The organism is Blautia sp. SC05B48, assembly GCF_005848555.1.
GTDB lineage: Bacteria > Bacillota > Clostridia > Lachnospirales > Lachnospiraceae > Blautia_A.
The window spans coordinates 1,612,402-1,727,744 of record NZ_CP040518.1 but is presented as its reverse complement, the minus strand read 5'-3'; the positions used below and the strand labels follow the sequence as shown (position 1 = coordinate 1,727,744).

Genomic DNA, 115,343 nt, shown 5'->3' with positions numbered 1-115,343 from the left:
AATACCCGCCGGATGGCTCCCATCAGGAACAGTTTCAAGGCTTCATAGGTGTATTCGTCCGTATCGGCTCCCAGAAAGTGATGCAGGGCGTAACGGATGCGCTCTGTGCCGTCCCATTGCAGGCTGTTCAGGTAATCCCTGACTGGATGGTAGCGGTTTTCATTGGCAACAATCTTGATGGCGCTCTGCACCTTTTTCTCGCTGGTAAGCCCGTAATTTTCTTCCAGATACAAAAGCAGGTAGTTCATGTCCATGTCGGTCAGCGTGGTACTGGTGCGCTCCCAGCCCAGCGGCTTCACAATGTCAATCTGCTCCGTCAAAAGGTTCAGGCGCAGCGCCCCGCGAAACAGAGGGTCACGCTGGAACACCGTCAGGCAGTTTCGGATGCTGTTCTTCACGCCGCCTTTCTGCGTCCCCTCTAATGTTTCCCGGATTTCTGCCGGTGTCTGCGCCGGTTCCATTGTGTCCATCGTCCTTTTGACCGCTTCCTGCGTTTCCGGCGGCAAGCTCTGAAATTCGCTGTTCAAGCCGCAACACCTCCTTTCCCTGTGCGGCGATCAATGCCGCTTTTTCTTCTATTTCTCCGTATAACAAAATATCCAAAAGGTATTCTGTGTAGCTTATCCTCTGCAACGCTTCCACAAAAAGAGGATGCCAGATGGCATCCTGCGGCTGTGGGGCGTGTGCTGTTTTCCAATGCTCCAGCAGGCGCAGATAATCGCATAGCACCCGGAAACAATACCGTTCCGTTTCCTGAAATCTCTGCTCCGCTGATTTTTGTCGGGGCTGTGACCTGTTGTGACGCTTCCTATCTGGCGGCGCATTGCCGGATTTCTCATAGGAAACGCCGAAGTCCTCCGCAAGCCTGACCGCAGCTTCCCGTTTCCCCAATCCATGTAGCAAAGCGGCAAAGTCGATCACATCCCCGGAAGCCCCGCAGCCGAAGCAGTAAAAGCGGCTGTCCACTTTCATGCTGGGCGTGCGGTCATTGTGGAATGGACAGCAGACCATGCCGTTTCTCCCCACCCGGATTCCATAGAATGAAGCAGCCTGCCGGGTGGTAACAGACTGTTTCACCGCTTCAAATACATTCAAATGCTCCCTCCATAAAAATACTGGTAGCGGTAAAGCTGCCGGTTATATCATAGCTCCATCTCATGTTTCTTTCTCTGTACTGCCTGTGGCTGCTCCCTCCGGCGCAGTGCGGTATCTACGGCGTTCTGCACCTGCCGTAGCCGTATGACTTCCTCCCGGAGTGGCTTGTGCTGCGGAGACAGTTCGGCATACTCTGTTTTTAACTGTGCGTATTCCTGTTTCCATGCTTTCAGGGCAATGGGTTTTCCGTCCAGTTTTTCTTTCAAAATACGGCGGGCGGCATAAAACAGCCGTAACTCCGCATCGTGGGATGTTTCAAATTTCTCCCTCTGTTTCTTAAACTTGATATTGTTCAATTCCGTATGAACAGGTTTTAGCCGCTGGTAATTCTCGCCCTCCCGTATCAATTCCTGCAATTCCTTTATCCGGGCAGATTTCTTTTTCATGGAGTCGCTTAACGCTTCAAATTCTTCGTTGACAGAGGAAAGACGCTCCTGCAAATCCTCTAATGTGAGCAGCTTGTTTTCCGTCAGATAATTGACGGCTTCGGCAAACTGCTTTAAGTTTCCGGTTCTGGCTTTATTGCTCCATGCCCCTGCGTTGCGCTGGTTGTAATAAGCGATCAACAGGTCGGCAAGGCTCGGTGTCTGCGGTTTGGAAAGTTCTTCTTTTACCTCTGCCATCCAGACAAACAGGGCTTTGATCTTCTTCCTCACATCCTGCATGAGCCGGTTGGTGGCTTTAATCCAGCGGTTCAGTTCCCCTTTCTCGGTGCGGATGCCCTTTGCTTCCATCTGCCGGACATTAGCTCCCTCGTGGACAGTAGGTATCAGGTCAAGCCCCTGCCGCACATAGGAACGGTGGTCGATACGCACATCCAGCCCTTTTTCCTCAAATTTTGTATTAACGGCAGCCGCCCACTGCTCCCGCCAGTGTTCCAGCGTTTCCGGCTCATGCCAGTCTGTTGTATGGACAGCGTTAAACATATAATCGCCGTTTTTATCCCGGATTCGGTTTCCATCTTCATCAAGAAGATATTCCCGACGCTGTTTTTGTCCCCATGTGCCATCCGGGTTCAAAGGGCGCATGGTTGTCATCACATGAAAATGCGGGTTAGGGATGCCGCCGTCCTCTTTCTCCGGGCTGTGAAAAGCAAGGTCGGCAATCATGCCTTTTGTCACAAACTGCTCCTGTACGAACTTCCTCGCCAGCTCCATGTTTTCTTCCAGCGTCAATTCATTCTGCATGGCAATATCAAAGGAATAGGCAAGCTGTGCTTTTGGATGTTTCTCGCAGTTCTCCACAGCATTCCAGAGGGTCGCCCGGTCAAGATATATTTCCGGCGCATGGGGCGGCAGCATGATTTCCGAAGCGATCACGCCGCCCTTTTTGGTGTAGTCGCTGACTTCTCCATAGTAGCTGCTGTAAAGACGCTCCCCGGCTCGATAGGCTGCGCTGGCAATGGCGCTCTGACCGGCGCTGCGCTTGATCTGTGCGATTGAAAAATGATAAAGTGCTATCCTTAGTCACCGCCTTTCTCCTGCCCGGAAATACGGGCGTGGTTCTCTGTGGCAGACCGGATGAAATGCTCCGCCTGCGGCAGATTCAAAATGCTTTCCATGAGGGAATAAAATTCCGCTTCGGATAGCTCCTTTGTCTGTGGTGCAATGCTCTCAATAGCTGCCCCACGGGTAATCAGCCGGTGCGTCCTCTGTTTCCGGGAACCGCTTTCCAGATACGCCTGCCGGTTTTTCAAACGCTGCATTTTCCGTTTTTCCTGTTCCAGCAGGACAGTGGTTTTTTCATATTCCTGCTTCAACTGTTCCAAAGATTTTTCCATGTTCTCACATCCTTTGCTGATAAGATAAAGAAAGACCATCCGCAGACAGTCCGTGTGTCAGTGCTTCTATAAAACCCGATGAAAAGGGAAAACCGCAGAGCGGATTTCTCTTTGCGGCGGGTACACAGGGGATAGCCGCTTTAGCGGCGCAAGGGGGTGTAGCCACCTTGTCGGAGCGAAGCGAACGCAGACCTCGGATTGCTGATTTTATCAGCGGCAGAGGTAAGCTCCGCAGGACGCACGATACATGGTCTTTAGACTATGTATAGAAGTGCGCCCTTAGTTCCTAAGGGATTTTGCCGTTTCCGGCAGTCTTGTCCTTTTTCTTGGAACGCTTGGAAAGATACTTCGGGCAGTCAACCACAACCGCCCGGAAGCTCTGTTTACATTCGTGCTGGCATTTCCGGCACAGTTCGTTGTAAGTGATACGGCTGCGGTCATTTAAGAAGAAAGACCATTCCAACCGCCGCTTGTTACTCATTCTTGCCATAACCGGCTCCTTTCTCCGTTTCTATCTGATGTACGCAGATAGGCTGTTTTGATGTAGCGTCTCGGTATCATTTTTAAGTTTTTTTCCCTCTGTATGCCCCTTTGGAAAGTGCGGCAGTATTGCAAGTCAGGGAATGATACCTCACGCTTATTTGTCGCTTCCCGGTACGGTTTCGGAGCCTTTTGCCATCCATTCAAAGAAAGCAATTTTGCTGACCTTGATAAGTCTGCCCCTGCGGAACGCTGGAAAGCCGGGTGTGTGTACCAGCTCATAGGCGCTCGCTCTTGAAATTCCCATAATCCGCTGAATGTCCGCCACATCCAGAACCAGCGGTAAATCCTCGTAGCTGTTCAATCTCTTTTTATCGTTCATTCTGTTCCTCCCATAAATCAAATAGGTTAAAATGCTTCCTGTTGCCGTTCTCCCCAAAAGCCGTTTTCCTGCCCCATTCCTGCGGTGTTTCCCTGCATTGGTGCGCCGAATGCGTCACTTCTCCTGCCGGTCATATCCCTTTTGGACGGTCATTCACTTGTCAAGGTACTGTGCGGTACGAAATTACCAACCGCAATCATCATAGCGTACTATCCTTGACAAAACAATGATTCTGCGATACCATGAGTGTAACGGATATAACTGAATTATATAATTACCATAAACAAAGGCAGGGGATAGGGATGGAGAATCAGTTTATACGGCATGAGCCATGTTTTGAGAGGATTTTGTTTGTCCTGACGCTGGACAGGAAGAAAATGAAAGAGCGGATTTTGATTGGGGAAGAACAGCAGATCCGCTTCCGTCTGAACGGGAGCCAAAACGCAGAGGTGCTTTGTGATATGACACGCCCACTGGGAACTTTTTTGATAAACTTTGAGCGTGACACGGACAGAGACTGGAACTTATACGGGCTTTCTCCGCTGCGGCAAGCTCTCCACTCCAACCGATGGAAACAGCCGGAGCTGGAGCAGGCGGCAAGCGAATTTCTTTGGGAGAAATATCTTAGCAACGACCCTCTGAAAATGTATGTGGCGTTCCGTATCTGGAACAGCTATCTGCTTGCCAGAGAACCCCGTGACCGTAACGCTGCCTGTGACCGCTTCATGGATAAAATGAGCAGACTGACCGGGGTATTCCAAAACGAAACCATGAGCTTTGACAGGGAGACAGGAAAACCGAAACAATTTCAAGCTGGCAGCCTTTATTTCAAAGGCGCACCGTCAGAAGATACCCGGCTTGACCTCTGGTTCCCGGACAACCGGCGCACAGAAGAATGTGTGTCTGCCTATGCGTCCCTCTACCCGTTGATTACCTATTATCTGAACAGGCTGAATGACTGGGGGCTTTGCTTCCGGCGGTGCAAGGTCTGTGGAAAATATTTTCTGGCAAAGAGCCAGCGGTATGAGCTGTGCAGCGACAAGTGCCGAAAAGCACAGGCGCTTCAAAACAAGCGGGAATTTGACGAGAGGTCAAGAGAAAATAACTATGACCTGCTTTATAAAAATGAATGCCAGAACTGGCGCAACAAAATAAACCGGGTAAAAAATACCGCAGGCTTTCCGGCTGACCGTCTGGAAAAAATACAGGCTTCCTTTTCCGACTTTAAGAAAGAAGCCTTACAGAGAAAAAAGGCTGTAAAAACAGGAACGGCCAGCCCGAAAGAATTTACGGACTGGCTGTATCAGCAGAGTAATGTAATTGTTGAGCTGACCGAGATATGAAAAACTTTCTATCGTCAATTTCGCATTATTGCAATAACAGATTGCTTCTTCCATGAATGGTAATATTATCATCAAACTTTTGGAAGAACTATAAATGTCCGAGGTGCCTTTGATTTCGACAGAAAAACAGGCTGAATTGTTACAAAGCTCGGACATTTCAAAAGAATTTTTTGAAAAATACTAAAGAAGCGGAGCAGCTAAAATCTGCTCCGCTTCGATATGATTGATCTAAGGATGTTTTGCTATTTGATTAAACTCACTCTGTCAACCGCAATCGCTCCACAACTGGAAGGTTAACGTCAGTTTTGTAGACCCATATAGGCACAATAAGGCAGATTAGCAACACCAGTCCAGACACCAGCACCAGTGGGATAAATGGATAGGAGAAAACAGCATAATAGGCCACTTTACTAAAAATCATATATAGCAAGATGAAGATTGCTGTTCCAATGGTGACAGCAAGGGAAAGGGAAACGCCCCAATAATAGAAACCTTCCATAAATAGCATTCGTTTGATTTGTCGCTTTGTCATTCCAATGCTTTCAAGAACAGCTAATTCATAGCGCCGAGTATTTACATTGACAACCATTGTATTGACAAAGTTCATGACACCAACAAGCAGCAGGATCACGGACAACCCTGTTCCTAAAACCTTTGCTGTAATGAGATATTCCTGCATTTCTTCTCGCCGTTCATATCGGGATATAATATCAATGTTAGCTTGTGATGCGGTGATTTGCTTTAATTCTTGCAGTATACTTTCGTCATGTTGACCATCCGTATCAAAGGCCACGCGGAACACTCTATATTGCGGAAAGAGTTCTTTCAAAGCTGTTTGACTAATATACAAATCAGGAGCCGTCCCTCTCTCATTGCCTCCTCCTGCTCGAAACCCTTCATTCAAATAACCGTTCGCTACAATAAAGGAATGCTGTCCGTTCTGCGTCTGGATTGTTATTTCCTGCCCTGGCTGAATAAGGCCTTCTACTGTTTTGGACAGCAGCACAACCTTTCCTTGTTCAAAGGCAGACGTGTCAATAGGCAAGTTTAAGGTTTTATTGATTTCTTCCAAATATGCACTGTCAATTCCAAAAACCCCGCTAAAAAAGTTTTGCTGATAATTTTCTAATTTTGCCGGATCAGAAAAATCAATGCCGTTTACTCCGTCTAATGACGCAAGAAACTCGTGAAATACAGCATCGTCATATACAACATCTGCTGCTACTTGAGGATAAGGTGCATAGGTCAACCTCAAATTCTCAATGCCGTCAAGCTGACCAATCTCTGAAACCATTTCGCTGGAAATTAAATCTTCTCTTTCGTGGATACTATATGTGAGTGCAAAATCGCTTACTCCCCATTGGCTCACATAATTCTCCGGGCTTAAACCATGTAATAGCCCTGTGACGACAAGGAACAAGGAAAGGCCGAAAAAAAGCGATGCAAAAACAAGGGTTGTACTCTTAGCATTACGAAAGACATTGTTCCATGCCATTCTGGACAACTTCATTTTGCTACAATTTCTGGCGCTGCTCTTTGTGCTGGCTGCTGTATATTGGAGTGCTGCTATTGGTGAAACACTTCCGGCAATTTTGGCGGGCTTCATGCTTGCAATCATAACGGTAATGAACGTAAATATGGCCGCTCCTATGAAAATAAACGGCGAAAAAGATACTTTTGTTCCCACATCAGAATTTGTTGAATACATCATATTCAGGAAGTAAGGAACAATGCCAAAGGAAACAGCCGCACCAAGTAACAGACCAATCGGAATACCAATACAAGAGATTCTGATTGCCTGCTTATAGATAATTCTCTTTATCTGCCTTTGGGTCGTTCCAATCGTTTTAAGACGGCCATAGAATTGCACATCTTTTACGACAGAGACATAAAGAATATTATAAATCAGCAGATAGCCGCTAAAGGATATAAAAACTGCTAAAATTATTACAGCTAAAATAATAGTTCCACCATTTGCCTGTTCTAATGGTGCAATTTCAAATGTTTGCCCTTCTGTAAAGTCAATCTCACGCCGCAATCTTTCACAGTTTTTGTCAGCATTATCATTGCCTTGAAAACGGATCATTGCCGTAACACTATTATCCAGTGATACATTTAAGCTATCCTTAAAAGCGGATGAAACATAAACATAACCACGATTATTTGTGCGCATTGGAATGTAGTCCGTATAGTAGCCCGACAGCAAAAAGGTGTCTGAGACATAATTATAGCTATCGCCAATTTGGTACGACAACACAATCTCCATCCCTATTTGCGGATCAGAAATGCCCATCTGTTCAAGCACCCATGTAGGTAGCATAATTTCGTTTTTACTTGATGGGTAATTTCCTACAACACCTGATATAGTAGGAAGACGGTGGTGTTCCCACTCGGTATCATCTATCCAAACTATACCTAATCTCGCATTTTGCAGTTGCTCTGTATCAACACTGCCTAAACGCTGCTGTATACCTACGTCAAGGACAAGGTTTGATTTTGAAATGTCAACCAACTGATTTTCTGTTACGTTTGTGATTCCGACATCAGCGGTAGTTCCCATTAACCGAATTTGTTGCATTTGGTAGGTTTCAAAGTAACTAAAACCAATACTGAATGTCGCAGTTATCATAAATGCAGTTAGCACAAGAGCAATGATTGCAAATAAATTACGCTGCCGTTCATGGTGCAAACTGCGCTTTGCCAGTTTCTTTTCAATGTTACTGGTATCATTTTCAAAAGGCCATGTCATAGTCTGCCACCCCCTACTTATTCCACAATTTTGCCGTCCTCAATGCGGACAATCCGATCTGCAAGACGGGCAATATCGTTGTTGTGGGTAATCATCACAACGGTTTGCCGGAACTCCGCACTGGTGCGCTTGATAAGCCCCAGCACCTCAGTGCTGGTCTTGCTGTCAAGATTGCCGGTCGGTTCGTCCGCCAGCACGATAGCCGGTTTGGTAATCAAGGCGCGGGCGATAGCCACACGCTGCTGCTGTCCGCCGGATAGATTGTTCGGCATATTTTTCAGTTTATCTTCCAGCCCCAGTAGGTGAACAATTTCGTCCAAAAACTTCTGATCCACCGTGTCCCCGTCCAACTCCACCGGCAGGACAATGTTCTCATACACATTCAGGATGGGAACAAGGTTATAGTTCTGGAAGATAAAGCCGATGTTGCGGCGGCGAAAGATGGTAAGCTGCTCGTCGTTCTTCTTTGCCAGTTCTTCGCCTCGGACAATCACGGTTCCGCTGGTGGGAGTGTCCAACCCGCCCATCATGTGAAGCAGGGTGGACTTGCCGCTACCAGAGGTTCCCACAACAGCCACAAACTCGCCGTCCTCCACGGAGAAATTTACGCCGTCAAGGGCGCGGGTAATGTTCGGTTCTGTACCGTAATACTTTTTCAGGTCAATCGTCTGTAAAACGCTCATATTCAAAACTCCTTTCAAGGCTTCCTACCTGTTGATAAGTGTATTGTAAAACCCAAATGTCCGCGAAATGTTACAGCGGCTAAAAAAATTCATTGAAAATTGAGGTGAAATGTTACAACGCTCGGACATTTCATTTTATCTCTGCGCTTCGGGCCAACTTGACCCGAAGCAGAAAGTTTCTCTCAACGCAAGGGAAGCATAATGGAAAATTCCGAACCCTTGCCCGGCTCCGAAACCACTTTGATATAGCCACCCTGCCGCGTTACGATCTCGCGGGCCAGATACAGGCCAATGCCCACACCCTGCTGTTCGTGTACTTCTTCCTCACGATAGAAGCGCTGGAAGATAGTGGCCTGATTGCTTTCGGAAATGCCCTTGCCAGTGTCGGTCACTTTGATTTCCACATACATTTCCCACAGCACCACAGACACAGCGATTTTCCCGCCTGCCGGGGTGTACTTCACCGCATTGTCCAGCAGGTTAAAGAGGGCTTCCGATGTCCACTTGCTGTCATGGGAAACGGTCAAATCCTCCGGGCAGTCCACGGACACGGCGATTTCCTTTTTCTCCGCTGCATACACGATCCCACTCATGGCCTGTGCCACGGTATCAAAGAGGCGGCCCGGTTTCTTGTCCAACTGGATCACGCCTGTTTCCAGACGGGAGGTTTTCACAAGGGCCTGAAAGAGAAAGTCCAGCTTATCCGTCTGGCTGCGGATTCCCCGGATAAAGTCGGTGCGCTCTGCCTCGGCCATAGGCTTTTCCAGCAGGGTGTCCGTCGCCATTTTCAGATTGCTTACCGGCGTTTTCACCTGATGGGAAATATCCGATACAAGGGTCTGTAACTCCTGCCGTTCCTCGTCCACCCGGCGGCGGTTCTCCTGCATGATCTGGTAGAGCCTTGCCAGACGGTGCCCAATTCTGGCAAGCTGGGTTTCGCTGTCCTCTGGGCGCTGGGGCGCTTCATTCCCGGCGATCATGTGGTCTAAGGTCTGGCACAGGTCAGCGGTAAACTGCGACAGCCGCTTTCCAAACGCCTGCGTCAGTACGAAAATCCCCACAAGGGCACACAGCAGCAGCGCCCCGCCTGTCAGCAGCACCGCCGTCTGTTTTGTCACAAAAAACAGGACTATGGTGATCCCGGACATGGAGAGGACAAGCCCTATTGCCACCCGGCCAAACAGCCGCTTTACCGAGAGGTTTTGAACCTTCATTTTGCCTCGCCTCCCGTCCATTGATAGCCCATGCCGTAAACAGTCTTGATGTAGGGTGCGCCGCCGTCGGATTCGATCTTGCTGCGAATCCGGCTGATGGAGGTTGTCAGGGTGTGTTCGTCTACAAACCTCTCGTCTATATCCCACAGCTTTTCCAAAAGCTGCCCACGGGTCAGCACTTGCCGGGGATTTTTACGAAACAGGTTCAGCATTTTGTACTCCATCGGGGATAGGGTCAGGGGCTTGCCGTTTAGGGAAGCCGTCTGCTCCGAGAAGTCCAGAAACAGCCGTCCGTCATCGTAAATGTCCTTAGCCGGTTTGTGGTGTTCCAGCATGGCGAACATGGCTTTGATCTTCCGCTGCAAGGCCCCGATTACAAAGGGCTTTGTGATGTAGTCCACCGCGCCCACCTCATAGCCCCGTATCTGGTCGCTCTCCTGATCGTTGGCGGTCAGGAATATTACGATGGTGTCCGGGTGCTGGGGCTTTATCAGCTTGCACAGTTCAAAACCGTTCCCGTCCGGCAGGTTGATGTCCAGCAGCACTAAATCAAATTCCCGCTGGCGGATGGCTTCGGCTGCGGTTCTGGCATTTAGGGCAGAAGTCACGCCGTAGCCGTCTGCGGTCAGGTTATAGTCTAACATCTTATTCAAAAAACTGTCGTCCTCGACAATTAAAATCTGCTCCATATTCTCACTTCCTTTGCTTTTTGCAGATAGTATAACAGGCAAATGTCCGAGAATTGTTACAAGGACAAATATATTTATCATTTTACAGCTTTTTTATGTGTACTGCAATTTTATAAAAGAAAGGACAGCAGTATCATCAAATTGCTGTCCTTGCGGTTTATTATAGCTGGTAGTGTATAAGCGTGGGTTCATCATATTTGGTGTGGTATCTTTAACTATGGGAAACTCCGGTTTCCCATCTGGATACGGTCCTTCCAGAGACATTTAATATTTCTGCCAACTGCTCCTGTGTAATGCCTTTTTCTTTGCGAAGTTTTTTTTAAAAATTCCCGATTTTTACTTGGTCCACCTCAACTCCTCCTTTCATCATCAAATATAGAATCTGTTATCTGCAAATAACACGACACAAAGCGAGAAATGTCGTATTTTCACTAATAGACACAGTTGTCTATGCGTTTTTTATTTTTTCAATTATACAAACTGGAATTAGTCAGCCTTTGTTGTTCTCTGTTCTGTCATCAGGAGTTTTCAATGTAATGGCATAAACTGTCCCCACTTTTAATGGGTCTGTCTCCATAACATTTCCGTCGTGATATACAACAATTTCGTCACCAACAGAAAGGTTGGTATAACTGTCCTTGTTTTCTACACTCAAAGATATTGACCACCTTGACCCATTCGGATACCCATCTGCTGTATCAGAGTACATTATGACATAATCGTTATGCACCTCTTCTACAATACCCGTTACACTTGGTTTGTTCTCAATAATATAATTCATACTCTTGGTGTTGCAACCGCCCAGACCAAACACACAAACCAATGCTAGAACCAATGCTATCAACTTTTTCATAAAATCACACTCCTTTAGACTTCACAGTTGAAGAAATCTTACAATTTTTTTGTGCGGAAACCTTCTTCCTGCGGTATGTATCCGCATATCCTCTTCCTTTATTCTCGCCTAGATATATTCCAGATCTCCACAGTACGGTGTTCCTGCCAGATACCATTCCCTTGCCAATATGCGAAGAAAATAAAATTCTTCACATACCTGCCTGTTTTAATTTATTCGCTATTCTTTATAGCTGTATTCAAATCTTTCACATAACAGAAAAACCCCGGAAACCTTGCGGTTCCGGGGTATCTTACGTTTGGACACAATGTACCTTGCGGTACTCTATTTATAAAATTAAGATGTTATGCTAAAATTACTCGATGATTGTAGCAACACGTCCTGATCCTACAGTACGTCCACCCTCGCGGATAGCGAATGTAAGACCCTGGCTCATAGCGATCGGATGAATCAGCTCGATTGTCATCTCGATGTTATCTCCAGGCATGCACATCTCTGTTCCCTCTGGAAGGTTGCAAACACCTGTTACGTCTGTTGTTCTGAAGTAGAACTGCGGACGATAGTTGTTGAAGAATGGTGTATGACGGCCACCCTCGTCTTTAGTCAGAACGTAAACCTGAGCTGTGAATTTTGTATGGCATGTAAGTGTTCCTGGTTTAGCAAGAACCTGTCCACGCTCGATCTCGTTTCTCTGAACACCACGAAGAAGTGCTCCGATGTTATCACCAGCCTGAGCCTCATCAAGAAGTTTACGGAACATCTCGATACCAGTTACAACAACTTTACGAGTCTCTTCTTTGATACCAACGATCTCAACCTCATCAGATACGTGAAGAACACCAGCCTCAACTCTACCAGTTGCAACTGTACCACGTCCTGTGATAGAGAATACATCCTCTACAGGCATAACGAACGGCTTATCTGTGTCACGCTGTGGGTCTGGAATGTAGCTGTCAACAGCATCCATAAGCTCCATGATCTTGTCGCCCCACTCGCTGCTCGGATCCTCAAGTGCTTTAAGAGCAGAACCCTGGATAACCGGGATGTCATCTCCTGGGAAGTCATACTCGGAAAGAAGCTCACGGATCTCCATCTCTACGAGCTCAAGAAGCTCCTCATCGTCTACCATATCACATTTGTTCATGAATACAACGATGTAAGGAACACCTACCTGACGGGAAAGAAGGATATGCTCTTTAGTCTGAGCCATAACACCGTCTGTAGCAGCAACAACAAGGATAGCACCATCCATCTGAGCTGCACCTGTGATCATGTTCTTAACGTAGTCAGCATGTCCTGGGCAGTCAACGTGTGCATAGTGTCTATGCTCTGTCTCATACTCAACGTGTGCTGTAGAAATTGTGATACCACGCTCTCTTTCCTCTGGAGCTTTATCGATATTAGCGAAATCTGTAGCTGTGTTTCCTGCTACTCTCTCAGACAGAACTTTTGTGATAGCTGCTGTTAAAGTTGTTTTACCATGGTCAACGTGTCCGATGGTACCAATGTTACAATGCGGTTTTGTTCTCTCAAACTTAGCCTTTGCCATTTTAAAATGTCCTCCTTAAAAAACTTGACTCTGTATTCAGAGCATTTTTTCAGATTTAAACTTGCTAACCTTGATTATATTGCAAACCAAGGTTATTTGCAAGCATTTTATTATTTTATAGTAGATCAGTCCTTCTTAGAAAGGATCTTCTCCTGTACAGACTTCGGAACCTGCTCATATTTCTCGAAGAACATAGAGTAGTTACCACGTCCCTGTGTTCTGGAACGAAGGTCTGTAGCATATCCGAACATCTCGGAAAGCGGAACATATCCACGGATCATCTTACCGCCGCCGATATCTTCCATACCCTCGATACGTCCACGACGGGAGTTGATATCACCGATAACGTCACCCATGTAATCCTCTGGTGTAGTAACTTCGACCTTCATGATTGGCTCAAGAAGTACCGGAGCTGCTTTCTGCATAGCATCCTTAAATGCAAGAGAACCTGCAATGTGGAATGCCATCTCAGAAGAATCGACTTCATGGTAAGAACCGTCGTATACATTAGCATGTACACCAACTACCGGGAATCCTCCGAGGATACCAGCTTTCATAGCTTCCTCGATACCTTCGCCAACTGCCGGGATGTATTCCTTCGGAATAGCACCACCAACAACTGTGGACTCGAACTTGTACAGCTCTTCTCCGTTGGCATCCATAGGCTCGAATTTAACTTTACAGTGACCATACTGTCCACGACCACCAGACTGTTTTGCATACTTGCTGTCTACATCAACAGGTTTGGTGATTGTCTCTTTGTAAGCAACCTGAGGTGCACCTACGTTAGCCTCAACCTTGAACTCACGAAGAAGACGGTCAACGATGATATCCAGGTGAAGCTCACCCATACCAGCGATAATGGTCTGTCCTGTTTCCTGATCTGTATGAGCACGGAATGTCGGGTCCTCCTCAGCAAGCTTAGCAAGTGCCTCACCAAGTTTGCCCTGTCCAGCTTTTGTCTTAGGCTCGATAGCGAGCTCGATAACTGGCTCCGGGAACTCCATGGACTCAAGGATTACCGGATGCTGCTCGTCACAGATTGTATCACCTGTTGTAGTGAATTTGAATCCGATCGCTGCAGCGATATCTCCGGAGTAAACTTTGTCCAGCTCCATACGTTTGTTAGCGTGCATCTGAAGGATACGTCCAACACGCTCTTTTTTATCTTTTGTGGCATTCAGTACATAAGAACCGGAGTTCATTGTTCCTGAATAAACACGGAAATAAGCAAGTTTTCCTACGAATGGGTCAGTCATGATCTTGAATGCAAGAGCGGAGAACGGCTCATCATCAGATGAATGTCTCTCAACTTCGTTGCCGTCAAGGTCAACGCCCTTGATAGCCGGGATATCTGTAGGAGCCGGCATGTACTCAAGGATTGCATCCAGAAGTTTCTGAACACCTTTGTTTCTGTAAGCGGAACCGCAGCAAACCGGTACTGCTGTACACTCACATGTAGCTTTTCTGAGGACAGCTTTCAGTCTGTCTACAGAAGGCTCATCTCCCTCAAGATACTCCATCATGAGGTCATCATCCAGCTCGCAGATCTTCTCGACCAGCTCTGTATGATAAAGTTCTGCATCTTCCTGCATATCCTCCGGGATATCAACGATAGAGATATCGTCGCCCTTGTCATCATTGTAGATGTATGCTTTCATCTCGAAAAGGTCGATGATTCCTTTGAAGTCATCCTCTTTTCCGATTGGAAGCTGAAGGCAGATAGCATTTTTACCAAGACGAGTCTTGATCTGCTCTACTGCACCGTAGAAGTTTGCACCAAGGATATCCATCTTGTTGATGAATGCCATACGAGGTACATTGTAGGTATCAGCCTGACGCCATACGTTCTCTGACTGCGGCTCAACACCACCCTTAGCACAGAAAACGCCGACAGCACCATCAAGTACACGAAGGGAACGCTCAACCTCAACAGTGAAGTCTACGTGTCCTGGTGTATCAATGATGTTGATACGATGCTCAAGAGCACCTGGCTTTGGTTTGCAGTTCTCCTCAAGAGTCCAGTGACATGTTGTAGCAGCGGATGTGATTGTGATACCACGCTCCTGCTCCTGCTCCATCCAGTCCATTGTTGCTGTACCTTCATGAGTATCACCGATCTTGTAGTTAACACCTGTATAATAAAGAATACGCTCTGTAAGAGTTGTTTTACCAGCATCGATATGCGCCATGATACCGATATTTCTGGTTCTCTCTAACGGATATTCTCTTCCTTCTTTTCCAGCCAATGAATTTTCCTCCTCGAATTAGAAGCGATAGTGAGCAAATGCTTTATTTGCCTCAGCCATCTTATGCATGTCTTCTTTTCTCTTAACGGATGCACCTGTGTTGTTCATTGCGTCCAGAAGCTCATTAGCCAGTCTTTCTTCCATTGTCTTCTCGCCTCTCTTACGTGAGAACATTGTAAGCCAACGAAGAGCAAGTGCCTGACGTCTGTCTGCTCTTACCTCGATCGGAACCTGATAAGTAGCACCACCGATACGTCTTGCTTTTACCTCGAGAACTGGCATGATGTTGTTCATAGCCTCTTCAAATACTTCAATTGCTGGTTTACCAGCTTTTTCCTCTACTCTGGCGAATGCACCGTATACAATTTTCTGAGCAACACCTTTCTTACCGTCTAACATGATGTTATTGATAAGTTTGGTAACCACTTTGTTATTGTACATCGGGTCAGCCAGAACGTCTCTTTTCTGAGTATGTCCTTTACGTGGCACGTTACTTCCCTCCTTAATCATATTGATTATATCATCGGTACTCACGCAGTAAAACTATTGCATGTTCGCACTGGTAAGGTCCTATATTTAACCCGCAACCGACAGGGTATATGGAATACCGTACAAATCCTTATAGTCTTCCGCTGTAATACATTAGATGAATAATATCTTTGTAATCCTCCTGATTATCTGCAATCAGGAAGCGGTGTAGATTTCTGATCTACAAAAATTATTTTTTAACTTTAGGTCTCTTAGCTCCGTATTTGGAACGAGCCTGTTTTCTGTTAGCGACACCTGCGGTATCAAGAGTACCTCTGATGATGTGGTATCTTGTACCAGGTAAGTCCTTAACTCTTCCTCCACGGATAAGAACAACGCTATGCTCCTGAAGGTTGTGACCCTCTCCTGGAATATAACTTGTTACCTCGATACCGTTGGAAAGACGAACTCTGGCGATCTTTCTAAGAGCTGAGTTAGGCTTTTTAGGAGTAGCTGTTTTAACAGCAGTACAAACACCACGTTTCTGTGGAGCAGCCTGATCAACTGCTTTCTTTCTTAAAGAGTTGTATGTTTTCTGCAGAGCCGGTGCTGTAGATTTCTTAACAGCTGTCTGACGGCCCTTTCTTACTAACTGGTTGAATGTTGGCATTCCATTTCACCTCCCGATTTATTTCTCCATGGGCTTTCCCATGGGGCCTTGCGGTTGCTATTTACAAATTACGGCATGCGAAAATATAACGTTTCATTCGCACGCTTGCTCATTATAGACCGTAAATACAGAGCTTGTCAAGGTGTTTTATAAAGAATTTTTGCTGATTTTACAGGGGTTTTACACGGTTTTCTCCATAGATGTCACAACCCTGCGAAAATGACGGTTTTACCTCCAGGGTCTGGCCTTTTCTGTCCACCCGTGTTCCTTCCAGTAAGCCACATCCACTTCATTCCATCCACTTTTTACAAGCTTACGCATCACCTCGAAATATGTTTTGGTCTTCAACACCGGTTTTACATGGCCATAGTTCTTACGGATTTTTTCTGCCAGCTTATCGGTCGCTTTCTCAATCTCCGCCATCTTTTCCGGAGAAATTGATTTATAATTTATGGCATGAACGGCAGTACCGTACCTGTATATCTTTCCCATTCCCCAGAAAAACATACTGTCTGCCATATCTTTGTTGGTCCATTTCGTTCCGGCACCTGCTGCGGTAGAAATACAGACTCCCTGTTTGGAAAACATATCCGGGTTTGGCCTGTGCAGCATCCATCGGTAGCCATAGTGATCCAGCCATGCTTTCATGGAACCGGTACAGTGATAAACATATACCGGACTTGTAAGAATGATCACATCTGCGCTGTCAATGGCATCTGTCAGCGGTTTCAGTTCTTTATAATATGGGCAAAGCTTCTCATCCTTCACAATACACTGGTTACATCCAATGCAGAAATGCCCGAAATCTTTTGGCAGAAAAAACTCTGTCACTTCTCCACCCAGCTTGTCTGCCAGCATTTTTCCTATATGATAAGTAGAACCTTTATGGTTCTGCCCATGCACCATTGTGATCTTCATAAATCCCATCCCCCATTTTTACAGCTCCGTCATCTCTATCCTGCCTGATCACGATCTCTTTACAACGATCCTCTGTAACTTTCAGTTTCTCTCCACGGATATATTCCCGGAAACTGTCCTTAAAAGAGACGCCGCTCCGAAAATCTCCGCATTCTCTTCCGTATATCCTTCTTCTTTTTCCATCCAGCGGTCCACGATCTTCTGGGCTTCCTTCAGCCTTCCTCCTGCGATCCAGGTATAGATCAGCGCCGTTGCAGCTGTAGGATCATCTTCATCCTGCAGGTACCATTCCCGGCAGAAATCACCGGCCTCTTCTTTTTTGTCCAGGGACAGCATCGATGACGCCAGACGAAATCTCAGATCCGCCGGAGCTTCCTCTTTCCACGCAAAAAGATCCAGAAGCTTTCTGCAGACTTTTTCCATCTGAGCCTGGTCCTCTTCCTGTTCCAGTGTTTCCAGATAATCATTGATCCATATTTTCAGATCAAAAGAAAACCCTTCCATGCCGCTGAGGCAAAAAAGCTCCGGTGCAAAATTGTGCTTTTCCCTGCGTCCGCTCTCAACGATTTTCATCAAAGTATCAAACGCCTGATTCCACGCCGTCACATCTCCATCATCCCGCACCATACTTTCGTAAGACTGTATCATCTGCGCTTCCAGTTTTTTCCACAGTTTTTCCATGGCTTTTCCTTTCTGTACTGCAGCATCTCCTGCAGGTTCAAAGCCGCCGGCTCCCGCAAGCCGGAAACGGCCTTTTTATCCGGTTATGGCCTCCGCTCCTTCCTGGAAGTATAGCACGTCTTTTTCCGCCTTTCCACTACAATCTGGGAAATTCCCAGGATCATAACCATTAATATAGAAAGAACTGCTCCCTGTTTTAATCCCGGGGTGCTATATCTCATAACGATCTCATGACTGCCTTTGGAAAGCTTTATGCCTGTAAGTCCCTGAATACTTACTGCCTGTACTTTTTTTCCATCCACAAATATCTGCATATCCGGATCATAAAAGCTTCGTATCAGCAATATCCCATCCTGTTTCACAGATATACTGCCTTTCCCGTCGGAAAGATCTGTCTGCTGGGACGAAAGCTTCCGGTAGATCTCATCCAGATCCGATTCCTGATAGGTTCCCAGAACTGCCTCTTCCATGCCACAGTCTGCCGTTACCCGCACTGTGGTATCCGACTGACAGGTTCCAAGATCCAGAAAATTATTGTTCCAGTAATCCGATGTCTGGCTCTGCCCGTTAATGGTCACATTCTCCGGCTCCGTCCCCGGAATATAGAGATATCCATGCTCTCCTTTTTTCAACCGCACTGTAAAAACCGCTCTTCCGGCCAGCAGGGAATCTGAATTTATCGTCTGCATTTTGTACAGTCTTTTTCCCACGATCCCGCTGAGAAGCCGGTTTTGCACTTCCAGCGGATCCGTTCCTTCCATGGCATAATCCGCTACAGAATTGTTTATCATATATGCCCCTTTCAATGCCCGGGGATTCTCATACAGATCAAAGGATGCACTTTCGCCGATCTTTTCATATGCCGTATGCAGCGTTCTTGTATTTCTACAAAGAAGATACCGGATTCCCAGCAGCATGTCCATCACCTCGGTAGCTCCCGCATACTGATAACGATTTTCCAGATTTTCAAATCCCATGTTTCGGACAAAATCCCACATTTCTTCTGTATTCGTGGAAGAATACATGGAGATTCCGTTCAGCTGGTACAGCATTTCCTCATTTCGAACAAGGGGATTTACAATGGCCGACCGGTAGTTTACCTGATCCGCCCCTGTCTTTTTCATAAGACTGGTCACTTCCCTGTCACTTTCCGCATAAACATCACGGTTGGCAGTTCCGTTGTCTGTGATACTGAAAACACCATGGATTCCGGTTTCCGCAAGTATCATTACGGCCAGGACCAGAGATACGATCTTCCTGATTTCCACACGTCCCAACGGATGTGACGGAAGTTTTCCACAAAGAAAACTGCCCGTCCACACCGGAAGAAAAAATGCCGCGATCACTCCGTCTGTAAGAAGGGTTCCCAGCCCTTTTCCGCTTTTCAGCCCTACAACAGTACAAAATATCTCTGCCAGGATAAATCCTGCCAAAATCCTCTTCCCGCTTTCCTTCTCCAGTTTTCCCCAGGCATCACAGCTTATTTTCAAAAGCAGAAAGATGAGAATAAACGCAAAACGATTGGGAATCCCCACCGGTTTGTGCATTCCGTGAAACAACAGATTCAGCGCTGTGATATGAAAGCCTGCAAAATACAGAAGAGCCATTGCCCCTAACATGATCTTTTCTGTCCTGCGGATCTCTTTGTTCAGGAAATAGATTCCTGCAAAAAGAAGCACCGCACATCCGCAGTAAAGGTTTACATCTCCCTGCTCCCCGGATTTTACAAAAGACATGGAATCTTCCATCAATGCGCCAAGCTGTTTCCAGATATCTCCGTAGACACCCTGAAGGCCGGTTCCCGCTTCTGCCGCAGCCGGTGTCCGGGATACTGCAACGATTCCCGGGATCAGCGTGATTCCTGCAAGGCCGGCTCCGCCAATGGAGGCTCCGGCAAATTTCAGCAGAGAATGTGGGATCTTCTCCGGGCGTTTCTCCTTTTCCAGAATAATCATTTGTACCACATAATACAGCGCCGCAAAGGTGCACAGCATAAATCCCATGTAATAGCTTGTCAGGATACCATACCCCAGCACCAGACAATACCCTCTCCATTTTCCGGTATGCACCAGCTGTTCAATAAGATATGCAAGCACCGGAAGAAGCATGATACAGTCCAGCCACATCACATTGCTGTAATATCCCATCAGAAAATTGGACAGTGCATACATACACCCCACAGAAACTGCCATGCAGTCTTTACCCGGATATTTTTTCCCGGAATACCATGCCATGGATACGCTGCAAAGCCCTGCCTTGATCAGGATCACCGCAGTGACAGCCTCGTTTACATACATGAATTTCATAAACAGCAGTACCAGGAAGCTGAACGGACTGCAGAGATAATAGCAAAACAATCCATAAAAATTATATCCCATGGCATGTGCGGACCAGGTCCAGCCCGCTCCCTTTCCAAGCTGCTCTGAAAGTTCCCTGTAAAAGGCTGTATACTGATGGACTCCATCTACCACCAGCGCCGAATTTTCTCCAAAAGGATAAACACCCTTCAGTGCAAAACCCAGCGTAAAGATCAGCACCGGAAACAGAAATGCCAGGAGATAGATTCCCCCTCTGTTTCCCCTTTTTTTATTTTTTTCCGCTTTCTGTATTCTTATTGGTCTCATTTCATTTCCTCGTCTGTCTGCAGTAGCTTCAGGCATTTCTTTTTCGTTGTTTTTTCTGATCCTCTGTATTCTGTAAATCGAACATCTGCGTCTTACTTTATCACATGCTCATAAACCTGAGCATTTTTACAAAACATATCATAACATGTTTCCTACTGTATCATGTTTTTGTGAAATTACTGCGAATTTTTTCAGAGTAAAAGAAAAAAGCTGCCACATCCTTGGAGACACAGAAACTCCGCCGATGTAACAGCTTCTTTCTGAAGGAATCTGTGTACGCTGATCCACAGATTTCTTCATGGGTGTAATTATTAACTTTATGTGATGAGTTTTTTAGTTCCCGGCCTGTATGATACGGATATTCACATATCCTGAGGTGGCTGTTTACAGGTTAAGAACTATTATGGATATATGATAGCATGGCCATATACATTTGTAAAATTGATATTTCATGTTTATAATATAGAATATTTTAATATTTATCAAACGGATAAAAGCCTCTACCACACGGTAAAATCCTGTTTTTATAAAACGGTATAGCCTCTGGATTTCAGGCAGGATCTCACTTCCATGATATCCTCGGTATGGAATACCATGATCGGCTTGCCGGAATCACGGTTAAAGGAGAGGTACAGATAATCCACGCTCACATTACTGTCCTTCAGTGTAAGAAGCAGATCATTCAGATTTCCAGTCTTATCCTCAACCTCCACTCCGATCACCTCGATCACGTGGCAGAGATATCCGGCAGCGATCAGAGCCTCCATTGCCTTATCCGGCTCCGAAACTACCATTCGTACGATTCCGTACTCTGCGCTGTCATTGGTTACAGAGCCCAGAATGTTGATATCCTCATCCTTCAGGATACCGGTAATGTTCTGCATAACACCCTTTTTATTTTCTGCATAGATGGATAACTGTTTCAGCATGATAAAATCCTCTCTTTCCTATGTGCTGTATTTTGCTATTTCTATCGTATGATAAATCTTCGCACATCTTATCAGGTATGTCAACCAAAGCAAGCCGGATAATAACACAGACATTCATATTTTATGATCAGCATTTAATCCGGACCGCCTGTTCATCGGATATGAGCATGGAGATATTTTTCCCGGGTAGCGATACCTCCCCGGATATGTCGCTCCTGCTTGTTTACATCCAGTACCTTGCGAACTTCTATGGCCAGAGCCGGATTGATCACTTTCAGACGTTCTGCGCAATCCTTATGTTTGGTTGTCACTAATTAGAACGGTTTCATCTAAGCCTAAATCACCGAAGATTCGTAAGTAAATATCTACGTTACCATCCTTGTCTACTTCAATTTTCTGGATAATCCGTTTAAGCTGTGCATTGGTCATCTGGTGAACATCGGAAATATCTTCAATCTCTTTAAACGTGCGATTCAAGATTGTTTCCAGTTGTTCACCTTTTGTCAGGTGATAAGCAACCATTTTCAACTCATTCTCCAGACGCTCGATTTCCTGTTTTGTGCCGCCGATTTTTTCATTCAGTTCCTCACGTGTAATGAGGTCATCGGTGTACATATCCATGTATTTCTGACGCATTTTTTTAAGCTTGTGAAGCTGTGCGTTCAATTCCTTTTCGTAATTCAGGTTCTCATCCTTGGCTTTGTAAACCCTCTGGAATTCGCCTGTTACGTGACGAATTACATTTTTCTTTGCTTTCAGCAGCTCGGAAAAGTATTCGGACAGAACTTCAATCAACTCTTCCTCGTCCACTGTCTGAGCATTCGGGCAGCTATCCGCCCCACGTCCATTATGACCGGAACATACCCAGCGAATATAAGTATTCTTATAAGTACGAACAGTTCGTCGAAATGACCAGCCACATTCCTTACATTTAATCAGAGTAGAAAACAAATACTTATTGCTCTGCCGTTCCTTTGTTAATTTAAAAGTCTTGCTTCTGCACTCCAAAATCTCCTGTGCCTTTTCATACATTTCCGGCTCAATAATCCGCAGTTCCGGACGTTCTGTTACCATCCACTCCGTCTCGTCTTTTTCCGTTCTCTGTCCAGTCAGGAAGTCAGCTACTTCCTGCTTGCCGTTGATAATTTTTCCGGTATAAAGTTCATTCGTTAAAATCCGGCACGTCGCATTCTGGCTCCACTGACAATTACGCTTTGTTCGGATACCTTTCGCATTCAGCATGTTTGCAATCTTGGCGGCACCATATCCTTCTTCGATATACCATTTATAAATCTGCCTGATAACAGCTGCTTCTTCCTCGTTGATTGCCAAATTAAAGTAATCTCCAATGGTTTTATCATATCCGTACACAATATTCGGAACTCGTCCTTTTTCAGCATTCATTTTCTTGCCGAATTTCACACGCTTTGAAGTATTGGCACTTTCTTCCTGCGCCAATGCACCGAAGATTGTCAGAACAAATTCACTGTTTCCCATGCTGGTCATGTTGGCCGTCAAAAACTGTGTCTCGATTCCTAATGCTTTCAGTTTGCGGACATTCTGCAGAAGGTCTACAGTATTTCTGGCAAAGCGAGAGATGTCCTTTACTACTACCATATCAAATAGTCCATGTTCAGCATCAGCCATCATGCGTAAAAATTCTTTTCGATTTTTTATTTTCGTGCCTGAAATACCCTCATCTGCATATAATCTAACTAAGTTGTCACCAGTACGCTGGGTGTACTCAGAGAAAAATTGCTTTTGAGCTTCCAGACTGTTGAGCTGGTCGGCTTTATCAGTGGAGACACGGCAGTAAGCTGCTATATTCATATTCAGTGCCTTTCTGTTATATTTAAGTCGTTCTGTTACAACTTTATTATAGCAAAACAAGTAAAAAAAGCAAGAGATAACTTTCACATTTTCCCTTGCCTTTAACCTTATACTTATAATGGACTCCAATTATAATCAATGTTTCCTATTTGAACAACCTTTACATTCGTACATTCAAATTTCTTTTCATTAAAAATAGCATAATTTGTTCCACCATCAACCAACGTACTTTTAAATTTTATTCCATCATATCCTAAGTGCTTGATATAATCACAAATATACTGCGTTGGCACATAATCCAATGCACGGTCAAATCGTCGCATCGGTTTTGCAACCTCATCTCCAATTTTTCGAATGATTTCAATGTTAATTGCAAACCATGTCATATCAAAATCAGGGATAGAAAAAGGACCTATTTTATCAAACAAACTCAAATCCACTATTCGCAAATCTTTTGTTTGAATAAACTCTCCGACAGATACATGATCATAATCCCTTGCTCTTACTTCATGAAAGGTGGTTTCCTCATCACCTGCCAGATACAAGCATTGAATACCTTCTGAATTTGTTCGTCCAGCCGTTGTTAATGCTACTGGTGGCACTCCCATTTTTCTCGTAGAATATCCAGAAGTATAACTATCCTCATCGCATATTCTTGAACGAAATAATTTTAAAGTACCTTTCGGAATATCAATGACCATGTTTTTTAACAAATTCTCTAATTGATCAAAATTAACTTGCTGAGAATGAAATCTATTTACATGCTTGATATTATAACAAAAATCATCCCAATTATAAGTTTTTAGGATACATTGTTGTTCCATTGTATCCGCCGAAAAGAATTCTCGTATTGTAACCTTCTTGTCAAATAACTCTGGTTCATCTTGATACCGTTCACTACAAATAGCTGTAATGATCTGCTGTATATCGTCCCCTGTAACAGAAAACACTTTCCATTTACTCAAAAAATTCTTTAAATAATCTGCCCTTACATCTGACTCGGCAACTTTAAGATGTTTAGCTACCGTAAAAGCATCCATAATTTCTTCCAGATACTCTTCTAAATAATGATCTTCTTCCGTATCATAAATAATACAATCCGTTTTATGTTGGATTTCGCAATCACCATGTCGATTTTCACTTGCAATCATTGAACTGAGCTGCTCATCCAAAAAGCATTCTAATCCAATCTGCATTATTATTTTCCTCCCAAGAAATTGCTGACCAACTCAATATGATGCATAATAGAATATTTCTTAACTGTTCCTAAACCTGGATATTTTCCAGAACTATAACAATCATAAAACCCTTGTAAACCTAATGTATTCTGTACATTATTTTCGTCACACCAGTAAACTAATTTTTCCAGTGCTTCACCAAATTTTCCACCCGGGTCTTCGATTCCCTCATTTGAATCAGAAACAAAATGATGTATCCGCAATTCCTTTTTTTTATCAAAATAAACAACATGAATCGCTACTGCAACCGGAGCAAATCCTGATTCATTAAATTCTTCTCCAACAACAGAATAATCTGCAAATCCAACATAATTTTCATTCTGATAATATAAATGACTATCTGAAAAGAATTCATCCTGATTGTCTATATAATCAATATTTCTGGATTGCTTATTAAAGTTATCTTCAAATAAAACTTTTGAATCTGGAATTACTCGTCTAAAAGCTCTATCATCCGGAATTAACGTAAATCGTGGTAATGTATCTTCGTATGCATCCAAAAAGTCATCCAAGCAATCCCTATTCAAATTTATAATAAGATATTTATTCTTAGATGCTTCACTTTTTATTTCAGATAAAATACCACGATCCATGATATAAGACTTAATCACTTTATCATTTTGGGTTAGTAAATCATACAATTCATTAGCAACCTTGGAATCTTCTTCACGCATTTCCTTCAACTTTTTTGCGAAATCCCCCACTGTTGGATTAAATACTACCGCAATTTCTCTATCATTTTTAACAAATGTTTCTAATGTTTTTAATAATGTTGAAGATGGTTTCACCGGTTCTATTATCGGAATAACTTTTTCGCTAATACGTTTTCCTTCCAGCAATTCTCGCAAAGCAATTAACTCAAATTGTCTTCCACGTAAATACGGAAAATACATTTTACACACCTCCATAGGATTCATTCAAAAATTTCGTTATCTTTTTATAATCATCAGATTTCAAATTCATAAAATATGCCAAAAATTTTAGTTCATAAGGAATCTTACTAAATTCGTCTTTTATAATTTGACTTCTCTTTTTTAAAAGCTTCAAAACTGATAAATATGCTTCTTCTAATGGTATCTCTAAAAACATTTTTTTACACTCTGAATAGTATTTAAATTCTGAAACATCCGGCAAATGTTTATATTTATTAAAAAGGATTTCTTCGTATTCTTGTTTTCTCAATATCTTAAAAAGAATTTCAGCATCTAACTCTACGCTATATGCCTGTGGCTTTTGTATTGTTGTTATAGTTCCACGTTTTTGCAAAATGTAAATACCAACAGGTTTTCCAATCATTTCTATCTTTTTCTTCAATACCTGAAGATTTTCTTTGCAAGTAACAACCGCTACATGATCAAATGCCTTATAATAATCATTTATTTGATTTTCCAATCTATCAAAATTATCCAATTCCGTTTTTATTTCATACACAACTGCTTTACCATTAATCAAAACAAAATCTGCTTTAGACTTTGCAATAGGAATTTCCGTTAATGCGGTTGTCGTATTCACACTATGTATGCCTAATAATAATTTATTCAACAATGTATTTTTATAATAATATTCGTTTCTATAACCTTCTCTTAATACATTATAAATTTGACTTATCAATTCTGAATTTTGCTTTCCTGTACCATTATCGACGTATCTTCTAACAACTTGACTGTATGTTTTATCATATCCATTATCAAAACAGTTGCGAAAAGTACTACGAGAAAAAATTTTATTCAAAATATTTAATTTGTTCTTTTCCATACTTTTCACCTCTCTATTCTTTTTAGTGCATGTTCAATAAAAATCCTTGATTTTACTGACTTTGCTGAACAGTTAATAAGTTACATATATCTCCAAAATAGAGTTTTCTGGATATGAAGTGACTTCATGGAGTCCATTTCTGATGATTTTAGGTACAAGAAATAAAACGTCTTTGTTTCTTCTTATGAAGGCCTTCCTGTTTCCCAAATCCACCTACAGTAACTAACCTCTCATGTCTACCAGGATCACCATCCTCTGACGGGTCCTAAATTCCTTCGTTCTGCTTATCCATAGTTGGGTGCTGCTCATGCTCCTTTAGCAGGGTCGTTGCCCTATAGAAAATGTCAATGCAGCTACTGGCTCTACTTTGTCTTATATATTTTGCATTCCTGTTTCACAGCACCATTGATGGCGGACGCTTTCCTGTTTACAGTACTTTTTGCTCAGGCAGCTATTATGTCGCTTTTTCGGTGGATATCTGACATCATTTTAAATCTGTCATACTCCACACCTTTTGTTAATACCGCATAAAACACTCGGACCAACTTACAGCTGACGGCAACCATTGCCTGCCTTCGTTTCAGCGGATTCTTTACACGGGTTACATAGTAATCATAGATTCCACGGAACTCCTTGTTTCTTGCAAGCAGCGGTACCATTACCTGGTACAGGATCTTTCTGAGTTTCCTTCTCCCGCGTTTACTGATCCTCGTCCTTCCTTTATGCTTTCCTGAACTGTTTTCTACCAGTTCCAATCCTGCATACTTCTGGATCTGTTTCGGTGAATCAAAGCGTCTGATATCACCTACCTCAGCTATGAATCCTGCTATTGTGATGCTTCCTACTCCTTTAATGGCGAGTAACTTCTCCACATGTGGTACTTTTAGGATCATTTCCTCAAGTACTTTATTGACGGCTTCTAACTGCGAAGTCCATAAGCGATGCTCTTCAAGCAGCATATATAATTCACTTTTTGTTCCAATCCCTCCGTCAAGTCCAACACTGTTGTGCGCAGCTTCAACCAGGGTCTTTGCCCTATCTTCAGTAACTCCTCTGCCTCGCATCTTTTTATCATGCCAGATCTTTCGGATCCCATTTACTCCAAGCGCGATCACATCTTTTGGCAATGGTGCTTTTTCAAGCACTGCCAGGCCGCTTATTGCATCAAATCGTGTGTATAATCCCAGATATTCCGGGAAATGTATTGCAAGCCATCTCTGGATCCTGTTTGCAGATATGTTGTGCTGCTTCATGATCCTGTCACGGCTGTATACCAGGTCTCTTATTTCGGCATAAATGCCTTCTGGCATGTAAGGGATTGAATATCTCCCATCCACAACTAGTTTTGCGATTGTTTTTGGATCTTTTGAATCTGTTTTCTTTGGACTGTTATCATCAAGTTCCTTGATCTTCTTAACCGAGAATGGATTGACCATTACTAATCTTTTCTGATGATCATTTACATACTTCGCAAACGCAAACCAGTAATGACCTGTTGGCTCGCAGCCGATCAGAACTGCAGTCTTTTTATTCTCAGTCTTAAGTGTCTCTGCCCAAAGGTTGAAAGAATTGAACCCTTCCAGATCGTTATGAAAAGAAAAAATACGTTTTGTAAGTTCGCGTCCTCTGTTATCAAAAGCTCTTGCATAATGTATCTGGCTTCCGATATCAACTCCGACAACCATTGTTGAATCTGTTACTTGCTCAATCTTTTCATTCTGTGTATAATTCATTTGGAACCTCCAGTGCTTGATTGTTTTGTTTACATCCGCCAAGATGCAACTCAATCATACCTTGAGGTTCTTTTTTATTCAATTGGCGCTTTTGATGAATTACAGGAATGCTCCGTATACTTTATCAGGTTAATTATATCAAATTTATTTGTCTATATCTACCCTTGTTTTTCTTTATGACACTTTTATTCCTCTCTCCACACACAGCTCAAAAGACACCCTACATTCCTATGTAGAGTGCCCTTCTGTACCATTCATCTGCTCGGGAAGCTCATTCGCTGCTTCTTGTATTGCCTGTTCCACCTTACTTGCATTTGCTTCAATCAATATCTTTAACAGATAGTCGGCGGTTACTTCCGCAGTGTTTGGATTATGGAATCGATAATTAAGTTTTCTCTTTTTCATAGCGGAATTTCCACCTCCTCCCGTATGTCTTTGTCCATAACTATGAAAATGTTTTTTGAAATAGTCCTGCCAAATGCCATTCCTGTTCAACTTAAATAGATGCCGGTCAAAGGGGCATCCCTGTTGTAAACCACCGCTGTAAACAAACTCCAAAAAATCTAATTCTTTTTGTTTTTTCAGTTTTCTTTCCTCAATACCAAATTACTCTTATATATCTGTTTACTGTTTACAAATTCTACAAGTCAAAGCAATATCCATAGAAAAAAGTGTAAACAACACGCCAACTACCGTAAACCTGACTGGCATTTTACTGGAAAGGTAACTCCACCTGCCGGGCTTCCTTCTCAGTAATCGGATGCCAGTCATTTTCATTTTTTAAGTCTTTTGCGTCTCGTTTACAGTTTTCGTTTACACATACCCGCGAACGCTGTGTACCGTAATCCTTGAATCTTGTCATCGTCCCCTGTTTCCAACCCACAATGCTTGTATTCATGATTTCACAGATGCGGTCTGTCTCCGCCTTCTTCGGCTTTACATAAGGATTGTCCAGTGCCTCTTTAAAAAGCATCAATGAACAGACTTTTCTGTCTTCATGTTCATCCAGCCATGCCTGTATCATTCCGGCTTCCGTATCATCCGCCATGAACTCCTGCCGCAGTTTATCAAGCTGTGTTTCTGTTTCCTTTGAAAACGCCAGTTTAAAATTTCCATTACGGTACAACATCATTGCTTCCGCCCACACCTGATCAATATACTGTCTGGATTCCTTCTCATTTTCGAGGATATGAACCTCCATCTCTGCCCGGTTCGTCTGAACCGGAACGAATCTTCGATTTCCGGTACGGTCAAACGGCAGGAATCGCTTAATATTGGATGTTCCTCCAAATACACATTGCCTCGGACGATCAAGAGCATATACTGCATAAGAATCCCGATAAGTCTCTTTCTGCCTGCTCAGAAAGCTCTTTGTTTCCTCAATACTCTTAGAGCGTGCCGTTGCGACCATTTCAGACATTTCAATCATCCAATGACCACGAAGCTGACAATAAACTTTTTCCGAATCCAGTTTGCCGATGTCATCAGTGAACCAGTCATCCTTTACTGCCATGAAACGAAAAAATGTAGATTTTCCCACGCCCTGACCCCCGACCAGACAGAGCATATATTCAAACTTAATTCCGGGGCGGAACGCACGGGCAATAGCTCCCAGCAAAAACATTTTCATACTTTCATAGGTCAACTCATCCACAGGTGCACCAAGAAAATGATGCAGCACATAGCGGATACGTTCCTGCCCATCCCATTGCAGACTGTTCAAATAATCCCGGACAGGGTGATATTTGTTCCGATCTGCCTGATGGACAATACTTTTCTGCACAATCTTATCCATCGTCAGACCGTAAGTCTCTTCCAAATAAAGCATAATATAGTTCAAATCCATATCTGTGAATGCCGGGCTTATCCGTTCCCACCACACGGGTTTTACAATGTCTGTCTGCTCAGTCAAAATATTGTGCCGGAATACATCTTTTAACAGAGGATCATGTTCTAAAATTAGCTTACAGTTATGCCGATTGTTTTTCACAGCACCCTTCTGTGTCATTTCCAGTTGTTCTCTGATTTCCTCTACTGTCAACTCCGTTTCCATTATATCCATTACTTCGCACAATTCCTGTCGTGTCTGTGGTGATAAAGTCTGAAATTCTCTGTTCAATCGCTGTCACCTCCTTCCCATGAGCCACCACTACGGCAACTCGTTCTTCTAATGTGCCTGATAATAATGTATCCAACAGGTACTCTGTTTCTGATATTTTTTCCAATGCCTCCATAAACAGCGGATGCCAGACATCTTCCACCTGTTTCGGAGCACACTCTTCTTTCCACTGTTTCAACAAATGCAGGTAATCTGCCAGTGCACGGAAATATCTATTTTCTGCCTGCAGATACCTCTGTTCCTGTGTTAGCTGTCGTTTGATTTGTTTTCTCTGTGGCGGGCTGTGCCCCATGTTCTCATAATGTATAGAAAAATCTCTTGCCAATTTCTCTGCCGCCTCTTTTGGTTTTAAATTGTACAAGTGTGCCGTAAAATCAATCACATCCCCATCTGCCTGACATCCGAAACAATGAAAACGCCTGTCCACTTTCATGCTTGGATTCTTGTCACGGTGAAATGGACAGACCGCCATTCCATTCTTGTTTACCCGTATTCCATAGCTTTCTGCAGCCTGCCGGGTAGTCACAGACTGTTTAACTGCTTCAAATATATTCATCCTTTTCCTCTTTTCTTTACATCACAACTCCATATCGTTCCTTCCCAATTTAGTTCTTCCTTCGTGTTCCCATCGCTCTCGGTTCTCCTGTTCCGCAGTAATTTTTGCTTTTGCCAGCCTATCCAGAATGGAACTTCTGGCTTTTTTCTTAATCTGTTCGGTATTCACCTTTTTGACTTCCGGTTTTATCAGCGTGGTCTGGATTGTTTTAACTGCTGTCTGCATAGCTTTTGTAATTTTGGTAATTACTCCGTCCAATCGACTTACAGCATAAGTTCTTTCTTTTTGGGAAGCCTTGCGCTCAGGGGAAAGCACCCACGCCTTTGACTGTTCTACCAGACGAATGTCTTCTTTATGGGTTTCCACTCTGACCTCATCCGTCACAACCTCCACAGCTTTGTCGTAAGCAATATCTGAAACTTCATCGATCAAAGCTTCTACTTCTTCAATTTTCAAAGTAAGTGTATCCAGTATTTCTGTCTGGTTTTTCATCTGTTCCTTTTGCTTAAACAGGATATAATCCTGCTTTTCAAGATAATCTCGCCCTCCATAAGACGGTTCTTCTTCCAGATGCAACCCGTATTTTCGAGTTATATCAAAAAGCATTGTCCGGCAAATAGCATCAAAAGTCTGCTTTCGATTATTATTGCGGCCTTTAGGTTTATCCGGTTTTGGAAGTGCAATCCCTAATTCTTCCAGTGCTTTTTCCTGCTGGGGACAGATTTCCCCGTACTTATTCTCACAATCAAAAACATGACGTTCATGAATGTGCGGCGTTCCTTCGTCCAAATGCAGTGCCCAGTCCAGAATATGGACATGAGAACCGAACCGATTTGTGAACTGCTTTGTAAAGTCCTGTACGACCGCAAGTAATATTTCATAGGAAACAGATTCTTCTACTGTTCCTATTTGAAAAATAGTTTCCTCTGGACAGGTTTTATTGTTCTTTAGTAAATCTTCCACAGATCGGTTACGCTCTGTATGACGGGTTCTTGCATTTCTTTCATTCTGCGCTTCTATATATTTTCCATAATGTTCCTGATAAAAAGTACATTCAATTTTCTCAAAACTGATATCCTGAGAATCTTCTTCCCTGTTCTGCATTGTGGTATAGCCACGGTAACAGTCCCAGTAAATATTTTCTCTGACTCTTCCAGCATCAATATGTTCACTGTTTTCCAAGTCGAAACGGCGATCATTATGCCTGGGATTATAAGTGCCATTTTTCCCGGAGCGTCCATTGTGTCTTGTTGCTTTCAATAATTTTCTTGCCCTCCTTTTTCACGTTTTTCCAAATTAAATAAGGCAGCGAAGCTGCAAACCTGCGTGAATTTGCGTCAGGTAATACCCAGTACGAGTAGACGCACGCATCAACTCACTGGGCAATGGCTGCCGCCCTTAACCTGCACAAAAGACTTCGCTCTCCGCTCTGCTCCAGATTTAGTTACTATTCTCCGGCACCCTTCCATTCCCCTTTGCCATCCATTCGAAAAAAGCAATTTTACTAACCTTAATTAATCTGCCGCTTCGAAATGCCGGAAAACCGGGTGTATGAACCAGTTCATAAGCCGTTACTCTGGAAATCCCCATAATCCGCTGAATATCAGCCACATCCAGTACAAGAGGCAGTTCATCATAATTGTTTAATCTCTTATTTTCACTCATGTTGTTCCTCCATTTTTGATCTCATTTTTTTAGCTTCTCATTGCCGTTTTCTCTTTCCTGTTTCCTGAGTCATACTGCTGTCAAGGCATACAACACGTCATCCATTCGGATGCGCTCACTTCTTTTATCGAAGGTCATGGCGGTTTATCTCAGGTTAGACGGTCATAAAGTTGTCAAAGTACACTGCATAGTACGAAATTACCATTCAATCGTATCTTATCAATCTCATCTTGACTTTTCAATACTTTCGCGATACCATAAATGTAACTAATATTATATTTTTTAAAATTACCATACAAAACAGGAGCAAATAGAAATGGCTTATCAATTTATAAGGCAAGAACCTTGCTACGACCACATCCTCTTCGTTCTGGCATTGGATAGAGACAAAATGAAGGAGCGAATTTTAATCGGAACGGAACAGCAAATCCGTTTTCGACTGGACGGAAATAAAGATAACGATGTCATATATGATATAACACGTCCTCTAGGACGTTTTCTGATAGATTTTGAATATGATAAAGAAAAGAACTGGAATATATATGGACTTGCTCCCCTACGTGATGCATTGCACACTAACCGTTGGAAACAGCCTGCACTGGAACAGACTGCTGGTGATTTTCTGGCAAAAAAATATCTCACCGGTGATCCGGTGAGAATGTATGCTACATTCCGTATTTGGAATGAATATCTTGTTACAAGGGAATATCGTGACCGTAATACTGCCTGTGATCGTTTTATAGAAAAAATCCAAATTTTGACTCAGGCATTCCAAACAGAAAATGTCATGAATTTTAATTCTGATACCGGAAAACCAGAACGTTTTCATACTGGCAGTCTTTATTTCCGCAACACTCCTGCTGAAATCACTCGACTTGAACTTTGGTTTCCGGATAATAGGCGCAGAACAGAATGCGTAGCTGCCTATAGCTCTTTTTATCCGCTTATCACTTATTACTTGAATCGACTGAATGACTGGGGCCTTTGTTTCCGTCAGTGCAAAGTCTGTGGAAAATATTTTCTGGCAAAAAGCCAGCGTTATGAACTGTGCAGTGATAAGTGCCGTAAAGCACAGGCACTTCAAAACAAAAGGGAGTTTGATGAACGAGCCAGAGAAAATAACTATGATCTGCTTTATAAAAATGAATGCCAGAATTGGCGTAATAAAATCAATAAGTCCCAAAAAACTGCTAATTTTCCGATTGAACGCCTGGAAGAAATGAAAAATGCGTTTGACCTTTTTAAGAAAGAAGCTCTGCAGCGTAAGAAAGCTGTAAAGGCAGGAGCAACCAGTCCGACAGAATTCACAGACTGGTTGTATCAGCAGAGCAATATTATCTTAAAACTCAGCAAAATCTGAATCCATCCCTGTAAAGGAAAGGCAGCGAATTTACTCGCTGCCTGCCTTCTCATTGAACTTGTATCCTACACCCCAGACGGTTTGAATATATACCGGGTTACCCGGATCATCTTCTATTTTCTCACGAATATGACTGATATGGCTCATTACTATATTGTAATCGCCAAAATAGGATTCTTTCCAGACTATATCATAAATCTGTTCTTTACTAAATACTCTTCCTGGATTTTGTGCTAATAACTGCAGGATTTCAAACTCGGTGTAAGTTAATTCTATTTTTCTATTATCACGAACGACTTCTCTCCGTTTCAAATCAATCGCTATACCCTTATGCCATATTTTCGATTGAAATTGTATTTCCTGAAAAAGAAATTTCTCTCTGCCGGAATCTAACACAGAAATAACAGAATTTACCAAATCTTCCTCAGCTCCCTCGAATGATACCAGCAATATTTTTCCCACCTAATCGTCCTCGTTTCATTTAATACTAACTTAATGTTTCGCCTCTGAAGTATATCCATCAAATGTTTCCGCTTCCGGATTAAATTCAGTAAATAATTCCTGCATTCTATTTTTGCTTACTTTTTGAAAGCTGCTGATCTTTCCACTTTTGTCTCTCGTTACTTCAATGTACATAGTTCCGTTGCTGTTAGAAAAGATTCCCCTTCCCTCATCATATAAATCTGCTATAATCTTACCATTATAAACCCAGTTTCCTTGAGCATCACAAGATACTCCATAATCAGCATACTCCTGTGGAACAGCAATATTAAGACCTTTTCCCTCTTCACTGCTATATTCGCCCATGTCATCAGCCGCTATGTTCTCACTTCCTCCTTCTTCAAAAACAGATCCTTTCATTTCATCTGCAGTTACAGCTTCTCCGCCGGAACTTTCAACCAATACTGCCGGTTCTGACCAAAAATCATCTGATAACGGTTCTGCCTTTACGTCTGTGATGGTGCCATAGTTTTCCCTTTGCACTTCAACTCGAAGCGTACCTCCACGTTTGGAACTTATTGTATAAGTACCCGGCTTAAACTCATCCCGGAAATATCCAATGGTCTTTCCATCATACATCAGAAATCCTGTTTCTTTCTGGTAAGTTATTCCCGCTTTTGCATATTCAGAAAGCTGTTCTTCGCTGAATACATTTTCATTACTGTCTTTATTTTCGGTGACCGTTTCTGCTTCCTGCTTCGCATATTCTATATTTTCCGGAGAATATGCCATTGTAATTCCCACTGCATCATCAGATGATTTCGACAACTTCATCCCATCTTTTATTTTTTGAAGATTATCCTCATAAAGTGCAATCGTCTCATCTACCTTTTCCTGTGTCCATACAAACCATCCGTCGCCGCCTGTATAAGCTTTTTCACCAATCATAGACTGCAGAACTTCTTTTTCCTCGTCCAGCCATTTCGCATACTCTTCTGCTGTCCACCATTCCACATCCGAACTTGAAAGTGATTCATCTTCCCGGATATTCACTTCGTTTAAAGCAACTGTTGTTTCACCGTTTTCTTGCGCTGTCTCTGTCTTTTTCTCCAAGGATGATGCGGAAGTTGCAAATCCACCTGTCACGCAAATTACCAATACTGCACTTATAATTACTGCAAACTTAGATGTCTTCTTTATCTTCATAATTGCTCTTATCCTCTCTTCAATCGCATTTTTACTGAAACTGTTACATAATGGTGTCAGTCCGCTCTTTTTTTCTTCCATAGATATTAAAGCAGTTGCATATACCGACTTTATATCCATTCCAAATCTACGGACTACGGTTTCGTCACAGGATAATTCCAAATCTCTGTTAAAAAGAATATACATTACCCACACAAGAGGATTAAACCAATGAATGCATACTGCAGCAATCATTATCAGCTTTGTAAGCATATCAAGCCGTCTGATATGCACATATTCATGTTCCAACACATAACGAAGCTGATAAATATTTTTCCATTCTGTATTTTTCGGCATTAAAATAACTGGGCGAATCACACCATAAGAAAGTGGTGCAGCTATGGTTTCTGTCTGCCGGATGGATAGACTCCTTTTTAGTGGATGTTTTTCCTTCCATGCTTCCAAAATATCATTTTCAACAGGCAGCGAAAATCGAAATTCCCGATAACATTTTATATAGGAAACCGCAAAAAATCCAAAACAAAGTAACAGACCTGCCAGCCATATTACACTCAAAATCGAAATGGATTCTGTTCTCTGTACCATAGCCTCTGATAATCCATTTGCTATCTCAGGCATATTCCCATGAATGGGTAAAAATGTTGTCGTTTGCGCCGTTCTCACTGGGTTTATATCAGAATAAATACTCTGCAACAGAGAATAAATACTTGTGACTGATTTTATGGAAAATGGAACTAATAACCGTATTAATGCAATCCACCATAAAATCAAAAATGTTTTCTTCGGTAATCTGTTGATAAGCACAGCCCTTAATACCACAATAAGTAAAATAATAACCGTTCCCAGAAAACTCATTTGCAGCAGGCTCATATACATCACCTCATTCCAATTCACTGACGATCTGCTTCAGGTTCTTAATCTGCTCCATAGAAAGTTTTTTTCTGCCAAGAAGTGCCGCAAACAACTTGTCAACAGATCCATCATATATCTTATCAATAAGTTCATCTGTTTCCAGATCCTGTACCTGTTCTTTTGCTATAAGCGCATGGCACATAAATCCCGGTTCCGTTCGTTCAATCGCGCCTTTATTGATACACCGCTTAATCAATGTATACGTTGTGTTTTTATTCCAGCCGACTTCTCTGTTTAAAGTATCTGCAACATATTTCGCTGGCACGTCACCATCCTTCCACAGAACATCCATTACCTTTAATTCCGAATCAAAAAGTTTGATATTTTCCTCTGTCACTTGTTTCGCCTCCTATAAGACTACAGTAGTCTGTTCTTGTTTTCAGACTACCACAGTCTTATAACATTGTCAATCATTTTCTGTCGCTAGGAAAAGAAAAACAGCCAGCCTTTCGGCTGACTGCTCCATACTAAATATAAACCATTTCGTTCAGTACAATTTCTTCTGCTCTGTTTCTAATATTATTACACCGTTGTACCCAAAGCATAGCATCTTTCCGCTTCAATTCCTCCGTCACTCCCTCAGCCGCTTTCATCTGATCAACAATACACGTAAACCGTTCCTCCGCTTGTTCGTCCAAATCCTCCAGATAGCTCCAAAGTTTTCCGGTCAGCAGTAAACTGGAATATCTACCGTAGCACTGCTTTTTCAGATACTCCCTGTGCATTCGTCCCCACTTACCGATAGATCGCTTTTCCTCCGGCAGCTTCAAGTCTGGGATATAATAATCCCCGACAAGTACATAATCAATGCCATTCTCCGTAATTCTTGTTTTCAAATCCTTCATGGTTCGTTCCTCCTTGGTTTTTCTTATTCTATTACCCAAACGAACCGTTCTATATTGTTACTTCCATATGTACCGTACTCTTACTGATCCCGAATTTCTTCGCCGCCTGCCGCACCGTAGCCTTTGTTTCAACAATATATCCTGCAATCTCAACTGCACGTTCTTCAATATAATCCTTCACTGCCAAGCCCCCGAAGACGCTTTTTTACAGTGTATGCGAAGGCTTTTTCCGGTATGAGCCTTATTCTGTGCAAAGCTCCTTATAATAATTTAATTCTTTTTCGCCTGCTTATAAAGCATAAGACAGACGATCACAAACACAACCGTAACCGCTAAGGTAAGCGGAAGGATCATAGAAGATCCCGCTCCGAGCAGAAGGCCAAATCCCTGTCTCAGCGTCAGGATTCCAAAGATGGAAAAAATAACAAATGCAACTGTATTGAGGATTCCCTCAGGTGCCTTGCTTTTCAGAAGATATCCGATCAGAAGTCCGATCACATCCGCCGCAAAAAGTCCCAGTGAACAGGCAAGCCATACCACAACCGCTGAACTCAGCCCCTCATTGGCACCAAATGTAATTGCGGTAAGCTGTGTCTTATCCCCCAGCTCCGCAACAAAAAATGTGCAGAATACAGACAGCGGTGCAAATTTGATCTTACGATCCTTAACATTCTCTTCCTCATCATCGTCACCCTTCAGCGTTGTCGCCGCAAAAAACAGGAACGCCGCACCTGCGATCAGACGGATCAGCCAGGTAGGGACCACGGTACTGATAATACCTCCTGCCAGCACTGCCAGTCCGTTGAGCACCAGGATCGCAACACCGGTTCCAAGCAGAATATCCTTCAGCTTGAACCTGGAAGTCATTGCCACCAGCATCAGCTGTGTTTTGTCACCCATTTCCGCAATAAACTGGGTAAAAAGCACTTTCATAAATAACAGCATTTTTCTTCTCCTTTGCATATTCATCCGCTCCGGAGCCATAAAAAAAGACCCACGTATACTCTATCTCTGTAACAGAAATAAAATATACATGAGTCTCATTCTTTAAGATTTGCCAGGTGCACGCACCAGTATGTTGACAAACCACGTCTACACGCGAATTACTCCCTCACGGAATTGATTTTCGTCATTGTAGCAAAGTTGAGAAATTTTGTCAATAGCATCAGAAATCCCTGCCTGCACCACCACCGCCGAAGCTTCCTCCGTCTCCGGAGCTTCCGCTGTCGTAGCTGTCATAATCATCGTCTCTGTCATCGTCATTGCCGGAACTTCCACCGCTGCTTTTTCCTCCTCTTCCCAGAATCCAGCTCAGCGGAAACAGGGAATTAAAGAGCCGGTGCAGTACACTCATACGGTTAAAATTCTTTTTCCAGTAGTCTGCGGTATCCTTTCCCGACAATTTCATTATCAGGCCCTTCAGAACCAGAACCACAGTTACGATAAGAAATACAGGAAGCATCACGCACAGCAGATATGCGCCCACCATGATCAAAACGATCATCACAAGCCCCAGTGCGATCTCCCAGACAGTTCCATCATCCTCATCATCCTCATCATCGTCCACATCCGGCTGCATCTTCTCATATCTGGGAGCTGTTATCTTCTCCAGACCGTATTCCTCACGGATCTCATTTAACAGTGCATAATAAAGCTCCACGGTACCTTTTTCAAACTGATTGTCTTTATAGGAAGGAACTGCATATTCATCCAGAAGTCGTCCGGTCTTCGAATCAGGCAGCTTTCCCTCAAGGCCGTAGCCGACAGATACCCAGACTTTACGGTCCGAAACCGAAAGGACGATCAGGACACCATTATTTTTCTTCTTTGAACCAATTCCCCATTTGCGACCGGTTTCCACTGCATAATCACTGATGTCTTCCCCATCGGTGGTATCCACGGTAAGGACAACCAGCTGCGCTGTGGTATCATCATACAGCTGCTCACCAGCCTTGCAAAGCTCTTCCTTCCAAGCATCGCTGAAAATCCCTGCATAATCATTAACATAGAATTCTTTTGTGGCAGATGGGATCTCCCCGAAAACTGCCAGCGTACTTCCGGACAGCGTCAATACAAAAGCCAGCAACACAGCCATCCGTCCGATCCATTTTTTCATAGGATATTCTCCCTCTATCCGTTCTTTCATTTCATCAGAACAATGGTCTGATCTTATCACTCTGCCAGCATATCCCCTACATCCGGCGTATCTGCTGCTGAATCATCGGCCTCAAAATATGACGCCTTCTCAAAGCCAAGCATGGAACCCAATACATTCCCGGGGAATTTCACAAGCCTTGTGTTATAAGCTTTCACAGCCTCATTATAATCTTTTCTCGCTACAGAGATCCGGTTTTCGCTTCCGGACAGTTCATCCATCAGGCCCACATAAGTAGTGTCACTTTTCAGTTCCGGATAATTTTCCACTACAACCTTCAGACCGGAGAGTGCACTGTCCATCTGTTGATCTGCCTCAGATTTCTCTTCCACAGTATCCGCATTCATCAGCTGGTCCCTCGCCGCCAGAACCTTGTCAATAATCTCCGTCTCATGCTTCGTGTAACTTTTTACCGTGCTGACGAGATTCGGGATCAGATCTGCCCGTCTCTGCAGCATGGTATCCACATCAGCCTCTGCAGTTTCCACAGCTTCTTTACCTCCGGCAAGCCCGTTGTAACTGAGCATAAGTCCTCCGGCAAGGATCACGATCACTGCAATAACAGCAAAAAATACTTTCTTCATCTCTTTTCCTCCCTTCCGGTATCACAGATAACCTTTCAGCCTGCGATACAGGATTTTTTATATCCCCATTGTACCAGAGCATACGGGATTCCACCAGAAAAACTCACCTTTTTCAGTCAGAATTTTTCTGCCATTTCCATAAGTCCCTGATATATTTTTTCGGAAAGCGGAATGGAAACACCCAGTTTCTTCGCTTCTTTCACAATATAACCGCTGAAGGTTTCCAGCTCCGTCTGTTTTCTCCGGATGCGAAAATCCCTCTGCAGGGAACTGGTTGCATTATCCGCATGTACATGGCGGAATTTATGGATCACCGCATTGATATGCTCATCCGTCAGCGCAACACCCTTTGCCCGACCTACACTGGCAGCTTCCCATACAAGCTTCTCATATTGCTGCGCTTTCACCGGATCTCTGCGGAGCTCCCCGATCGTGTTATCATAAAAAGCAGTCATCACATTAAAGGCACAGTTGAGGATGTACTTTCTCCATATCTCCACCTCGATATCCCCCTGATCCTTATAGTCAATATCCGCACCTTTCAGGATCTCTGCCACTTCTGTAACTTTCTTCTGCTGCCGTTCATCCGCATCTTTGATTCCAATACAAAGCCACGTAAACGTATCCTGCTGGGCAATGGAAAAATCCTCATTGGCAAAAGCCACCGTATAGATCAGCGAATCCACAACAGTTCCCTTACCAACCAGACGGCGGATGTTTTCTCCCGGGTCCACACCATTCATCACCGGAATGATCACTGTGTCATCCGTGACCATGTCCCGGATACTTTCGCACACCTCAGCCAGTGAATAGTTTTTTACACAGATAAAAATATAATCCTGCTGTCCCATATCTTGAATTGGTACTACCCGCTCTGGCTCTGCCACGATCTCACCCTTATAATCACTGTGGAGCACCAGGCCTTTTTTCCGGATGCTCTCTGCTCTGGCGCCACGTGCAACCATCGTCACATGCGGATACGCCTTCGCCAGCAACCCTGCTATGTAACCACCAACACCACCAATTCCGATCACTGCGATTTTTTTCTCTTCTATATTCATATTTTCTGTTTCCTTTCCTGCTGTTTTCCCCTGAGAACTTACCCTCCCCGGAAAAAATGTGGATATTCACGATCCACATTGGCAAACAGCATGGATATTCGCAATCCATATTCGCTATCTGCTCATTGTATCAAATATTCCCATACATTTCCAGAAAGCAATTTTCAGTGACATCCTGTTCGAAAAAATACAGAAACTTTTTATCCCATCTTTTTTTGTCCCGGATTCTGGTGTATACTGGATATAAATTTTTTACGAAAAAAATAAAAATGTGAGGTGACAAAAATGGATACCAAACCCGTTTTTCACGGAAGTGATATAGAAAAGATCTGCAGCTACTACAATCTGAAAAAAGAAAACATCGTCAAATTCGGTGCAAATGTCAATCCTCTGGGCCTTTCCCAAAAAGCCGGCAGAGCCATTGCAGAACACGTGGATATTCTTTCCTCCTACCCGGACAGAGAATACACATCCCTTCGGAATACGATTTCCAGCTACTGCAATATTCCCGCTGATTTCATTCTTCCGGGAAACGGCTCCAGCGAATTGATCTCCCTTCTGATCCAGGAGCGTGCCCCGAAGCACACTCTGATCCTTGGGCCTACCTATTCTGAATACTCCAGAGAGCTTTCTTTCTCCGGAAGTACCCAGGAATACTACCACCTTCAGGAAAGCAATGATTTCGAGCCGGACATTCCGGATCTCTGCCGGAAGCTGGAGCAGGGCTATGATTTTCTCATTCTCTGCAACCCCAACAATCCAACTTCCTCCGCCATCACCCAGGAAGAGCTTCGCAGACTCATCGGTTTCTGTGCAGAAAAAAATATCTTCGTGATGATCGACGAAACCTATGCAGAATTTGCCCCGGATATCAACGCCATCACCGCAGTTCCGCTGACTCGGGAATTCACCAATCTCATGGTACTCCGCGGCGTATCCAAATTCTTCGCTGCTCCCGGAATGCGCCTGGGCTACGGCATCACCGGAAACATGGAATTTCTTGCAAAAATGCGCGAAAAACAGACACCATGGTCACTTAACAGCCTTGGTGCCTTTGCAGGAGAGATCATGCTGCAGGATGAAGATTATATTAAAGAAACCAGAAATCTGATCCTTTCCGAACGTGACCGGATGATCCGGGAGCTGAAGGATACAGACACCTACAAAATCTATCCCGCCTATGCAAACTTTATCCTGCTCAGGATCCTAAAAAACGGACTGACCTCCTATGACGTATTTGAAGCCTGCATCAGACAAGGCATGATGATCCGTGACTGTTCTTCCTTCCAGTGCCTGGACGGGGAATTTGTGCGATTCTGTATTATGATGCCGGAGGATAATTCACGGCTTGTTAAAGTGCTGAAATCACTGTAGTCCTCAAAGTTTTTCTGTATAACCTGCGTATACAAACGGGGCAACACCCCAAAAACACCTCAAGGAGAATTTATTTTATGGACTTTTTCATTCTGGCAGCAATCCTTCTGCTGCTCATTCCATCCAGGCCTGTGGAATTCAATCCGGAATATATCTCGATGAAACAGACCAACATCATCCGCGGATTTTTTCTGCTGCTGGTATTCATGATCCACTTCTGCCAGTACATCCAGATGAACGGCCCCACAGACCGGATCTTCCAGTTCTGGCGCACCCACTCCGGCCAGCTGGTAGTCACCCTGTTCCTGCTTTATTCCGGATACGGTGTCTTCGTCTCCATCATGAAAAAAGGCACGCCCTACGTCCGCCGCATCCCAGTTCACCGAGTGCTGCGGACACTGGTGCATTTTGATCTGGCCGTACTGCTTTATCTGGCAGCCTATTCTTTCATGGGAAGAACCTTTTCCATGCAAAAAATTTTCCTGGCACTGCTGGGCTGGGAAAGCCTCGGCAACAGCAACTGGTACATTTTTGTCATGTTGATCCTGTACCTCATCACCTGGTTCGCATTCCGGATCTTAAAAAACAGCCCTATACCCTCTCTGCTTTTCATCACAGTTCTGACCGTGATAAGCATGTACATCCTGTCCCTCCACAAAACCGACTACTGGTACAACACCATGCTCTGCTACCCCGCCGGCATGTGGTACGGATTCTTTAAGGAAAAAATTGATGTAAAATTAAAGACCACAAAGAATTACATCCTTGCAGCCCTTATACTCCTGGCCCTGCTCCTCGTAGTTTACAAAACCCGCCAGCAGATCTGTATGTATGCCATCGGCGCTGTTGTATTCACACTGGTGGTTGTGATGTTCACCATGAAAATGCAGCTTGGAAATTCACTCCTGGAATTCACCGGAAAGCATCTGTTCGGATTGTATATTATGCAGAGACTGCCTATGGCCCTGCTGCAGCATACCGCCATTGAAGCAAATGCTTATGTTTATGCCGTGGTCTGTTTTCTGCTTATGTATTTGGTGGGGATTGGGTTTAGCTGGGTTTGCGAGATGGTGGATGAGAAAGTACTGGGGAAGATTTTTTCATAGACTTTGTAGGTTGCAGAGCCAGAAAGCTCTGTAACTGTCAGAATATTTTTGTTTGGTGCTGTCAGCTCTAAAGAGAAAACGCATACCGCTAAATCAGAATGAATGTACCGCCGATTTCAGAATAGGCGTACCGTTCAAGCAGAATTTGCAGCTGATCAATCCTTATAATTTGCCTTTTATTTCAACCACAACTTTTCCATGTGCTCCCAATGCTCCATATGGACCAAAACATACAACGACTTTTTTTCCGGGTTTAATATAAAACTGAAAGTCTGAATACTTCATTTTCATAACATAAGAATACCCCTGGCCGGAAAGTTTTTTCGAATATGCTGTTGCTATATTTTTCTTTACATTACTTTTTTTCCAGACGCAACATCTTGAACCGCCAACTTCTTTCCGTCTTTAAGACGATATGTTAAGCCATATTCTCTGCTTTCTCCAACTCCCCCTGCATACCACTCAGAGGCAAATCTAAAGCTTATGTAGCCGAATTGTCTCAGAAGTACTTCACAGTCGTAATTATAATCCGGAACTTAAAAAGCTGGTGAAGGGTGTTATGATTGAAAGCTATCTTCTGGAGGGCCGTCAGGATATCAGTGATCATATGACTCCTGGCTGTTCCATCACAGATCCTTGCCTCGGATGGGAAGATACAGAACGGCTGATTTATGATATTGCTGAGAAATGCTGATTTTTATGGATAATACAAATGTGAACAAATAACTATTCATAAAACAATAAACAGAACGAAATCCGGCTGACAGTCTGTGGATTTCGTTCTGTTTTCTAATAGTTTCTCTATAAAATAATACGTTTCGCAGGATACAATGCCCTATCGCTCCATTCTGCTTTTCTGCAGTCCAAAGAAATAATATTTTTCTCTGCACAGACATTTCTGATCAGTTCTTCTCCGTTGTCTGATGTAAAAAGTGCTGTGATTTCTTTCGTCTCTCCAACACTCCTTACACAGCAATCTACCAGTTCCGGAATCTGAAACAGTAATTCATCCATTTCTCTCATACTTTTTGACTGGTCGATGCGCCTTACAAAATCCAGACGCTTTATCTCACTTCCACAGATACATTTTCCGGGGATAATACGTGTATGGTCGCCGGTCCTGTATCTGATCAAAGGCTGTGCCTCCATCCCAATGGTTGTGATCACCAGTTCTCCCCATTGACCGTCAGGCAGAACATTTCCCTCTTTATCTATGATCTCTATGATACAGTGATTCTCTCGCATGTGCATGCCCTCATGAGCCTGACAGCAGATCGCGCCCCCAAGTCCCATCTCTCTGGAACCATAATGAGGCCAGAGAGGTGTTCCCAGAATTTTTTCTATTTCTTTCATTACTGTTTCCGAATAGGCATCCCCTGATATCAGTGCTCTCTTTATACTTCCTTTTCCACACATTCTAAGCATGGAAAGCAGTGCTGTCGGCATACCTACATAAGTGTCCGACTGTTCCTCTTCCAGAATTGTTTTTAACTCACCATAGGTTTTATTGTTCCCGGTTAAAAGGGGGTGTGCACCTATACGTCTGATTGCCTCTGCGATCAGCTCTCCCAGTCCAAAAGGACCGGAAAACGGCATAGCAACCATAGTCCGGCTTCCCGGATAAATAAACTCACCAAGTCCGGCCATAAAAAGTTCTATGGTATGTTCACAATCTCCTTCTGTATAAAATACACGTTTACCTGCACCGGTTGTTCCACTTGTCTGTTCTGAAATGATCCTCTGTATTTCTCCCTGGGAGCACAGTAACATCCTGCCCCCTTTCTGAGCAAGGTCGGATTCCGTTGTAAAGGGAAGGTTTTTCAGATCAGCAAGGCTTTCCAGCCTTTCTGGCAGATCTCTGTAAAACCCCTGCCTTTCTTTTTCTTTTTTCAAAACAGCATTCAGTTTATCCAGCTGTATTTTGTTTATTGCTTCCCTTGTAATATCTGTAATTTCTTCCTGCTTACAGATCATTGCATCTATATTGGATCGTTTCACTTTCTGTATAAATAGGTTCCTTTCAGATTAGTCAGATTATATGCACAGAACGGCACCATTCCATAATCAGGATCCACTTCACAGATATAACAGCGTTTCAGACGGTCAAGATCCAGATTCCAGGCATCCTGAAAGATCATGCCTGATACTGCAAAGGTTTCATTATGTATCCGGATCAGAAACTCATCCAACGCATCTGTCTGTGTCATTTCTCCTTCATCATAGTTTTTTGTACTGTAGCTCCACTGATTTTCCACATACTGTCTGGAATCATCACTGGTAGTACAGCAGCATCCTTTTCCTGATTTTTTTTCAAGAAGCTTCAGTTCCCGCTCCCCTTTTCTCAGATAACTTGCATGGAAGGAGCAGTAGGGATTCTCTGCTCCGCCGCCTGCAAAATCCTCAATTTTCATCAGTCCCTCTGTCTGTTCTTCCATAAGTCTCAGCATCTTTGGTATGGTGATGGGATTTGTGGGGCGCTTCTGGGAACATCTGCCAAAATAACTGATAGGCTGAAAATGTACGCCACGGACAAAGGGCATATGATTCAGACCAAATTTCAGGATATCCCCTATCTGCATATCATTTACTCCCGGCGCTATGACCGGCACAAGAGCAATACCAAGCTCTGCTTCTGAACAGTTTAAGATCGCCTTTTTCTTCAGTTCCATCATAGCCTGCCCACGCAAAGTCTCATAAACCTGATCTGTCACACCGTCAAACTGAAGAAATACTGTATTCAGTCCTGCTTTTTTCAGCTTTCTGGCATATCCATCCTCCCTGGCAAGCCGGATCCCATTGGTATTTAACTGAAAAAATGTAAATCCTTTTTTTCTTCCCATATGTATGATCTCAGGCAGATCATCTCTCATGGTTGGCTCTCCTCCTGAGAGCTGTATATTAAAAGGACCTCCGTGAGCCATCAGAAAATCATACTGTTTTTCTATTTCACTGATAGGAATATCTCCGTTTTCCCCGCCTTCTCCTGCTGAAGCAAAGCAGACAGGGCAATGCATATTACAGCGTTTTGTGACTTCCAGGATCATACAGCACCCTTTTCTTTCATGTTCCTCACAGAGTCCGCAATTATCCGGACAGGATTTTTCTTTAACCTTCGGATTTACAGGAGTTTCCGCTGAGAGATTTTCTCTTCCCCAGGAAAGATAATCTGTTACATTTCCCTCCCAGATCAGAGTCTGAAATTTCCCATGCGCATTACATTCTTTTACCAGATAAATCCCGTCTTCACCAATACACTTTTTGGCAGGAACTACCTTCATACATTCCGGACAGACACTTTTTGTTTTGCCAATGGTGATCAAAGCTCCAGCACCTCCCGTTCTGTCAGTATTTCCATAACTTTTGTATAAGTATCTGCAATAAGTCCGGGACATTTCTCCATAATTATGCCCCAGTCCAGATGAGTGATATCCTTACAGTAAAAAGCTCCAAATTCTTCTTCTGTCTTTTGGCGGAACCACTGATATAATTCCTGTACAGCCGGCTTCATCTGTGTATCTTCCTTCTCTTCAGGAGCCAGATTGCCGAGAAAATATCCGATGGCACAGGCACTTCCTGTCAAACACCCACAGGTATCTCCACAGTAACCAATTCCTCCTCCAAGGCCTCCCATTGCCTTTACAAGCTGTGGATTTTCCTCTCCTATGGTTTCCAGAGTCATGATCATAATGATCTGTGAACAATGATATCCCATGCTGCCTAATTCCATTATTCTTTCGTAAAGATCCATACATTACTCCTTTCTGCCAACCACCATGGTATAGCCTATTTTTCTGCCTTTATATTCATTCTGCAAAAGCTTATGATCCTCGCAGCAGAATGAATCATTCCAGATTGCTTCCAGATAATATTCTCTCCAGAGAGCAGTCTGATCCTCCTGACAGAGAATCGTAAACCCTGTTTCTTTCACAATTTCCAAAAGATTGCCCGGATCCAGATCTGACAGTAAAAGAAATCCTCCCTTTTTCAGTACACGCCAGCATTCAGAAACTGCCTTTTTCTGATCTCTGCTGACAAAAAATGCACACTGGCTGATACAGAGATCCATACTGTCAGCTGCATACTGAAGGTTCAGAAAATCTCCCCTCTGCACCTCACTGCTTCGCGGAGCAAGATCCACCCCCTGCACATTCAGACCAAATGCTTTCATGATCCGCACTGTCTCTCCCTCTCCTGCTCCCAGATCCAGAGCTTTCATTCCTTTTTTCAGTTCTATGCTTTTCAGAAGATGAAGTGTCTGCTCTTCCCCTCCGGGATGTCTGTTCATCTATTTATCCTCCAGTGCACGTTCCACTGCCAGAACCTTTCCAAGAGCCAGCTCCTCCGGAACATAGACAAAGCCACATTTGGGACAGACCGGCATCTCAACAGGAAAACCGTTCTCCAGATACATAAATTTTGCTTTTCCTTTTACAAGAGGAACCTTGCATTTCATGCAGGTCAGCTTTCCCTCAGGATCAATGGTATAATATGTTCTCTCTGCTGCCATTACTGTCCCACCCTTTTCATAATATTCATTCTGTGACTGTATGCTCTGCGTACCAGATACCCTTCTTCAGTTTCCACAAATCGCACCCAGAATGTCACATTTCCAAGTCTGCTCCTTGTCACCAGTTCTTTTGTCTCTTCATCAAAAATCGCTTCCTGGTTTTCTCTGTAATCTGATAATACACGCTCCACATCACTTTTCAGTATCATGCGTTCATCCATCATACTGATAGCATCTTCTGTATATGCAACGGTATAATCTTTTTTCTCCATCATCAGTTCCTCATTCCATATATTTTTTAAAAGCTTCTCTTTTAGCACAAGCCGGTTGTAGCGTTTTTCACTGATATCCGGCATATTGACGGCATTTGTGCCATACAGAAGTTCAAGGATATGTCTGGATTCCCTGCCTTCCCTGACAAATCGGTCCCTGCATGCCATGCAGTACGTTATATATGGGGCATCGGATCGTTCCAGACACTTTTCTGTCATTTTATCTGCCATCTCTTTATTAGCGTAGGAAGTCAGTCCGCCGTATCCGCAACAGGGAGACAGATCTCTGGAATATTCTGTGTTTACAACAGTGCACCCCATATCTGCAAGAAGCTCTCTTATTATGTCCTGTGTCCGCGCATCACCCCTGGCTCCGCAGGCATCATGTATTGCAACAGGTATCTCCAGCCCTTTTGCCTGTGCGGGAAGTCCGATTTCCTTTAAGATCTCCCAGATTCCTGTGACTCTGACACCAAGACTCTCTTTTAACTGTTTCATACAGCTTGGACAGCCTGCTATGATCATGGGATCTCCCAGCTTTGCAAGCTCCTGCTTCAGCTGTTCATTTACCTTTTCTGTCATTTCATAGCGTCCTGCCCATTCACTGATAGCACCACAGCATCCCAGCATCAGAGCAACACCGCCCTCTGTCCTCCTGCAAAGATCCTCATATGCCTCTGTGACAACATCCGGCGCTATGGCTCCTGCCTGACATCCCGGAAAAAATACATATCTGCAGGTTTCATATCCCGGCTGAGGTCTGCATAAGAAAGCCTCCGAATTGGAGAACAGCATATCCATCAGTGCAAATTCATGAGGTGCCAGAGGCATCTTGTCTGTAGATACCATATTTTCTCTTGCAGATTTGCAGACCTGGCTCATATCAAACCCATTTGGACAGGTTACAGTGCACTGTCCGCAGAGCGAACAGGAATTCATCGGTTTATTCATCTGGTGATCTCCCATAATGATCTGGGTATTATTATAAATCTCACGTGCAAGAAGACCAGGGTGCTTTTTATATTCACTTAAATAGACACAGCTTTTCATACACTCATCACAGTGGCACTGAATGCATCGCTTTGCTTCCTCCATAGCTTCTTCTTTTGAATATCCATCTATGCTGCAGGGAATCTTTTTGGAACCTTTCATCCCTTCCATATTTGTATAGAGCCTGGTAGTAACTGCTCCTTCACTGCCTCTGTTGCTGTGGGGCGAAAGATTCTGTACAAGGAGATCTACAGTCAGGGCAGCTCTCTTTGCAGCAAAAGCCGCATCCATCACAGACTGGGCCAGACCGCTGACAATTCCCGCCTGTTCTCTCAGCATGATCTCTGCATCTGCTGTTTCTTCAGGAGCCAGCTTTTTGGCCACCTCCTCTGAAGCACAGACCACATCTGCCTCCTTCATTTTCTCTCTGATAAACGGAAGGTCAAGACTGCATCCGAATTCAAAGGAAAGATCCATGGAACTGAGACGTTTTGCTTCATTCCTACAATCTGATTCCGAAAGCTTTGGTGCTGCTGCTGCAATATAGGCTTCATAATCTTTCTCCTGACAGTAAATGGTTGCAGGATACATCTTCTTTTCCAGCTCCCCTGCAAGAAACAGCGGGAATAATCCTGAGCCAAAAATCACAGCCTTTTTTTTCTTTCTGATACGAAATACACTGCTCCGTTTTCCAGGTTCCCCATATCGGACAATGGCACGCTCTACTTCACGTATGGATATGCCATCACCCAGCTCACAAAGCCTGCATTTCTCCTCACAGGGTGCAGTACAGCCGCTACAGAGGATCATGGGAAATGGTGTGATCTTCTCATAGATCCCCAGAGCTTTCTTAAAATTTCCTTTTGCAGCATAAAACAGCATTTCTTTTGTATCTGCTTTGAAAGGACAGGCTGCAACACAGTACGCCGGCTGTTCATGAACACAGAGGCTGATCATATGATCCATCTCTTCCTTTGACATTCGATTTACGTGATAAACATGAGTGGAACCTCTCTCCTGTATATATGTCATAACCCGATACTCCTTTCATTTCCAAAGGGGAGACAGTCTCCCGTCTCCCCTTATTATATCATATGATAAAATTATACTGAGAATTATTTCTCAAGTTCCTTTAATGCTGCAAGAACCTTTTCCGGACGGGCAGGAACACGTGTGATACGTGCGCCTGTAGCATTGTAGATTGCATTCAGGATCGCAGGATGAGGAGCATCCAGCGGAGCCTCACCACAGCCGGCAGCACCGTAAGGACCGCTTGGGCGATATGTTTCATTGAAATGAAGTTCAATATCATCCGGCGCATCATTTGGATACGGAATACCACAGTTCTTCAGAGAAGTATCATGGTTCAGATCCTCGAAATCTTCTGTAAGAGCAAGACCGATACCCTGTACAAGACCACCGTAGAAGTTGCCTTCTACAAGAAGTCTGTTCATGATCGTACCTACGTCAGCCACACAGGTGAATTTTTCAACTTTAACTTTACCTGTTTCTGTATTAACAGCAACTTCCGGAAGGAAGATCGTGTACATGTAGGTTGCAAACGGATCACCCTGTGCTGTATCCTGATCGATCGGATGATCTGCACAGAAGGTTGTCACCCAGTTACCTTCATATTTTGTTGCAAGACCTTCAGCCACCATCTCATCATAAGTACGGAAGGTTCCGTCTTCTTTCTTCATAGCTGCCACAAGGTTTTCTGCTGCCAGACGACATGCATTACCTGACATAACCTGTGAACGTGATCCACCTGCAGGACCTGCATTAGGACATGTCTTGGTGTCATTCATAACAAGTTTGATCTGTTCCGGTCTGATTCCTGCCTGACGAAGTGTTTCATGAGATGATACAAGAACACCCATATCAGCGCCCTGTCCGTGATCTTCCCATGCAGCATACATTGTAACTGTTCCATCCGGATTCAGCTCTGCGAATGCGTTTGATGTATCAACACCGTCAAGGCCACAGCCATATACACCGAGAGATACACCGATGCCATATTTGATCTTGCCATCAGAAGCTGCATTCTTTTCAGCCACACGTTTCTTAGCTGCTTCATACAGTGGACGTGCTGTCTTGAACAGATCTTCTTCACAGTATACTTCAGGCGGATAACCTGTAGGGATCGTACTGCCTTCGGATTCTTTGTAACAGTTCATTTCACGGATATCGAACGGGTCGATTCCCATCTTTGCTGCCAGAACATCTATCGCGATCTCAGATCCCATGTAAGACTGCGGAGAACCGTAAGCACGGAATGCGGAACCCCATGCGTGGTTTGTAAATACTGTTGTAGATTTATTGCGAATAGAATTGATTCCATAACCTGCACCTGTAAACTGGGAAAGTCTCATTGTAAGCAGGTCACCGAATTCTGAGTATGGACCATGATCCACATAGTTATTGCCCCAGAGTGCAAGAAGCTTACCGTTTTCATCTGCTGCAAGCTTGATATTCATAAATGCAGGAGATCTCTTTCCTGTATATGTAATATTCTGGAACTGATTAAATACCAGAGATACTGGACGTTCAAGAATCTTAACAGCAGCACCGATCAAAGCCTCATTTGTAGGAGAGAACTTATAACCAAAGGTTCCTCCTGCATGGTTCTGAACAATTCGTAAGTTCTCCATTGGCACACCGATACCATCAGCGATCATAGGCATATGCAGATGGATACCAATGGATTTGGAATGAACAGTTATCATACCGTCTTCGTCAATATAACCATAACCGCAGTCCGGCTCAAGATGAAGATGAGGCTGACGTGAACAGTAAGATTCTATCTCAACCTGCTGTGAATCCGGAATGCTGTCCCAGTCAAAATCAGGACCCTTGATACAGTTTGTCTCAAAGAATGCGTTCGGAGTACCGGGATGAATCTCCGCTGCATCCGGTGCGATGGCATCCATTGCATTCATGTATGCAGGAAGCTCTTCAATCTCAACTTTAACTGCTTCTGCTGCTGCCCGTGCATGCTCTTCTGTATCAGCAGCTACAATGGCAATCGCATCACCAAACTGGAAGATTTTTTCATCGCAGAGTACAGGACGTTCGAATCCGTCTGTTTTGTTGTGTTTTGGAAGCATTACAAGACCATTGATCTTATTGGTTCCGCCTGCTGCCTTAATATCTTTTGCTGTGATAACACGGACAACACCAGGCATGCTCTCTGCTTCTGTTGTGTCAATGCTGAGGATATTTGCATGAGAAACCTTTGCCTGTGTAAGAGCAAGACGAAGTGTTCCTGATGGCATCTTTAACGCATCATCTGCACCAAAGTCCCAGGTACCTGTTACCTTCTGTGCTGCTGACGGACGGATATAATTTGTTCCAACAATAGAATCCCCTGTCTGTTTGAACACAAGGTCTTCCTTTGTCATCTCACCGCGCATAACTGCTGCTGCTGCCATAGTAGCATCAATCAGCGGCTTATAACCTGTACAACGGCAGAGATTACGCTGTTTATTAAACCAGTCTCTTACCTCCTCACGGGTAGGACTTGGATTATTATCCAGAAGTACTTTTGCGGAAATAATAAATCCCGGTGAACAGAAACCGCACTGTGCACATCCATATGCCATCCACGCAACTTGGATCGGGTGCATATCAGAAATTGTTCCCACACCTTCAATGGTTGTGATCTCTGCATGATCGGGAACACGACTCATCTTATAGATACAGGATCTTGTAACTTTTCCGTTCATAATAACATTACAGGCTCCACAGTGACCTTCACCGCAGCCGATCTTACATCCTGTAAGAAGAAGGTGATTACGGAGTACCTGCGCCAGTGTCTCATCCTTATCAAGAATAAGTATTCTCTCAACACCATTAATCTTCAATGTCTTTTTAATCATGTCCCATTCCTCCTTTTAAAAATATTCGTTTCCATCTTACTGATCTTCAGGCTTATGCGTTCCGCACGGATCATGGTCAGCTCCTCTGCCTGTCAGATCTTTCAGTCTCTCTATTCCTCTGGCGGAATAGAAAACAATGGAAGAACTGCTTCCGTCCAGATTCTCACCGCTGAGCTTTAAAACATTTGCATTCTCATAATAATCGATGGGAAGCGTCCGGCTGTATACAACCCCTGTACGCTCATCTTTTACCTGTACAGTAACTTCTTTTGCGGTAATCTCAAAAATCTTATCCATAAAAAAGTTCTCCTGTCCACGTTATTTTATATATCCATACTACCATGATTTTGCACAATTATACAAATTACAAATAATTAATAGTTGGCTATTTTATATATTCCAGACAATTTTATTTTGTTGTATTTAAAATTTTAACTATTTTTATTCTTTTATATGTTATAATAATATCAAATTTGTATAATGTCATTGAAAGAAGGAGGTATCTGAATGCAGACAGGCGCCCTCATCGTGGCTGCGGGGAAATCATCACGAATGGGAGACTTTAAACCCATGCTTCAGCTTGGCTCCATTTCCATCGCACAGCGCGTGATCAATAATTTCCGGCAGGCCGGAATCTCCAAAGTAGTAGTGGTAACCGGATATCATGCAGATGTTCTGGAATGCCACCTGGCTTCCAATAATGTAGTCTTTCTTCGAAATGAGAACTATGCAAACACTCATATGTTTGATTCTGTCAGGATCGGACTTGAGTATCTGAAAGACAAAGTGGATACGGTACTCTTTACACCTGTTGATGTTCCGCTGTTCACAGCCCAGACAGTCACGCAAATGCTCTCTCTGGGGCGTCCCCTTGTAACTCCGGTCTGTAATGGCAATCCCGGTCATCCCATTCTGATTCGTTCCACACTGATTGATTCCATTCTAAGTGATGACGGAAAATCAGGACTTAAAGGTGCTGTGGATAATTGCGGGGAACCCATGTATTATCTTAATGTAGAGGATCCCGGTATTATTCATGATGCTGATACACCAGAGGATTACGATGAACTCCTCCGCATACACAACCAGAGCCTAATCCGTTCTGAAATCCATATTCAGCTAGCCCGGGAAAAAGTTTTTTTTGATGAAAAGCTCTATTCGCTGCTTACACTGATCCATGAAACAGGATCTGTCCGTGATGCCTGTGAGCGCATGCACATTTCCTATTCTACCAGCTGGAACCTGATCCATACCCTGGAATCACAGCTTCATGAACCTCTGATCATCAGAAGCCAGGGCGGTACAAGGGGAAGCCATAGCGAACTGACACCATACGGCGAAGAATTTCTGAAACGATATGCCCGTTTTTCAGAAGAAACACGTTCCTGTTCAAAAAAAATATTTGAAGAATGTTTCGGAGGATTTTTAAATGCGTAGCCTTTATCTGGTCCGGCATGGAAAACCACAGTATCCGGATGAACATTCTTACTGTGTGGGACAGACAGATTTCTCTCTATCCATGCTTGGACACTTGCAGGCAGTCCTTCTTAATGAAGAATTGTCCGATAAAATATCAAGGATATACTGCAGTCCTTTGTTAAGAGCTGTTGAGACAGCAGGCCATATGGCACCTGAGCTTCCACATATAATTGTTTCTGATCTGTCAGAACGAAATCTGGGAGAATGGGATGGCCTTTCTTTTGATAAAATACGCCAGAGATGGCCGGACATTTATAAAGCCCGTGAAAATAACCCTGATCATCCGATCCCGGGAGCAGAAACTCCTGCTGCATCTGGTTTTCGCTTTTCGCAGGCAGTTCATAAGATTCTTTGCGCTTCTAAAGGTGATATTGCAGTGGTAGCTCATACAGATGTAATCTCTTCTTATATATATGCATTACATTCCGGTATGTACAGCAGGCAGCGGTTTCGTCTTCCCTGTGGCTCTTACTATCATCTGGAAGTGAATGAAAGAAATAATATTTCTTTCTCTGATCCCAGTTATATACTGCCTCATCCTGAATTAAATGACGGGCTATGCTTCAGGCTTCGCAATGCGGTTTCTCTGCCCCGTCATGTACAGGCTCACAGTGATGCTGTTACTGAACTTGCCTGTTGTTTATGCAATATGTTGGAATCCAATGGTTATATCTTTGATCAGAAGCTTGTTCGCTCCGGTGCACTTCTGCATGATATTGCCAGACTTCAGAGGCATCACACCAAAACAGGCGGTGAACTTTTCTTACAGTTAGGTTATCCTGAGATCAGCCAGATTATTTCACAGCACCATGGTCTGCTGGAAACCAAGCTGGATGAAGCAGCTATTGTATTTCTGGCTGATAAACTGATTCAGGAAACACAACGTGTAACCATAGAAAAAAGATTTGCCGACAGCATGAGTAAATGCAAAAGTCCGGAAGCTTGCAAAGCTCATGAGCAGCAGTTAGAACAAGCCCGCAAACTGCAGGACATGATACAGTCGCTCTGCCATATCACGCTTTAGTCCAGGCAGACATACACAACTGGAGCAAAAAAATCACTTAATTTAGTTAGGAGGTATTTTATTATATGAGAACATTATTTCAGACAATAAAACAACAATTCCTAGAGGAAAACGATCTTGTACTTGTTTCCGTTACAGCATCCTCAGGGTCTACACCAAGAGGTGCCGGTTCCCGCATGCTGGTCGGAAAAAGCGGCAGAATTTCCGGAACCATCGGAGGTGGAGCTGTAGAATATCGTGCTGAATGTATGGCATTGGATATTCTTGAAAAAAAGGAATCCTGCCAGCATGAATTCCGGCTGAATCATAAAGATGTTGAAAATATTGGTATGATCTGTGGTGGTGATGTTACGGCCTTTTTCCAGTATCTTGATCATAACGATCCGATTATTATGGAAATCACGGAAACTGCGGAAAAATTCTATGAAGAGCGAAAAGATTTCTGGCTGATCTGCGATCTTCTCACCACCTCCGGTGTGAGCCTCTACAGTCCTGCATGCGGTCTCATCGGAACTGCCAATGTTCCTTCTTCTGTATTATCTTCTTTATCTGCAAAGCCACACCGATATCATAGTGAAGATTATGATCTGTTTTCTGAACAGATTGGAACCTCAGGAACTGTCTATGTATTCGGCGGCGGACATGTCTCACAAAAGCTTGTCCCAATCCTTGCAAGCGTTGATTTTCGCTGTGTTGTCCTGGATGACCGGCCGGAATTTACAGATCCTGCTCTTTTCCCGGGAGCAGTTGAAACAATACTTTGTGATTTCAACCATCTAAAGCAGTATGTTTCTATCACAGCTGCTGATTATTGCTGCGTCATGACACGCGGACATTCCTATGATACCATTGTACAGGCACAGCTTCTTGCTACACCTGCATGCTATATAGGCGTTATTGGAAGCCGCGCAAAAAAAGCTGCTGTATTTCGCCGTCTGATTGAAGAATACAACATTAATGAACAAGATTTAAACCGTATCATCTCACCTATAGGACTGGAGATCAAAGCAGAAACACCGGCTGAAATCGCCATTTCCATCACAGGACAGATAATCCAGGTTCGTGCTGACAGAAAGGCTACATCAAAATGATGGCAAAATCCGTATATAAAGCTGTAATATTTGGTGCCGGACAAATTGGACAAATGACAGCAAGACTTCTCAACAGTCCCTGTCAGCTCCTGTGCTTTGCTGATAATGACCCCCATAAACACGGATCCTATATTGGGAATATTCCAGTCTGTTCTCCGGATGCTGCAGTAGCACTTCTCCCGGATCTGGTCATCCTGGGAGTTCTGGATGAAGAACGGCGTAATTCTATGATAAAACAGATGGAAAACCTGGGTTATCACGGACCTTTTCGTGATCCCTCCGTCCTTCGCATGTTTGACGCACGGGTTGCTGTTATGCGTCTTTTATCTGAGCAGATCTATCAATTGGATATTCCGGGAAATGTTGCAGAACTGGGTGTTTTCCGAGGTGAATTTTCTTCCCTGATCAGTGCAGCCTTTCCAGACCGAAAAATCCATCTTTTTGATACTTTTGAGGGCTTTTCAGAAAAGGATATCACAATAGAAGCCTCCGGTAATCTGTCCCGCGCCAAAACAGGTGATTTTTCTTCTACTGATATTGACTCTGTTCTTCATGTTATGCCAGATCCTACACGTACTGTGATCCACAAAGGATGGTTTCCAGATACCTTTTCCGATGTTAGAGATGAAACTTTTTGTTTTGTATCTCTGGACGCGGATCTTTATGCTCCAACTGCTGCTGCACTTCCTCTGTTCTATGAACGCCTGGCCACCGGAGGAGTTCTCTTGGTTCACGATGTGTACAGTACACAGTTTTCCGGATGCCGAAAAGCGGTTGGGGAATTCTGTCTGAAAAACCATCTGTTTGCAGATCCTGTATGCGATCTGCATGGAAGCGCAATAATCCGAAAATTATAAAAAGAAACGCCGGAACCGGTATTTACCGGAACCAGCGTTTCTTTTTCGTTTATTTATTGTATAGCCCTTTTTCACGTCCATGCCTAACCTTTATAAAGTTCCTTTCAGAACATTTTCCAACTGTTCATCGGACAGATCAACATGATAAAAAAGATCGAAAAATTTATGTATTTCTTCATTGATATCACATTTAATATATTCCGGATAAATCAATGCTGAGAACCATCGCATACCGATCAGACGATTTGGTCCTGCCGGACGATCCACCCAGCTAAACGGTGCATTCGGAGTTCCATAAACCTTTTGGTCCTGTACTGCTTTTAATGAAGCATAATCAGGATTGCTCAGGATATCTTCTGCTGCAGAACTTCCGCTTTTATCTGCCTTTGGTTCACCATTTACAACAATCACATCCGGATCCCATGCAAGAAGCTGTTCTGCTGAAATCTGAACACGAGATCCATCTCCCAATTCCAGATCTGCAACATTGACTGCATTGATGACATCAAAAATCTGTGCATGCTGGGATCCCCTGGGTGCAGTTTCCAGTGAATCCTCTCCATTACCGAAGTATACACTGACTTTCTTTTCTTCTGGAATATCTGAAAGTGCATTAATATCAGTAAATACCTGCTCCGCATACTGGGCAAGCTCTTCTGCATGATCTTCTACACCAAGAAGTTCGCCCATAAAACGAAAAGCTTCCGCAGAATTATTAAGCTCGTTGTCTACTGCAACAACCGGAATTCCAAGGCTTTCTGATAACGCATCGCAATCAGAAACCATTGCATCATTAATCTTTCCACTATTAATAGCAATTGTAGGATTGGCAGCAATTACTGCTTCATAATTGACAGCATCACCCATTCCAAAATTAGGAAGATCCTGATATTTGTCCAGAATAATAGATTTCTCAACATCATTCAGTTCATAATTCCACCCAAGAAGCTTATCCGGTGCAACCATATACAGAAAAATTGCAGCTACAGGACCCGCTGAAAAAACAGATTCAATATTTTCTGCTGTTGGGACAGTTACTTTTCTTCCTGCCATGTCTGTGATCTCACGGGTTTCAGCAGTTTCCTGCGTGGCATCCTGCTCCGCACTCTGCGTCGGCTCTTCAGTAGCAGCTTTCGTCTCAGAATATCCTGTTAAAAGACTGACTGACATCACCAGACATATAAACAGAGCCAAAAGTTGTCTGTGCTTTTTCATAGACTCTCTCCTTTCTTTTCTCCGCATTACTCATAATTGACGCTTATTGAAATTGACTATACAATTTTTAAGTATTATAATATATATGCGAATAGTTTTTAAAAACAATTCGGTTTTTCTGAGTATAACACCGTAAATTTGATTAGTCAAGTTACAAGGATGAAGGATTATGAATCTGACAGATAATGAAAAAAATGCCGCCGCTGCCCGACAAAGACGATATGTTCTGCTGTTGGCGGTTATGCTGGTACTTTTGTTTATCATTATAGTACTCTCATTCTGGGTGGGATATTATCCGCTTACACCAGTGCAGGTACTAAATGCATTTTTATCAAAATTTGGTTTTAAAGGAGATATTTTACCCCAGGCAGTTACCATATTCTGGAATATCCGTCTGCCCCGTATTCTGTCTGCTTTATTTATTGGTGCTTCCCTCTCGGTAGCAGGTGCAACCTATCAGGGAATGTTTCGCAATCCACTGGTATCTCCGGATATCCTTGGAGTTTCTTCCGGTGCAAGTCTCGGAGCTGCTTTTGCAATTTTAAACGGAGCTTCCAACTGGATGATTCAGCTTTCTGCTTTTGCAGGTGGTGTGGCCGCAGTAGCCGCATCCTATCTTATCAGCCGAAAATCCGCACATTCCCAGACCCTCAGTCTTGTTCTGACCGGAACTATGATCATGTCACTCTGCAATGCCGGTGTCACAATGATCAAATATGTGGCAGACCCCAATGATGTTCTCCAGCAAATTACTTTCTGGCTTATGGGCAGCTTAACCAAAACCACAACCAAATCCTTTTGCTGGAGTGTTCTTCCAATGATCATTGGATTAAGTCTGATTTTTATTTTTCGATGGCAGATCAATCTGCTGACTTTGGATGAAGAAGAAGCCAAAAGTTTAGGAATCAATGTGCGTAAATATCGTCTGATTTTTATAGTCGCTTCCACATTACTCAGCGCCGCTGCAGTCTGTCTTGGAGGATTGATCGGATGGGTCGGGCTGATGATCCCCCATCTGGCACGTGCACTGGTTGGTGTTGATTACAGAAGGCTGATACCTGCAAGTGCGATCCTTGGCGGCGGATACCTGATACTTGTTGATGATATTTCCCGTTCCCTTTTGTCCATGGAACTTCCACTTGGCGTTGTCACAAGTATCATGGGCGCCCCCTTCTTTATCTATCTTATCATCAAACGAAAGGAGCGCGCGTAATTATATGCTTCTGGAAATTGAAAATGTTTTTGGCGGTTACGGCAATGGTGATATTTTAAAGGGTATCAGCTGCAGCGCAGACTATGGTGATGTGCTTTGTCTGCTTGGCCCTAATGGTTGCGGAAAGACCACTCTGTTCCGCATGATATTAGGTTCCCTTCCTGTTTCTAATGGAAAAATAAAGATAGCCGGAAAAAATATTAGTGACTTTACAACCAAAACACTGGCAAATATGATTGCATATATTCCCCAATATCATTCCCCTGTATTTGCCTATACAGTTCTTGATATGGTAATTATGGGGCGTGCTTCTCATTTCTCCGCATTTGAAACCCCAAAAGAGCCTGATCAGGAAGCAGCTTTTGCTGCCTTGGAGAAAGTAAATGCCCTGCCTCTTGCCAACAGGAAATATACTTCCTTAAGCGGAGGACAAAGGCAATTGGTTTTAATTGCCCGTGCAATCTGTCAGTCTGCAAAAATCTTCATCATGGACGAGCCAGCCGCCAATCTGGATTATGCCAATCATCAGCTTCTCATGGAAGTAATTTCAGGGCTGGCCAATCAGGGCTATTGCATTATTATGTCAACACATAGTCCTGAGCATCCCTTTTCCGTGGGAAACAAAGTTCTTCTCATGAAATCCGGAAAGGTTATGGGATTCGGCTCTCCCAAAGAAATCATTACATCTGAAACCTTACAATCTGTTTACGATATTGAAATGGATGTGATAACTACACACGACCGCTATGGCCGTGAACGAACTATCTGTTTACCGGTAAATAGCTCACCAAAAGCATTTTAGGAGAAATGATACATGGACTCTATATTGGATTATTTTATTTCTCTGCAGGAATCTGAGCCTGCAGAATTACCTGAGCGGGCTATAGAAAGATGGAATAAACGTGCAGACTTTTGGGAAGACGCACGCAAAAAGAAAGAAAAAGGTGATGAACGTGTCATCAGCGCAATAAACTACCTGGATTCCAAAGGACTTCTTGAAAAAAATTATGATGTCGCAGATATTGGATGCGGTCCCGGACGGTTTGCTGCTGCATTTGCCAAATATGTACACAAAGTAGTGGGGCTGGATATTTCTGATAAAATGGTTAAACACGGAATGGAACATATCCAAAATGAAGGCTTAAATAACGCTATACTCTATACATGTAATTTTCAGACATTAGATATTGATAAATCGGGGTATACGCATGCATTTGATTTGGTATTCAGTTCCATGACACCTGCAATCCACAATATGGACGGACTGATAAAATCTATGGAAATGAGCAGGGCATGGTGCTGTAATATCACGCATCTTGACAGACGAAATTCACTCAGGGAACAGATCTTACAGGAAGTATTTGGCAAACAAACAGCACCCCAATGGAATGGGCGATGGTTTTTCTCTCTTTTCAATATATTATTTCTGCTTGGATATAATCCTGAAACAAGCTATGAAAAACTCCATCGTGAAACCTGGGTAACTCCGGATGAACAATATATTGATTCCCTCATGGAGCACATGCTTCCTTCTGAAGAATATACACAGGAAAACGCAAATAAAATCATGCAATGGATTCAATCTCACTTAAACAAAGATGGGCAGATCAAGGAAATAACTGATTCCACTTATGGAAGAATTCTCTGGGATGTTCGAAACAAAACAATACGACCTGACTATAGAACTATTATAAAATGAAATGGGACTTTACTATGACTCAACATATATTTTTAACTGGTAAAAAACACATTGGAAAATCTACATTGATCCAAAAGATATTAGATGATTATAAGAAAACCTCTGATGGATTCCTGACTGTCCGCACAAAAAACTATCTGAAGGATCAGTATTCAGTTCATATGTACCATCTAAAAGAGAAGGAGCTCCCAAACGAATCTAATCTTTTGTTTTTATGCGGAAAAACAGATGAACACACTGCCGATACCTTTGATCGCCTTGGATGCAATATTCTTTCCATGTGTTCTGACTGCTCTTTAATTGTTATGGATGAGCTTGGTCCACATGAAGCAGACGCAGCTTTATTTCGGAGAAAAATCCTAAACCTTTTGGATGGGCAGACTCCCATTTTAGGGGTATTGCAAGAACCTGCAGAATCTTTCTGGCCTGAAATCGTAAATCACCCAAAGGTAGAAATCATTATAATTTCTGAAGACAATCGAAATGATTGCTCTTTACTTAATCACATTCAATATAAAATCTCATCTCCTTAATAATTACTCCCGGGGCTATGCGCTCGGAACTAACCAAAGGGTCAAGTAGCTTTTGAGAAATCTCTTTGTGTATTTTCAATATTTTTATTCTAAAATCACCCCAAACACCTTCAACGCATTACTCTCCGTCACAGCCACAACCTCCTCGCAGCTGATCCCCTTAATCTCCGCAATCGTCTTCACAACCTCCGGCAGATACAGGGAGCTGTTCCTCTTCCCACGGTTCGGCACAGGTGCCATGTACGGGCAGTCGGTTTCCAGCAGAATCTGATTCAGCGGTGCATACTCTGCCACTTCCTTCAGCTTCCGGGAATTCTTAAAAGTAACCACTCCGCCGATTCCGAGATAAAGTCCCATATTCAGATACTCTCTCGCAATTTCTTTGCTATAGGAAAAGCAATGGATAACTCCACCATACATCCCGTCCTTCATATATTCTTTCACGATATTCAACGTATCCTCCGCAGCGTCACGGCTATGAATGATAAACGGAAGCTGTTTCTCACGGGCAATGTCCATCTGCTGGCGGAATACCTTCTGCTGGAGAAGATGCTCCTCCTTCTCCTTATGCCAGTAATAATCCAAACCGATCTCACCTACAGCCACAGTCTTTTCCATGTCGCAATATCTGCGGATCTCATCCAGAACTGCTGCATCCACCTTATCCGCATCATCCGGATGAACACCCACTGCGCCATAAATAAAAGGATACTTCTCCACCAAATCATAAACCCGGTCAAAATGTCCCACAGAAGCACACACATCCACAATATGCCCGATCCCGTTCTCCTGCATACTATCCAGCATGTCAGAACGATCCTCATCAAAAGCCTCATCATCGTAATGTGCATGGGTATCAAAAATCATAGCTTTATCCACAGTCATCTCGTCACCGACGGAAACTTTTCCACCTTTCAGCACTCTTGTAAACACACCTTCTCGGGGCATGATACATTCACCCATCTTCTGAAAAATGGCACAGCCATTGTGGCACTCCTTTCCGATCTGAGTCAGCTCCAGCACAACCTCACCACAGCGAAATCTGGTGCCAACCGGAAGCTTTGCAAAATCAATCCCTTCCACAACCAGGTTCTCACCAAAAGCACCATCCTCGACCTCTGCGCCCTTCGCACGAAACGCATCGATCTTTTCACCGGAAAGAAGACTCACCTGCCGATGCCACTTTCCGGCATGAGCATCCCCCTCAAGCCCCCAGTCCTCCACAAAAACCGCAGACCCAACATTCTTCTTCTGTGTTCCTTTCTTCTCACTGATACAAACCGCAAGTACTTTTCCCATAATAATAACTCCTATTAATTACACATCATTACCAAATTTATTTCTCTCTATCTCTCACACCATTTAACCATCATCACCAGCAGAGCTCAACACCCGTAAAAAAACAGGCCGCGTAGCGTGTCATCGAACTGGCCCTGCCTCCGTTGAGCGTCCGTTCGTTAGTATATCCGCCCACACCTCTCTCATTTCTCTCCGTGTCCGCTAAAACCTACTATCCTCAAACACCAGGCCCGCGCAGCCACACTTCTCTCTATGTCCGGTAGAACCTAACATCCCCAAACGTCAGACCCGCGCAGCCGGGGCCGTCCTGCAGACGTCAGCGAAGTGCCCGTCGAGAGGCGAGGATAGCTGCTGCCACCAAGCGCCCTGTTTGAGCCGCAGGCGAGTTGGCGCGACTGGCAGCAAACCGGCGCCGCAGCCGAACAGGGCACGAAGCGTGTCTGCAGGACGGCCCCGGCTGCGCGGACCGTCCGTTCGTTAACACCCCCGTTCTACCGACCACACTCCCCCACATCTCCAGTCAAAATCTCAATCCCATGCCCCAACGCCTCAATAATAACCTCCAGGCATTCCCTGACAGCCTTAGGACTCCCCGGCAGATTAACGATCAACGTCCCCTTCCGGATCCCAGCCGTAGCCCGGCTCAGCATCGCCCGCTTCGTGATCGTCATACTAAACGCCCTCATCGCCTCCGGAATCCCCGGCACACGCCGCTCGATCACATCCTCCGTAGCCTCCGGTGTCACATCCCTCTGAGAAAACCCGGTACCACCCGTAGTCAAAATCAGCTCCGCAAGCCCCAGATCTGCGATCTCAGCCATCCGGCTTCCAAGCATCCCACGGTCATCCGGCAAAACATCCACAGAAACAACCTCATACCCGGCCGCCTCCATAATTTCCTTCACAGCAGGACCACTAAGATCCTCACGCTCCCCTCTGTAACCCTTATCACTAGAAGTGATCACAGCAACTCTCTTCATCACTCAACCTCCGATCTGTGCCATACAAAGCTTCTCCGTCTTATCATCCTTCTGTTTCTCCAGACTTCCGCCAAAAGCATGCCCGTCCGGTTTCTCCGCCAGAGCCTCCAGGATCACAGCCTTCAGCACCTCATCCGAACCACCACCGCGGATCACCTCCCGAAGATCCCTTCCCGCCGCATACTGCAGACAGGTCTTCAAAAAGCCCTGTGAAGTCAGCCGTATCCGGTTACACTCCCCACAGAACTTATGACTCACCGCGCTGATAAACCCGATCTTTCCGGAAAACCCATCCACATCATAATAATGACACGGTCCATTCCCAAGGGGCTCCCCAACATACGGCGAAAACCGCGGAAGCTTTTCCCTAAGGATCCGAAGCAATTCCTCCTCCGACACCCCATGAAATTCTTTTCCCATCCCAATGGGCATCATCTCAATAAACCGCACATGCACCTTATAATCCCTGGCCAGAAACGCCACCCTGCAAAGATCCTGCTCCGGAATTCCCAGTGGCACGCAGTTGATCTTCAGCGAAATCTCCGGATACTTCAATACCTCTGAGATCCCTTCAAGCGTCCGATCCAATTCATCACGCCGGGTAATTCTCCTGCTGCAGACCTCATCCAGCGTATCCAGGCTGATATTCAATCCGTCCAGCCCCGCCCGGGCAAAATCACTCATCTGATCTTTCAGAAGCACACCATTTGTAGTCAGAGTCACCTTCTCGATCCCCGGCATATTTTTCAGTTTTTCCACCAGCTGAGGCATCCGCGGCCGCACAAGCGGTTCCCCGCCGGTCAGCTTGATCTTCCGGATACCCAGCTCTGCCATCACCCGGCAGATCCTCAAAATTTCCTCTTCCTGCAAAATGAGGGAGCGCTCCACATGCTGCACTCCCTCCTCCGGCATACAATAAATACACCGCAAATTACATCTGTCAGTTACGGAAATCCTGAGATAATCAATATTTCTTCCGCACCTGTCTATCATTATTTTTCCTCAAAACGGAAATCTCCGCTTTTGCCTCCTGTTTTTTCTTCCAGATGGATATCAGACATGACCATGTGCTTGTCAATTGCCTTGCACATATCATAAATAGTCAGAAGCGTCACCTGAACACCTGTCAGGGCCTCCATCTCCACGCCTGTTTTTCCCTCTGTTTTTACCGTGCAGAATACACGGATCACTCCCGCATCCTCATCGATCTCAAAATCCACGGAACATTTCTGGATGGGAAGTGGATGGCACATGGGAATCAGCTCAGAAGTACGCTTCACACCCATGATACCTGCCACACGGGCCACACCAAGTACATCACCTTTTTTCACATTTCCGCTTTTTACCGCGGCCATGATCTCCGGGCTTACCTGAATGGAACCCGTGGCTATTGCTGTACGGTGAGTGACCGGTTTGTCGGACACATCCACCATAACAGCATTTCCATTTTTATCAAAATGATTCAATTCCATATCTGTCTATACTTAGCAGATCTCAGCGCCTGCAGGCATCTCTTTCTCCGGTACCATCAGGGAAAGATTTCCGTCTGCATCCTCTGCACAGAGGATCATACCCTCGCTGAGGATTCCGGCAAGCTTGGCAGGTTTCAGGTTTGTAACGACCATAACCTTTTTGCCCACCATTTCCTCTGCTGAGTAATGAGCTTTGATTCCGGATACGATCTGACGAACCTGACTTCCGATCTTAACCTGAGAGCAGAGAAGTTTTCTGGATTTTTTAACCTCCTCACAGGCGATGATCTCACCAACCTGGAACTGCAGCTTCTCAAAATCATCGAAAGTAATCTCCGGCTTTGCCTCGATATCGATCACGTTCTCTGTTTTCTCCTCTTCTACCTCTTCCTTCGGCTCTTCTTTCTTCGGATGAAGCTTCTCAACCTTCTCAAGAACCTCTTTCAGATCAAGTCTCGCAAAAAGGATCTCCGGTTTGTCGGTTACGCGGTTTCCTGAAGGATAAAGACCAAACTGCTCCATCTCCTCAAGAGTTCTCTCGTTTGCGTTGAGCTGTACAAGAATACGCTCTGTTGTACGCGGCATAAAGGATTTCAGAAGAGATGCGCCGATGCAGATACCCTCAACCAGGTTGTAGAGAACTGTTGCAAGACGATCCTGCTTTGTCTCATCCTTTGCAAGTGCCCATGGCATTGTCTCGTCGATATATTTGTTGCAGCGTTTGAACAGAGAGAATACCTCTGTGATAGCATCTGCAACACGAAGCTTGTCCATTTTTGCGGAAACGTTCTTCGGAACCTGAAGGATGAAGTTCTTAAGATCCTCATCAACCGGCTCAGTAACATTCTTATTCTCAACGACTCCGTTAAAATATTTGTTGGACATGGAAATTGTACGGTTTACAAGATTTCCAAGTGTGTTTGCAAGGTCGGAATTCAGTCTCTCAACCATCAGCTCCCATGTGATCACACCGTCATTCTCAAATGGCATCTCATGGAGTACGAAATAACGGACAGCATCTACACCGAAGAACTCAACAAGCTCATCTGCATAGATTACATTTCCTTTTGATTTACTCATTTTTCCATCACCCTGAAGCAGCCATGGATGTCCGAATACCTGTTTCGGAAGCGGAAGATCCAGAGACATCAGGAAAATCGGCCAGTAAATGGTATGGAAACGGATGATATCTTTTCCGATCAGATGAAGATCTGCCGGCCAGTATTTGTTGAATGTATCGCTGCTGTTTCCGTCACAGTCATAACCAATACCTGTGATATAGTTTGTCAGAGCATCCAGCCATACATATACAACGTGCTTCGGATCAAAATCTACCGGGATTCCCCATTTAAAGGATGTTCTGGATACACAGAGATCCTGAAGTCCCGGAAGAAGGAAGTTGTTCATCATCTCATTTTTACGAGACTCCGGCTGGATGAAATCCGGATGTGTGTTGATGTAGTCAATAAGCTTGTCTGCATACTTACTCATTTTGAAGAAATATGCCTCTTCCTTAGCAGGTACGCATGGGCGTCCGCAGTCCGGACATTTACCGTCTACAAGCTGGGACTCTGTAAAGAAGGACTCACATGGTGTACAGTACATTCCTTCGTAATGACCCTTGTAGATATCTCCCTTTGCATACATTTTTTTGAAGATTTTTTTGACCTGCTCTTCATGGTCTTTATCTGTTGTACGGATGAATTTATCATAGGATGTATTCATCAGATCCCAGATACGTTTGATCTCGCCGGAAACGTTATCTACGAATTCCTTCGGTGTAACACCAGCCTCTTCAGCCTTCAGCTCGATCTTCTGGCCATGCTCGTCAGTACCTGTCTGAAAATATACGTCATAGCCCTGCTGTCTTTTAAAACGTGCGATCGCATCCGCAAGAACAACCTCATAGGTATTTCCGATATGCGGTTTACCGGATGTGTACGCAATGGCAGTGCTGATATAATATCTCTGCTTTTCCATCTTTTCTTTCCTCCATAAATATAAAAATAAATTGTGTACTTACTCATAACGGACTGAAAATATATTCCGTCAGAACAGGAAAATTCCTGTCCGGGGACATTGGAAGATTACCAAGTAATTCTCAGCGACATAAAAAAACGCCTTCTCATACCATAACGATATGAGAAGACGAGTTATTACCCGTGTTACCACTTCTTTTCGTTCCTGCCTCGCGGCAAAAACCTCATCAGGTACAGCAAGCTCTATACCCTTCCGCTATAACAGGCGGTCCTGTCACTACCTGCCGGTGTCCGTTAAATCGGACATTCACACTTCGCTTATCGCGTTTAAACCGGTTCAGCAATGCCTCTCCGAAGCCATCTTCCATCTGCGCCTGCACATCCCTCTCAGTCTCAGAACTCCTGCATAAAGTGAACCTTTACCATTCACCCTGCTGCAGATCTATGACCTCAACTACATCACAGCCTGCATCTAAAAAGTCCTCCGGGGATTTCCCTGTAGTACGGTGTACACATGTACTCTCTTCTTCCATGAGTTTTCCATATGGGAAAATCGTAACACATTTCCGATGGTTTGTAAACGGGGAATTTCGATACTGTATTACATTCTCCTCTGCCTGTACATCCACCGCCACGCCATCCGGAACGCAATGGTTGTCAGCGTCATTCCTGCTGCCATGCTCACCGCAAAAAGGATCGTATAGATTCCGTCTTTCTGGAATTTTGCCCAGTCCTTCATCAACATCCAGTTCATTGTCCGGTAAAGTGCTGCTCCCGGAATCAACGGAATTGTCGCAGAAACCAGAAATACAGTTACCGGCGTTTTATGAATTCTTGCCATACATTCTGCATACAAAGTAATAGCTACTGTTGACCAGAAACCGCACACATACGGACTTGGCGTTATGAACTCTACTGCCAGATATACAGCCCAGGACAGACATCCACCCAATGCCGCAAACCAGAGTTTTTTTCCATGGATATTAAATAATGCCGCAAAGCCGAGGGATCCTGTGAAGGATACGACCAGCTGTATGATTTCCCGCATGTTTTCCTCCTGAATAAAATCATAACTACTCTCAAATACTCCCATCATCTGCTGCATTTCGCTACTCCGCAATTGATGCAGTATCTAAACTCCTCATTCACTGCTTATTGCTTTTCGCAACCTTCAAGAGAACTTCCCTGATTCGGTTAAAACAACAGATTCGCCACCGTAAAACCAAGGCCCACGACCAATGCCAGCAAAAGTGCCTCCATACATCGGATCAAACCTGTAATGGTATCTCCTGAAAACATATCGCGCAATGAATTGGTAAATGCAATTCCCGGTATCAGAAGCATGATATTTCCGATGCTGATCAGATCCGCATGATGTCCAAGCCCGATCAGAACTGTAAGATTGGAAAGTACTCCGCCGGCCCCGCAGCAAAGAAGCACTGTCAGCAGCGAGTTTAATGCGCCCTTTTTTACAAAAGCCTCAAACAGCTTCAGGGCGATACCAATCAGCGCAGAAGCGATCATATCGTTGACATCTCCTCCGAAAAACACGGAAAAAGAACCTGAAATTACAGCATAGATCAAAATCTGCGTTTTAAAAGAATATCCTTGTTTATCCCGGATCTTTTCCAGCCCCTTCTGGATCTCCTCCGGCTTCGGCCGATACTCACAGATGTATCTGGAAAGCTGGTTCAGGTCATCCAGCCGTCCCAGATCATTGGACATTCCCGGCACACGCCGCGTCTGGGTGCAAATACCGAAATCCTCTCCATAAATAGTCGTCACAATACTGGATGTGATAGAAAAAACATCTGCCCGGGTGGCTCCATATGCCAGGCAGATCCGCCGTATGGTATCTTCCACACGTCCAACCTCTGCTCCGCAGCAAAGAAGCTGTTCACCAATTGTCATCGCATAATATAAATACTGTTCCGCTTCCTCCCGCGTCATCCGGCATCCCTCACTTTCCTGCTTTATTTCATTTTTATCTATTTTAGGACACGTAAATATTAAAATCAACAAGGATTTTTTGTCTTAATATTCATTTCTTCTATATTTCCTCAAAGTAATAAGCAGATATTTTTGTTCAAAATAAAACACCACCCGGACAAAAAAGATGTCTATCTCTTCTGTCCGGATGGTGTTGGTGTTTGAAAATCCAATGCTCTGCTCAGTTTTTATTTATCTGAAATCTAACAAATCTTATGCGAGTTTTCCGCCAAGTTCACGGCAAGCTGCAAGTCCTTCATCATCAGGAGTGTTGTTTACAATGAGACCCTCATCCTCAACAAGCTCTGCGCCTGCGTCTTTTGCTCTGCCGCACCATGTTCTCATCCACTCTCCGTCGCCCCAGTCATAGGAACCGAAAAGTGCAACTTTTTTACCGGAAAGTTTACCTTCCAGATCAGAAAAGAACGGTTCAAACTCACCCTCCTCAAGCTCCTCATCCCCCATAGCCGGACAACCAAGAGCCAGAACATCAAAAGAAAGCGCTTTATCCACATCCGCATCAGCCACTTCCATAATCTCAACATCCGCACCGGCAGCCTTGGCACCTTCCTCAACAGCCTGCGCCATAGCCTCTGTGTTACCTGTAGAAGACCAGTAAATAATTCCTACCTTGCTCATCTCAAAAACCTCCTGTTTTTAAACTTTATATTATACGCACATCTGAGATGTACAGAGATGCCTCATACCAACAACCTGCAAAATCGAATACCCCGCACGGATCTGCGCCGCAGTAAACTCCCGGCACTTATCATAGCTGTCAAAAATCCTGCGAGCCTGCTCCACATTATCATAAACCTTCCAATAACCACACATCTTACAGCCACTGCCTCCGAATTTCCGGAAACCCTTCACGTCTTCAATGGGATAACCCAGGAAAAGTCCGATTTCATGAGGAAACTCCGTCTTATGAAAAAATCTCTCCTTCAAACGAGCGATCATCTCATCCAGAGAACCATCTATATTATACCCATCCTGGAGCAAAAGTTTCCTGGCTTCATCCTGCTTAAGATATTCCTGAAGCATATCCGGCCGGTACACCAGAAGAAGATAATGCTTCCTGCATCCACAGATGATCTCCATACGGATACCTTCCCGTTTAAGACTCTCCTCATAATCCGAAATGATCTCCGGCAGTTCCGGCATTTTTTCCTTGGAAAAGGAAACAAGATTCGCCGGTTTCATTCCCATTAATACAGGGGAACAATGATAACCCATGACAGATTCAAATTTTTCACAAGTCATTTGCATTCTCCTTTACACGTTAGTTAGATTTATCTAACTGTTGTAAATATACTACCATAGTTAGTCTGTGTCAACTTATTTTTTAAAAATTTTCAACACAAATCTTTATTGATAAAATCTCATCATTAAGGACACAATATTCCTTATAACAAACACTCTGTCAGACATCTGACTGCCAGTTCTCACCATTTAACCGAATCAGGTAAGTCCCCTGCATGGTTGCAAATATCCACTACACCTGCAGCGTAAAAATACTTATTTACATCCAGCTCATAAAATGAAAATATTTCAGGATAATCAGATCAAAACCTCTTGACAAACCTCCCTCTGTCATGTATTATAATATCAGTAATAATTACTATTACCGAAAGGAGAGGACATTATGGCAGCACTTAAATACAGCCGTCAGCGAGAATCCATCAAGGAATTTCTGAGATCCAGAACAGATCATCCAACGGCAGATACAGTATACGAGAATCTTCGACAGATCTACCCGAACATCAGCCTCGGAACTGTCTACCGTAATCTTTCTCTTCTCAGTGACATCGGTGAGATCCGGAAGCTGACCAATTTCGGAAGCGCGGATCGCTACGATGGAAGGGTCGCACCACACTCACATTTCATGTGTACCAGATGCAACCGGGTGATCGATATGCAGTCAGACAGCCTTAACGGAATTCTTGAACAGGCAGCTGCAGAATTTATCCACGGAAAAGTCTTTGACGTAGACGCAAGCTTCTATGGGATCTGCAAGGAATGCCTGAAAAAAGAAGAAAAACAAGCTTGACAAAATAAAGATCATATGATACTATAAAATAGTAATAATTACTATTATTAATTCAAAAGAAACAAAAATAAACAATATATTTCAAAAAAGAAAAGGAGATCATTACTATGGCTAAATGGGTATGTACAGTATGTGGATATGTTTATGAAGGCGAGCAGGCACCGGAAGCCTGTCCAGTATGTAAAGCACCAGCTTCTAAATTCCAGAAACAGGAAGGCGAGCTCTCATGGGCAGCTGAGCATGTTGTAGGCGTTGCTAAAGGCGTCAGCGAGGACATCCTTGCAGATCTGAGAGCTAACTTCGAGGGCGAGTGCTCTGAGGTTGGTATGTATCTTGCAATGGCTAGAGTTGCTCACAGAGAAGGATATCCGGAAGTTGGTATGTACTATGAGAAAGCAGCTTACGAGGAAGCAGAGCATGCAGCTAAATTCGCAGAGCTCCTTGGTGAGGTTGTAACAGACAGCACAGAGAAGAACCTTCAGATGCGTGTAGAGGCTGAGAACGGCGCTACAGCAGGTAAATTCGACCTTGCAAAACGTGCGAAAGCAGCTGACCTTGACGCAATCCATGACACAGTACATGAGATGGCTAAGGATGAGGCAAGACACGGAAAAGCATTCGCTGGTCTGCTTAAGAGATATTTCGGCAAATAATAAAGCCGCATAAAATAAGGATCTTTACGAGAGGGAATCATTCAAAATGGTTCCCTCTTTTTTGATGAATATGTGCAAATTAGTGTGCAACTTTGCAAGTGATCTTAACTAATATGTCATAAATTGTCGAAATATTTTAATTGAAAAATCGTGTCCAAAATAGTATACTTATATAAACAAATTCTTAAGTATTACAAGTTCTTCGCAATTTCCAACGTATGGAAATTTCTTTATTTATTTCACATCACTACATTTCTTTATTGGGAGGATTCCATGATCTTATTAGAACAAGGCTGTATTAACATATGGATAGATGAAATTGTTCCTTGTTTAAAGAACACTAAAACTGGAGAAATTAAAGAAACGGTTGTTTTTAAAATCCAAAGTCGTGCATACCTGAAGGAATTTCAGAAATCTAATGGCTGGCACATTAATTGGAATGAACTCCCCAGAAATGTTGATGTTTACGCTCTTGCACTAAAAGAAGATAATTCTATTCAAGGGCTCATAGGCATAAAAAATGATAAAGATTCCAATGCAGCTTATATCCATTGGGCCTGTACTGCTCCACATAACAATAAACATGAATACGATAAGCAGAAATATGTTGGTGTAGGCGGACATCTTTTTGCTATAGCTGCAGATAAATCTATGGAATGGGGATATGAAGGTGCTGTTCATGGATTTGCTGCTAATGAAGAACTGTTACAACATTATATAAATGTATTCCATGCAGAATATTTGGGAATGCTTCATCAATATCAGTTTTTCATTGATGAAGAACAGGCAAAGAATCTATTGGAGGTGTATCATTATGAATGGAACGAAACCTAAATTTTTAAAAAAATCAGCCCTCAATCCAGAATACTTTAAAAAACCTAACCCCTACATGAATGCCCCATCCTGCCATGTAAATTTACTCGAATTATCAAGATATGCAAAAAAACATAGAAAAAAACTTATCGATCTTACACAGGATGAAATTAAAAAGTTTTCAATTTAGCAGGAAATCACCAAAAAAGGAACCGGTCTCCCGGTTCCTTTTTTCGTCATCTCTACATACTATATCCATCCAGATATACCGATGATACATAATTTTTGCTGGTATTCTTATACAGTATCTGCAGATAATGTGATCCATCCATAGTGACTGTACTTCCGTTTTTGATCTTTCTCTGTCTTCCGGTTCCGTGTTCACTGTAATATATTGCAACTATCTTGTAGCCCTTCTTTGCAGTGATACATACTTTTGCCTTTCTGGGATAACCTTTTGTAACCGGGACCATGGTCTTTTTATCAAAGGATTTTTTATAATCTTTTCTTCCGAATTTGCACACATTTAATGGGTTTGTATAATTATGTACCGTAACTTTAGATTTGAAAGAATATGTTTTTCCATTCTTTCTTCTTACTTTGAAGGATACAATAGAAGTTCCTGCTTTTTTTGCCTTCAGCGTAATGGTATAATCACCCAGAAACGGCATTTTTCTTACTGACACCACACTGGTATTACTGGATTTCAGTCCCAGAACTTTGTCGGATCTGACGGAGTTTATGATTCCATATCCGATTTCCTCACCTTTCATAAGAGCAACAGACTTAGTAAATTTGAGCGTACCCGCCGCCTGTGCTGTGACCGGTGCTACTGCAAGATCTGTCACGATAAATGTAAGTGCCAGAAATAACACCAATAATCTCTTTACTGCTTTTTTCATTACTTTTTCCCCCTTTTATAAGCATTTTGGACTTATTCTATACATATTAGTATACAGGAGTTTTTCATCTTCATCAATGTTTTTTCTGAATTTTCTGTACACTATCTTCCCGAACCTTTGCGCGAAGCTCCGTCAGATATTCTGAGAATTTCACCTGTTCATTTCCGTAAGTCATCTGCAGATCATACTCCAGCGGAATCCAGGTTTTAATATCAGATTCATTGTGCTGGATCAGAGCTTCCAGCTTGTCCAGAGCTTTATAGATCCTGGCCTCCAGAGTCTGCTGCTCTTCCATTTCCTGATAGAGTTCTGACATTTCTTTATTGAACGGCTCCGGCAGAGTCTTCACCCATTCTCCCAGCACATCGGCTTCTTTCTCCGAATCCTTATCCGTTTTTTCAAAGGCCGGGATATCACCGGTAAAAGCTTCTCCCAGATCATGGATCAGGCACATTTTCATAATTTTCAGAAGATCTGCCTCAGGAAACTCATCACTGACAAAATATGCCATCAACGTGATCCTCCAGGAATGCTCTGCAACGCTCTCCCGCCTGCCACCGGAAGTATAACTATGACGCACTGCATCCTTTAACCACTCTGCAACGGAAAGTACTTCGATCAGTTTTTCTGGTTTCATATATATTACGCTCCTCTTCTTTTTATTATGTCAACCATCTAAATCAGCTATTTTCAGCCTATCTTATATAGCTGTCCATAAAACCGTTATAGCATTTTCACTTTACTATACCATAATTTCCCAAAGAACAGACCCCCAAAAACATTCTCCTTACTTCTGCGCGCTGACATTTCCCATCCCAAATAAATTTGTCCAAGCTAATTTCTAAAAAAACTATAAACCATATTGCATTTTTCTCCATAATCGTCATAATGAAATTATAAACAAAAGAAAGAAGGTGATTGCCGATGGATATCACGGTGTCGGATGAGGTCTCACAGGAATATCATGCGCTTGTGAAGAACATCCTCTGTAACAGAGAGTTCCTGAAGCTGAGCCTGTACACCCACCACCAGTGGACCACACGGCTCATGCACAGTATCAATGTTTCTTACCTCTCCTGGTTCATTGCCAGGAAGCTGGGATGTGACGAGAAAGCCGCCGCAAGGGCAGGGCTTCTCCACGACTTCTGTCCCTATGACTTCAGGGCGGAGACTCCGACCGGTGAGCATCAGGCGTTTTATCACCCGAAGGCTGCCGCAGACAACAGTGCCACACACTTTGATGTCACAGACAGAGAGCTGGATGCGATACTCTCACATATGTTCCCTCTGGGACCTCTTCCACGCAACAAAGAAGCCTGGATCATCAGCTTTGCCGATAAAGCCTGCGCCATCGCGGAAGGCTGCCATATCGCCATTGCACTGGCCAGGCGGAACCGGATCGTCATCAATCCGGCATAATTTCCACACAAAAAACAGGGCTGTCGCCAATTCTGACGAGCCCTGTTTTTGTGTGGAAATTTATTTTATGGTAATACTTTGCAGATTACTTTATATATCTTAGTTCTCTTTCACAACAACCTTATCCAGGTGCCAGATATCATCTACATACTCCTGGATAGTTCTGTCGGATGTGAACTTACCGCTGCATGCTGTGTTCAGAAGTGCCATCTTAGCCCAGCGTTTCTCATCTTTGTATGCTTCCTCAACATGTTTCTGTGCTTCTGCATAGGAACGGAAGTCGCCAAGGATAAAGTACTGGTCAGGTCTCGGCATGTTGCGTTTGTCGAGAAGTGAATTGTAGATGTCACGGAACATCTCTGTATCGCTGGAGAAGGTTCCGTTGATCAGCTGCATCAGTACCTGACGGATCTCCGGATCTGTGTTGTAGATGAAGTCCGGATCGTAACCGCCGTTATTCTCATAGTTGATAATCTGGTCAGAGCTCATACCGAAGATAAATGCGTTCTCCTCGCCAACCTCCTGTACGATCTCGACGTTGGCACCATCCATGGTTCCAAGTGTCGGAGCACCGTTCAGCATGAATTTCATGTTACCTGTACCGGAAGCCTCTTTACTTGCTGTGGAGATCTGCTCGGAAACATCTGCTGCCGCAAAAATGATCTCGGCGTTGGATACACGGTAGTTCTCGATGAATACAACCTTCAGCTTACCGTTGATGGAAGCATCATTGTTTACAACATCTGCCACACAGTTGATCAGCTTGATGATCTTCTTTGCACGTGCATAAGCTGCGGAAGCTTTTGCACCAAAGATAAATGTTCTCGGATAGAAATCCATCTCCGGATGTGCCTTGATCTGGTTGTACAGATAGATCACATGCAGGATGTTGAGGAGCTGACGTTTGTACTCATGAAGTCTCTTAACCTGGATATCGAAGATGGAGTGCGGATCAACCTCAACACCATTGTGCTCCAGGATATATTTTGCAAGACGCTCTTTGTTCTTGAACTTGATGGTCATGAACTCCTGAAGAGCCTTCTCATCGTCTGCGTAAACCTTAAGCTTGGAAAGCTGGGAAAGATCTGTGATCCAGTCCGGTCCGATCTTGTCCGTTACCCAGTCAGCCAGAAGCGGGTTTCCATGAGCAAGGAAACGTCTCTGTGTGATACCGTTTGTTTTGTTGTTGAACTTCTCAGGCATCATCTCATAGAAATCCTTCAGCTCCTGATTCTTGAGAATCTCAGTATGAAGGCGTGCAACACCGTTTACAGAGTAGCCTGCAACGATCGCGAGGTGAGCCATCTTAACCTGTCCGTCATAGATGATCGCCATCTTCTTGATCTTCTCGAAGTTTCCAGGATATTTCTGCTGGATCTCAAGAATGAAACGACGGTTGATCTCCTCGATGATCTGGTATACACGCGGAAGCAGTCTGGAGAACAGCTCGATTGGCCATTTCTCAAGTGCCTCGGACATGATAGTGTGGTTAGTGTAAGCACAGCATTTTGTTGTGATATCCCATGCCTGATCCCAGCCAAGACCTTCCTCATCAATGAGGATACGCATCAGCTCTGCTACTGCAACAGTCGGATGAGTATCGTTCATCTGGAATACAACCTTCTCATGAAGTTTTGTGATATCATCATGAGTTTTCTTATATTTGGCAATGGCTGCCTGAAGGCTGGCAGATACGAAGAAGTACTGCTGTTTCAGACGAAGCTCTTTACCTGCCATATGGTTATCATTCGGATAAAGCACCTCTACGATAGTACGTGCAAGGTTCTCCTGCTCTACTGCGTTGTGATAATCACCCTTGTCGAAAGAGTCAAGGTTGAAGTCTACGATCGACTCTGCATCCCAGATACGAAGTGTGTTTACAACATCGTTGTTATAACCTGTGATCGGCATATCGTAAGGAACAGCCTTAACTGCCTGATATCCTTCATGGATGAATTTATTCTCGTTCTTCACCGGATCCCACTCAACGCGTACATATCCGCCGAAATGAACCTCTTTTGCATACTCCGGACGACGGAGTTCGAAAGGATATCCGTTCTTCAGCCAGTTATCCGGTACCTCTACCTGATAACCATCGCGTACTTCCTGCTTGAACATACCGTAACGGTAACGGATTCCGCATCCGTATGCACAGTAATTCAGAGTTGCAAGGGAATCCAGGAAGCACGCTGCCAGTCTTCCGAGTCCACCGTTTCCAAGAGCCGGATCCGGCTCCTGGTCTTCGATGCAGTTAATGTCAAGTCCAAGCTCCTCAAGAGCCTCCTTAACCTCGCCGTATGCGCCAAGGTTGATCAGGTTGTTTCCAAGGGCACGGCCCATAAGGAACTCCATGGACATATAATATACGATCTTCGGGTCCTGTTTTTCATACGCCTTCTGGCTCTTAAGCCAGTTGTCAATGATCACGTCTTTCACAGTGTAGCTTACAGCCTGAAAAATCTGCTCCTGTGTAGCCTCTTCCAGTGTTTTTCGATAAAGGAATTTTACGTTTTCTTTTACGCTTTTTTTGAACTCCTCTTTCTCAAACTGCTTGTCAATCATTAGTTTTCCTCCTGTACTTTGGATACTCCCAGTGTTACAGCCTCTTTGTTGATATTCCATTCTTTGGTGTAACCCTCTGCTTCTCCCAGAACAATGTTTTCTGCCAGTACTTCACGTTTGATCTCATCCTGGTTTGCTTTCATGATATCCATGATCTTATCGTTATCTTTTGCATAGACAATGATCTTGTCCATGACTTCGAAACCAGCCTCTTTACGCATGGTCTGAACCTTGCTGATGATCTCGCGGACAAAGCCCTCCTGGATCAGTTCAGGTGTAAGGTTTGTATCAAGGACAACGGATGTTTCACCGTCTGTCTCTGTCACATAGCCCTCGCTCTGGGCTGTTTCGATCAATAAGTCTTCCTCTGCAAGCTCGACTTTGTTTCCGGCAATGTCAAGAACGAGAACACCATTGTCTCTCAGCTCTTTCATTGCTGCGGTTCCGTCGATCTCGGAGAGTGCGGTACGGATGCCGTTCAGAAGCTTGCCGTATTTCGGTCCTACTGTACGGAGCTGCGGCTTGAAGCTGTAGGAAATGAAGGACTCTACATCATCTGCGAATTTCACTTCTTTTACGTTAAGCTCATCTGCGATGATATCTGTGTAGAATTTATCCATAGCTTTCTCAGCTTTTACATACATGGTTCCGATCGGCTGACGGTTCTTGATGTTTGCGGTATTTCTGCATGCACGTCCGAGAACAACGATCTCAAGAAGCTCTTCCATGTTTGCCTCAAGATCCTTGTCGATCCATGCCTCGTTTACCTCCGGGTAATCGCAGAGATGGATACTCTCCGGAGCGTCTGTGTCAATGCTTCTTACAAGGTTCTGGTAGATATCCTCAGTCATAAACGGGATCATCGGAGCTGCAGCCTTGGCAACCGTTACCAGTGCTGTGTAAAGTGTCATGTAAGCATTGATCTTATCCTGCTCCATGCCCTTAGCCCAGAAACGTTCACGGCTTCTTCTTACATACCAGTTACTCATATCGTCAACAAATTCCTGAAGTGCTCTTGCAGCCTCCGGAATCTTGTAGGAATCAAGATCTGCATCGACAGTCTTCACCATGGTATTCAGCTTGCTGAGCAGCCATTTATCCATAACCGGAAGCTTATCGTAATTTAAAGTATATTTAGTCGCATCAAAATTGTCAATGTTCGCATACAATACGAAGAATGCGTAAGTGTTCCACAGAGTGCTCATGAACTTTCTCTGTCCCTCTACAACTGCCTTGCCGTGGAAACGGTTCGGAAGCCATGGAGCACTGTTGATGTAGAAGTACCAGCGGATAGCATCTGCGCCGTATTTGTTCAGTGCGTCAAACGGATCTACGGCATTTCCTTTGGACTTACTCATCTTCTGTCCGTTCTCATCCTGTACATGTCCCAGAACGATTACATTCTTATACGGAGCCTTATTGAAAAGCAGTGTGGACTCAGCAAGAAGGGAGTAGAACCATCCTCTTGTCTGGTCAACAGCCTCGGAGATGAAGTCTGCCGGGAACTGCTGCTCAAACAGGTCTTTATTCTCAAACGGATAATGATGCTGTGCAAAAGGCATTGCTCCGGAATCAAACCAGCAGTCGATAACCTCCGGTACACGATGCATGGTCTTGCCGCAATCCGGACACTTCATAGTGATGTCGTCAATGTATGGGCGGTGAAGCTCGATGGTCTTCGCACGCTCGTCACCACTCTTCTCATAGAGATCCTGGCGGCTTCCCACGGATTCCATATGTCCGCACTCACACTGCCAGATGTTCAGTGGTGTTCCCCAGTAACGGTTTCTGGAAATACCCCAGTCCTGAACGTTCTCAAGCCAGTCACCGAAACGTCCCTTACCGATGCTCTCCGGAATCCAGTTGATAGTATTATTGTTACGGATCAGATCATCCTTTACTGCTGTCATCTTGATGAACCAGGACTCACGTGCATAGTAGATAAGCGGTGTGTCACATCTCCAGCAGTGCGGATAATCATGCTCGAATTTCGGTGCGTCAAAAAGCTTGCCCTCTTTGTCAAGGTCTGTGAGAACCATAGGGTCCGCTTTCTTTACGAATACACCGGCATATGGTGTCTCTTTGGTCATGTTGCCCTGTCCGTCTACGAACTGTACGAACGGAAGGTCATACTCACGTCCGACACGGCTGTCATCCTCACCAAATGCAGGTGCGATATGAACGATACCGGTACCATCGCTCATGGTAACGTAGTTGTCACAGGTTACGAAATGAGCTTTTTTGCGCTGTTTTGCTGCTGCCTCGCCTGTGCATGCAAAAAGCGGCTCATATTCCTTACGCTCAAGGTCTGTTCCTTTATATTTCTCAAGAATCTCATATGCAGGCTCATCATCCTTTGCAAGCTTGCCGAGAACCTTGTCCAGAAGTGCTTCTGCCATGTAGTAGGTATATCCGTCTGCTGCTTTTACCTTACAATAGATCTCATCCGGGTTTACACAAAGTGCAACGTTGGATGGAAGTGTCCATGGTGTTGTTGTCCATGCCAGGAAGTATGCGTCCTCACCGACAACCTTGAAACGAACGATAGCAGAACGCTCTTTAACAGTCTTGTAGCCCTGGGAAACCTCCTGTGCGGAAAGCGGAGTTCCACAACGCGGGCAGTAAGGAACGATCTTGAAGCCTTTGTAAAGAAGACCTTTGTTCCAGATTTCTTTCAGTGCCCACCACTCAGACTCGATGAAATTGTTGTCGTATGTTACATAAGGATGCTCCATGTCAGCCCAGAAACCAACTGTAGAGGAAAAATCCTCCCACATTCCTTTATATTTCCATACGCTCTCTTTGCACTGCTGGATGAACGGCTCCATTCCGTACTCCTCGATCTGCTCTTTTCCGTCAAGACCAAGCTTCTTCTCAACCTCAAGCTCAACCGGAAGTCCGTGAGTATCCCATCCTGCTTTTCTCGGAACCATGTAGCCCTTCATTGTACGGTATCTCGGGATCATATCCTTGATAACTCGTGTCAGAACATGTCCGATATGTGGCTTACCGTTAGCGGTAGGCGGTCCGTCATAGAATGTGTATGTCTCGCCCTCTTTACGGCTGTCCATACTCTTTTCGAAAATCTTGTTGTCTTTCCAGAATTTCTCAACTTCTTTTTCACGGTCAACAAAATTCAGATTCGTGTCAACTTTACGATACACAATATTTACCTCCTGTGTCTGATTACTGGCTGCTGCCTCATCTGTAAGGCCACAGCGGATTCTTTCCTCACAGATACCTGTTCGTGCCAATGCTTCGGGCACTTATAAAAAAAGACCCCATCCTGTAAAAGGACGAAGTCTGATTCGCTGTACCACCTGTTACATTATACGGGCCTGTGTCCGGATTCCTGCGTCTTATGCTCTGTGTTATGGCGCGGGCCGTTGTTCCATGTCTGTTCATAGCGGACAATTCTTTGTATCTGCCGATATATGTTCCCTGTAACGGAGGAAATCCGTCAGCTCTTACTTGATGATCATCTGTACATCAGATATTCTTCCCGGCTGCTGCCGGACAACTTCGGAACTGAAGCTCAGGAGTGATATTCCGCCATATTTACTCGTCCCGGGCTTCCACCATCCCCGGTTCGCTGCAAGCTTTCCATATGGCTTACTGTCTCCATCACAGCTTTTTCTATATACGCTGTCTATTATAGGTTGGGGAAAATCCATATGTCAAGTGTTTTCAGGGATTTTTTCTTATTATATGTATGTTCACTTCTTCTTAATGGAATTTTCACAGACTGCAAGTAGTTTTTCCGGGAGGAAAGTGGTATACTACTACAGAATCTTGAGGGCAAAAATACAGCTTTTCATTAATACAATGCTATAATTAATGAAATACTGCACCTCATCACAAAACGGGCAAGAGTTTTTTCGGTTACTGATTTCCAAATGAATAATAACCTTCTCTCCCGGATTTATTACTGAAAGGTATCTTATTATGAAAAATATGAAAAAACGATCCCTGCGCCGGATCTTTGCCGGTATTCTCTGTGTGGGAATCCTGCTTACAGGCGCCGAGCCATGCAGCGCTTCCGCGCCTCTTGGATACGATGAATATGGTGATCCTATCGTCACTGCCACACCGGTTCCTGATGGACAGTCATCCGGTCAGGCCGCAGCAATCATGCCTGCTCACTCCAGCTATTATTCTCAGGCCGCCGACACCGATTCCATTGACGGGTGGCCCAAAGGTCCCGGCATCGAAGCACAGGCTGCAGTCCTTATGGACGTAAATACAGAAGCCGTTCTTTATTCCAAAAATGCGGACACACAGCTCTATCCTGCCAGCATCACAAAGATCCTGACTACACTGCTTGCCTGCGAAAATCTGAACGCTAAGACAAATATTACCGTATCTGAGAACGCTTCCACCAGTGTAACTGCCGGAGATTCCAGTATTTATGCGGCTCCCGGTGAAGAATTTACCAGGGATCAGGCCCTGATGGCCGTCATGCTCCAGTCCGCTAATGAAATGTCTGTCGCCGTTGCGGAAGAAGTTTCCGGTTCTGTAAAGAAATTCACAGAACTCATGAACTGGCGCGCCAAGCTTTTTGGCTGCAAGAACACACACTTTAACAATCCTAACGGTCTTCCGGATGAGAATCATTACACCACAGCCTCCGACATGGCAAAGATCGCCAAATCCGCCTGGCTAAACCCTCTTTTCCGGCGATACTGTACCAAACGTTATTACGAGATCCCGCCTACCAATAAATTTACCGAAGCCCGACAGCTGCTCAATCATCACAAGATGATGAAAAACGGCGAATACTATTATGAAGGTGTCCGTGGCGGAAAAACAGGATATACCGATGCATCCGGAAACACGCTTGTCACCTACTGCAAACGAGGAAATATAACGTTGGTAGCCGTAATCCTGAATTCTACTTCCGCGGCAAATGCTTACAGCGATACTGCTTCTCTTTTTAATTATGGTTTTGAAAATTTTGAAAAGGTGGATATGAAGGTGTCCATGGAGCCAGTCCCGTTTAAGGTACTCCCCTGTGACAAATATATCCTTAAGAATAACGGAAACACCTATCCGTTTTATTATCAGACAAAGGTTTATGTGACTATTCCAAAAGGTATCAAAAAATCACAGCTCAACAAACGCCAGGCCGTTCTTCAGAATGCTGTCGGCCCACTGCGTCTGAAAAGCAAATATTATTATAAGAAACAAATGGTCGGATGGGGAATGCAATACGAACGAAACATCGTATCAGATCTTCTCCTGGCTTCGTAACATTTTCCTGCGGCGGAGAGATTCGTGCTTTTCACGGATCTCATCCGCCGCTTCTGTATCTTCTGCTCTCAGGGTCTTCACCCCGAAATATTTTCCCTCATCCGTTTTTCGGATCCTGATCTTTCCGGCAACGGGTCCATGCTCATGGCAAAGGGCAAGGCTGTAATACACCTTGGGATTGTTGGTACTGAACCAGCGGATTTTCCGCTTGGCAGGACATCTGCAGATGGGACACATGGTACTTACCATGATGCGATCCTTCATCAGACGCTCCTTTGATACAAATTCCCTGGACACAAACTTATCATGGTCTGTATAGGAAATATAGATCTCGCTGTCTCTGGATTTGGGATTCTGATATACATCCAGGGACGGATGACGGATCATGCATGCTTCATCGATCTCCAGGAGTATCCTGGCAGTATAGCTGGCGTCTGCCAGTGCCCGGTGAAAATCACGTTTTTTGGGAAGCTCCAGATAGTCTGTGGCATATTCCAGGGAACGCCTGGATATTCCATCCTCGAATTTTATGCTGAAAAGTTTCTGCACATCATAGTAATGCACTGGCCCTGGCATCAGCTTCAAAAGATTATAGTATTTCATATTGCGCTGAAGTTCCATCACATCCTGGTCTCCCCAGGTAAAAAAGCGATACTCCTCCCCGCACCATTCCAGAAATCTGCGAATCGCCCTTGGAAAAGGAATGCCGTTTTCCAGTTCATGATAATCCACGTGGATCACTTCGTGGATACTGTCGTGGATCCAATGGTACACTTTGGGCTTGATCAGGCACTGAAAGGTATCAACGATCTCTCTTTTTTCATTTAATTTTACTGCCCCGATCTCTATGATCTCAAACGGGAGCCGACTATCCGGATGTCTTCTTCCATCCGGATTCTGGTTCCATTCCAGGTCAAATACAATATAGTTCATGGGTTTTCTGTCCTCTTATCTGACAGTGTGCACAGATATCTTTATGAAGAGCAGGCACTGTGTTCTGCTCCTCTATATCTTATGAACGCAACTGCTTCATGGTCTGATCCCGGTTATTTCCCGGTTCTGCACTCAGAAACAGAATAAATTGCTTCAAACAGCTCCTGCTGGAAGCTTTCTGTATCTGCATCTGTCAGAATCATATCTTTCATTTCATCTTCTTCGTGTAGCCACCAGCGGAAATCGCATAATGTGGCACCCCGTCCGGCACCGTCTGAACAGTCCACATCCAGGAATACTTTTTCTGTTTTAAAGAACTCCGGATGGATGAGATACATAAACGGTACAGCAGCATGGATACTTGCCACGCAGCGATATTTGGAAAAATTTTCAAGTACGTAGCCGGCCATATCTCCACAGGCTCTGGCTGCCTGATCACCGGACTGGCACAGCTTCATGATCTGGTTTCTGGTAAGATTACATTTCAGGGTAGCATCCAGTCCGCACATGATCAGTGGGATTCCGGAATCGAATACGATCTTTGCCGCCTCCGGATCTGCGTAGATATTGAATTCTGCTGCCGGTGTGATGTTTCCGCCTTTTGCTGCACCGCCTGTAAATACAATTTTTCTGATCTTATTCTTTATTTCAGGAAAAACCTTCAACAGAAGTGCAAGATTAGTCATTGGTGCAGTTTCAATCATTACTACCTGCTCGCCCTCCGGAAGGGTATTCAGAATATCACGGATAAAAAGCACTGCATTGTCAGAAGCAGCCTCTGTTTTTGCTTCCGGCAGTACGCAATGGCCAAGCCCTGTCTCTCCGTGAAATTCTTCCGCATAAATTGCCGCTTTCACAAGAGGACGATCCTGGCCTCCTGCCACCGGAACCTTCAGTCCGTAAAAATCCACCAGCTCCAGTGCATTTTTGGTCACTCTTTCTATCCTGGTACTTCCTGCAGATGTCGTCACTGCAAGCAGCTCCAGTTCATCCTGATGTGCTGCCGCATATGCCAGTGCGATCCCGTCATCGATTCCGGGATCACAGTCCATGATAACCTTGATCTTATCTCCCATATATTCACCTCTGTAAAAACTCTTTCCCCAGTTTTATAGTATTGCCGAATTTCCGCTGTTTACCTGTTCCAAGTATAACAGAGTGGGGAGGGAGTGTAAAGTTAATCAGAATTCACCTCTGTACTTCAGGCTGAAACGTAAAGAACCCCTCTGCCGGGCATTGGCAGAGGGGTGGAAAAAAAAGGGGGTTATATTCATTTATATAAACAAATGCAATGTGCAATTTGGAGTTTTAAGTCAGGCGGATAAAATTATCCGCATTCGGTCAACCAGCCATTATCTGGTTATCTCTGCAATATCCGTTTGGGTTGTTCCGGATATTTGCTTCAAAGTAAATGCCGATCAATCAATAGAAACAAATTTCTTCTCTTCTGCTTCTTTCTTGGTCTCTTCCTTCGGGAAGGTTACATAAAGGATTCCGTTCTCATATTTCGCATGGATATCTTCATGCTTAATGCTCGAGCCTACATAAAAGCTTCTGTTGCAGGTTCCTGTATAACGTTCTCTGCGAACATATTTACCTTTATCATCCTTCTCGTCCTTCTTCTCTTCTCTGGTTGCCTGAATGTTCAGATAACCATTCTTCAGCTGGATCTTCACATCCTCTTTCTTAAATCCCGGAAGATCGATCTCCAGTTCATAATTGCCATCTACATCACGGATATCTGTCTTCATCATATCCTTCACCTGAGGATAAGCATTGGCAGCTGCCTGACGGCCTGCAGGATATCCCATAAAATCATCAAATAAATCTTCTCCGAAAATACTTGGCATTAACATAACTCATTCCTCCTGATCTATATTCGCTGCGTATTATGCAGGCGTTTTTAATTTACTGTTTCTGAAAACTCTGTAAGAACTTTCTCCGGAAGATTTCTTTTTCTCTCTTCCTTTGTTCTGTATGTACTATAACACGCATTATTAGCACTGTCAAGAGGCGAGTGCTAATTTCACACTTTCTTCACATTTTCCCTAAAATGAAAAACTAATTTCCACTCTCAGCCCTTTATGTTCTTTTGCTGAAATTAGGGGTGGAACTTAGTCCTGCAATAAGCTATCCTATAACAAATGCCAGGGTACACTGGCCCATATCCTCCGATCACCGGAAATGATCCATTTTTATTACAAAGGAGGATTTACTTATGGCTACTAATAATATTGGGAATCACAAACACCTTACTCTCGCTGACCGTGCTGCTATCGAACATGGTATACAGATTGGCGAAAACTTTACACAGATCGCTCAGAGGTTAAACAAGGATTCCTCTACCATCTCAAAGGAGATACGGCGGCATCTCATACATGTTCCTCATTATCAGGACGACCTACAGAAGAAACGCTCAGAATGCCAGTTCTTTCATTTCTGTGAAAAAAGAAATGTATGTGGCAGCCTTTCCTGCCAGTCATTATGCTTTAAATGCCGTTCCAAACGCTGCGCCGTGTACTGCCGTGATTTTACTCCTATACTTTGTGACAGACTTAAAAAACCACCTTACGTCTGTAATAACTGTAAACAGATCCGGACCTGTTCCCATGACTTCTATTTTTACCGTGCCCATTATGCCCATGACCTTTATAATGAGATCAAGGTTTCTTCCCGTTCCGGTATCAATCAGACTCCTGAATCGCTGGAACAATTGGATCAACTGGTTTCGCCTTTTCTCCTTAAAGGGCAGCCATTATCTCATATTTACGCTTCCAATCAACATCTTATCGATTGTTCCATCCGTACATTGTATAACTACATTGATCATGGATATTTTACTGCTATCAATTTGGACCTCCCCCGCAAAGTACGCTATAAAAAGCGTCGCAAGACCAGAAAAGCCCCTGAAAACACCGGCTACCGGGAAAACAGGACATACCATCATTTTGAAAAATATCTTGAAGAATATCCAGACACAAATGTTGTAGAGTTAGATGTTGTGGAAGGAGCTGGTGGAAAATCTGAGAAAGTCCTTCTGACTATGTTATTCCGTAACTGTAACCTTATGCTCATTTTTTTGCTTGAAGCCGATAACCGTAAAAATATCAGGGAAGTTTTCCTTTGGCTGTATGAACAGCTTGGAGCTGATCTATACCACAAGTTATTTCCTGTCATCCTCACAGACAATGGCTCCTCTTTTAAAGACCCTGAAATATTTGAACGTCCTGGAGATACAGCTCGTTTATCCCGGGTTTTCTACTGTGATCCTATGTCGTCCTGGCAGAAAGGCAAGTTGGAAAAAAACCATGAATTTATCCGTTATATCCTTCCCAAAGGTATCGGCTTCGCACAACTGAACCAGAGCAAGGTAACTCTGATAGCTAACCATATCAATAGCGTGGCAAGAGCCAGTTTAAACGGCTGTACCCCATTTAAACTGGCTCAGTTACTGATAGACAGAAAACTATTGGAACTTTGCGATCTTAAAGATATACCCGCGGATCAGGTGATATTAAAACCCACGCTGTTAAAGCACTAAATATCACATTCATTTCCGGCATCGTATTCTCCAGACCGGTGGAAGTTACCCTTGCAAAGAACAGCCAGCGGTCCTTTCGTGATGTTCCAATCCCGTAAAAACACGGTGTTTTCTCCTTATATTATAGTTTTGTTTTGTGTAAATATCTATATCTTGTAGAAATTAATTCTGCAGAAATCCCTTTACTTATCAGTACTAGCACATGGTGGAAGTTACTTTTTCATTCAACCTCTTCACATTTTCACATTCTTCCCCACAGGTCTGACTGTTTTTTAACGCTATTATATAACTTCAGATTTTTCTTCCGAATCAGTACGGTGAATCTGTCGAATAATACATCCGATCGATACCGGGACGGTAATAAGGCAGGCTACCGCACCAGATAGCATGACTGCAACATCCTGGAATAGGAACTGAGAATTAAGAATGATCTCCATGGTATATTGCTGTGTCTGAATGTATGAAAATAATAAAATAGTTCCTCCAAGATAGGCAAACAGCAACGTATTTACCGTTGTTCCGATAATCTCTTTTCCAACCTGATAGCCGGAAGCTGTAAGTTCTTTCGCTGTCAGACCGTTTTTATGAGTCCAGACTTCATATACAGAAGATGTTACAGATAATGCTGTGTCGATAACAGCCCCAAGAGTACTGAAAACAGTTACAAATATTCCTACATGAAGCATGTTAATATGAAGGTCCGTACTGTAATAATACATAAAATCATCTTCCGAAATCTGCAGCTCATTTAACCCGTAACTTCCTGATCTCCATGTAATAATATAAATCGGAATAAACAAAAGTAACATTACCAGCAGTGTAGCCAGAAAAGCCGCCCGCGTCTTTGGATTATTTCCGTTCTGATAAAACAGAGAAATATAACAGACACCTGCACCTGCCACCAATATCAGGAGCAGTACAGGAAAACCGGCAGACATCAGCATAATTGAAAAAAATAAAATTACAATATTCCCCGCCAGTGTCATAATTGACATGGCTCCACGCTCTCCGCCAATCAAGATCACCAGAAAAATTAAAATCAATGCAAGAAAAATGATCATTCTCTGACACTCCTTTTCCGTGATGGTATTTTCATAATCGCTGAAGCAATAAAAACAGATACCGGTATTGCCAGTACAATTCCAATACTTTCTATCAGAAAACGACAGATATCATATGGAATGTGATATCTCACGATCGTTATAAAGCTTACATCATTATTCATCTTAAGTATGAACATGGGAATCATGCCACTTGCCAGAACAAACAACAGTACATTTATCATGGTTCCCATAATATCATATCCGATTTCACGACCGGAATGTATCAGTCTTCTCAGAGAAACCGATGGATTTTTCCGCACGATTTCTCCTACTGCTGCGCTGATCGTCACCGTCACGTCCATAATTGCACCAAGTCCTGTCAGCATAATATCTGCCCAGAATATATCCGCAGAATTGCCCATACTTCCAAGGTATTCCAGATTGGAATAATCCAGATCTCCGTACATATAAATAGAAAATTCAAACAATGCCATGATCAGAAACAGAACACACAGTGTTGAAAGAACTGAGGAAAATGTTTTTCTGTGAATTCCATTCAAGCAGATCAATGTAGTCAGTGAAAAAAGAACTGCGATGACATTACAGATATTTAAAATATTTTTCCCCTCTGTAAAAGCCTGAAATCCATATGCAAATATGACCGTATTCAGTATCAGTGATATTATCGTGTAAAATCCCTGCTTTCCTGTAATGCAGATCAGAAGAAAAAATAATCCTCCTGCCAATAAGGCCAGATACCCATCCCTTTTTACAGAACGTATCGTTTTTCCGGGGCTTTCCTTTGAACCACTTAAAAGAACGGTGTCTCCTTTATGATATTTCTTGGTCTGAACCTGAGAAGATGTATATTCATTAGAGACTGTTATTTTTTCCCCTTTATGCGAACCGTTTAATATCCGTGCTGTAATCTTCTGAGTATAGTAATATTCTTTTGAGCCCCTGGTTCCTTCTCTGCTCAGAGTCTGTTTTTCTGTTACAGAACATATTTTTGCCAGCGGTGTATGATAAAATCGGGAATTACAGCAGGTAAACAGAACAAAAATAATATATATGCCGGCTAAAAGATATTTTTTGTGAAATACGCAGGATTTCATTAACTTCATTCCCCCTGTAGAAATATTGCAATCGTAAATGCAATGACCTATTGCTTTTTATCGAAGTAACATTGTACGCTTTTTGAAAGTATCGGTCAATATAAGGTATACAAAAAAACAGCAGCAGAACCGTTTTCACAATTCTGCTGCTGCCCCATAATTATTTTAACAAATACCTGACTCCAAAAAAGCCATTATTTACAAAGCTCAGAAAATGCATCTGCAACAAACTGAACCTTGGTTCCGATGATAACCTGTACAGAAGTTTTTCCAGGTTTGATCACGCCTGCAACACCTGCAGATTTGATCACTTTATCATTTACAGCTGTAATATCCTTAACCTCAAGTCTCAGTCTTGTGATGCAGTTATCAATGCTTGTGATGTTCTCTTTTCCGCCACAGCCTTCAAGGATTTTTGCGGCAATAGCAGTATAATCATCATTTGCAAGCTCAATATTCTTCTCTGCCTCAAGATCGTCATCGTCTTCTCTTCCCGGAGTCTTCAGATCAAATTTCTTGATGGCAAAAAGGAATACAACATAGAATACGATGAATGCTGCAATTCCAAGAGGAAGGATGAGCCATGTCTTCTGTGCTGCCGGAAGTGAGGATGAGAAAAGTAAATCCATCGCACCGGCGGAGAAGCTGAAGCCTGCACGGAATCCAAGAGCAACTGTGATCATGGTAAAGATACCGTAAAGTAATGCATAGATCACATAGAGGCCAGGAGCAAGGAACATAAATCCAAACTCGAACGGCTCAGTTACACCACAGATAAATGCACAAATTGCTGCAGATGCAACAAGACCGATCGCGATTTTTTTCTTTGCAGGTTTCGCACATTTAACCATTGCAAGTGCTGCACCAGGAATACCAAACATCATACATGGGAAGAATCCGGACATGTACATTCCAAGGCTCCAGGATACATCTGCAGAAGTTTCACCTGCCCAGAAGTGCTGAAGATCGCCAAGTCCGATGGTATCAAACCAGAATACATTGTTCAGTGCGTGATGTAATCCGGTAGGGATCAGCAGACGGTTCAGGAATGCATAGATACCTGCACCAACAACATCCATACCTGCAACCGCTTTTCCTAATGCTACAAGTGCACTGAAAAGTAATGGCCATACAAACAGTAATACAACAGATACGACAATGGAAACCACTCCTGCGATGATCGCTACGCAACGCTTGCCACTGAAGAATGACAGCCAGTCAGGAAGCTTGGTGCTCTTGAATTTGTTATAGCATGTAGATCCGATGATACCGGCAAGGATTCCGATAAAAGGATTCGCAATTTTGTCAAATGCAAGAGTTTTTGTTGCACTGTCAGCGATTGATGGAATGATGGTTGTAACAAATCCTGTAGAAAGAAGTGTTGTGAGCATCAGCCAGGATGCAAGTGCAGCAATTCCGCCGGTTCCGTCATTCTTTTCTGACATACCGACACCAACACCGATAGCAAAAAGGATCGCCATGTTGTCGATCAGCGCTCCGCCTGCCTTAACCAAAAACAGACCTATCAGATTGGCTGCGCCGTGAATGTCTCCACCCTGCATGGTTGCCGGACATAACCAGTATCCGATACCCATGAGGATACCACAGATTGGCAGTACTGCCACTGGAAGCATTAACGCTTTTCCCAGTTTTTGAAGAAATTTCATATATTTCCCCTCCCTTAAAATAAATATATTTGACCGGATCACTCCGGTTATAACACCCCGAAAATTACTACTATCTCCGGGCTGTTATAAGCCTGTCAGCTGCATGAAGATGATCATGAAAGCTTGAGGACGGCTTCATCCGCCGAAACATCCCCCTCCTTCTGGAGGCTTATCTTTCCGTAATCATCTGTGTTGCAGATCAGAACCGGGATAATTGTATTTAAACCGGCTTTCTCGATTTTGTCCAGATCAGCCTCTATCAGAAGATCACCCTTTTTAACCTTGTCACCTGCTGCAACGTGCGCTTTAAAGGGTTCGCCCTTAAGTGTGACTGTATCCAGTCCGATATGTATCAGTATTTCCGCTCCCTGAGTGCTTGTCAGCGTAACTGCATGAAGAGTATCAAATACCATTGCCACTTCACCGTCTGCCGGAGCATATATCCTGCCGTCTGCCGGGATCACTGCAAAACCGTCACCCAGTACCTTATCCGCAAAAACAGGGTCCGGAACCTCTGCAAGGGGAACCACTCTTCCTCTGCAGGGTGCATAAATTAAATTTCCTTTATCTTTTCCTTTAAAAAATTTCAACATATTCTCTTCCTCCCGTTATTTTCCCACTTCCTCCGGTATTGATATCCACGATGTCGCTTTGTAAATATGTCTATATATATTTTTTCTGTGCCGGATTTATATTATATATTTCGTATAATTTTCATTTTTTGTTTTTTAGGCATGTGTATATATTAACCATTATTTTCGGTTTTGTCCATATTTTTATCGGTATTTTTCAAAAAAATAAGCTGTAGCACATTAATGCGACAGCTTATACAAGAATATTCAGTTTACTTCAGCAGTTCTTTTTCAATCCTTTCCCCTGCCTCCGGAGCCTGTTTATTCATCTTCTCCTGGAAGCCAAACATGGATACACAGGCAATATTGTCACCGCCCACCTTCGGTGCAAGCTGCAGATATCCCGTCATTTTTTCCTGTATTTCACAAACTGTACAATATATGTAAAACTTTGTCGGTTGCTTACTGCAAAATTTCGATCCGTTTTGAAATAAGCTCCTTCACATTTATCAAAAAACTCCCTCACATATCAGTTTTTCTGATACATGAGGGAGTTTCTGATTTATGACTGATCTATGATCTATTTTGCTTTATAACGGTAAACGGTTTTCACTGCTGTGCTGTCTTTACCGATTGTCCAATCACTTTCGGAGGTTGTAGTCTGAGTCTGGAGTTTTTTGTTCTGGTACTGGTTCATGCGGTACCAGGCCTGGCCTCTGGCTCCGTGGCTTCCGTAGGCGCCGTTGCAGGTAGTTCCGCTGGAGCACCATACCCGGCTGCCGTTTCCTTTCCAGTTCAGCAGATAATAGGTAATGCTCGGGTCATCTCCATCTGCGCCGGAAGCAGCTACGGTTACCTGACTGGCTGCCACACTGTCAAAATGTACATAAGAGCCCGTCTGTGCAAAGTTTACATTCTTTCCGGTATTCGGTCCGCAGAAATGATAGTAATAATAGCCCACCAGCTGTCTGGAAGCAGATGTCTCCAGTGGTCTTACGGACTCATAAACACCACCATCATTGACATAGCTGAAGGTTGTTTTCTGATAGGTGTGTTTATACTGGATCGTATATTTATCGGAAGTGATATTCTTTGGAAGCGTATCCACATAAACCCAGTTTTTAGGTTTCGCCTTGATCTTAAAGGTCTTTGTTACGGTTCCGCTGTAGTTTCCCTTAAACTTCACCGTTACCTTATAAGTGCCAACATTTTTTCTTCCCCGGGAATATGACACCTTGTAATTACCGGAACTGATGGTTTTTTTATTCGCACCGGTTACTTTTACCTTCGGTGTTTTTACTTTTCCGTCGTATGTATAGCTTGTGGTGGAAAGCTTTATTGTCTTCGGATAATAGATGGTTTTCTTTCCGGTCACCGCACCGCAGGAACAAAGATACTGAACATATCCGTTTCTGGATGTAGTTGCTTTCTTTACCTGTTTTTTGTAGCTGTGTTTATGAGCTTTTCCGGTGATCTTAAAGGTTTTTGTAACGGTTCCCGAGTAATTGCCCTTAAACCGAACTGTTACCCGGTAAGTTCCAACATATTTTCTTCCGGCAGAATAGGTAACTGTATAGTTGTCTGCACTGATCACCTTATTATTGCTGTCTGTAACCTTTACCGTTGGCTTTTTTACTTTTCCATTATAAGTATAGCTTGTTCTGGAAAGCTTTATTGTCTTCGGATAATAGATGATCTGTTTATTCTGTATACTTCCGCAGCTGCACTGCTCCTGTGTATATCCGTTGGCAGTGGTGGTTGCCTTTACTGTTACTCTCTGATAGTTATGTGTATGTGTGACCGGAGCTGCCTGGACAGTGAAATTCACAGAATCCGAAAATGTATATGCATACTGTGCATGATTCACAGATGCCACCGCTACCCTGTAATTCCCCGCCGGCAGTGTGCAGGACCAACTTGTTCCATTCACTCCATACTTAACTTGCGTCGCATTGGATTCTCCTGCTTTATACACATATACATCATAATATCTGGCATAGCTTGTTGCATTCCAGGAAAACGTTGTAGTCTGATTCGCTTTTCCCGGATTCACGCTCACATATGGCTTGCCCGGTACACGAACGCCCGGATAGATAAAGCCAAGCAGCACCTTATTGGAATCATAAGGACGCCTTCCTCCGACTGCATTGGTCAGTGTATATCCATATGCAACTCCATGAGAGGATGTCTGATCTTTGTCCGTTCTTCCTCCCTCATCTACCGTAAATCTGTTGTTTCCAAGATTGGCTGTTACATAAGCAACATGTCCGTAATAATCTCCGCTCCATACAGCAATGGAACCGGGAACAGGCTCATTTCCTACTGCATAGCCCTGGTTGATAGCATTTTGCCACCAGTTTACCGCATTTCCCCATGCAGGCAGCGCGATTCCCTGTCTGTCATACACGCACTGCCATGCAAAGCGTGTGCAGGGGATCTCATATAAGCCATCTCGATCCACATCCTGTGTTGTAGGATAGGGATTACCGGCGGCTGTTACCATTGCCGCCGGCACCGCACTGAAGGCAGTTACTGCGGACAGCGCAAGGACCATCAATTTTTTCAGAAGCTTCTTTTTCATAGTATCCTCCTTTCCTGCGGTTTCATCCTTCTTACCGGATAATCCTGATCTGGCACGCCTCCATGGCTTTCAGTGCATTCTCATGACTCTCCGGTGTTACACCTGCGCAGCATGTGGCATCAACACAGATCGGCACTTCCGGAAGGGATGCCTTGATCAGAAGGGCATTGGAGATCACACAGATATCTGTGCAAAGTCCCACAAGAGTAATGCTTCCGATTTCTTCATCCTCATTGAGTGCAACCAGTTCTCCCGCCAGATCGGTGGAGCCGAAGGTTTCTTTGTCAATGGGTTCTGTTTTCCTTAAGGCGTCCAGTTCTTCCCGAATCTGCCATCCATCTGTGCCCCGGATACAGTGAGGAACCGGAAGGTTTTTCCCCTCCTGTGTCTCCAGATAATACGTTTCATGGGTATCTCTTGTGAAAAATACCTTTCCGTCAAAATCCCGGATCTTCTCCTCCACCTTCGGAACAATGGCAGCTGCCTCCTTCGTGCCAAGTGCACCGTCGATGAAATCATTTTGCATGTCTACTACAATGAGAATGTTCTGCATGTTTGTCACCCCTTGTTTCATAATTTATTTCTGTCCGGCAAGTTTATGATACCTTTATTGTGCATGCTCTCGCGGAAGATGTCAAGGTAAAGAAAAGTCTCTCATGCTTCAACAATCCGTACATCCCACGCAGGAATGATCAGCAGTGACTCAGCTTTGATCGTCTCACCAGTAAGTACGTCTTCTCCATCACTGTATTTATACGCAACAGACTGTTCCTTTGCAGAATAATTCAGAAAATACCGGACAGTTTTTCCAAAATCATTCGTTCCTTCACGAACGATCACCGGATATTCATAACCGGATAACTTTACCCCTGCATCGCCAAGAACAGCTTTTATCACATTCTGAAGTGTGGCATTATCTGTCATGCATCCCAGATAGTATGCCATACCCATTCCATACTTGTTTCTTGTTATTGCAGCATATCCTTTCCAGTTATAATGTTCATATCCTGCAAGCACCTCTGCGCCTTCCGGTTTGAGAAGTTCCATAAAGACCCTGGCTTCTCCAACCTCTGCCGAATCCGCATCATCAGAATTTATATCTGCATCTGCACTCCTTGCAAAATCATCCAAACTTTCCGCACCATACAGTTTTCCTGACAGCTTCACATTGCGCGGAAAGGTAAACTGATCATAGCTGATACCCAGAGCATCTTTAAGGATATGCGGCTGTGCATCTGCATGAACCTTCACATTCTCATTGGCAAAACCGCTTTTAAATGTCACGACCAACGTGCCACCGTCTTTCACATACTGATTCAGCCTCTCTAAAGTGCTGTCAGGTGCAGCATAAAGCGCCGGTACAAAAATCGCCTTATACTGAGAAAGATCCTCAGATTCCGGCCAGACGAAATCACACTCCACATTCATCCGGTACAGTGCATCGTAAATCCAACGCACCACATCATTGTATCGGATCTCTCCATTATCCCCGGAAGTCGCCTGGATACCAAACCAGTTCAGTGCAGTCAGAGCCTCATTACTCACCATCACAGCCACATCATTTTTCTTCTTGAGATTTACCATATGACTGCCTTTTTCCCGAAATTCCTTTCCAATGATGCAAGCCTCCCGGTAAGTATCATTCTCCGCAAGATCATGGCTGAGAAGCCCCTTCCAGTATGTCTCAAATGAATTATGGATAGAATGCCAGTGCCAGTACATCACACTGTTGGCCCCGGACGCAAGATGGCTGTAAGCACAAAGCCGAAGCTGTCCCTTATACGGCGTCCAGCATGGAAATCCCTGCGCTTCCGTCTCCAGCACCAGATAATTATCATGCTTCAGACTACGGATCATATCCCCACCAAAAGCGATCTCCGTACCGGTCAGCTCATCCTGAGAGGGATGATAAATATCGGTTCCGGCAATGGTCAGAGCCTCCGAAACATGCAGATGGTTCACATCCGGCTGCACTCCGTAAGAATAACCTCTCCACTCAAAATCCATATTGTGAGTAATAAACTGGTCTTCTCTCTTATACTCACTGACGATTCCGGCCTGCCAGCTTAAGAATCTATCCACCAGAGTCCTCTGAAATTTCTCAAACTCTGCTCCCAGGCTGCCGTTGATGGTTCCTCTCACATCCGGAAAATCCTCCCAGGCATCAATCCGATTGCTCCAGTAATCCAGCCCGAATTCATAATTCATGGCATCCAGATTATCATGAAATTTTTCTCTTAAATATTTCACAAAAGCCAGCTGTACATTCTTACCTGCTGTGCCGTAATATTTTGTCTCATTATCCACCTGGAAACCTATAACACATTTCCTGTGGGCACTGATCTCCATCAGCTTGCGGATCACACGCTCCGCATAAAAAAGATATACCGGATTGGTAATGTCCATGATCTGTCTTGCACCATAGATCCCTGCGCCTTTTTTCGTTGTAGCGATCACATCCGGGTGAGCTTTCACCATCCACGCAGGCACTGCGTACGTAGGCGTTCCGATGATCACATTGATTCCGGCTTCCTCCATGGCATCCATCACACGCTCCACATGAGAAAAGTCAAACACCCCATCCTGGGGCTCGCAGGTGCTCCACGTAGATTCCGCAATACGCACCGTATTGATCCCGGCTTTTTTCATCATATCTATATCTTTATCAAGTCTGTCATACGGCATGTATTCGTCGTAGTATGCCGCACCAAAAAGAATTTCCTTCATCTCTGCCTCCCACTGTGTGTTTTGATAATCCTATCTTAGCAGAAATTTCCTGCACAGAATATCATTTATTCAATATAATTATCATTTATCCCACATCAGTATCACTTGCCTGAAAAATCCCCAATATCCTTATAAGAAAGAATCCTGCTTGCAGGATTCTCCGCCTGCGACGGGTCGCTTCAGCGACATTATTCCTCTCCGTCGCAGTGTGATCCTGCCCGGAGGACTTTTTTATGTTATAGGAACATTACGAAGTAATTTCCTATAACATAAAAAACCGCCCTTTTCTTCCATGCCAAAACATGAAAAAAGGGCGGTTCCTGTTTCATTTTTTTACAAAAACTGTTTTTATTTACCTTCAGCAATATCCTTAGTGATCTTCAGGAACTTATCAATATCATCTGTTCCGTGACAGTGAAGCGGAGAAACACGCAACGCACCTTCAAGACCAAGAGTCTCAACAATACGTTTGGAATACGGGCTGCTCTTTACACGCTCGAACAGAGTAACACCGTGCTCAAGATATCTTCTTGCACACTCTGCATACTCAATACCCTCGATACCCATCGCAACAATGAGATCTTTGTACGTAAGATCCTCCATATCTACATAAACCTGAACACCCGGAATATGACGAAGCCCCGGAACCTTATCGGTACCTTCCAGCATACGGTACAGAAGCGCTCTCTCCTGAAGATGAATGTGATTCATACCCTCAACAAAAAGCTCACGCTTATTATATTTCTGTGCAGAATCACCCAGGAAATGCTTCCCGATACTGCAAACATAATCAATAACCGCCATCATAGCCGCAAAGTTAGCCGGAGCCGGAGTACCAAGAGCCCATACATTATCATCCTTGCAGGTCAGCTTGATATGCGGCATCACAGCAACACGGTCAGAAACATAAGCATAACCGCAGCCACGAACACCAAAGAACTTATACGGTGCAAAGTTGCAGACATCCACATCCCAGTCCTCAACATCGATCACTGCATGAGGAGCATGCTGAACTGCATCACTTACAATGTAGATATCCGGGTTGATCTCTTTTGCACGACGTGCGATCTCCTTGATATCCATGATATTACCGGAAATATTGGAAGCAGCCATAATACTGAGAAGAACCGTATCCTTATCTACATACTTCATGATCTCATCCGGATCAAGGCCACCAGTCACCTTATTAGCCGGAACCTCACGGAACTCCCTGCCGGTTTTTTTACAGTAATACTCAACCGCATCATGAGCAGACGGATGTTCCAGAGCAGAAGTAACTGCGTTCTTACCCCAGTCAACACCTTCCATGATCGTACCAACCGCATGGAACATGGTCTGGGAAGCAGTCAGCTCAGTGATAAGAGCACCACTCTTTGCACCAAAAATAACCTCCAGGATCTCCCGAGTACCATTCTTAACATAATCCGCCAGATCAAAACCTCTGCCACGAGCACGCTCCGGGCAATCCGGGAACTCCTCGATAGCAGCCTTAGCCTCAACCGCCTTCTTAAGCCGCAGAGAACCACCGGAGTTCTCAAAGAAAAGTCTCGCACCATACTGCGGATCCTTATCTGCATAATAAAACTGAGATTTCAGCTTCTTCTGATATGTATCTGAAAACAAAACGCCATGATTAAATTCCATAATCGTATCCTCTCCTTCATCACATAAGCCCCGGCAACCCGGACAGCCAGCTATTCATGAACACTCTCATTTCATACGACTGTGTTCATTATATATCTCTCATCAGAGGATATCATAACACATTTATAAATAGTTATAAAATGAATAATGTAACTGTATTATATTAACATTGTTTATATTTTAACACATCATAGCAGTTCTGTAATACCGTCAAAAAGCAATATGCACTTTTTACATAACCACGAACATTACAATTCTGCTTCTTAATATCGTTTCCTCATATCTCATCACATAAAAACCCAACCTGTCATCCCAGCTATCCAGCGAAGCGCTGATAGCCCATCCAACTCCCAAGCAGCCACACTACCCTACCACCCTGAAAAGCCAGCCCGCCAGGCGTGTGCTGCCTGTCACCGGACTCTGCAGGAGGGGAGCTGATTCTTGGCTGCCAGAAATCTGCGTTGTTTTACAAAAGTCCGCTGTCTGAGCGGCTACAAGACGCGAGTTCGGACTTTTGGAAAACGCTTTTAGCAGAATTCCGGCAGCCTAGAAGCCAGCCCCCGACGAAGCCCCGGTGACAGGCAGCACACACCTGGCGGGCGTCCCTTTTCACAAAAAAAAAACTGAACCAGCCACATTCCGCAGCCAGTTCAGCTCAACCCATACAACTACAAACTCACTCACCATCAACCCTGGCAAGCAGCTTCCCGGTAAAATGCCGGTTAAAGAAATGAATCACCGGTCCCAGCCCAAAAGCCGTCACCAGCGTACCAATTCCAATCACACCACCGGCAAAATAACAAATCAGCGCACAAACCACATCATTGGACATCCTGTGCCAGAAATAAGGAATTTTCGGCCATTTGTCCGTCATGATCAATGACAAACTGTCATAAGGCGCAACACCCTCATCCGGCATCTGATACATCGACAATCCCAGACAGATAATCGCAACGCCAACGCACAATGCCACAAGTCTCACCGGCATAGCCACCAGTTCCAGCCCCATAACACCCGTAAAAATATAATAAAAAAACGTACAGATATAAGCCAGGAACACCGCATTCACAACCGTACCGATTCCCAGAAACTTCCGTCCGAACGCAACCTGCACAACCAGCAATACAACATTCACCAGCAGCTGAAAATTACCATAAGCCATACCAAGCTTAGCCGCAACAGCCATATTCATCCCACTGAACGGATCTGTTCCCAGACCAGCCAGCTTAAAGATCGCGATTCCCATACCGGCCAGAATGTTACCGATACACATGATCAGAACATGCTTCCAGTTGATGTTTCTTAAATAATCCCCCATAAACCGTCTACCTCATCCTCTCTGAAAAATATATCAGACGAATACACTATCCGCCCTCACTACACAGAGCACGATCCCAAACGATCACTCTGTAACAGCTCTTTCATTCTATCACACCCAACCACTCCCTGTAAAACGCAAAACCTCAAAAAACAACAAAAAAACAACTGGCAGATCAGGCAGGCATAAAAAATCCCCAAACTCCCGATTATATGTCGATTAATTTTTCTAATAAATGCATTTTTTTTAAAAAACCCATTGAAATCCATCAATTCATGTGATACTCTGTGTTACAGTGTTTTTCTACACAAAACGAATGACCGCCACCGCCGCACACAAAAAGGTCCTGGCAGCATTCAAAAATAAAAAAACTCAGGAGAGTCTCTTCAAATCAAAAGGGAAGAGCGCCGAAGGTGTACGCAGCACACAAAATGCTGTAAATCTCTCAGGCAAAAGGATGGAGGAAAGAGTAATGTTTACACAAATCAACAACTTTATCACATGGTTTGACGGAGTCGTTTGGGGACTTCCGCTGATCATTCTGATCCTGTTCACAGGAATTCTGTTAACCGCTCGGTTAGGTCTTTTACAGGTAAGGCACCTCGGAAAGGCACTGAAATTCATGGTAAAAAATGAAGAAGGCGGCGATGGTGAGGTCACAAGCTTCGGAGCTCTGTGTACTGCACTTTCAGCAACCATCGGAACCGGAAATATCGTAGGTGTCGCAACTGCTATCGCAGCCGGCGGACCAGGAGCACTTTTCTGGATGATCGTAGCCGCATTCTTCGGAATGGCAACCAAATATGCAGAAGGACTTCTGGCGATCAAGTATCGTACCATTGACAAAGAAGGCCACGTTCTCGGCGGACCATTCTACTACATCGAAAACGGTATGGGAAAACAGTGGAGATGGCTTGCCAAGATCTTTGCATTTTTCGGAGCAGGTGTAGGACTTTTCGGTATCGGAACCTTCACACAGGTAAACGGTATCGCATCTGCAGTTACCAATTTCTTTGACCCGGATAAAGCACATACAGTAGCACTTTTCGGAAATACATATTCCTGGGCAACTGTAGTCGCATGTCTGATTCTTACCGTATGTGTAGGACTTGTCGTTCTCGGCGGAATTCAGAGAATCGCAAAGGTATCCCAGATCGTTGTACCGTTTATGGCGGTTCTCTATGTTGCACTGGCACTGATCATCGTGATCACAAACATCACAGCAGTACCTGCAGCGATCGTGACTATCGTAAAATCTGCTTTCACAGGAAGTGCACTTGCAGGTGGCGCAATGGGAACCATGGTCGTGGCTATGCAGAAGGGTATCGCCCGCGGTATCTTCTCCAATGAATCCGGTCTTGGTAGTGCCCCGATCGCAGCTGCAGCCGCTCAGACAAAGGAGCCGGTACGTCAGGGTCTTGTATCCATGACAGGTACATTCATCGATACCATCGTGATCTGTACCATGACAGGTCTTTCCATCGTCATCACAGAGACATGGAACACAGGTCTTGAGGGTGTTGCTATCACAACAGCAGCTTTCCAGAAAGGTCTTCCTTTCCCGCCGTTTGTAGCATCCTTCTCACTGATGCTGTGCCTGGTATTCTTCGCATTCACAACAATCCTCGGATGGGATTACTACGGTGAAAGATGTCTGGAATACCTTTTCAACAGAAACAAAGCCGCAGTTACAACATACCGCTGGCTGTACATCATCTGCGTATTCATCGGACCATATATGACTGTAGCAGCTGTATGGAACATCGCAGATATCTTCAATGCCCTGATGGCATTCCCGAACCTGATCGCTCTTCTTGCCCTGAGCGGTGTGGTCGTAAAGGAAACTAAAGATTTCTTCAAAAGACATAAAAATTACGAATAAGAAACTGCAAACACGCACAAACCCATAAAAATCCCCCCTAATATCATACAAAAAAGACGCGTACCTCTTTATCATCCGATAAAAGGCCGCGTCTTTTTCATTATAAAACTCCTACGCCAACGTCAGGATTTCCATCTGATGTGTAAGCTCTGCCGCATCCAGAGACACATCACTTCGTATATCTTTTTTCTCAAGCCGGATACACATTTCCTCTCCACCTGTCATATGGAAAAAATTATCCTCAAGAATTACATCCGCATCAGTAAATTCAATAGCTGTAAACGGGCTGAAGCAGCTGTTCTTCAAATGGATCACAAACGCATCCTCCTGCTCCTCCACCTCAGCGGCGATCTCCGGTTTATCCAGTTCCAGATATTTATATGGAACAAGAGTCTCCACATCACGGAGCACTTTTCCATCAGCAAGTGTCACTTCTGCCTCAAGGAAAATCTTATACTTCCTGTCTTCCCATCTGGAAACATCCACCGCCAGGATCTGCCCGGACTCCTGCACACCCACAGTGCCCTTTCCGGTAATCTTCTCAAGGATCTCGCATTCCATATTTTTCACATAAAAAACAACCTGATATGGCTGCGCTTCCATACTTTCATTTTCCAGATATACCTGCATGGTATCCTCATCCCGGCACATGCTCACAGCCTGTGGCGCATAGAATTTTTTCGCCATATAGTGAAGCGCCTTCCAGCGGCCAAAATAGTCGATGCTTGCCCAGGATGCCACCGGCCAGTTATCGTTGATCTGCCAGTAAAGAGTACCCATACAGCGGCCTCTGTGGCGTCTCCAGTGGTCCACTCCATACTTCATGGCCATTCCCTGGAGGATCTGGCTCACATAGAGAAGCTTGCGGAAATTCTCCGGATAACGGAAATTCTCGGAAAGGTAATACAGGATCTTTCCGTTGGCTGCAGGATTTTTCTGGTGGTTCTCCATCACCCTGGAAAAAATATTCCGGTCTTTCTCTTCCGTAAAACTCTCCACAGTTTTCAGGCACGGAAATGACTGGAAGCCAAACTCCGAACAGAAACGGAAATAATGCTTCTGATAATTGGTAAAAGGCTTCTGACCATGCCATACATCCCAGTAATGACAGTCGCCCCGGTTCTCATCATCCGGGTCATCAAAACAGCCTCCGGAGCTTGGGGAAGACTGCCAGAAAAAGGTCTCGCTGTCTGCTGCTTTCACAGCTTTCGGAACCACATGCTCAAACATTTTTATGTAGTCTGCACGGAGATATTTCGACTCACTCTGCACCTCCGGCCAGTGATCCCAGGCCGACTCCATCTCGTTATTTCCGCACCACAGTCCAAGGGATGCATAATGACGGAGGCGTTTTACATTCTCCGTGATCTCCTTCGTGATATTCTCTTCAAATCCTTCCGTGAGATCATAAACATTACATGCAAACATCAGATCCTGCCATACGATCAGTCCCATCTCATCACAGAGATCATAAAAATGATCCGAAGGATAATAACCGCCGCCCCACACACGGACACAGTTAAAATTGGCACGTTTGCAGGATTCCAGAAGATACTCCTGAAGCTCCGGCGTGATCCTGGAATAGATACAGTCCTCCGGAATATAGTTTCCGCCCATGGCAAAAATCTTCACGCCATTGACACAGAACGCGAACTCTTTTCCCCAGAGATCTTTTTCCTGGCTGATGGTAAGGGTACGGAGACCGATGCGTTTCGTTATGGTTTCCAGAACTGCGCCGCCCTCGTCCAGAAGCTCCACCTGAACTTTATATAGCGGCTGATCGCCGTAACCATTTGGCCACCAGAGTTTCGGGTTATGGATCGTGGATGTCAGAGTTATTTTCCCTCCTGCTTCCGGCTTGTAATCTGCACGATCACATCCACAGACACTCTCCGCATCCTCCAGGACACTCACTCTCACCCGACACTTATCCACATCATCTCCGCTTACAGTCACCGTTGTACACACATCCACAGCATCATCCCCATGCACCTGTGTAATCTTCACATCCTCAATCCTTGGATGACTGTACGCTTCCAGATAAATATCCCGGAAAATTCCGGCATCAATGGTCTGAGGGCCCCAGTCCCATCCAAACATACAGTGCGCCTTCCGGATCAGCTGGTTTCCTTTCATTCCACCGCAGGGAACATAGTGGATCTCTTTATTTTCTTCATACTCATAATCTTCGATATATTTGAATACGGAACGGAATACGATCCGGATCTGATTCTCCCCGGCATGAAGAAATTCTTTTACATCCAGTTTCCAGATACGGTGCATATTGTCTGTAGACCCGGCTTTTTTTCCATTGATATAAATATCCGTCAGTGTATCCAGTCCCTCACAGACCAGAACCACTTTCTCTTCTTTCAGAGCATCCTCCGCAACCACAAACGTTCTGCCAAATTCATAGTCCTTCCAGAACAGTTCCCTCGTAGCATCTTCATTGGTGCGGTAAAAAGGATCTTCGATCTTTCCGGCCCCGTAAAGTCCGGAAAGCACAGATCCCGGAACCTGCACCTCACATAATGTATCTTTCCCCGCTTCCGCCAGTTCCCACCGGCCATTTAACATGATCTTCCTCATAAAATATACCTTCTCCTGTAAAAACCCTATTTTTATGCAGTCCCATATATAGGACTATTGTATTCTTTACAATCTGTCCTATAATTCAGACTTTGTTTTCACTGTTCTTACAACCCTTTTTATAACTTTCCACCATAATTCCGGTAATTCTCAATATAATCCAGAATCTCCTCCGGGTCTTTCATGAACCGGCACTTACCCACAACATCTCTGGACATGAATTTCTCACCGGCCGTATACTCCAGAAGTGCCCTCATACTGTCATAATACCCCTGAATATTATAAAGCACGATCGGCCTGTCGATTCGTCCCAGACTCTTCAATGTCAGGATCTCAAAAAACTCCTCATAAGTACCAATTCCCCCAGGTACCACAATAGTTGCATCAGATCGGCTTTCCAGCAGATGCTTTCTTTCTCTCATGTTCTCAGTAAAAATAAACTCTGTACAATGCTCATACAGAACTCCCGGCTGGTCAAAAAATCTCGGCGCAATACCCAGAATATAACCATTCTCTCTGTCAACGCCTCTGGCTGCCGCACCCATCAGACCTTCTTTTCCGCCGCCGAAAACAAGACCGTGACCACGTTTTCCCATCAGCCGTCCCAGTTCCTCTGTTTTCTCATAATAAATCTTTTTCAGCTCTGCACTGGATGCTCCATATATACAAATATTCATGCTTCTGTCTCCTTCCCTGCTGCCTCCACAAATGCCCGAAGAAGCTTCAGCTGCTCCGAAGAATCATACATCATCTCCGGATGCCACTGCACTGCCACTGCAAATGGATGATCATTTATCTCTGAATATAACTTTTGCCGGCCTCTGCATATGATACTGACAAAGACCGGCTTTCCGTCATTTCCGATACATCTGGAGTGTATCCGGAAATGCCTGTTATTTTATTATAATCTGACATACACATGGGGTCAAGCAAATGCCGCTGCCTGAACTCCCATTTTTATACTGAGAAATTTTTTATAATTATACGAGAACTTTTTCTACTGCGTTTTTCCAGCCGCTGTATTTCTGGTTTCTTTCCTGCGAGTTCATAGATGGAATAAACTGATTACGGTTCTTCACCTCAAAAATGCTCTCCATCTTATAAAGTCCGCAGCTTAATCCGGCCATCAGGCCTGCTCCGAATGCGGAAGACTCCTCACATCTCGGAAGGCTTACTGTTGTTCCTAAGATATCACTCTGGAACTTCATCAGATACTGGTTTCTTGTAGGACCGCCGTCTACACAGAGCTCTTTTACAGTCATTCCATCTTCTGCCTTCATCATCTCAACGATATCTGTGATCTGATAAGCAATAGATTCCAGGGCTGCTTTTACAACCTCTTTCTTTCCGGTTGTCCTGCTCATTCCATAGATAATGGCTTTTGCATCGGATTTCCAGTAAGGTGCTCCCAGACCGGAAAATGCAGGAACCAGATATGTAGTATCGTTTTTGTTTGCCTGCTCTGACATTTCCTGAGTCTCTCCCGGAGAAGTTATCAGTCCCATGTCGTCTTTCAGCCATGTGATAACTGCGCCTGTGTAGTTGATATTTCCTTCCAGTACATAGGTAACTTTGCCGTTAAGCCCCCATGCAAGAGAAGTTACAAGACCAAGATCTGACATGATCGGTTCTGTTCCTGCGTTCATCATAACAGAGGAACCTGTCCCATATGTAGCCTTGACCATTCCCTTTTCGATACAGCCCTGTCCGAACAGTGCTCCCTGGGAATCTCCGATCACACCGCAGATCGGGATTGGAGTCTGGAAATATCCCTCAAAATCAGTTGTTCCGTACTGCATGCTGGAATCGCACACTTCCGGAAGCATATCTGCATTAATGCCAAACCAGGTGCAGATCTCTTTATCCCATTTCAGGTTATGGATATTGAAAAGCTGGGTTCTGGATGCATTGGAATAATCCGTTGCATAAACCTCGCCTTTTGTCAGTTTAAACAGAAGCCAGGTGTCAATGGTTCCCAGGCAGAGATCGTTGTCTCTTTTTGCCTGTTTTACCTCTTCTACGTTCTCCTGAAGCCATGCAAATTTCGCTGCCGGGAAATACGGGGAAAGGTGCATTCCTGTCTTCTGGCGGATGATCTCTGCAACACCACCGTTTTTCTTCTGCTCACGGTCAGGATCGATCATCACGTTTGTTTTAATACGCTCACAGATTTCGGAAGCTCTGGAGCACTGCCATACAATGGCAGGTGCCAGAGGCTCGCCTGTGCTGCGGCTCCACGCTGCGGATGTCTCTCTCTGATTACTGATTCCAAGACACGCGATCTCTTCTTTCTGGATCCCGGCTTTCTCTACAAGGTTCTTTACAACCTGGATCGTATTGCTGTAGATCTCGGAAAGATCATGGGAAACCCATCCTTTTTCGTTGATCAGCTGTCTGTGAGGAAGGTCTGTTCTGCAGACCAGATCACCGTTCACATCGAACAGGATCGCTTTTGTTCCCTGGGTACTCTGATCAACCGCAAGAACATATTTTTTTTCCATAATTTTCACCTTATTTCAGCGCGTCTTTTACAGTTTTTGCGATTCCTTCTGCGTTCATTCCGTAGTAGTCAAATACTTCCTGGGAGGTTCCGCTTACAACCGGAGCATCCGGAAGTGCGATATTCAGGACTTTGCGTGGGCACTCAGCACCAACAACCTGACTTACCATAGAACCAAGTCCGCCAAACGGCGCATGCTCCTCAGCAGTTACAACAACCTTTGCATTGGATGCAGCTTTTACGATTGCTTCTTTATCCAGAGGTTTTACACAATACATATCAAGAACTGTTGCGTGGATGCCGTCTTTCTCAAGAAGTTTGGCAGCCTCGTAAGCCGGGCGTACCATTTCGCCACATGCGATGATCGCTGCGTCTGTTCCTTCTGCAAGAACAGTTGCCTTATCCATTTCGAACGGGCAGTTGTCCTCTGTATAGATATCCTCAACCGGATTTCTTCCTACACGGATATATGCCGGTTTCTCATCCTTCAGAAGCGCCTCGATCAGCTTTGCAGTCTGGAAACGGTCACTTGGAAGGTAAACTCTCATGTTCGGGATTGCGGACATAGCTGCGATATCCTGTGCGGAATGATGGCTCATTCCAAGGGCACCATAGCTGATTCCACCACTGATTCCGATCAGTTTTACATTTGTGTTGGAGTATGCAACATCGATCTTGCACTGCTCATAGCTTCTTGTGGAAAGGAAGCATGCAGGAGAAGCTGCAAAAGCTTTTTTGCCGCAGTGTGCAAGACCGGCGGACACGCTGACAAGGTCCTGCTCAGCGATTCCCATCTCAACGAACTGCTCCGGATACGCCTCTGCAAAAGGTGCTAAAGATGCAGATCCTCTGGAGTCACTGCAGAGAACAACGATATCTTTATCTGTTTCCGCTTCTTTTAAAAGTACGTCACAAATTGCTTTACGGTTTGGGATCTTATTCATAATTACAGCTGCTCCTTTCTCTCTTCAAAATCCTTCATGATCTGCTCATACTCTTCCTGACTCGGTACATGATGATGCCAGGATGCTTTGTCTTCCATAACTGCGGAGCCTTTACCTTTAACAGTGTTTGCGATCAGAACTGTGGGCTGGCCCTTTGTCTGTTTCGCTTCCTCAAATGCTGCATGAAGCTGCTCAATGCTGTTTCCGTCAGCAGCATCGATCACATGCCATCCAAAACTCCTGAATCTCTCATGAAGATCGTCATGTCCCATAACGTCCTCTGTATTTCCGGAGATCTGGAGTCTGTTGCGGTCAACGATCGCGCAGAGGTTATCCAGTTTATACTGATGTCCTGCCATAGCTGCTTCCCATACAGAACCCTCTGCAAGCTCACCATCACCCATTACTGTGTATACACGGTAGTCTTTCTTGTTCATTTTTCCTGCAAGTGCCATACCTACGCAAACCGGAAGTCCATGTCCCAGAGAACCGGAGTTCATCTCGATTCCCGGAAGCTTGTTGTTTGGATGTCCGATATACTGTGTTCCGAATTTACTGAATTTCTCGTTTACTTCTTTGATATCAAGGAATCCTTTCTTTGCAAGTACTGCATAGTAAGCTTCTACGGAATGCCCTTTACTCATAACAAAAAGATCTCTGTCCGGATCATTCATATTCTCCGGGGAAATATTCATCTGATCAAAATACAGTGTGACCAGAGTCTCCATAACACTCATATCACCACCGATATGTCCGCCTTTACCGGCAACGATCATATCTACGGTGTCTTTTCTGAGATCATACGCAAGTTTGCTTAATTCTCTAAAATCCATGCTGATTCCTGTCCTTTCTTTTTTCAGTTTATATGTCTCACAGCTTTACGCATATTTTTCCTTTATATCGGGGATTTTCCCAGTCCGGAAAAATATGCTGCTGTTTTTTATCTATATCATTCTCCGCGAAGATAAGCTTTTACATCTTCCTCGATCGGGTCATACAGATCCGGTGTTACGCCGATATATTTGCATGCCTCGTAAAGTACCGGAACAACGTTCTTGTGGATACCGACACAATGATGGATGTATGGTCCTTCAACCAGTTTAGCCTCAAGACGTTTGATATTCTCAACCTCAACCCAGAGGTAAGTTCCCATACCTTTCGGTCCGTCGATACCTTTTGCGTTTCCAAGAAGAAGAGAATACTCTCCGTTGTCTCCGTCAAAGCGGACCAGGGAAACGTCGCCGTGTTTTGCCTCCGCTGTAATGCTTCCTGGATGCTCGAATGCCAGCGGGTAAGTAAGCTTCGGTGTCTCTTTTGCAATGGAGATCGGCCATGGTCCGCAATGCTGAAGAAGCTCGCCGTTTTCTACATCAGGATGGCGGATGGTCCAGTCAGCGAAGAAGCTTCTTGTTTCACCCATACCTGCTGCCTCTACCATAAGAGCTGTGATCGCACCGTGGATATCTGTCTCACATACAGTCGGGATACCCTCGTCATTTAACAGGGAGTTTGCTGCACATGGCATGATTCCAAGCTCGCTCTGAAGCTGATTCCAGCACTGGATCGCAATTGCTTTGCAGCCGTATTTCTCTGCCAGATGCTTCATGGCAACCTTAAGAGCAGCTACATTCTCAAGTTCATTCTCTTTGACGCAGATCTCCATGTTGTCGCGGCAATACTGCATAACCTCCTGAACCTCTGTCTGCTCTGCTTTTGCTTTCTTTACTTCATCAGTAAGCTCCGGCATCGGGATCGGTGCAAGCTGAATATTGAATTTCTCAAGGAGCTCGCCCTCGTTGCACATGGTTGTCCAGAAATCGAACGGTCTTGTAGAAATCTGAAGGATACGGATATTTTTAAATGTTTTTACTACATTACAGACAGCAAGGAAATCTTTGATCCCTCTTTCGAATACCGGGTCATTCAGTCTGCAGTTTGTCATGTATGTAAATGGAACACGGAATCTTCTTAAAACTTTACCTGTTGCAAAAAGTCCGCACTGTGTATCACGAAGTCTTGTTCCGTCCGGCTCAGGTCTCTCATCCAGAGGTCCCCACAGAAGGACCGGAACATCAAGCGCTTTTGCAAGTCTTGCACACTCATACTCTGTACCGAAGTTGCAGTGTGGAAGGAAAAGTCCGTCAACCTTCTCTTTTTTAAATTTGGCGATGATCTTCTCAAGACCCTCATCATTGTAAAGAAGACCCTCATCATTAATGTCTGTGATATCTACGAAATCAACGCCAAGCTCCTCAAGTCTCTTAGCAGTAAGTCCGCGATATTTTACTGCATCCGGTGCGCTGAAAATACTTCTTCTGGTTGGTGCGTAACCAATTTTGATCTTGTCCATTTTTGAACTCCTTTCGTGAATCCAGGTTTACTGGTTTGCGTTTATTCTTATATGATCCATTTGCTCTGTTCTCTTTTGTTATCTGCATGATATCTTGAAATCCACTTTATTTATACACATAATAAAGTTATTTATACTTTATTTTCCACTTTATTATTGTAAATACAGGTGAAAAAGATTATAATTGAAACAATTTCAAGGACACACTACCGTGGATAAAGGAGAACTATATTATGGGAATCACAGCAAAAGAACTGGCCGCCAGACTGAACCTCTCAGCCACAGCTGTCTCCATGGCACTGAACGGAAAACCTGGCGTCAGCACAGAAACCAGAGCCATGGTCATCCGGGAAGCAGAAAAAGCCGGCTATGACTTCAGCCGACTTTCCATGAAAAAAAATGCGTCCGGAGATATCTACTGCATCATCTGCCGGGCACACAACGCGATCTTAAATTACACACCTATTTTTTCAGAACTTACCGACGGCATCGAACAGGAATGCCGAAAAAACGGATACCATCTGAAAACCTTCCAGCTTTATGAAAAAATCGATGATCTCCAGAAATATATCGAAGAACTCCGCATTTCCCAGTGTGCAGGTGTCATCCTTCTGGGAACCGAAGTCTCTGCTTCCGTATGTCATGAATTCCTCCAGCTCTCCGTCCCTGTCATTCTTCTGGACTCTTACTTTGACTCTGCCGACTGCAGCTGCGTACTCATCAACAACGCACAGGGAGCCTACCTTGCCACCAGCTACCTCATCGACCGCTGTGGCCGCCAGCCTGGACACCTCTGCTCTTCTTACAGGATCACTAACTTCCGCGAACGGACACACGGTTTTCACCGGGCAGTACGCGAACACGGAATGTCCACTGCCAAATCCATCATTCACGAACTCTCCCCATCCATCGAAGGAGCCTTCTCTGACATGCTGGAGATCATAGACAGCGGAACCCCTCTTGCCGGCGCATACTTCGCAGACAACGACCTCATCGCCATCGGCGCCATCAAGGCCCTGAAACTCCGCGGCTACAAGATTCCCGAAGATATCACCATCGCAGGCTTCGACAACATCTCCGAAGGCCGCGTCATAGACCCCGCCCTCACCACCATCGACGTCCCCCGAAAATTCATGGGACAGACAGCCGCCGCCCAGCTGATCCGGGAGATCAAAACCCCCGTCCCCCACTCCGTAAAAATCGAAGTATCCACCACATTGATCAAACGGTTCTCTGTATAAAAAAAGAACACCCCAGGCAATATCCCACTTGCCCGGGGTGTTCTTTTCGAACGACAGGGATGAAAAAGACCCTGTATGATCAGTCATGCAAACCATTCTGCTCAAAATCTCTGAACAAGCTGGCTTCTCCATCATCAGCAAATGCATCTGCATTCCCCTGATCGGAGTCATCCTGTCCTCCCTGGATATCTGCATCCTGGGAATCCTGGCTATCCTCAGAGCTGTCCTTGCTATCCTTGTTGGAACTGTCATCCTTACCAAGTTTTACAGTAAGTGTCTTCGTCTTATACTCATTGCCATCCAGAACTGCAACCGTCACATCGATTTTTTCCTTCGGCTCATAATACTGAAGCAGCTCAACCAGCTGATCGATACTGGTGATCGTTTTACCATCAAACTCTGTAATGACCATATTCTTGGTAATACCTGCATCATCGGCAGGGCCGCCCTCGGTTACTTTCGAAACAAATACTCCCTGTGGGATACCATAAATCTGTACAGCCTCAGTACTTACCGTACTGCCTGTGATACCAAGAATACCATGATTATCCACTTTATCTCTTGCCTTGGCATTCATCATGTTCTCAAGAGAATCCGCAACATCAGAAATTGCAATGGCATAACCCATACCTTCAACCTCAGTAGAAGCAAGCTTGGAAGAGTTAATACCAACAACCTCACCATCCATATTCAGAAGCGCACCGCCACTGTTACCAGGATTGATAGCCGCATCTGTCTGGATCAGGTTCACGCCCTTGTTGATACTGCTGCTGTTATCTGTAGAATCACCAGACTCGATCTGGCCTGATGCATCTGTCTTACGGTTCTTTGCACTGACAATACCGGTAGTAACAGACTGGCCATAGCCAAGTGCATTACCAATGGCAACAACCTGCTCACCGATCTTCAGATCATCAGAGCTTCCGATCTTTGCAACAGCAATTGCATCCATTGTATCATCAGAAACATCCTTCGTTGCAACAGAAACAACTGCAAGATCCTCGTTTTCATCAAAGCCCTTTACCGTAGCCTCATAAGCTTTACCATCTGCAAAGGCAACTGACAAGGTATCGGCACCATCCACAACATGATAGTTTGTGGCGATCAGCAGCTCAGAATCTGTTTTTCCGATGATAATACCGGAACCGCTTCCTTCAACTTCCTGCTCCTGGCTCGGCGCATACTGGGAACCAAACATGCTGTAATAATCCTGAACCTCCTGAACGGACTTGGTTGTGATGGCAACTACAGAAGGCATTGCCTCCTCAGCAACATCTGATACATCCAGACTGCCCTTTGTATCGGAGGATTTTGTAGCCTCTGTATCTTCGCTGTCTTTATTTGATTTTTTATCAGACTTCATAAGAGTCAGATTCTCGGAGCTGTCGGTTGCCGCCTGTACGGACTGTGCATCGGAGAAATAATTTATACCTTCATATGCACCAACTCCAATGCCGCCGGCAAGTACTGCACACAGGCTGATGGTTGCACCCTTTTTCATCATTTTCTTTATTTTTAATTTTCTATTATTGTTCATGGTTAAGTCCTCCCTGGAAAAAATTTCTTCTCTGTTTCCTTTTGATGCTTCAAAGTATATGGGTTAATTGTGTTTACTTTGTGGGAAAAATGTGTTTTATTTGTTAAAACTTTTCACTGTCATCACAACTACAAACCACGCAACCTCAAGAAGAACGATCATTCCGCCTGGTTTCAGTCCGGCGTAATAGGAAAGAAACAGTCCGGCAATGGTGGTACATACCGCCACGATAATGGCACAGATCAGTGTACCCTTATAGCTTTTTGCCATCTGCATGCCACACGCCACCGGAACTACCAGCATGGAGGAAACGATCAGGGTTCCTACTGTACGGGACGCAATGGAAACTGTCAGAGCCGTCAGAATAGTAAAAAGAAAATTAATATTCCGCACGGAAACACCGGATATCCTTGCCGCATTTTCATCAAATCCGATATAAAACAGTTCCCTGTAAAAAAACAGCACTGCTGCCAGTACCAGCACACTGATCACAACCACCAGCGCCAGCTCTCCTTCACTGATGGACACAATACTTCCAAACAAAAAGCTGTTCAGACTGGCACCGTTTTCCACAAAGCCGGACAGCACACCGGCCAGTCCGATCCCGGCAGACATGACAATGGAGATCGCTACCTCCGAATAACGCGGGATTTTTTTTCGGATAGCCTCAATTCCAAGAGCAGCTACGATGCACATCACTACTGCACCGGCTACCGGATTCACTCCAAGTATCAGTCCCAGCACAACACCGGCCAGTGAAGAATGGGAAAGCGCATCTCCGATCATGGACATCCGTTTCAGAACAATGGTGATCCCGATGCAGGGCGTGATCACAGCCAGAAGGATTCCCACCAGAAAAGCCCTCTGCATAAATCCATACTGTAAAATACTCATACTTCGTCGATCCTCCCCTCTTCCGCTTTAAAAAACCGGTTTGCTCCTTTAAACTCACCGGAATTTCCATGAGTAACCATAAGGATCGTCAGCCCCTGTTCCTCATTCCGCTTCTTCAGAACTTCTGCAAGTGTTTTCACAGAAGCCATATCCATTCCTGTAGTAGGCTCATCCAGGATCAGGATCTTCGGTTTTCCTGCCAGTGCACGTGCCAGCATAACCCTCTGCTGCTGTCCGCCGGAAAGATCTCCGATCCTTCTTTTCCAGAACTCTTCCATTTCCATCTCCGCAAGTGCGGCTTTCAAGCGCGGGATCTCTTTTTTTGCCCGAAAACGTGCCTTCCAGGAAGAGGAATACACGCCTGTCATCATGATCTCTTCCACAGTCGCCGGAAAATTCTGGTTTCTGCTGATACTGTTCTGTGGAACATATCCCAGATCTCCCTTTCCGAATGTGGCAGAAATATCTTTTCCATTTACGGTAATACTTCCCTCCTGAGCCTTCAGTTCACCCAGAAGAAGCTTCAGAAATGTACTTTTTCCACTTCCGTTTTCACCGGTAAGGATGGCATAATCGCCATCCTTCACCTCCAGGTTCACCTGATCCAGCACAGGTGTCCCTGTATAGTGAAACGAAAGATTCTCTATCAAAATTCCCATAATTTCTCCTTTTTTTGTTACAGCTTCTGTCCTGCACCTTCAGTTCAATGCCTTCCTGAGCGCCTCCAGATTCTTCCTCATCACAGAAAAATAATCCTCTCCGGCCTCTATATCCTCCTCACTT

Annotated in this window: 104 protein-coding genes, 5 pseudogenes and 1 riboswitch (2 of these 110 only partly in view); of the genes and pseudogenes, 22 read left to right on the top strand and 87 right to left on the bottom strand. The window is 44.2% G+C overall.

What is annotated here, in order from left to right:
• The 6 genes from EYS05_RS07995 to EYS05_RS07970 all read right to left on the bottom strand — a co-directional run.
• A protein-coding gene (locus EYS05_RS07995; RefSeq protein ID WP_009321442.1) for a virulence-associated E family protein crosses the window boundary here: on the bottom strand, nucleotides 1-470 show its start. It extends 871 nt beyond the left edge of the window; 470 of the gene's 1,341 nt are visible here — the first part of the coding sequence; its start codon is at nucleotides 468-470; its stop codon lies beyond the left edge, outside the window.
• Nucleotides 355-1,095, bottom strand: coding sequence for a CHC2 zinc finger domain-containing protein (locus tag EYS05_RS07990; protein WP_014079457.1), 741 nt, complete (start codon nucleotides 1,093-1,095; stop codon nucleotides 355-357). The genes EYS05_RS07995 and EYS05_RS07990 overlap by 116 nt, the downstream gene beginning before the upstream one ends.
• Nucleotides 1,096-1,142: 47 nt before the next feature.
• Nucleotides 1,143-2,615 (bottom strand): MobQ family relaxase, encoded by a 1,473-nt coding sequence (gene mobQ / locus EYS05_RS07985; protein ID WP_074104019.1) that lies wholly within the window; start codon nucleotides 2,613-2,615, stop codon nucleotides 1,143-1,145.
• Nucleotides 2,616-2,617: 2 nt separating this feature from the next.
• Entirely contained in the window at nucleotides 2,618-2,935 is a 318-nt protein-coding gene (locus EYS05_RS07980; protein ID WP_008816380.1) for a DUF3847 domain-containing protein, read from the bottom strand.
• Between the two features lie 286 nt (nucleotides 2,936-3,221).
• Nucleotides 3,222-3,425, bottom strand: a complete 204-nt coding sequence (locus tag EYS05_RS07975) for a hypothetical protein (protein ID WP_004614949.1) — start codon at nucleotides 3,423-3,425, stop codon at nucleotides 3,222-3,224.
• Nucleotides 3,426-3,572: 147 nt separating this feature from the next.
• On the bottom strand, nucleotides 3,573-3,797 hold the full coding sequence (locus EYS05_RS07970; protein WP_005362423.1) for a helix-turn-helix domain-containing protein: 225 nt from the start codon (nucleotides 3,795-3,797) through the stop codon (nucleotides 3,573-3,575).
• Nucleotides 3,798-4,099: 302 nt separating this feature from the next.
• Here EYS05_RS07970 and EYS05_RS07965 point away from each other — a divergent pair, with 302 nt between their 5' ends.
• Nucleotides 4,100-5,140, top strand: a complete 1,041-nt coding sequence (locus tag EYS05_RS07965; RefSeq protein WP_008816376.1) for a DUF6076 domain-containing protein — start codon at nucleotides 4,100-4,102, stop codon at nucleotides 5,138-5,140.
• A 256-nt stretch (nucleotides 5,141-5,396) separates the two neighbouring features.
• Here the strand turns inward: EYS05_RS07965 and EYS05_RS07955 are convergent, their stop codons facing one another.
• The 25 genes and pseudogenes from EYS05_RS07955 to EYS05_RS07840 form a co-directional block, all read right to left on the bottom strand.
• Nucleotides 5,397-7,889 carry an ABC transporter permease gene (locus EYS05_RS07955; RefSeq protein WP_138276949.1) on the bottom strand — a complete coding sequence of 831 codons (2,493 nt, stop codon included), beginning with the start codon at nucleotides 7,887-7,889 and terminating at the stop codon, nucleotides 5,397-5,399.
• Between the two features lie 17 nt (nucleotides 7,890-7,906).
• The gene (locus tag EYS05_RS07950; RefSeq protein ID WP_015536575.1) at nucleotides 7,907-8,572 is read right to left on the bottom strand and encodes an ABC transporter ATP-binding protein; all 666 of its coding nucleotides are present in this window, start codon (nucleotides 8,570-8,572) and stop codon (nucleotides 7,907-7,909) included.
• 182 nt (nucleotides 8,573-8,754) lie between these two features.
• Entirely contained in the window at nucleotides 8,755-9,786 is a 1,032-nt protein-coding gene (locus tag EYS05_RS07945) for a sensor histidine kinase (protein WP_138276948.1), read from the bottom strand.
• Entirely contained in the window at nucleotides 9,783-10,475 is a 693-nt protein-coding gene (locus tag EYS05_RS07940) for a response regulator transcription factor (RefSeq protein WP_035394423.1), read from the bottom strand. The genes EYS05_RS07945 and EYS05_RS07940 overlap by 4 nt, the downstream gene beginning before the upstream one ends.
• 226 nt (nucleotides 10,476-10,701) lie before the next feature.
• Nucleotides 10,702-10,824: pseudogene (locus tag EYS05_RS18180) on the bottom strand (helix-turn-helix transcriptional regulator); the annotation flags it as partial.
• Nucleotides 10,825-10,965: 141 nt separating this feature from the next.
• The gene (locus EYS05_RS07930; RefSeq protein WP_118626269.1) at nucleotides 10,966-11,328 is read right to left on the bottom strand and encodes a DUF3221 domain-containing protein; all 363 of its coding nucleotides are present in this window, start codon (nucleotides 11,326-11,328) and stop codon (nucleotides 10,966-10,968) included.
• Nucleotides 11,329-11,683: 355 nt separating this feature from the next.
• On the bottom strand, nucleotides 11,684-12,877 hold the full coding sequence (tuf, locus tag EYS05_RS07925) for an elongation factor Tu (RefSeq protein WP_118515188.1): 1,194 nt from the start codon (nucleotides 12,875-12,877) through the stop codon (nucleotides 11,684-11,686).
• 125 nt (nucleotides 12,878-13,002) lie between these two features.
• Nucleotides 13,003-15,069, bottom strand: coding sequence for an elongation factor G (fusA, locus tag EYS05_RS07920; protein WP_118515261.1), 2,067 nt, complete (start codon nucleotides 15,067-15,069; stop codon nucleotides 13,003-13,005).
• A gap of 75 nt (nucleotides 15,070-15,144) precedes the next feature.
• Nucleotides 15,145-15,615: a 30S ribosomal protein S7 gene (gene rpsG, locus EYS05_RS07915; RefSeq protein WP_207660371.1), complete on the bottom strand. Its 471-nt coding sequence runs from the start codon at nucleotides 15,613-15,615 to the stop codon at nucleotides 15,145-15,147.
• 229 nt (nucleotides 15,616-15,844) lie between these two features.
• The gene (rpsL, locus tag EYS05_RS07910) at nucleotides 15,845-16,264 is read right to left on the bottom strand and encodes a 30S ribosomal protein S12 (protein ID WP_015526360.1); all 420 of its coding nucleotides are present in this window, start codon (nucleotides 16,262-16,264) and stop codon (nucleotides 15,845-15,847) included.
• Between the two features lie 228 nt (nucleotides 16,265-16,492).
• Entirely contained in the window at nucleotides 16,493-17,182 is a 690-nt protein-coding gene (locus tag EYS05_RS07905) for a flavodoxin family protein (protein ID WP_118515190.1), read from the bottom strand.
• A gap of 81 nt (nucleotides 17,183-17,263) precedes the next feature.
• Nucleotides 17,264-17,863, bottom strand: a complete 600-nt coding sequence (locus tag EYS05_RS07900; protein WP_118626273.1) for a hypothetical protein — start codon at nucleotides 17,861-17,863, stop codon at nucleotides 17,264-17,266.
• An 83-nt stretch (nucleotides 17,864-17,946) separates the two neighbouring features.
• Nucleotides 17,947-20,487 (bottom strand): YfhO family protein, encoded by a 2,541-nt coding sequence (locus tag EYS05_RS07895; RefSeq protein ID WP_158293322.1) that lies wholly within the window; start codon nucleotides 20,485-20,487, stop codon nucleotides 17,947-17,949.
• A gap of 524 nt (nucleotides 20,488-21,011) precedes the next feature.
• The gene (locus EYS05_RS07890) at nucleotides 21,012-21,416 is read right to left on the bottom strand and encodes an ACT domain-containing protein (RefSeq protein WP_022426578.1); all 405 of its coding nucleotides are present in this window, start codon (nucleotides 21,414-21,416) and stop codon (nucleotides 21,012-21,014) included.
• Between the two features lie 152 nt (nucleotides 21,417-21,568).
• Nucleotides 21,569-21,724 (bottom strand): annotated as a pseudogene (locus EYS05_RS07885) (sporulation transcriptional regulator SpoIIID); the annotation flags it as partial.
• The gene (locus EYS05_RS07880; protein ID WP_025577897.1) at nucleotides 21,711-23,246 is read right to left on the bottom strand and encodes a recombinase family protein; all 1,536 of its coding nucleotides are present in this window, start codon (nucleotides 23,244-23,246) and stop codon (nucleotides 21,711-21,713) included. The gene EYS05_RS07880 and the pseudogene EYS05_RS07885, both read right to left, overlap by 14 nt.
• Before the next feature lie 113 nt (nucleotides 23,247-23,359).
• Entirely contained in the window at nucleotides 23,360-24,442 is a 1,083-nt protein-coding gene (locus EYS05_RS07875; protein WP_008707124.1) for an RES family NAD+ phosphorylase, read from the bottom strand.
• 2 nt (nucleotides 24,443-24,444) lie between these two features.
• Nucleotides 24,445-25,377: a sce7725 family protein gene (locus EYS05_RS07870; protein WP_008707126.1), complete on the bottom strand. Its 933-nt coding sequence runs from the start codon at nucleotides 25,375-25,377 to the stop codon at nucleotides 24,445-24,447.
• Between the two features lies 1 nt (nucleotide 25,378).
• Nucleotides 25,379-26,239, bottom strand: a complete 861-nt coding sequence (locus EYS05_RS07865; protein WP_008707128.1) for a sce7726 family protein — start codon at nucleotides 26,237-26,239, stop codon at nucleotides 25,379-25,381.
• Between the two features lie 443 nt (nucleotides 26,240-26,682).
• Complete coding sequence (locus EYS05_RS07860; RefSeq protein ID WP_138276888.1) at nucleotides 26,683-27,972, bottom strand: IS110 family transposase; 1,290 nt, start codon at nucleotides 27,970-27,972, stop codon at nucleotides 26,683-26,685.
• Between the two features lie 228 nt (nucleotides 27,973-28,200).
• Nucleotides 28,201-28,377, bottom strand: a complete 177-nt coding sequence (locus EYS05_RS17460) for a hypothetical protein (RefSeq protein WP_008707130.1) — start codon at nucleotides 28,375-28,377, stop codon at nucleotides 28,201-28,203.
• Between the two features lie 307 nt (nucleotides 28,378-28,684).
• Nucleotides 28,685-30,034, bottom strand: a complete 1,350-nt coding sequence (locus tag EYS05_RS07855; RefSeq protein WP_138276947.1) for a virulence-associated E family protein — start codon at nucleotides 30,032-30,034, stop codon at nucleotides 28,685-28,687.
• Entirely contained in the window at nucleotides 29,943-30,647 is a 705-nt protein-coding gene (locus tag EYS05_RS07850) for a CHC2 zinc finger domain-containing protein (protein ID WP_008707134.1), read from the bottom strand. The genes EYS05_RS07855 and EYS05_RS07850 overlap by 92 nt, the downstream gene beginning before the upstream one ends.
• A 21-nt stretch (nucleotides 30,648-30,668) precedes the next feature.
• Entirely contained in the window at nucleotides 30,669-31,907 is a 1,239-nt protein-coding gene (locus tag EYS05_RS07845; RefSeq protein ID WP_008707136.1) for a hypothetical protein, read from the bottom strand.
• A 180-nt stretch (nucleotides 31,908-32,087) separates the two neighbouring features.
• Nucleotides 32,088-32,312: a helix-turn-helix domain-containing protein gene (locus EYS05_RS07840; protein WP_008707138.1), complete on the bottom strand. Its 225-nt coding sequence runs from the start codon at nucleotides 32,310-32,312 to the stop codon at nucleotides 32,088-32,090.
• 316 nt (nucleotides 32,313-32,628) lie between these two features.
• Between EYS05_RS07840 and EYS05_RS07835 the strand changes: the two genes are divergently transcribed.
• A complete protein-coding gene (locus tag EYS05_RS07835; protein ID WP_025577902.1) occupies nucleotides 32,629-33,672 on the top strand; it encodes a DUF6076 domain-containing protein in 1,044 nt (347 codons plus the stop codon).
• A gap of 30 nt (nucleotides 33,673-33,702) precedes the next feature.
• Here EYS05_RS07835 and EYS05_RS07830 read toward each other — a convergent pair whose 3' ends face one another.
• The 9 genes and pseudogenes from EYS05_RS07830 to EYS05_RS07790 form a co-directional block, all read right to left on the bottom strand.
• The gene (locus EYS05_RS07830; protein WP_020993285.1) at nucleotides 33,703-34,134 is read right to left on the bottom strand and encodes a winged helix-turn-helix domain-containing protein; all 432 of its coding nucleotides are present in this window, start codon (nucleotides 34,132-34,134) and stop codon (nucleotides 33,703-33,705) included.
• Nucleotides 34,135-34,164: 30 nt separating this feature from the next.
• Nucleotides 34,165-36,213 (bottom strand): M56 family metallopeptidase, encoded by a 2,049-nt coding sequence (locus tag EYS05_RS07825; protein ID WP_243119273.1) that lies wholly within the window; start codon nucleotides 36,211-36,213, stop codon nucleotides 34,165-34,167.
• Complete coding sequence (locus EYS05_RS07820; RefSeq protein ID WP_044951768.1) at nucleotides 36,200-36,523, bottom strand: BlaI/MecI/CopY family transcriptional regulator; 324 nt, start codon at nucleotides 36,521-36,523, stop codon at nucleotides 36,200-36,202. The genes EYS05_RS07825 and EYS05_RS07820 overlap by 14 nt, the downstream gene beginning before the upstream one ends.
• Nucleotides 36,524-36,698: 175 nt before the next feature.
• Nucleotides 36,699-37,076, bottom strand: a complete 378-nt coding sequence (locus EYS05_RS07815; RefSeq protein ID WP_008707145.1) for a TnpV protein — start codon at nucleotides 37,074-37,076, stop codon at nucleotides 36,699-36,701.
• Between the two features lie 55 nt (nucleotides 37,077-37,131).
• Nucleotides 37,132-37,257 (bottom strand): annotated as a pseudogene (locus EYS05_RS07810) (sporulation transcriptional regulator SpoIIID); the annotation flags it as partial.
• Nucleotides 37,258-37,346: 89 nt separating this feature from the next.
• Nucleotides 37,347-38,021 carry a TMEM165/GDT1 family protein gene (locus EYS05_RS07805; RefSeq protein WP_118515198.1) on the bottom strand — a complete coding sequence of 225 codons (675 nt, stop codon included), beginning with the start codon at nucleotides 38,019-38,021 and terminating at the stop codon, nucleotides 37,347-37,349.
• A gap of 220 nt (nucleotides 38,022-38,241) precedes the next feature.
• Nucleotides 38,242-39,192 (bottom strand): TPM domain-containing protein, encoded by a 951-nt coding sequence (locus tag EYS05_RS07800; protein WP_158293321.1) that lies wholly within the window; start codon nucleotides 39,190-39,192, stop codon nucleotides 38,242-38,244.
• Between the two features lie 56 nt (nucleotides 39,193-39,248).
• Nucleotides 39,249-39,815 carry a LemA family protein gene (locus EYS05_RS07795; RefSeq protein WP_138276945.1) on the bottom strand — a complete coding sequence of 189 codons (567 nt, stop codon included), beginning with the start codon at nucleotides 39,813-39,815 and terminating at the stop codon, nucleotides 39,249-39,251.
• Between the two features lie 116 nt (nucleotides 39,816-39,931).
• A complete protein-coding gene (locus tag EYS05_RS07790) occupies nucleotides 39,932-40,876 on the bottom strand; it encodes a ketopantoate reductase family protein (RefSeq protein ID WP_138276944.1) in 945 nt (314 codons plus the stop codon).
• A gap of 285 nt (nucleotides 40,877-41,161) precedes the next feature.
• On the opposite strand from EYS05_RS07790, the gene EYS05_RS07785 reads away from it, so the two are divergent.
• On the top strand, nucleotides 41,162-42,250 hold the full coding sequence (locus EYS05_RS07785; protein WP_138276943.1) for a pyridoxal phosphate-dependent aminotransferase: 1,089 nt from the start codon (nucleotides 41,162-41,164) through the stop codon (nucleotides 42,248-42,250).
• A gap of 131 nt (nucleotides 42,251-42,381) precedes the next feature.
• Nucleotides 42,382-43,356: an acyltransferase family protein gene (locus EYS05_RS07780; RefSeq protein WP_158293320.1), complete on the top strand. Its 975-nt coding sequence runs from the start codon at nucleotides 42,382-42,384 to the stop codon at nucleotides 43,354-43,356.
• 162 nt (nucleotides 43,357-43,518) lie between these two features.
• Here EYS05_RS07780 and EYS05_RS17800 read toward each other — a convergent pair whose 3' ends face one another.
• A complete protein-coding gene (locus EYS05_RS17800) occupies nucleotides 43,519-43,647 on the bottom strand; it encodes a hypothetical protein (protein WP_255639164.1) in 129 nt (42 codons plus the stop codon).
• A gap of 199 nt (nucleotides 43,648-43,846) precedes the next feature.
• Between EYS05_RS17800 and EYS05_RS07775 the strand changes: the two are divergent.
• A pseudogene (locus EYS05_RS07775) lies at nucleotides 43,847-44,050 on the top strand (3-deoxy-7-phosphoheptulonate synthase); the annotation flags it as partial.
• A 107-nt stretch (nucleotides 44,051-44,157) separates the two neighbouring features.
• Here the strand turns inward: EYS05_RS07775 and EYS05_RS07770 are convergent.
• From EYS05_RS07770 to EYS05_RS07735, 8 genes are all read right to left on the bottom strand, one after another.
• The gene (locus EYS05_RS07770) at nucleotides 44,158-45,330 is read right to left on the bottom strand and encodes a DVU_1553 family AMP-dependent CoA ligase (RefSeq protein WP_118515209.1); all 1,173 of its coding nucleotides are present in this window, start codon (nucleotides 45,328-45,330) and stop codon (nucleotides 44,158-44,160) included.
• 20 nt (nucleotides 45,331-45,350) lie between these two features.
• Nucleotides 45,351-46,676 (bottom strand): radical SAM (seleno)protein TrsS, encoded by a 1,326-nt coding sequence (trsS, locus tag EYS05_RS07765; protein WP_118515211.1) that lies wholly within the window; start codon nucleotides 46,674-46,676, stop codon nucleotides 45,351-45,353.
• A complete protein-coding gene (locus EYS05_RS07760; RefSeq protein WP_118515213.1) occupies nucleotides 46,673-47,104 on the bottom strand; it encodes a DVU_1555 family C-GCAxxG-C-C protein in 432 nt (143 codons plus the stop codon). The genes trsS and EYS05_RS07760 overlap by 4 nt, the downstream gene beginning before the upstream one ends.
• 3 nt (nucleotides 47,105-47,107) lie before the next feature.
• Complete coding sequence (locus tag EYS05_RS07755) at nucleotides 47,108-47,641, bottom strand: class I SAM-dependent methyltransferase (RefSeq protein ID WP_118515215.1); 534 nt, start codon at nucleotides 47,639-47,641, stop codon at nucleotides 47,108-47,110.
• Nucleotides 47,642-47,863: a DVU_1557 family redox protein gene (locus tag EYS05_RS07750; protein WP_019160623.1), complete on the bottom strand. Its 222-nt coding sequence runs from the start codon at nucleotides 47,861-47,863 to the stop codon at nucleotides 47,642-47,644.
• The gene (locus tag EYS05_RS07745) at nucleotides 47,863-50,157 is read right to left on the bottom strand and encodes a pyridine nucleotide-disulfide oxidoreductase/dicluster-binding protein (protein WP_138276941.1); all 2,295 of its coding nucleotides are present in this window, start codon (nucleotides 50,155-50,157) and stop codon (nucleotides 47,863-47,865) included. Before EYS05_RS07745 ends, EYS05_RS07750 begins: the two co-directional genes overlap by 1 nt.
• Before the next feature lie 83 nt (nucleotides 50,158-50,240).
• Nucleotides 50,241-53,003, bottom strand: coding sequence for a molybdopterin-dependent aldehyde oxidoreductase (locus EYS05_RS07740; RefSeq protein WP_019160621.1), 2,763 nt, complete (start codon nucleotides 53,001-53,003; stop codon nucleotides 50,241-50,243).
• A 36-nt stretch (nucleotides 53,004-53,039) separates the two neighbouring features.
• Nucleotides 53,040-53,300 (bottom strand): hypothetical protein, encoded by a 261-nt coding sequence (locus EYS05_RS07735; RefSeq protein WP_117676729.1) that lies wholly within the window; start codon nucleotides 53,298-53,300, stop codon nucleotides 53,040-53,042.
• Nucleotides 53,301-53,510: 210 nt separating this feature from the next.
• On the opposite strand from EYS05_RS07735, the gene EYS05_RS07730 reads away from it, so the two are divergent.
• From EYS05_RS07730 to EYS05_RS07715, 4 genes are all read left to right on the top strand, one after another.
• Complete coding sequence (locus EYS05_RS07730) at nucleotides 53,511-54,440, top strand: NTP transferase domain-containing protein (protein WP_117676728.1); 930 nt, start codon at nucleotides 53,511-53,513, stop codon at nucleotides 54,438-54,440.
• Nucleotides 54,433-55,506, top strand: coding sequence for a histidine phosphatase family protein (locus EYS05_RS07725; RefSeq protein WP_138276940.1), 1,074 nt, complete (start codon nucleotides 54,433-54,435; stop codon nucleotides 55,504-55,506). The genes EYS05_RS07730 and EYS05_RS07725 overlap by 8 nt, the downstream gene beginning before the upstream one ends.
• 65 nt (nucleotides 55,507-55,571) lie before the next feature.
• Nucleotides 55,572-56,597: an XdhC family protein gene (locus tag EYS05_RS07720; RefSeq protein ID WP_138276939.1), complete on the top strand. Its 1,026-nt coding sequence runs from the start codon at nucleotides 55,572-55,574 to the stop codon at nucleotides 56,595-56,597.
• 53 nt (nucleotides 56,598-56,650) lie between these two features.
• Nucleotides 56,651-57,454, top strand: a complete 804-nt coding sequence (locus EYS05_RS07715) for a TylF/MycF/NovP-related O-methyltransferase (RefSeq protein ID WP_227752354.1) — start codon at nucleotides 56,651-56,653, stop codon at nucleotides 57,452-57,454.
• 90 nt (nucleotides 57,455-57,544) lie between these two features.
• Here EYS05_RS07715 and EYS05_RS07710 read toward each other — a convergent pair whose 3' ends face one another.
• Complete coding sequence (locus tag EYS05_RS07710; protein WP_138276938.1) at nucleotides 57,545-58,669, bottom strand: ABC transporter substrate-binding protein; 1,125 nt, start codon at nucleotides 58,667-58,669, stop codon at nucleotides 57,545-57,547.
• 169 nt (nucleotides 58,670-58,838) lie between these two features.
• Here EYS05_RS07710 and EYS05_RS07705 point away from each other — a divergent pair, with 169 nt between their 5' ends.
• Genes EYS05_RS07705 through EYS05_RS07690 form a run of 4 tightly spaced genes read left to right on the top strand, consistent with a single transcriptional unit; the run spans nucleotide 58,839 to nucleotide 62,114 of the window.
• Nucleotides 58,839-59,882 (top strand): FecCD family ABC transporter permease, encoded by a 1,044-nt coding sequence (locus EYS05_RS07705; RefSeq protein WP_118515225.1) that lies wholly within the window; start codon nucleotides 58,839-58,841, stop codon nucleotides 59,880-59,882.
• Nucleotides 59,815-60,684: an ABC transporter ATP-binding protein gene (locus EYS05_RS07700; RefSeq protein WP_243119271.1), complete on the top strand. Its 870-nt coding sequence runs from the start codon at nucleotides 59,815-59,817 to the stop codon at nucleotides 60,682-60,684. Before EYS05_RS07705 ends, EYS05_RS07700 begins: the two co-directional genes overlap by 68 nt.
• Before the next feature lie 12 nt (nucleotides 60,685-60,696).
• Nucleotides 60,697-61,581 carry a class I SAM-dependent methyltransferase gene (locus tag EYS05_RS07695; RefSeq protein ID WP_015542409.1) on the top strand — a complete coding sequence of 295 codons (885 nt, stop codon included), beginning with the start codon at nucleotides 60,697-60,699 and terminating at the stop codon, nucleotides 61,579-61,581.
• Nucleotides 61,582-61,595: 14 nt separating this feature from the next.
• Nucleotides 61,596-62,114 carry a nucleoside-triphosphatase gene (locus EYS05_RS07690; RefSeq protein ID WP_225877019.1) on the top strand — a complete coding sequence of 173 codons (519 nt, stop codon included), beginning with the start codon at nucleotides 61,596-61,598 and terminating at the stop codon, nucleotides 62,112-62,114.
• A gap of 84 nt (nucleotides 62,115-62,198) precedes the next feature.
• Here EYS05_RS07690 and EYS05_RS18175 read toward each other — a convergent pair whose 3' ends face one another.
• The 10 genes from EYS05_RS18175 to EYS05_RS07640 all read right to left on the bottom strand — a co-directional run bounded on the left by EYS05_RS18175 (nucleotide 62,199) and on the right by EYS05_RS07640 (nucleotide 71,096).
• Nucleotides 62,199-63,413 carry a TatD family hydrolase gene (locus tag EYS05_RS18175; RefSeq protein ID WP_138276937.1) on the bottom strand — a complete coding sequence of 405 codons (1,215 nt, stop codon included), beginning with the start codon at nucleotides 63,411-63,413 and terminating at the stop codon, nucleotides 62,199-62,201.
• A 491-nt stretch (nucleotides 63,414-63,904) separates the two neighbouring features.
• On the bottom strand, nucleotides 63,905-64,393 hold the full coding sequence (locus EYS05_RS07680) for a MogA/MoaB family molybdenum cofactor biosynthesis protein (protein ID WP_118626305.1): 489 nt from the start codon (nucleotides 64,391-64,393) through the stop codon (nucleotides 63,905-63,907).
• A 3-nt stretch (nucleotides 64,394-64,396) separates the two neighbouring features.
• Nucleotides 64,397-65,386, bottom strand: coding sequence for a GTP 3',8-cyclase MoaA (gene moaA, locus EYS05_RS07675; RefSeq protein ID WP_138276936.1), 990 nt, complete (start codon nucleotides 65,384-65,386; stop codon nucleotides 64,397-64,399).
• Nucleotides 65,386-65,865 (bottom strand): cyclic pyranopterin monophosphate synthase MoaC, encoded by a 480-nt coding sequence (gene moaC, locus EYS05_RS07670; protein WP_118626309.1) that lies wholly within the window; start codon nucleotides 65,863-65,865, stop codon nucleotides 65,386-65,388. Before moaC ends, moaA begins: the two co-directional genes overlap by 1 nt.
• A gap of 12 nt (nucleotides 65,866-65,877) precedes the next feature.
• Nucleotides 65,878-67,845 carry a methionine--tRNA ligase gene (gene metG, locus EYS05_RS07665; RefSeq protein WP_118515235.1) on the bottom strand — a complete coding sequence of 656 codons (1,968 nt, stop codon included), beginning with the start codon at nucleotides 67,843-67,845 and terminating at the stop codon, nucleotides 65,878-65,880.
• A gap of 418 nt (nucleotides 67,846-68,263) precedes the next feature.
• Nucleotides 68,264-68,473 (bottom strand): hypothetical protein, encoded by a 210-nt coding sequence (locus EYS05_RS07660; RefSeq protein ID WP_138276935.1) that lies wholly within the window; start codon nucleotides 68,471-68,473, stop codon nucleotides 68,264-68,266.
• The gene (locus EYS05_RS07655) at nucleotides 68,446-68,949 is read right to left on the bottom strand and encodes a threonine/serine exporter family protein (RefSeq protein ID WP_015526384.1); all 504 of its coding nucleotides are present in this window, start codon (nucleotides 68,947-68,949) and stop codon (nucleotides 68,446-68,448) included. Before EYS05_RS07655 ends, EYS05_RS07660 begins: the two co-directional genes overlap by 28 nt.
• 89 nt (nucleotides 68,950-69,038) lie before the next feature.
• On the bottom strand, nucleotides 69,039-69,794 hold the full coding sequence (locus EYS05_RS07650; RefSeq protein WP_021653091.1) for a threonine/serine exporter family protein: 756 nt from the start codon (nucleotides 69,792-69,794) through the stop codon (nucleotides 69,039-69,041).
• A gap of 252 nt (nucleotides 69,795-70,046) precedes the next feature.
• A complete protein-coding gene (locus tag EYS05_RS07645) occupies nucleotides 70,047-70,472 on the bottom strand; it encodes a flavodoxin (RefSeq protein ID WP_118515241.1) in 426 nt (141 codons plus the stop codon).
• A gap of 30 nt (nucleotides 70,473-70,502) precedes the next feature.
• Nucleotides 70,503-71,096, bottom strand: coding sequence for a DUF3793 family protein (locus tag EYS05_RS07640; protein WP_158293319.1), 594 nt, complete (start codon nucleotides 71,094-71,096; stop codon nucleotides 70,503-70,505).
• A 382-nt stretch (nucleotides 71,097-71,478) separates the two neighbouring features.
• On the opposite strand from EYS05_RS07640, the gene EYS05_RS07635 reads away from it, so the two are divergent.
• The 4 genes from EYS05_RS07635 (at nucleotide 71,479) to EYS05_RS07620 (ending at nucleotide 73,539) form a co-directional block, all read left to right on the top strand.
• Nucleotides 71,479-71,883 (top strand): Fur family transcriptional regulator, encoded by a 405-nt coding sequence (locus tag EYS05_RS07635; protein ID WP_015526389.1) that lies wholly within the window; start codon nucleotides 71,479-71,481, stop codon nucleotides 71,881-71,883.
• 107 nt (nucleotides 71,884-71,990) lie between these two features.
• On the top strand, nucleotides 71,991-72,536 hold the full coding sequence (locus tag EYS05_RS07630) for an NADH peroxidase (RefSeq protein WP_015526390.1): 546 nt from the start codon (nucleotides 71,991-71,993) through the stop codon (nucleotides 72,534-72,536).
• A gap of 273 nt (nucleotides 72,537-72,809) precedes the next feature.
• On the top strand, nucleotides 72,810-73,370 hold the full coding sequence (locus EYS05_RS17650) for a hypothetical protein (RefSeq protein WP_118515247.1): 561 nt from the start codon (nucleotides 72,810-72,812) through the stop codon (nucleotides 73,368-73,370).
• Nucleotides 73,351-73,539, top strand: coding sequence for a hypothetical protein (locus EYS05_RS07620; protein WP_118062206.1), 189 nt, complete (start codon nucleotides 73,351-73,353; stop codon nucleotides 73,537-73,539). The genes EYS05_RS17650 and EYS05_RS07620 overlap by 20 nt, the downstream gene beginning before the upstream one ends.
• Before the next feature lie 52 nt (nucleotides 73,540-73,591).
• On the opposite strand, the gene EYS05_RS07615 is transcribed toward EYS05_RS07620, so the two are convergent.
• Entirely contained in the window at nucleotides 73,592-74,251 is a 660-nt protein-coding gene (locus EYS05_RS07615; protein ID WP_138276933.1) for a hypothetical protein, read from the bottom strand.
• 73 nt (nucleotides 74,252-74,324) lie between these two features.
• Nucleotides 74,325-74,888 (bottom strand): HD domain-containing protein, encoded by a 564-nt coding sequence (locus tag EYS05_RS07610; RefSeq protein WP_138276932.1) that lies wholly within the window; start codon nucleotides 74,886-74,888, stop codon nucleotides 74,325-74,327.
• 287 nt (nucleotides 74,889-75,175) lie between these two features.
• Between EYS05_RS07610 and EYS05_RS07605 the strand changes: the two genes are divergently transcribed.
• Nucleotides 75,176-75,670, top strand: coding sequence for an HD domain-containing protein (locus tag EYS05_RS07605; protein WP_138276931.1), 495 nt, complete (start codon nucleotides 75,176-75,178; stop codon nucleotides 75,668-75,670).
• Nucleotides 75,671-75,769: 99 nt separating this feature from the next.
• On the opposite strand, the gene EYS05_RS07600 is transcribed toward EYS05_RS07605, so the two are convergent.
• Both EYS05_RS07600 and ileS read right to left on the bottom strand, forming a co-directional pair.
• Nucleotides 75,770-78,232 carry a glycogen/starch/alpha-glucan phosphorylase gene (locus EYS05_RS07600; RefSeq protein ID WP_138276930.1) on the bottom strand — a complete coding sequence of 821 codons (2,463 nt, stop codon included), beginning with the start codon at nucleotides 78,230-78,232 and terminating at the stop codon, nucleotides 75,770-75,772.
• Nucleotides 78,232-81,396, bottom strand: a complete 3,165-nt coding sequence (gene ileS / locus EYS05_RS07595) for an isoleucine--tRNA ligase (protein WP_138277700.1) — start codon at nucleotides 81,394-81,396, stop codon at nucleotides 78,232-78,234. The genes EYS05_RS07600 and ileS overlap by 1 nt, the downstream gene beginning before the upstream one ends.
• Before the next feature lie 781 nt (nucleotides 81,397-82,177).
• Here ileS and EYS05_RS07590 point away from each other — a divergent pair.
• A complete protein-coding gene (locus EYS05_RS07590) occupies nucleotides 82,178-83,482 on the top strand; it encodes a D-alanyl-D-alanine carboxypeptidase family protein (RefSeq protein WP_118626327.1) in 1,305 nt (434 codons plus the stop codon).
• On the opposite strand, the gene EYS05_RS07585 is transcribed toward EYS05_RS07590, so the two are convergent.
• The 3 genes from EYS05_RS07585 to EYS05_RS07575 all read right to left on the bottom strand — a co-directional run bounded on the left by EYS05_RS07585 (nucleotide 83,459) and on the right by EYS05_RS07575 (nucleotide 86,271).
• Nucleotides 83,459-84,415 carry a 3'-5' exonuclease gene (locus tag EYS05_RS07585; protein WP_118516241.1) on the bottom strand — a complete coding sequence of 319 codons (957 nt, stop codon included), beginning with the start codon at nucleotides 84,413-84,415 and terminating at the stop codon, nucleotides 83,459-83,461. The genes EYS05_RS07590 and EYS05_RS07585 overlap by 24 nt on opposite strands.
• 113 nt (nucleotides 84,416-84,528) lie before the next feature.
• Nucleotides 84,529-85,491 (bottom strand): nucleoside hydrolase, encoded by a 963-nt coding sequence (locus EYS05_RS07580; protein ID WP_138276929.1) that lies wholly within the window; start codon nucleotides 85,489-85,491, stop codon nucleotides 84,529-84,531.
• 342 nt (nucleotides 85,492-85,833) lie between these two features.
• Nucleotides 85,834-86,271 (bottom strand): Hsp20/alpha crystallin family protein, encoded by a 438-nt coding sequence (locus tag EYS05_RS07575; protein WP_118626333.1) that lies wholly within the window; start codon nucleotides 86,269-86,271, stop codon nucleotides 85,834-85,836.
• A gap of 362 nt (nucleotides 86,272-86,633) precedes the next feature.
• Here EYS05_RS07575 and EYS05_RS07570 point away from each other — a divergent pair, with 362 nt between their 5' ends.
• Nucleotides 86,634-87,956 carry an IS30 family transposase gene (locus tag EYS05_RS07570; protein ID WP_138276438.1) on the top strand — a complete coding sequence of 441 codons (1,323 nt, stop codon included), beginning with the start codon at nucleotides 86,634-86,636 and terminating at the stop codon, nucleotides 87,954-87,956.
• A gap of 281 nt (nucleotides 87,957-88,237) precedes the next feature.
• Here the strand turns inward: EYS05_RS07570 and EYS05_RS07565 are convergent, their stop codons facing one another.
• From EYS05_RS07565 to EYS05_RS07520, 10 genes and pseudogenes are all read right to left on the bottom strand, one after another.
• Nucleotides 88,238-89,017, bottom strand: a complete 780-nt coding sequence (locus EYS05_RS07565) for a YibE/F family protein (RefSeq protein ID WP_118626255.1) — start codon at nucleotides 89,015-89,017, stop codon at nucleotides 88,238-88,240.
• A complete protein-coding gene (locus tag EYS05_RS07560) occupies nucleotides 89,014-90,114 on the bottom strand; it encodes a YibE/F family protein (protein WP_138277699.1) in 1,101 nt (366 codons plus the stop codon). Before EYS05_RS07560 ends, EYS05_RS07565 begins: the two co-directional genes overlap by 4 nt.
• A 194-nt stretch (nucleotides 90,115-90,308) precedes the next feature.
• A complete protein-coding gene (locus EYS05_RS07555; protein WP_118608941.1) occupies nucleotides 90,309-91,781 on the bottom strand; it encodes a PTS transporter subunit EIIC in 1,473 nt (490 codons plus the stop codon).
• 113 nt (nucleotides 91,782-91,894) lie between these two features.
• Entirely contained in the window at nucleotides 91,895-92,374 is a 480-nt protein-coding gene (locus tag EYS05_RS07550) for a PTS sugar transporter subunit IIA (protein WP_118626249.1), read from the bottom strand.
• A 251-nt stretch (nucleotides 92,375-92,625) separates the two neighbouring features.
• Nucleotides 92,626-92,742 (bottom strand): annotated as a pseudogene (locus tag EYS05_RS07545) (sugar phosphate isomerase/epimerase); the annotation flags it as partial.
• Nucleotides 92,743-92,933: 191 nt separating this feature from the next.
• Complete coding sequence (locus tag EYS05_RS17370; protein WP_158293318.1) at nucleotides 92,934-94,934, bottom strand: CHAP domain-containing protein; 2,001 nt, start codon at nucleotides 94,932-94,934, stop codon at nucleotides 92,934-92,936.
• Nucleotides 94,935-94,965: 31 nt separating this feature from the next.
• Nucleotides 94,966-95,487 carry a cysteine hydrolase family protein gene (locus EYS05_RS07535; protein WP_138276928.1) on the bottom strand — a complete coding sequence of 174 codons (522 nt, stop codon included), beginning with the start codon at nucleotides 95,485-95,487 and terminating at the stop codon, nucleotides 94,966-94,968.
• Nucleotides 95,488-95,588: 101 nt separating this feature from the next.
• The gene (locus tag EYS05_RS07530; protein WP_138276927.1) at nucleotides 95,589-97,661 is read right to left on the bottom strand and encodes a beta-galactosidase; all 2,073 of its coding nucleotides are present in this window, start codon (nucleotides 97,659-97,661) and stop codon (nucleotides 95,589-95,591) included.
• A gap of 348 nt (nucleotides 97,662-98,009) precedes the next feature.
• Nucleotides 98,010-99,305 (bottom strand): aminotransferase class V-fold PLP-dependent enzyme, encoded by a 1,296-nt coding sequence (locus EYS05_RS07525; RefSeq protein ID WP_138276926.1) that lies wholly within the window; start codon nucleotides 99,303-99,305, stop codon nucleotides 98,010-98,012.
• A 676-nt stretch (nucleotides 99,306-99,981) separates the two neighbouring features.
• The gene (locus EYS05_RS07520) at nucleotides 99,982-100,623 is read right to left on the bottom strand and encodes a YczE/YyaS/YitT family protein (protein ID WP_138276925.1); all 642 of its coding nucleotides are present in this window, start codon (nucleotides 100,621-100,623) and stop codon (nucleotides 99,982-99,984) included.
• Between the two features lie 363 nt (nucleotides 100,624-100,986).
• A riboswitch (glycine riboswitch) is annotated at nucleotides 100,987-101,094 on the top strand.
• A gap of 1 nt (nucleotide 101,095) precedes the next feature.
• Here EYS05_RS07520 and EYS05_RS07515 point away from each other — a divergent pair.
• Nucleotides 101,096-102,505 (top strand): alanine/glycine:cation symporter family protein, encoded by a 1,410-nt coding sequence (locus EYS05_RS07515; protein WP_174235839.1) that lies wholly within the window; start codon nucleotides 101,096-101,098, stop codon nucleotides 102,503-102,505.
• 111 nt (nucleotides 102,506-102,616) lie between these two features.
• Here the strand turns inward: EYS05_RS07515 and EYS05_RS07510 are convergent, their stop codons facing one another.
• The 6 genes from EYS05_RS07510 to EYS05_RS07480 all read right to left on the bottom strand — a co-directional run bounded on the left by EYS05_RS07510 (nucleotide 102,617) and on the right by EYS05_RS07480 (nucleotide 110,888).
• A complete protein-coding gene (locus EYS05_RS07510) occupies nucleotides 102,617-105,094 on the bottom strand; it encodes a beta-mannosidase (protein WP_138276923.1) in 2,478 nt (825 codons plus the stop codon).
• Between the two features lie 119 nt (nucleotides 105,095-105,213).
• Entirely contained in the window at nucleotides 105,214-105,771 is a 558-nt protein-coding gene (locus tag EYS05_RS07505) for a TIGR00730 family Rossman fold protein (protein WP_138276922.1), read from the bottom strand.
• Between the two features lie 303 nt (nucleotides 105,772-106,074).
• Entirely contained in the window at nucleotides 106,075-107,595 is a 1,521-nt protein-coding gene (locus tag EYS05_RS07495) for an FGGY-family carbohydrate kinase (protein ID WP_138276921.1), read from the bottom strand.
• Between the two features lie 10 nt (nucleotides 107,596-107,605).
• Nucleotides 107,606-108,538 (bottom strand): transketolase family protein, encoded by a 933-nt coding sequence (locus tag EYS05_RS07490; protein ID WP_118515786.1) that lies wholly within the window; start codon nucleotides 108,536-108,538, stop codon nucleotides 107,606-107,608.
• 2 nt (nucleotides 108,539-108,540) lie between these two features.
• Nucleotides 108,541-109,371 carry a transketolase gene (locus EYS05_RS07485; protein ID WP_138276920.1) on the bottom strand — a complete coding sequence of 277 codons (831 nt, stop codon included), beginning with the start codon at nucleotides 109,369-109,371 and terminating at the stop codon, nucleotides 108,541-108,543.
• Nucleotides 109,372-109,487: 116 nt separating this feature from the next.
• Nucleotides 109,488-110,888: an L-fucose/L-arabinose isomerase family protein gene (locus EYS05_RS07480; RefSeq protein ID WP_118515782.1), complete on the bottom strand. Its 1,401-nt coding sequence runs from the start codon at nucleotides 110,886-110,888 to the stop codon at nucleotides 109,488-109,490.
• A gap of 233 nt (nucleotides 110,889-111,121) precedes the next feature.
• Between EYS05_RS07480 and EYS05_RS07475 the strand changes: the two genes are divergently transcribed.
• Entirely contained in the window at nucleotides 111,122-112,129 is a 1,008-nt protein-coding gene (locus EYS05_RS07475) for a LacI family DNA-binding transcriptional regulator (RefSeq protein ID WP_118515780.1), read from the top strand.
• A gap of 79 nt (nucleotides 112,130-112,208) precedes the next feature.
• Here the strand turns inward: EYS05_RS07475 and EYS05_RS07470 are convergent, their stop codons facing one another.
• The 4 genes from EYS05_RS07470 to EYS05_RS07455 form a co-directional block, all read right to left on the bottom strand.
• On the bottom strand, nucleotides 112,209-113,666 hold the full coding sequence (locus EYS05_RS07470; protein ID WP_138276919.1) for a S1C family serine protease: 1,458 nt from the start codon (nucleotides 113,664-113,666) through the stop codon (nucleotides 112,209-112,211).
• A gap of 96 nt (nucleotides 113,667-113,762) precedes the next feature.
• The gene (locus EYS05_RS07465; RefSeq protein WP_015526431.1) at nucleotides 113,763-114,560 is read right to left on the bottom strand and encodes a metal ABC transporter permease; all 798 of its coding nucleotides are present in this window, start codon (nucleotides 114,558-114,560) and stop codon (nucleotides 113,763-113,765) included.
• Nucleotides 114,557-115,219 (bottom strand): metal ABC transporter ATP-binding protein, encoded by a 663-nt coding sequence (locus EYS05_RS07460; RefSeq protein ID WP_110103058.1) that lies wholly within the window; start codon nucleotides 115,217-115,219, stop codon nucleotides 114,557-114,559. Before EYS05_RS07460 ends, EYS05_RS07465 begins: the two co-directional genes overlap by 4 nt.
• Before the next feature lie 39 nt (nucleotides 115,220-115,258).
• Nucleotides 115,259-115,343 carry the 3' end of a metal ABC transporter substrate-binding protein gene (locus EYS05_RS07455; RefSeq protein WP_442858071.1) on the bottom strand. 845 nt of this gene lie beyond the right edge of the window, so 85 of the gene's 930 nt are visible here — the last part of the coding sequence; the start codon falls outside the window, past its right edge; the stop codon is at nucleotides 115,259-115,261.

What these genes read in the sequence shown, in the direction of transcription:
- EYS05_RS07980 (WP_008816380.1), bottom strand. Translation starts at nt 2,935, where the DNA reads ATGGAAAAATCTTTGGAACAGTTGAAGCAGGAATATGAAAAAACCACT.
- EYS05_RS07975 (WP_004614949.1), bottom strand. Translation starts at nt 3,425, where the DNA reads ATGGCAAGAATGAGTAACAAGCGGCGGTTGGAATGGTCTTTCTTCTTA.
- EYS05_RS07970 (WP_005362423.1), bottom strand. Translation starts at nt 3,797, where the DNA reads ATGAACGATAAAAAGAGATTGAACAGCTACGAGGATTTACCGCTGGTT.
- EYS05_RS07965 (WP_008816376.1), top strand. Translation starts at nt 4,100, where the DNA reads ATGGAGAATCAGTTTATACGGCATGAGCCATGTTTTGAGAGGATTTTG.
- EYS05_RS07955 (WP_138276949.1), bottom strand. Translation starts at nt 7,889, where the DNA reads ATGACATGGCCTTTTGAAAATGATACCAGTAACATTGAAAAGAAACTG.
- EYS05_RS07950 (WP_015536575.1), bottom strand. Translation starts at nt 8,572, where the DNA reads ATGAGCGTTTTACAGACGATTGACCTGAAAAAGTATTACGGTACAGAA.
- EYS05_RS07945 (WP_138276948.1), bottom strand. Translation starts at nt 9,786, where the DNA reads ATGAAGGTTCAAAACCTCTCGGTAAAGCGGCTGTTTGGCCGGGTGGCA.
- EYS05_RS07940 (WP_035394423.1), bottom strand. Translation starts at nt 10,475, where the DNA reads ATGGAGCAGATTTTAATTGTCGAGGACGACAGTTTTTTGAATAAGATG.
- EYS05_RS07930 (WP_118626269.1), bottom strand. Translation starts at nt 11,328, where the DNA reads ATGAAAAAGTTGATAGCATTGGTTCTAGCATTGGTTTGTGTGTTTGGT.
- tuf (WP_118515188.1), bottom strand. Translation starts at nt 12,877, where the DNA reads ATGGCAAAGGCTAAGTTTGAGAGAACAAAACCGCATTGTAACATTGGT.
- fusA (WP_118515261.1), bottom strand. Translation starts at nt 15,069, where the DNA reads ATGGCGCATATCGATGCTGGTAAAACAACTCTTACAGAGCGTATTCTT.
- rpsL (WP_015526360.1), bottom strand. Translation starts at nt 16,264, where the DNA reads ATGCCAACATTCAACCAGTTAGTAAGAAAGGGCCGTCAGACAGCTGTT.
- EYS05_RS07905 (WP_118515190.1), bottom strand. Translation starts at nt 17,182, where the DNA reads ATGAAGATCACAATGGTGCATGGGCAGAACCATAAAGGTTCTACTTAT.
- EYS05_RS07900 (WP_118626273.1), bottom strand. Translation starts at nt 17,863, where the DNA reads ATGGAAAAACTGTGGAAAAAACTGGAAGCGCAGATGATACAGTCTTAC.
- EYS05_RS07895 (WP_158293322.1), bottom strand. Translation starts at nt 20,487, where the DNA reads ATGAGACCAATAAGAATACAGAAAGCGGAAAAAAATAAAAAAAGGGGA.
- EYS05_RS07890 (WP_022426578.1), bottom strand. Translation starts at nt 21,416, where the DNA reads ATGCTGAAACAGTTATCCATCTATGCAGAAAATAAAAAGGGTGTTATG.
- EYS05_RS07880 (WP_025577897.1), bottom strand. Translation starts at nt 23,246, where the DNA reads ATGAATATAGCAGCTTACTGCCGTGTCTCCACTGATAAAGCCGACCAG.
- EYS05_RS07875 (WP_008707124.1), bottom strand. Translation starts at nt 24,442, where the DNA reads ATGCAGATTGGATTAGAATGCTTTTTGGATGAGCAGCTCAGTTCAATG.
- EYS05_RS07870 (WP_008707126.1), bottom strand. Translation starts at nt 25,377, where the DNA reads ATGTATTTTCCGTATTTACGTGGAAGACAATTTGAGTTAATTGCTTTG.
- EYS05_RS07865 (WP_008707128.1), bottom strand. Translation starts at nt 26,239, where the DNA reads ATGGAAAAGAACAAATTAAATATTTTGAATAAAATTTTTTCTCGTAGT.
- EYS05_RS07860 (WP_138276888.1), bottom strand. Translation starts at nt 27,972, where the DNA reads ATGAATTATACACAGAATGAAAAGATTGAGCAAGTAACAGATTCAACA.
- EYS05_RS17460 (WP_008707130.1), bottom strand. Translation starts at nt 28,377, where the DNA reads ATGAAAAAGAGAAAACTTAATTATCGATTCCATAATCCAAACACTGCG.
- EYS05_RS07855 (WP_138276947.1), bottom strand. Translation starts at nt 30,034, where the DNA reads ATGGATATAATGGAAACGGAGTTGACAGTAGAGGAAATCAGAGAACAA.
- EYS05_RS07850 (WP_008707134.1), bottom strand. Translation starts at nt 30,647, where the DNA reads ATGAATATATTTGAAGCAGTTAAACAGTCTGTGACTACCCGGCAGGCT.
- EYS05_RS07840 (WP_008707138.1), bottom strand. Translation starts at nt 32,312, where the DNA reads ATGAGTGAAAATAAGAGATTAAACAATTATGATGAACTGCCTCTTGTA.
- EYS05_RS07835 (WP_025577902.1), top strand. Translation starts at nt 32,629, where the DNA reads ATGGCTTATCAATTTATAAGGCAAGAACCTTGCTACGACCACATCCTC.
- EYS05_RS07820 (WP_044951768.1), bottom strand. Translation starts at nt 36,523, where the DNA reads ATGGATGTTCTGTGGAAGGATGGTGACGTGCCAGCGAAATATGTTGCA.
- EYS05_RS07815 (WP_008707145.1), bottom strand. Translation starts at nt 37,076, where the DNA reads ATGAAGGATTTGAAAACAAGAATTACGGAGAATGGCATTGATTATGTA.
- EYS05_RS07805 (WP_118515198.1), bottom strand. Translation starts at nt 38,021, where the DNA reads ATGCTGTTATTTATGAAAGTGCTTTTTACCCAGTTTATTGCGGAAATG.
- EYS05_RS07800 (WP_158293321.1), bottom strand. Translation starts at nt 39,192, where the DNA reads ATGAAAAAATGGATCGGACGGATGGCTGTGTTGCTGGCTTTTGTATTG.
- EYS05_RS07795 (WP_138276945.1), bottom strand. Translation starts at nt 39,815, where the DNA reads ATGAAGAAAGTATTTTTTGCTGTTATTGCAGTGATCGTGATCCTTGCC.
- EYS05_RS07790 (WP_138276944.1), bottom strand. Translation starts at nt 40,876, where the DNA reads ATGAATATAGAAGAGAAAAAAATCGCAGTGATCGGAATTGGTGGTGTT.
- EYS05_RS07785 (WP_138276943.1), top strand. Translation starts at nt 41,162, where the DNA reads ATGGATACCAAACCCGTTTTTCACGGAAGTGATATAGAAAAGATCTGC.
- EYS05_RS17800 (WP_255639164.1), bottom strand. Translation starts at nt 43,647, where the DNA reads ATGAAAATGAAGTATTCAGACTTTCAGTTTTATATTAAACCCGGAAAA.
- EYS05_RS07770 (WP_118515209.1), bottom strand. Translation starts at nt 45,330, where the DNA reads ATGATCTGTAAGCAGGAAGAAATTACAGATATTACAAGGGAAGCAATA.
- EYS05_RS07760 (WP_118515213.1), bottom strand. Translation starts at nt 47,104, where the DNA reads ATGGATCTTTACGAAAGAATAATGGAATTAGGCAGCATGGGATATCAT.
- EYS05_RS07755 (WP_118515215.1), bottom strand. Translation starts at nt 47,641, where the DNA reads ATGAACAGACATCCCGGAGGGGAAGAGCAGACACTTCATCTTCTGAAA.
- EYS05_RS07750 (WP_019160623.1), bottom strand. Translation starts at nt 47,863, where the DNA reads ATGGCAGCAGAGAGAACATATTATACCATTGATCCTGAGGGAAAGCTG.
- EYS05_RS07745 (WP_138276941.1), bottom strand. Translation starts at nt 50,157, where the DNA reads ATGACATATATACAGGAGAGAGGTTCCACTCATGTTTATCACGTAAAT.
- EYS05_RS07740 (WP_019160621.1), bottom strand. Translation starts at nt 53,003, where the DNA reads ATGATTAAAAAGACATTGAAGATTAATGGTGTTGAGAGAATACTTATT.
- EYS05_RS07735 (WP_117676729.1), bottom strand. Translation starts at nt 53,300, where the DNA reads ATGGATAAGATTTTTGAGATTACCGCAAAAGAAGTTACTGTACAGGTA.
- EYS05_RS07730 (WP_117676728.1), top strand. Translation starts at nt 53,511, where the DNA reads ATGCAGACAGGCGCCCTCATCGTGGCTGCGGGGAAATCATCACGAATG.
- EYS05_RS07725 (WP_138276940.1), top strand. Translation starts at nt 54,433, where the DNA reads ATGCGTAGCCTTTATCTGGTCCGGCATGGAAAACCACAGTATCCGGAT.
- EYS05_RS07720 (WP_138276939.1), top strand. Translation starts at nt 55,572, where the DNA reads ATGAGAACATTATTTCAGACAATAAAACAACAATTCCTAGAGGAAAAC.
- EYS05_RS07715 (WP_227752354.1), top strand. Translation starts at nt 56,651, where the DNA reads ATGACAGCAAGACTTCTCAACAGTCCCTGTCAGCTCCTGTGCTTTGCT.
- EYS05_RS07710 (WP_138276938.1), bottom strand. Translation starts at nt 58,669, where the DNA reads ATGAAAAAGCACAGACAACTTTTGGCTCTGTTTATATGTCTGGTGATG.
- EYS05_RS07705 (WP_118515225.1), top strand. Translation starts at nt 58,839, where the DNA reads ATGAATCTGACAGATAATGAAAAAAATGCCGCCGCTGCCCGACAAAGA.
- EYS05_RS07695 (WP_015542409.1), top strand. Translation starts at nt 60,697, where the DNA reads ATGGACTCTATATTGGATTATTTTATTTCTCTGCAGGAATCTGAGCCT.
- EYS05_RS07690 (WP_225877019.1), top strand. Translation starts at nt 61,596, where the DNA reads ATGACTCAACATATATTTTTAACTGGTAAAAAACACATTGGAAAATCT.
- EYS05_RS18175 (WP_138276937.1), bottom strand. Translation starts at nt 63,413, where the DNA reads ATGGGAAAAGTACTTGCGGTTTGTATCAGTGAGAAGAAAGGAACACAG.
- EYS05_RS07680 (WP_118626305.1), bottom strand. Translation starts at nt 64,393, where the DNA reads ATGAAGAGAGTTGCTGTGATCACTTCTAGTGATAAGGGTTACAGAGGG.
- moaA (WP_138276936.1), bottom strand. Translation starts at nt 65,386, where the DNA reads ATGATAGACAGGTGCGGAAGAAATATTGATTATCTCAGGATTTCCGTA.
- moaC (WP_118626309.1), bottom strand. Translation starts at nt 65,865, where the DNA reads ATGGAATTGAATCATTTTGATAAAAATGGAAATGCTGTTATGGTGGAT.
- metG (WP_118515235.1), bottom strand. Translation starts at nt 67,845, where the DNA reads ATGGAAAAGCAGAGATATTATATCAGCACTGCCATTGCGTACACATCC.
- EYS05_RS07655 (WP_015526384.1), bottom strand. Translation starts at nt 68,949, where the DNA reads ATGCAGCAGATGATGGGAGTATTTGAGAGTAGTTATGATTTTATTCAG.
- EYS05_RS07650 (WP_021653091.1), bottom strand. Translation starts at nt 69,794, where the DNA reads ATGACGCGGGAGGAAGCGGAACAGTATTTATATTATGCGATGACAATT.
- EYS05_RS07645 (WP_118515241.1), bottom strand. Translation starts at nt 70,472, where the DNA reads ATGAGCAAGGTAGGAATTATTTACTGGTCTTCTACAGGTAACACAGAG.
- EYS05_RS07640 (WP_158293319.1), bottom strand. Translation starts at nt 71,096, where the DNA reads ATGACTTGTGAAAAATTTGAATCTGTCATGGGTTATCATTGTTCCCCT.
- EYS05_RS07635 (WP_015526389.1), top strand. Translation starts at nt 71,479, where the DNA reads ATGGCAGCACTTAAATACAGCCGTCAGCGAGAATCCATCAAGGAATTT.
- EYS05_RS07630 (WP_015526390.1), top strand. Translation starts at nt 71,991, where the DNA reads ATGGCTAAATGGGTATGTACAGTATGTGGATATGTTTATGAAGGCGAG.
- EYS05_RS17650 (WP_118515247.1), top strand. Translation starts at nt 72,810, where the DNA reads ATGATCTTATTAGAACAAGGCTGTATTAACATATGGATAGATGAAATT.
- EYS05_RS07620 (WP_118062206.1), top strand. Translation starts at nt 73,351, where the DNA reads ATGAATGGAACGAAACCTAAATTTTTAAAAAAATCAGCCCTCAATCCA.
- EYS05_RS07615 (WP_138276933.1), bottom strand. Translation starts at nt 74,251, where the DNA reads ATGAAAAAAGCAGTAAAGAGATTATTGGTGTTATTTCTGGCACTTACA.
- EYS05_RS07610 (WP_138276932.1), bottom strand. Translation starts at nt 74,888, where the DNA reads ATGAAACCAGAAAAACTGATCGAAGTACTTTCCGTTGCAGAGTGGTTA.
- EYS05_RS07605 (WP_138276931.1), top strand. Translation starts at nt 75,176, where the DNA reads ATGGATATCACGGTGTCGGATGAGGTCTCACAGGAATATCATGCGCTT.
- EYS05_RS07600 (WP_138276930.1), bottom strand. Translation starts at nt 78,232, where the DNA reads ATGATTGACAAGCAGTTTGAGAAAGAGGAGTTCAAAAAAAGCGTAAAA.
- EYS05_RS07590 (WP_118626327.1), top strand. Translation starts at nt 82,178, where the DNA reads ATGAAAAATATGAAAAAACGATCCCTGCGCCGGATCTTTGCCGGTATT.
- EYS05_RS07585 (WP_118516241.1), bottom strand. Translation starts at nt 84,415, where the DNA reads ATGAACTATATTGTATTTGACCTGGAATGGAACCAGAATCCGGATGGA.
- EYS05_RS07580 (WP_138276929.1), bottom strand. Translation starts at nt 85,491, where the DNA reads ATGGGAGATAAGATCAAGGTTATCATGGACTGTGATCCCGGAATCGAT.
- EYS05_RS07575 (WP_118626333.1), bottom strand. Translation starts at nt 86,271, where the DNA reads ATGTTAATGCCAAGTATTTTCGGAGAAGATTTATTTGATGATTTTATG.
- EYS05_RS07570 (WP_138276438.1), top strand. Translation starts at nt 86,634, where the DNA reads ATGGCTACTAATAATATTGGGAATCACAAACACCTTACTCTCGCTGAC.
- EYS05_RS07565 (WP_118626255.1), bottom strand. Translation starts at nt 89,017, where the DNA reads ATGATCATTTTTCTTGCATTGATTTTAATTTTTCTGGTGATCTTGATT.
- EYS05_RS07560 (WP_138277699.1), bottom strand. Translation starts at nt 90,114, where the DNA reads ATGAAATCCTGCGTATTTCACAAAAAATATCTTTTAGCCGGCATATAT.
- EYS05_RS07555 (WP_118608941.1), bottom strand. Translation starts at nt 91,781, where the DNA reads ATGAAATTTCTTCAAAAACTGGGAAAAGCGTTAATGCTTCCAGTGGCA.
- EYS05_RS07550 (WP_118626249.1), bottom strand. Translation starts at nt 92,374, where the DNA reads ATGTTGAAATTTTTTAAAGGAAAAGATAAAGGAAATTTAATTTATGCA.
- EYS05_RS17370 (WP_158293318.1), bottom strand. Translation starts at nt 94,934, where the DNA reads ATGAAAAAGAAGCTTCTGAAAAAATTGATGGTCCTTGCGCTGTCCGCA.
- EYS05_RS07535 (WP_138276928.1), bottom strand. Translation starts at nt 95,487, where the DNA reads ATGCAGAACATTCTCATTGTAGTAGACATGCAAAATGATTTCATCGAC.
- EYS05_RS07530 (WP_138276927.1), bottom strand. Translation starts at nt 97,661, where the DNA reads ATGAAGGAAATTCTTTTTGGTGCGGCATACTACGACGAATACATGCCG.
- EYS05_RS07525 (WP_138276926.1), bottom strand. Translation starts at nt 99,305, where the DNA reads ATGGAATTTAATCATGGCGTTTTGTTTTCAGATACATATCAGAAGAAG.
- EYS05_RS07520 (WP_138276925.1), bottom strand. Translation starts at nt 100,623, where the DNA reads ATGGGGGATTATTTAAGAAACATCAACTGGAAGCATGTTCTGATCATG.
- EYS05_RS07515 (WP_174235839.1), top strand. Translation starts at nt 101,096, where the DNA reads ATGTTTACACAAATCAACAACTTTATCACATGGTTTGACGGAGTCGTT.
- EYS05_RS07510 (WP_138276923.1), bottom strand. Translation starts at nt 105,094, where the DNA reads ATGAGGAAGATCATGTTAAATGGCCGGTGGGAACTGGCGGAAGCGGGG.
- EYS05_RS07505 (WP_138276922.1), bottom strand. Translation starts at nt 105,771, where the DNA reads ATGAATATTTGTATATATGGAGCATCCAGTGCAGAGCTGAAAAAGATT.
- EYS05_RS07495 (WP_138276921.1), bottom strand. Translation starts at nt 107,595, where the DNA reads ATGGAAAAAAAATATGTTCTTGCGGTTGATCAGAGTACCCAGGGAACA.
- EYS05_RS07490 (WP_118515786.1), bottom strand. Translation starts at nt 108,538, where the DNA reads ATGAATAAGATCCCAAACCGTAAAGCAATTTGTGACGTACTTTTAAAA.
- EYS05_RS07485 (WP_138276920.1), bottom strand. Translation starts at nt 109,371, where the DNA reads ATGGATTTTAGAGAATTAAGCAAACTTGCGTATGATCTCAGAAAAGAC.
- EYS05_RS07480 (WP_118515782.1), bottom strand. Translation starts at nt 110,888, where the DNA reads ATGGACAAGATCAAAATTGGTTACGCACCAACCAGAAGAAGTATTTTC.
- EYS05_RS07475 (WP_118515780.1), top strand. Translation starts at nt 111,122, where the DNA reads ATGGGAATCACAGCAAAAGAACTGGCCGCCAGACTGAACCTCTCAGCC.
- EYS05_RS07470 (WP_138276919.1), bottom strand. Translation starts at nt 113,666, where the DNA reads ATGAACAATAATAGAAAATTAAAAATAAAGAAAATGATGAAAAAGGGT.
- EYS05_RS07465 (WP_015526431.1), bottom strand. Translation starts at nt 114,560, where the DNA reads ATGAGTATTTTACAGTATGGATTTATGCAGAGGGCTTTTCTGGTGGGA.
- EYS05_RS07460 (WP_110103058.1), bottom strand. Translation starts at nt 115,219, where the DNA reads ATGGGAATTTTGATAGAGAATCTTTCGTTTCACTATACAGGGACACCT.